Source organism: Arthrobacter sp. W4I7 (genome assembly GCF_030816215.1).
Lineage (GTDB): Bacteria > Actinomycetota > Actinomycetes > Actinomycetales > Micrococcaceae > Arthrobacter > Arthrobacter siccitolerans_A.
The window spans coordinates 799,145-914,487 of record NZ_JAUSXU010000001.1 but is presented as its reverse complement, the minus strand read 5'-3'; the positions used below and the strand labels follow the sequence as shown (position 1 = coordinate 914,487).

Below are 115,343 nucleotides of genomic sequence, written 5' to 3'. Positions count from 1 at the left end.
TTTGCTGTCAGCGACATTGCTTCGCTTCCCACCAACGTGGTGGGGATCCGGTTCCAGGTGGGGTCCGAGGTGTCCACGGGCTCGTCCGTGACATCGAAGGCCATGATCTTGCCGGTGTAGTCATAATCCACGTTGTTCTTGTTGGACAGGTTCCGGAGTTCGATCCGCTGCCCTGTCTTGTACTTGCGGAAATCGATCAGGACTTCATACCGTTCCGCCCCGCCGTGGCGGTAATTCGCCACGTTCTGGGCCGCCGGCATCAGGCCGCCGTCGGTGCCAACCATCACCAGGGGATCTCCGGTGCTGAGGGTGGGCCGCAGCGAACGGGAAATGGAGCAGTTCAGGATGCGGAAGCGGTACACGCGTTTCTGCACCTTCATGACGGGCCACGGCTTTCCGTTGACCAGGATGACGTCGCCCCACAGGCCCGAGTGGGTGTTGTCGTCGTACCCCAGGGACCCGTCAGCGGCGAACATCGCGTCGCTGACTGTCAGTGCCACGTCGTAGCGGCCCTGCGGGAGCAGCCGGCGTTCAACGGGATCGTGCATGTGGTACTGCGCCGCAAGGCCGGAATAGGCGTTGAGGGCAGTGAAGTGGACACCGTGGTCGTGGTACCAGAGCGTGCGGGCCGGTTGGAAGTTGGGGTAGCGATAGTCCTTGTAGAACCCCGGAAGCGTGATATCGCTGGCATAACCGTCATACTGCGGCAGGGACGCCGACCCGTGCAGGTGGGTGGACGTGGAAAGCGAGTGTCCGTCCAGCGCATGCTGGGCCGGGAGCTGGTTGCGTACCCTCATTACGGCCTTTGTTCCTTGGTCCAGGCTGATGGTGGGCCCGGGGAACAGGCCGTTGTAGCCAAGGATCGGCGTGGTCAGCCGTGGGAGGATGTTGGCGGTAGCGGCCTTCTCCGTGAGGCGGTAGTAGTTGACCGGCAGCCCGTCTGCGGGATCGATGCCGGTGGAATAGGGCTGGAGGATTGGGGCCTGGACAAAGGCTGCCTGGAATGGCCGCGGCATCTCCTTGTCACTGAGCCGGCTGGCCGACTTGGCCTCCACCGAACCCGTGGGCAGCATGGCGGCCCCTGCTCCCAGGACTCCGAGTCCTCCGATTAACAGAACCTGACGGCGTGAAATTGTCATGGCCGACCTCCTTTGTAGATGGCCTCGACTGTTCCGCACCCAGCTTGGAGATTTCATGCGTACTGTCTTGAAGTCCTTGGAGAAACCATGAAAGCGCTTTTCCGAACGTCAGCAGGCACACTACTTTCCTCCCCTGTGGTGTCCGGCGCCCAGGGACAGCCCGGGTCCCCCCGGCAGGTCCAGCGCCAGATCGATGGCTTTGTCCGGGAGCTCGAACACGAGCGTGGCGTTAATGCTTTCCCCCTGTCGTGCCTTTCCAGGAGCCGGAGAAAACCAGACCGGTTTCCATTTCCCGGCGCCGAGGCCCGAGACGGTGTACTGGGACGGGTCGAAGGACAGGCCGTCCTGCGCCATGGCGGTGAGCTCCAGCAGGATGCGGACGCGATGGACCTCTTGGCCCGGCGGATCCGCGAGGGCGGCCGACGGTGTGGGCGGCATCCATCCATCCGCCTCAAGGGGTATCACCCCCTGAATCCTGGCCAGGCCGCCATCAAGGCTTCCTGAGGCCCCCAGCAGGGCGGGAGGCGTCCGCGGTGTGGCCAGCAGGATGCTGGCCACCAGGGCCCCCACAAGGGCGAGCAAAACTGCCGGAACAAGAAACTTGGTGCGCTTGAACAATGCTGTTGATGCCATACCGGCAGTTTCCCCACGGCTCCTAGGGAATCCCTAGGAGCCGGAACCCCTTCCCCCAAAATCGGGCCAAACCTGAGCAAGTCCCGCGCCTTCCTTGATCAACTGCTCTGCCGGTCTTGATGAAGGACCGGCACAGTGGTTCCTGTCCGGCCTGGACACCGGTGGGAGACGACACGGGGTCTCAGCGCCCGGCGCAAGATTTCTCCGGCTGCGCACAGAGCACTCCCAGACTGGGGCCGATGGCGGAGGCGGCGGAACAGCGTGGTGCCGCAAGAAAGCCATCGGCCCCGGCACTGCGCCGTCTCCGGACTGACAGCGCAGGGCTGGACAGGTCGTGTGCAAAAGAACAGACATTTGGCGGCGCGCGGAAAATCACCTTTCGAAACTTGAGCGAATCTTGAGGCATTCGGGTCACCGGGACTTTAGGATCAGGGCAGTGCCGGCTGGGCACGAGGCCAGCTGCCGCTCAAGCAGCCCTGACGATTACGGGGACCGATCGCTGTGTTCAAGATTGTAAAAGTTCTTACTGCTGCCCTTGCCGCGAGCGCCGGCCTCGCGCTGGCAGGGATTCAACCAGTCCAGGCAGCACCGGCAGCCCAGATTACGCTCAGCCCGGCAACAGGATCCGCCGGGTCCGCCGTTACGGTCAACGGGACCGGCTTCAAGGCCTCCGCCTCGGGGACGGTGGTGGCCGGCTCGGCGTCGTTTGCTTTTCGGACTGCAACCACTGGGGCATTCAGCACAGCCATCACCATTCCGGCCGCAGCAACCGGAAAGCTGACCGTTACGGCCAAGACCTCCTCGGTCCAGGCGTCCTCGGTATTCACTGTGACCCCGCCGGCGCCGGCGCTGCCGCCGGTCAGCACCGCCCGCCTGCGTTTCGGGGTGGCCACCGCCAACGGCCCTATGGCCGGCGCTGAGCTGGATGAGGTGGCCCTGCTGGCAGGGGAAAGCCCGTCCAGCGTGCTCTTCTACAAGGACTTCCTCCAGGCACCGCCGATCAGTGAAATGAACGCTGTACGGGCCCGGGGTGCCGTGCCCTTGGTGACGTGGGAGCCGTGGGCCTGGGGAGGCGGAGTGGACCAGCCCGCGTACGCCCTGGACAGGATCGCGGCGGGCGACTTTGATACCCGGATTATTGAGTGGGGACAGTCACTGGCCGCGTGGGGATACCCGGTGCAGCTGCGGTTCGCCCATGAGATGAACGGGAACTGGTACCCCTGGGCTGAAGGTGTGAACGGCAATATGGCCGGAGACTATGTCCGCGCGTGGCGTCACGTGCATGACGTGGTGACCGCCACTGGTGCATCAAACGTCTCCTGGGTATGGAGCCCGAACGTGCCCTATTGGGGATCCACTGACTTGGCCGGATTGTTCCCGGGCGCCGGCTACGTGGACATCGTGGGGCTCGATGGGTACAACTGGGGCACGTCCGCGTCGTGGAGCAGCTGGGTCTCACCGCAGGATCTTTTTGCTCCGGGAATCGCCGAGTTCCGGGCAATCGCCCCGGGACTGCCGATTCTTATCGCCGAAACGGCGTCAAGCGAGTCCGGCGGATCCAAGGCGGCATGGAACACGGACCTTGTGTCCTACCTGGCGGCCCAGCCGGATGTGATGGGTTTCGTCTGGTTCCATCTGCAAAAGGAAGCCGACTGGCGCATCAACAGCAGTGACACCTCGGCCGCCGCCTTTAAGTCTGCTTTGACGGCCCGCCGGGCGTCATAGCGCTTAGGATTTCTTCCATGAGGATTGCCGTTGCAGGGGGAACCGGTACAGTCGGCCGCCACGTCGTCGCCGTGGCCAGGGAGCGCGGGCACGATGTGGTGGGCATCAGCCGGGCGGAGGGCGTGGACCTGGTCAACGGCAGGGGCCTGTACCAGGCGCTACAGGGTGCCGAAACGGTGATCGACGTCTCGGGCATCCAGACCGTTTCCACCAAGAAATCCGTGGACTTCTTCACCAACGCCACGCAAAACCTCCTGGCAGCGGAGAAGCAGGCGGGTGTGAAGCACCACATTGCGCTGTCCATCGTTGGCATCGACAAAGCCAATTCGGGCCTGTACGCCGGCAAGCTGGTGCAGGAGGACGAAGTCAGGCATGGCGGCATCCCGTGGACCCTCCTCCGGTCAACGCAGTTCCACGAGTTCGTGCCAATGACCGTCAAAGCCGCGTCCGCCGGCCCGGCGGTACTTGTGCCCAAAATGTTCACCCAGCCCGTCGCGGCAAAGGAGGTGGCCATCGCCCTGGTGGATGCTGCGGAAGCCGGGCCGCGGGGACGGGTCCCGGACCTCGGCGGGCCCAGGGCCGAGCAGCTGAAAGACCTGGTCAAGGCCTACCTCGCCAAAACCGGGCAAAAGAAGCGAATCATCCCGTTGCATGTCCCCGGGCCCATCGGCAAAGCGATGCGCAAAGGCGGGCTGATCCCGGCGGCGGGTGCCGCCGTCGGACGCCAGACGTTCCTCGAGTGGCTGGAAGCCGGCGGCGCTGCCTAGCCGTTCAGCCGGGACAAGTACCGGACTGTCCGCGACTGAAAAATGCGAGTACTCACTACTCGTGCCCCCGCCTCGGCCCTCCCGTTAGATTCGAGGTGCAGCGCGCGGACCAGGTCCGCTCCGGCACCGTTCAAAGGGGGAACGAGAATGACAGTCCATGTGCAGGGCACCAGCAGAAGGGTGCTGAAGGCCGACGACGGAAGGCAAGGAGCGGCGGGCGTCGCCGACGAGCCGTGGTTCAAGCCGTCCGGGTTCCTGCTGGACCTGGTCACGAACGCAGACACGGATGCGGCCTCCCTGAGGCGGCTCGCGGAAGCAGCAGCCGTAGCCCTCACCCAGGCAATCGGAGTCCAGATTGACTGTGCCGTGATGCTGTCCACAGCCCAGGGGGCTCCCATCCGGGCGGCCAATAATGGGCGGGCCGCGGGCCTGGGCTACCTGGAACAGGATCTTGATGACGGCCCCATGAAGCAGGCCGCGGCGGCGGACAGCCCCATCGTGGTGGACGCCGCCGAGACAACGCTGCAATGGCAGGCCTACCGGCGCCGGTTCCTCGACGCCGGCTACGGTCAGGTGGTTGCCGTTCCCCTTCGGCTTGACCCCGGCGTCATTGCCGCCCTGGGATTCTTTGCACCGCCGGAGGTGCGGTTCGATCCCGACGCCGTCAACCATGCAACGTGGTTTGCCCGGGTTGCATCGCAGAGCCTGAAAGTGGCACTCGAGGTCCGGAGCGTCCGGTCCGCGGGGGACAACCTGAAGGCGCTGCTGGAAAGCCGGACGTCCATCGACGTTGCCTGCGGTGTGATCATGGGCCGCAACCGCTGCTCCTACGCGGACGCTTTCGGCCTGCTGGCCGGGGCTTCGAGCCAACGGAACAAGCAGGTCCGCGAAGTGGCTGAGGGATTCCTGAAGAACCTGCCAAACGGCTCCCCCGGGACACGCTTCGAGCTGTGAGCAGCGGTGCCGCGCGGGCCGCTATCAGCCCGGCTGCCACCGGTGGTTCCCGATACACTCTGTGGAAGATGCGGAGATCCACACTCTTGCGCCCCGGCCCTCCCTTTATTAGCCGGCGCTCGTATTATTCATGCATGTGGACTAAACAGCACCAGTCGTTCTGCGCGCTATGCGGCAGGAGCACCAAACATGTCACCCACTTCCAGAAGGACGACGCCGGCTCCTTGACTGCGGACGTCCGGTGCACCGAGTGCGCTGAATCGTCAGAGGCGGCGGCCTAGAATCGAGCCGCCGGCACAGTTTGTCGATTCGGGCTTCCAGTGCGCGTCGTATAAGTAAGGACCCAGACGAAGGGCCCGGACGAAAAGCAAAGGGAGTACGAAGATGGCAAAGTATCTGGTCCTGATCTTCCAGGATGAAACGGTGACTCCACAGTCGGAAGGGGAATCGATCAACCCCGCCTACCAGGAGTTTATGCAGCGGCGCGCAGGGTCCCTGCTCAATGGGGCGGCACTGCAGCCGGCCTCGACGGCCACCTCCGTCCGACGGGACGGGTCCGGCGGATTCTCGGTGACGGACGGTCCTTTCGCCGAATCGAAGGAGGTTCTGGGCGGCTACTTCCTGCTGGAAGCGGTCGACCTCGACGAGGCGCTGGAGATTGCCAAGGAAGTTCCGGCCGGCGTCGGAGTGGAGGTCCGGCCCGTGCGGATGGTCAGCTGATGCCGGCGGCCGCCAGCTCGGAGGTTGCTGCAGCGGTTGCAGATGCGCACCGCCGCGAGTGGGCTTTCGTGCTGGCGGCAACGCTGCGTGTTGCCGGTGACATCGACAAAGGCGAAGAAGCCGTCCAGGACGCCTACGCCAGTGCGCTGGCCACGTGGGGTCCGCGTGGGATCCCGAAGAACCCGGGAGCGTGGTTGACGGTCACGGCCCGGCGCCGGGCCCTGGACATGCACCGCCGGGCAGCCACGGAACAGCGGGCGCTCCCCAGGCTGTACGAGCCGGAGGAATCGCTCGCTGATGAGCAGGCCATGGCAACGGAGGACATTCCCGATGACCGGCTCCGACTGATTTTCACCTGCTGCCACCCCGCCCTTGCGCCGGACGCCCGGGTTGCCCTGACGCTGCGGCTCCTTTGCGGGCTGTCCACCGCTGACATAGCGCGGGCCTTCCTCGTGCCGGAGGCCACCATAGCCGCCCGGATTACCCGGGCGAAAAAGAAGATCGCTGCCGCCGGGATCCCCTACAGCGTGCCCGCGGCGTCCGAGCTCCACGAGCGTATCGACGGCGTGCTGTCCGTTGTCTATCTCGTGTACACCACGGGTCATACTGCCCCGTCGGGAGCGGACCTGATGCGCCGGGACCTCGCGGAGCGCGGCTTGGAGCTGGCGGGGATGCTGCGCGTCCTGCTTCCGCAGGACAGGGACGTTGCGGGGCTTCTGGCACTCGTGCTGCTCACCGACGCGCGCCGGGACGCCCGGCTGGATCGCAACCGGGAGCTCGTCCTGCTGGAGGACCAGGACCGGTCCGCCTGGGACCGGGCTGCCATCGGGGAAGGCGTGGCGCTCCTGCGCGAGGCCCTGAACTCACGGCCGCCGGGCCGCTTCGCGCTGATGGCGGCGATCGCGGCCGTCCATGATGAGAGCGGATCGTGGTCCGAGACTGACTGGCAGGAAATCCTGGGCCTCTACGACCTGCTGATGGAAACGTGGCCCTCCCCGGTGGTCCAGCTGAACCGGGCCATAGCCCTTGGTTTCGCGGTGGGGCCTGCGGAAGGCCTGGCTGAGCTGGATGCGCTGGGGGCTGAGCCCCAACTGGCCCGCTACCCGTACCTCGCCGCCGCACGCGCCGACTTCCTGGCACGGCTGGGCCGTGCCGGCGAGGCCCGGGTCGCCTTCGAGGAGGCGCTGATCCTCACGGACAACGACGCCGAGCGCAACTACCTCCGGGCGCGGCTGGCTAGACTAGCCGGCTGACCGGCTGCTAGGCAGTCCGTCCCGCGGACGCGAGTTCCGGCTCCCGTTCCCTGGCGGGCCCGGGAGAGGGACGGACGACGGCGGCGTCGAGCCTTTTGTTGGCCCAGCGGCGGACGGGAGTCTCCACCACCCGGAAGGACGCGTAGGCGAGCAGGACGGTCAGGGCTGCCGCCAGCGGCACTCTGAGCCACAGCGATGGGACGAGCGGCATCAGCAGCAGATAGACGGGCAGGTGCCAGAGGTAGAGGGCGTAGGACAGGTCGCGTCCGGGGCCGGCAAGCCAGGGGTGGCTCAGGATCCTGGCGGTGAATCCGGCAGGGGAAAGGACCAGCCAGCCGATGGAAAGTGCCGCCAGCAGCGCCAGCACGGTGGGCCCGGCTGTCCAGAAGGCGCTGAACCACAGGCCGGGAGTGTTCGGCTCCTGCAGCAGGAACACGGCCGCCAGCAGGACCAGGGCGGCCGGCGGCCCGGCCCGGCGCGCAGCACGCAGCAGGGACGTGTGGAACCGGGAACCCGGGCGGACCACCGTGAGGACGAGCGCCAGGGTGCAGCCGATCAGCAGCTCGTCGGCCCGGGTGTCGGGCCCGTTGTACAGGCGGTTCAGCGGCGCCCCGGCCCACACCAGCAGGAAGCGTTCCAGCAGGAACGCCGCAGCCAGCCCGGCGGTGATCCAGGCGACCGTCCGGACCTTCCAGAACCGCAGCAGGACCAGGAGGAGCAGCGGCCACACCAGGTAGAACTGCTCCTCGACGGCGAGCGTCCAGGTGGGGCCGAGAGTTTCACCGGCAATGGAGCCGCCGAACAATCCGAAATGCGCCAGGTTCATCACGTACCCAACAGCAGGCAGGACGAAGCCCTCCTGGCCGGCCCACTTCGACGCCGGAAACACCACGCCCACGGTGACAATCACTGCGCAGAGGCCCAGCAACGCGGGCCATAGCCGGGCGAGCCGCTTGGCGTAGAAGATGCCCAGGTGCAGGCCGCCGGTGGCGATGTACTCCTTCATGATCAGGAGGGTGATCACAAAGCCGCTGAGCGTAAAGAAGACGTCCACCCCGATGGATCCGCCGGGGGCCAGGCCGGTGGCGGCGTGAAAGAGAAAAACGAACGCCACGGCAACGGTGCGGAGCCCGTCGAGGGCGTGCTTCCGCCCGGAAATGAGCCCGGCTGGTTGCACTTCCGGACGCTCCAAAGCTGGCAAATATCCACTGCTTGACCTCAAAACCACTAAGCAAGCATATATAACGTTTCCATAACCGCGCTGGGCGAAGGCTGGATGGAAGCTCCGAATGCACAACCTTGGAAATCGCTAGGAGAGCAGGGCGCGCTGGCTGTAGGGTTCCCCCAACATCGGTCTCGTACCGTTCCAGCATGAGAGCAACCACTGAACCGCTGCACATCCCGGCTGGTACCAAATCCGGTGGAAACGCACCTTGGCCGGGCGCGCAGGACCCCGCCCGGCCCCTCCTGGACCATGCCGTGCTGGACAAGTTGCGCGCGGACCTGGATGACTATGATGAAGTCTGGCGGGTGTTCGTCAAGAACTTCGTCGCAGCTCTCCCCCTGAGGCTTGACAGGATGCGGCTGGCATTGACCACCGGGGATCTCCCCGGGGCCATCGATGCGCTCCTCAGTATCAAGACCGCGAGCCAGCAGGTGGGCGCGGAGCGGCTCGCCGCCCTCGCCCTGGTTCTTGAGCTGGCCGTGCGTGAGGGTACCCGGGACCGTGATCCGTCCGGGGTCCTCCCCTGGCTGGCCGCCGACCACCTGCCGCGGCTGAGGCACTGTGCCGGACAGACGTCCTACATCCTCGAGGCACACCTCAAGAAGGCCCTGCAACCGACGCCCGCGTTGACCGCGCACCCCGTTCCCTGAAAGCTGTCCCCTGAAGACCGGCCCGTGAAGCTGGCCCGCGAAAGGCACCGTCCATGAAGAATGCACGCACCCGCACCCCCGTGAGGACGGCGGCGTCCCTCGGTGCGGCGGCCGGACTCATGCTGCTCGGCGCGGGCGCCTCGTCCGCGCACGTCAGTGTTGACCCGTCGTCGCCCTCTGCCGGCGGCTTCTCTCAATTGACCTTCAAGGTTCCCAACGAGTCGGGCACGGCCAAGACCACCAGGATTGCGGTCGCGCTTCCCACCGGAACACCGTTCACCTCGGTCTCCGTCAAACCCATGGACGGGTGGACGGCGGAAGTCACCGAAGCCGCCCTGCCTTCGCCCGTGACCATCGAAGGGGCCGCCATTACCAAAGCGGCCTCGGCCGTCACGTGGACAGCGGACGAGGCCTACCAGCTGGGACAGCACGAATACCAGACCTTTTCGATCTCCGTAGGCCGGCTCCCGGCTGCCGGCACCACCGTGGCCCTGCCTGCAACCCAGTGGTATTCAGACGGAGCGGTGGTGGACTGGAACGAGCAGGCAGCGCCCGGCCAGGCGGAGCCCAAGCACCCGGCCCCCTCCTTCGTCACAACAGCGGCTGAAGAGGCCGCGGGGACCCCGGCGGATACGGCATCCGTAGCCGCAACCACGCCGGTCACGGCCGCCTTGGACAACACCCTTGGCATCGCCGGCCTGGGCGCCGGACTTCTGGGTCTGGCCCTGGGAACGGCCGCGTTCGTCCGGACAGCCGGTACCCCGAAGAGGTGACTAGCGCGCCACAGCCGGAGACTCGTCGTCGGCCGTGATGAGGATGTTGCCCTCGCTGATGGACTCGGAAAGCACGTCGTGCTCCACGGCGGTGGCCAGCGGCTTCTCCTTGACGAAGAGCAGCACGACGGCGGCAATCACCGCCAGCGGGACCATCCAGATGAAGATGGGGGTCAGGGCGTCGTTGTAGGAGGAGACGATCAGGTCCTTGATCTCCGCCGGCAGCTTGCTGACAAGCGCAGGCGTGAGGGAGTTGGATCCCCCGGGTGCGTTGCCGCCGGATGCTGCCGCGGGCATGCGCTCCGTGAGCAGCTCGGCGAGGCGGCTGGCGAACAGGCTTCCCACCACGGCTGAACCGAGGGTGGCGCCGATCTGGCGGAAGAAGTTGTTGGACGCCGTCGCCGTGCCTACTTCCCGCAGCGCGAAGGAGTTCTGGACCACCAGCACCAGGATCTGCATGCTCAGGCCAAGTCCGAGGCCCATTACGGCCAGGTAGGCGCAGATTTCCCAGAGCGGCTGGCCGGGCTTGAGGGTGGAGAGCAGCACCAGGGCCACCGCCACCAGCAGCGAGCCGGCAATGGGCATCCACTTGTAGCGGCCCGTCTTGCTGACCAGCTGGCCGGAGCCAACGGAGGCCACCAGGAGGGCGCCCATCATGGGGATCATCAGCAGGCCGGATTCGGTGGCGTTCACGCTGAAGGCCATCTGCAGGTAGGTGGGGAGGTAGCCGATGGCGCCGAACATGGCCACGCCGATCAGCAGGCCGGCGAAGGTGGACAGGTTGAAGTTCAGGTCCTTGAACAGGTGCAGCGGGATGATGGGCTCGGCGGTGCGGCGCTCCACCAGGACGAAGGCCACGGCGCTGAGGACGGTGCCGGCGATCAGGGAAATGATGACCGGATCGGACCATTCGTATTTGCTGCCGCCCCAGGTTGCGAAGAGCACCAGGCAGGTGGTGGCGATGGCCATCAGCACCATGCCGCCCAGGTCCAGCTTGGGCTTGCCGGCGTGCTTGGGCAGTTTGAGGAAGAACGCGGCGCCCGCGAGGGCCAGCAGGCCCAGGGGGATGTTGATCCAGAAGACCCAGCGCCAGCCGGGACCTTCCGTGAACCAGCCGCCCAGCAGCGGGCCGGCCACGGAGGCGATGGCGAACACGCCGCCCATCATGCCCATATATTTGCCGCGTTCCCGGGGCGGGACCACGTCAGCGATGACTGCCTGCGAGAGGATCATCAGCCCTCCGCCGCCGAGGCCCTGGATGACGCGGGCGGTGATCAGCACGCCCATGTCGTTGGCGAGCGCGCCCACCACAGAGCCGACCATAAACAGGAGGATGGCCGCGATCAGGAGGGACTTGCGTCCCATCAGGTCACCGAGTTTGCCGTAAATGGGCATGCTGATGGTGGAGGTGAGGATGAATGCGGTGATCACCCAGAGCATGTCGCTGACGCCGTGGAGTTCGCCCACGATGGTGGGCAGCGCGGTGCTGAGCACAGTCTGGTTCAGGGCGGAGAGGAGCATGGAGAGCATGAGGCCCACAAAAAGGAGCACCATGTGCTGTTTCTGAGGGGCCTGCGCCGTTCCGGGTGGAGTGGCCGTGGTCATGAGAGTTTCCTTTGCAAGTGGTGAAAGAGCGCCAGCGCGGGCGCGAGGTCTTGGGGGGTGAGGCCTGTGGCGGGGTCGAAATCAGTGGATTTTGCCCGGAACTTGGCGGGCACCGCCGCGAGCATCACGGTCATCCGCGCGGTTTCTTCGGCGCTGAAGCCTTCAGCACCGTCGGCCCAGTCCGGATCCTGGGCGAAGTGCTCGGCCACGGCCTGGCATACCAGGGCTTCGGCCTTGGCCATGTATTCCATCTGCCGCGCGAACAGGTGCGGGTGCCGCTTCAGGATGAGCCGCCGCCGGGAGTTGTCCGTGTTGCGGATGGAGGAAAGGGCGACGGCGACAAGCAGCAGGGTGACCTGCTCCAGCAAGTCTTCAGCCCCGCTGAGCTTCGCCGCCTCAGCAGCGTCAAGGACCGGCTCGTGGAGGCCGAGCACAGCGTCCTCCTTTGCAGGGAAATAGTTGAAGAACGTCCGGGGCGAGACCCCTGCGCTCTCCGCAATGGCCTCCACCGTGGCGTGTTCCAGGCCGCGCTCCTGCGCCAGGGAGGCCGCGGCCTCGTGGATGGCAGTCCACGTTTCGACCTTTTTGCGCTCACGAAGCGTAGGGGAAGGGGTGGGGGGCATGTTCCTATTTTTGCATGACTGCAAACATTGCACAACTGCAGGTTTGTCGCACCGGGGCAAAGGGAAGGCCCCTCCTAGGAGGGGCCTTCAACGTAGTGGTCAATTGTCTTGTGATGTAGGTCAGCGGTGATGCACTCCCCCTTCCCGGACGCCCCCTAGCGCCCATCCGGACTATGACAAGAACTGACTTTAGTGACGTGGCAAGGGCTAGTAAAGGGGTTGTGCTAAAGAAATTTGACCCATTTTGGACCCTCCCGGGACTCCTGCATGTTTCCGGGGATTTACTTCAGTGAAACAGCAGCGGCCGTATTATTCAGGGATGTGGACTAAACAGCATCAGGCTCTATGCGGCACGTGCGGCACGAACACCAACCACGTCACGCACTATCACAAGGACGACGCCGGCGGCGCGCTGATTGCCGAAGTCCGGTGTGCGGAACATCGGGGCGTTCCCGTCATCGGCGAGGCATCCTCGCCTGCCTGGATGGAGGCTGCGGAGCCGGCGGCCTGACCTGCAGCCGGTGTCGCTTGTCCCGCAACTCCTGCCCTCACGCCGTTACCCTGGCGTCCCTGGAATGGTTCCTCTATTGCGTCAAGCTGGCCCAGGTCTCCAGGAACTTCTCAGCAAGGTAAGCATGCCCGGCGGTGTTGGGGTGCGCGCCGTCGGAGTCGAACTCTTGACTGTTGGCACTCGTGAACCAGCCCGCCTCGACGGCGTCAACATACGGAGCGCTGGCAGCCGCGGCACCAGCCCGGACGGCGCTGTTCACGCCGCGCAGTTCCTCCGCGAGGGGCTGCGGCGCCGACGGCCCAAGCACCACAACCTGCATGCCCGGCCAGAACCTGCGGGCTGCCTCAATAGTCTGTGAAGTGGCAGCGGTAACTTCTTCCGGGTTGGCGATCCGTGCGTCGTTCTGTCCGCCTTGAAGAATGAGGACGTTGGGCACGAAGGCGGGGTTGGCGGCGATGTCCCGCAACCGGACTTCGTACTCACCACCCAGCTCGTCCTGCGACCCGCCGCCCCATGCGAATCCGGTTCCGGGTACGCCGTCGATGTCGGTGGGGTACCCGAGTTGCCTGGCAAGGAGGTACGCCCAGCCCTGGTCCGGCTGCGCTGCACCATAGCCGGCAGTGTACGAATCACCAAGAATGAGCAGAACGGGCTGGGCGGGCAGCTCTATGCCCAACTGTTGGGCAGTTGCAGTTGCAGAAGCCGTGGGTGTGGGGTTCAGGGAGGCAGTAGCCGTGGCCGTAGCCCTGGCTGTCGTCCGGCTTGCCGGTGCAGGATTGACAGCTTGGCCGGCGCCGCCGGGATTCAACAGGGCAACTGCTGCTACTCCGACGGCGACCACTGCCAGCAGGAAAAGCGCGCCGTATTTGACCCATTCCTGCTTCCCGATGCTGGGGCGCCCGCCGTTCCTCGTCACCGGCACATCATACCGGCGGCCCTGGTATCAGCAATAAGTTCCCGTCCTCCATCCGTCATCGCGGATGGAGAACGGCCCGCCGCTATTCCTTTGCCCAGATGGCTACCCAGTCAAGCTCAACATGGCCGCTGGTTTCGGGCAGCGGACAGATCGGCGAGCAGGATTCGGTCTGCAGGATGTAGTGCATGGGCTTGGCCGGCGTGTATTTTGTGGAAATACCGATGGATTTCCCATCCAGGAAAAATTCGATGCCGTCGGGCCTCCACTCGGTGGTGGCTGTGTGCCAGGCGCCAAAGGGAACGTTGGGACGAAAGACGTCGTCCGTGTGGATGCCGCCCTCGATTCCATGCACTGCAGCGTAGATGACTCTCGACAGGTCTCCCTCTGGAAAATCGATCTCCCCGTCCAGAGGCCACTGCTTGCTGTCGGGCCACAGCAGCCACGCCAGTTTGAATCCTGCCAGGGCATCGGCTTTGAAGCGTACAGAGTAGCGCCCGTACGTCAGGCTGTTCCAGGGCCGTTGAACGGCACCACCAAAAATGGGAGACGGTGCTGCGCCCATGGCTACGCCGTTCTCACTGTGCAGGAACATGTCCAGGACGCCATCATGAACACTCAGGACTTTTGACGGGTAATACCCGGACTTTCTCTCGCCCTTTGGAACCTGTTGTGCAGCGGTATCCGGTGTGCCATCGAAGTAATTCGCGCTCCATCGTGCGCCGTAGGCGGGGCCGGGGAAACCTCCGATGGGGACATCTCCCGCGGTGAAGTCCTCTGTGAAGACCTGCCGCCAGCCAGGCAGGTCGCCCACCGGCAGTGCCTCGGAAACAGGAGCAGCCGGTACGGCCTCGATGGCAGGGGCGGCGGGCACAGCCTCTGGCGCGGGAGCGGCCGGCAGGGCCTCCAGGGTGGGAGCCGCTGACGTGGCCTCCGAAGAGGGAGCTGCCGGCAAGGCTTCGGCGGTGGGCACCGTAGTTGGCTGTGCAGAACTGGGAACCGGGTTCGTTGGATCCCGGCCTTCCGCTTGAACACTTGGGTCCGGCGCTGATACTGCGGCAACGCCGATCATGGCGAATGCGAGGGCGGACAAAACGACCATCACGACGAGGAGGCGGGTCCGCCGGCGGTGCTGAATGTTCTCCAAAGGTGTCACTCCATCCAAGAGGAGTTACTGCATTTTACCGCGGAGGTCCAACAACCCGGGTAGGGAGCTAAGGTGTCCTGCACATTGTCCTCCCATGCATGGTCCGGCAGGGACCTCGAGCAAGAACGGTGTGCGGCGCCCGCATCCCCCTATTTGCTACACCCTATGAGGGACGCAGCAGCTGGTCATGAGTACAAGGTACTCATGTTTCGGTGTCCTACCTTCGTGCGACTACTTGCGGTACCTGCTTTGAACCTGCCTGGGGAGGCCCGTCATCAAGTTACGGAGCGCCGGCAGCTGCGGCACCCGCTTAGAACCGCACTGGCGACTATCGTCGTATATCTGGGGGTCAGATGGCGGCCGGGCACCCTCCATCCCGGCCAGCTCAGCTCAGCCAAGCTCGCGCGAGTCCCCTTCGTTATGGCCGGCCCTCAGGTCCTTTACAGACTCAACGTTGATAGCATTCCGAGAGCTGCACATAGCGCAGCTGCCCACGAACTGATGAGGGCAAGCTGACTCTTGGCCCTCTGCATCCGGCAGAGTTACATGCATGATCTTCCCTAGCGCGTGCAGACGTAGACCACTATGTCTACGCAATCAATAAAATGACGCCGATTACGGCGAAAAGGGCAGCCCTCGTTTGGCCTCTATGGCCAGTTTGCGGCGGCCGTGCTAGCTGGCAGCACCCTGTGCTGTCGTACGATTTTAGACAGCGCCAGCCTCTGGCACCAGCTAATGCGGTACTCGTCTTTGCATACTCGCATACTTGGCTCCAGCGTCGCTTTTAGCTGGACAAACATAAGCCCCCTTCCAGGTGTACTGACCTGAGAAGTCGGTTATTCGGCTGGCTGTTGCTTGGCCGCTGAGGGTTCCGAGCAAAAACCTGATGCCGTAGTTGGTGGGGCCTCCGGTCCACTACAAGCAGTTCAGAAGAGCGGCGCCTGCGAGCTAGTGCTCCCGGCGGGTCTCCTGGAGCCGCTTGATGAACCAGCGCGACTGTTCCGGCCCGTAGGGCAGCACCGGGATGGCCTTGGTTGCATCACTTGGTGCTTCGCGGATGGAACGCTGTGCCTGGCGTACCGCCGTGGTCATGGTGTTCGCCATGGTACTGACGAACTGGTCACTGCACGGCCTCCCGTGTCCGGGGATCAGGAACTCGTAGCGGTGGCGCAGCGCTGAGATGTGCCGGAGCGCGTCCGCCCATTCCTGCGGGTACGAGTCTTCGAAGGACGGGTGGGCGCCCTGCTCCACGAGGTCACCCACGTAAAGAGTGGTGAGGGTGCCCACCAGCAGGTCACCGTCCGTGTGGCCGCGGCCCAGGTAAAACAGGGTGGCAGTCAGCCCGCCCAGGTCCACCAGCACGGGCTGGTCCTTCACGATGGCGTTGGGGACCACAAGCTCCACGTTCTGGCCTTCGCCGGTGGACATCTCCGGTTCCAGCGTCCCGACAAACCGGCGCTGGAGGTCCCCGCGTTCATCGATCTCGGTGGCGCAGTTCTGGTGCGCCCAGAATTCGGTGACACCGGCTTCCGCGAACACGGCGTTTCCGAAAAAGTGGTCGTAATGGGCGTGGGTGTTGACCACGACGAGCGGGAGCTGGGTCTTCTCCCGCACCGCGTCCAGGATCTCCCGCCCCTGCCGCGGGCCGCAGCCTGTATCGATTACCATGGCCCGCTCGGATCCTACTATCAGTCCGGTGTTCAGCAGCGATCCTTCGGTGACAAGCACATGGTTGTTCGCGCCGACTTCGAGCCATTCCGACATTGTTTCTCCGTACCTCCGGCAAATCAGTGTTCGTTCGTCTAGGCGTCGATTGTACCCACCGGCCCTTGGCGTTCCCGGGAGGCAGCTGTCCGAGCAGGTGAATCGGTTCCCAAATTAGAGTACAAACTACTGATGCCATGAGGGTGCGGGCCGTGGTGGGCTTATTTGACCAGGAGCACGGGTAGACCGAACTGCCGTCTCGTCTCGGTACCACTTCAACCTCTCATAGGAGGACACCGTGGATAGCACCGCCAAGGTCGTGCCAGGCCGCCAAAACGAGCTGGACAGGCACGCAAAGTATTCCTGCAGCATGCGCCCGGTTGAGGCCGCGTGAATACCGGCCCCGCGACCCGGCTGTCGTCCGACCGGGTCCTCCGCGTCGTTGACGACGCGAAGTGGGACACCCACCTCGCAAGCCTGGAAGCCACAGACACGTACAGCTGCGCCGCGTACCACCGGGCTTCAGCCCTGCTCGAGCCCGAGGGCACCCGGCCGGTCCTGCTGGCTTTTGGCGACGAAGGCGGTGACTTGGCGCTTCCCTTACTGCTGCGTCCCCTCCCTGACGGCGAGGGCTGGGACGCCACCAGCGCGTATGGCTATGGGGGTCCGATCGGCCACGGAAGCCCGGACCTAAACGCTTTCGGCGCGGCGCTCAACGCCTGGGCGACCGAACACGGGGTAGTCTGTACTTTCCTAAGGCTGAACCCGCTGCTCCACAACGATTGGCTCGTGCCGCCCACGGCCCAGGTGATCGACGCCGGATCAACCGTGGGATGGGATTTGTCCCCCGGGAGGGACCTGCGGCAACGGCTTCAACCCGCGCGGCGTGGGGCGGTACGAAGGGCGGAACGTGCGGGCGTCACAGTATCGGTGACGTACCGGCCGTCCAACCTTGAGCATTTCCGGGCGTTATACGACGCCACGATGCAGCGCCAGCAGGCAACGGACTTCTACTTCTTCCCGGACACCTACTGGCAGGCGTTGGTCAGCGACGACCCACTACTGGTACCGCTGTTGATTGAGGCCCGGCTGGGGGACCGGGTGATTCATGCGCTGCTGTGCTTCGTGTCGGACCGCTGGCTGCACTTCCACCTCGGCGGTGGGGACGAGTTGTCACGAGAGGTAAACGGGTCAGTCGCCTGTTTCGTGGCGGCCGCGGAATGGGGGCAAGCACGCGGCCTGACCTGCTTTCACCTTGGCGGTGGCCTCGGCGGCAGCAAAACGTCGTCGCTCTACGCCTTCAAGCAGCGCTTCGATCCGGACAGCACGCCGCTCAAGTTTCAGGTCGCCAAGTTAGTCCACGACCGGGACCGGTACCGACAGCTCGCCGGCTCAGACGACATAGACGGGTTCTTCCCTGCATGGCGGCGGCCCCGATGAACAACAGGTCGCTCCTTGGTGCCACCGGATGGAGACGGCTGTTAAGGCCTCTCGACCGTTAGCTACATGCGAGTGCGCCAACCGCAACGCCCTCGGCGTCCCGATGCTAGCCTCTCTTCGACTGCGGCACGTCCTGGTTTCGATGCCGATGTCGTCCGCAACCTTGCGAGACTGGAGTGGAAGGGCACACGGGCCCACCTCGACGCCAATTCAGTGTCGGAAGCCGAACTGATCCTGGAACCTGGCCCCTACGGACCGTAACGGAAGCGTGAATTGGAGCTGCTCGCACGCCTGCGCGAGTCAGAGCGCCTAGGAGACCATTACGTCAGGTGCCGCCGCGCCAAGGCCATCGACAAGGCTGGTCTTATCCCATAATCTTGCCGCACTCTGGAAGCCGCCGGAAGAGCGGAAACGATCTCGAAGAATTGGGTATGAAAGCAATTAAAAATTAGAATCGACACGTTTGACTGCCCCACACAGAATCCGGTGCACGGCGTCGAGGCCAGCCTTCGTGGACAGATGAGCATCGTAATATTTTCGCGCTGCCTGCGCCATGATTTCCCGCTCATGACGACCAGCAGCGACTGCTTGGCTGCAAACCGCCGCTAAGTCTTGAGGGCTCTCTGGCGCGCTTACCCAGCCAAAACGGCCTTCCAGGCACATAACGGCCACATCGCCAAGTACTGTTGTAATGATGGGGACACCGGCCGCTAATGATTCTCCGACTTTTGAGGGGACGGTCCCTCTAAAAACGGTTCGATCTAATAATGTCACAAGCTGAAAATCAGCTGCGGCGTAAACGGGCCCCATTTCCGTGGAAGGAATCCTACCAAGAAACTTCACGTTCACTACGGATAGAGAAGCGGCTAAATTTTTCACCTCGTCTAAGGACGCACCGTCGCCAATGATCGCAAAATCTATGCCGGATTCGCGGCCCAAAGCCGCAGCGGCGCGGACGATGGTTTGAACGTCTTGCATTCTGCCGACATTACCCGCGTAAACTATCAGCCATCGGTCCGGCGAAGATAGCTGGTTGCGGAAGGCGGCAACCTTGGCCGGGTCTGCCGCAGGGCGCTCAGCGGCCCAGTTATACACCACCGAAACAGCGCCGTCTGGAGCGCCTCGACGTTGGAGTGCGGAAGCCATTGAAGGTGCGATCGCCACAATGTGGGAGGCGTTCCTGTAAACGAACTTCAGTAAGACGCCGAGTACTAAATTCACGGGCTTGCGAAGGAAGACTGGCTTGATCATCTCAGAATCAAGCACCGACTCCGGCCAGAGATCCTGAATGTGCAGAACGTACGGAATCCGATACACAAACCGCAAGTACAGCAAACTCAGGCAAACGCTCATCGGAGTTGCATAAACATATATGACCTGGCGGTCACGAAGCCACGTCGAATGAAGCAAGGCCATGGCGGCGAAGCTCAGGAATGAAGCCATTCTGTGTAGCCCGCTAGTATCGTGACTTACATATTGCGGGACGCGCAGAACTCGAAAGTGGAGCTCGCCACTCAATTGCTTCCAGGTCTGGCGATATCCTGAATATATTTTCCCAGCGGGATAGTTCGGAAATCCCGTGAGTACTTTTACGTCATGCCCCGTGCCACCCATGTACTCCGCCAGCGACGTTGGGATGTGGACTGGCTCAGGCTGGAACCATTGCGTCAAAATGCCGATTCTCATCGTGACATCCTCAATTCAGCCGGTCTGATGGGTGCTTGCTCTGTCAGTACCGCCCGAATCATCGGTGCCGAAGTCATCATTGGCCTCAGGAGCCAAACTCTCGACCACCCCTTCTGCCCTAAGAACTTTGAAGGCCGTTGCAATCAAGATTCTGAGGTCCAGCAGCGGGCTGACATTGCGAACATATTCCAAGTCCTTCTCTATGCGGAGACTCCACGGCGCTTCAGCCCTATAGACCACCTGCGCTAATCCGGTCAGCCCTTGGGGTACGAGAACTCGTTGGACCTGGTGCGGCGAATAGCGCGCATAGTGCTCCGGTAGCGCAGGACGCGGCCCTACGAAGCTCATGTCCCCACGAACTATGTTTACCAGTTGTGGAAGCTCATCCAGACTGTATAGGCGTAGTTTCTCACCGAGTGGTGGAACGAGATTGAGTCCAGCAGGAATGTTGCCACCACCTATCTCTTCTGCATTCGGTATCAGGGTGCGGAATTTGATAATCCAGAAGACTTTGCCGGACTGGCCTATTCGTTGCTGCCGGAACAAAATAGGACGTCCCATGCGAAGTACTATGGCGACTGCAATCAAGCCGCAAGACCGGCAAAAGAAGAATAAGCATCAGTGCCGCTACAAACTTGTCCACCATGGCTCGTATCACTAGATACATTTGTGCTCGCTCGTTCATTCTGCTTCCGCCAGAAATTTAGCCGGTCGAGCCGACGAGTAGTGTGGCGAGAGGTCATATGGCGAGCCGCTCTTTAGAATCAGCTGGGCATAGTTCATAAGCCGTTAGACCCGCTCGTAATAGGTGTCGGGGCGGCTAGAGTCAAAAATACCGTTTGTCCAAAACAGAGTATAAAGATCAGAATTGCCCGTGTTTGCTATACTGTGCGTCCAGAGTGTTGGCATGTCTATCGCGACTGGTTCCAAACCATTCACTGCGAAACGCAGAACGTCATGGCTGAACACGCACCGCATGGCGATTTCTGCCTCACCGGAAAGTACAACAAATCTTTCAACCTTCCTCCGGTGGAAGTGCTGGCCGCGCGTGAAGCCGGGGACGGTAGTTGAAAAGGACGTTTGTCCCTCCCCACCCTGTGAGCGGCACGCTTCGAAGAAACTGCCCCTGGCGTCCGTGCGCCTGTCCAAAGTAAATGGCAGCCTCCGTGCCTGCTGCAATCGAAAAGAGCGATAGGTATTAAAAAGCGCCAAGTCGAAACTCGAGTCCAGTGCCGGAATATCTCCTTTACGATATCCACATGCAATCTCTTGAAGCTGGGCTAGAACGGCTGAGACCGTCCGCGAAACCGTCAAAGAACCCATATCCGCCAGGGGGACGATTCCAAGGAGGATATCAGCGGCATCCTGTGCATGCAGAAGAACCAGGTCCTTGTCATCCAGTATCTCGGGCCTTTCTTCCGCGTTAAGCAAATGGCAGAAGGTTGCCACCACGGAGTTATAGAAGGGCTGGCCGTGCTCGCCGAATAGGTTGGGGAGTAAAACGTTGATGAAGCGCGCACCGATGGATTCAGCGGCGGCCTGTAAGACGTCCGCTGCTTCCGCCTTTGACTGCCCGTAAACAGAAGAGTTGCCAGCCTGAATCGTGTTAGCGTACACAATATGCGACGGCGGAGAGGGAATTCCGCACAAAATACTTGCCAGTTGCTTGGCGAACTCCAGGTTCCCGTCATGGACCTCTGGATCCGAACCCCGATTCACGCCAGCGAGATGGATGAGGCGATCACTCCCGCTCACCGCAGCCATAGCCCTTTGCTGACTGAATTTCGTTCCTAAGCCGACTGACGTAATGCCATGTCCCAGACTGAGGGCGGCCGCACGGGTGTGCAAGCCAAGGAAACCACCCGCTCCCGTTAGTGCGATCTTCATAGGAACGCATCGATGCGGGAGGTCTTTCCTACCAGTGCCAGTTCCCTTCGCACTTCAGGGAGGGTAAGCAGCAACTCCTCGATCTGCTCAACCGTCAGCCGCTCAACCGTATGCGAGTCGTAATCGGAATAGAAGGCTTGGGCGATGTCGCCTGAATCGAAGTACTTGCTGTAATTCAGGTCTCGTTTGTCCGCTGGCACCTTAAAGTAGTCGCCCATGTCCTGTGCACGCGTGAGCTCCTCTCGAGTAGCCAAGGCTTCCGAAAGTTTTTCGGCGTGGCGCGTACCTATAACCTCGACTTCGCTTTTCGCATGGAATAAGTTAGCAACTGCCTGAGCTAGATCGGCTATCGTTGAGGCGGGCGCCTTTTTGACAAAAAGGTCACCTTGTTTGGCATGTGTAAATGCAAACTCAACGAGACTGACTGAATCGGCAAGCGACATCAGGAATCGCGTCATTTTGGGGTTGGTAACCGTTAGCGGCTTACCAGCCTTGAGTTGGTCGATGAACAGTGGTATCACCGAGCCCCGTGAGTACATCACATTCCCATACCGCACGCAGGAAACGACAGTCCCAGCATCCGGATTATTCAATCCGTGCGACTGCGCGACTTTCTCCATCATTGCTTTGCTCATGCCCATGGCATTAACCGGGTAAACTGCCTTGTCCGTGCTTAGGCAAACAACCGACGCTATGCCGTTCTTTTTCGGCTGCACGAACAACATTCTCGCTGCCAGTTATATTTGTTCGAACAGCTTCCATAGGAAAAAACTCACAGGACGGGACCTGCTTCAAAGCAGCTGCATGGAATATGTAATCGGCCGACTTGGTAGCGCGATCAACGCTATCAAAGTCGCGCACATCGCCGACATAAAACTTCAAGCGTGAATCAGGTAGCTCATGCCGCATTGCGTCTTGTTTTGCCTCGTCACGGCTGAGGATTCGGACCTGTTCCGCCCCGGTCTCAAGCAGCTTCTTTGCAACTGTGTGGCCAAAGGAACCTGTTCCGCCAGTAATTACAATTCGTTTTCCTGCATATGGCGAGTTATCCACCGTAGGGCCTTCCGTTTCCATAGTGTGGGCATCAGTTTCGGCAAGCCAGGAATGAGCAAATCTGCCCAATAACGCGCGAAAACTCCTCCGTAGTCAAAGCAGAACCCGAGGGGAGAGCGAGACCTGTTTTGAAAAATGTCTCTGACGTACCGTCAACAAGATGCTCCGCGCCGGAGAAGACGGGTTGAAGGTGCATTGGCTTCCAGAGCGGGCGGCTCTCAATGTTCCCCGCAGCCATGTGCAGGGCCAGATCCTGGGCAGTAAACCCGGCCGATCGAGGATCCACTATCACCGAGGTCAGCCAACAATTGTCCTCGTGGTCGTCACGAGCACCGAAAATCTCCACACCTTCTACACCAGCGAAAAATTCACGATAAGCGTCACGATGGTGACGGCGCTTGGAAAGCATTTCATCCAGGCGCAAGAGCTGGGCCCGGCCCATGGCGGCCAGAAGATTGCTCATCCGGTAGTTGTAGCCAATGTCCGTGTGTTCGTAGTGAGCTACTGGCTGCCTTGCCTGGGTGGCCAGATATCGCGTGCGGGCAGCGATGGCGCCGTCTCCGGTCAAGAGCATTCCCCCGCCGGACGTTGTCATGATCTTGTTCCCGTTGAAGGACACAATGGCGGTATCGCCGAACGAGCCGGCAGCTTTGCCTTCGCGGGTGGCGCCCATTGATTCTGCGGCGTCCGCAATAACCACCATTCCGAACCGCTCGGCAATACGGTTGATTTCACTGAAATCACAGACTTTGCCCAGCATATCCACCGCCAAAATCGCTTTCGCTGGACGAGATTCAGCTGCGAGCTTCTCTGCCGCTTCCTCCAACAAAGTCGTACTGATGTTGCCTGACGCATCACTGTCAATAAAGTAGGGCTGCGCTCCCGTGTAGCAAATGGCATTGGCAGTTGCCGCGAAAGTCAGAGTTGAGGTCAGTACGATGTCGCCAGCCCCGATACCATGACTCAGCAGAGCCAAATGAAGCGCCGCTGTTCCCGACGTGAGCGCCACGCAGTAGGGGACACCTACCCGTTCCGATACTTCGACCTCGAATTCATCCACATCGGGCCCCAGGGGTGCCACCCACCCTGACCGAAGTGCATCCAGTACAAATTTCTCTTCTAAATCCCCAACGTCGGGTGATGACATGTAGATCCTGGTGCTCATTGCCGGCTCTCTAGGCTCTGGGCATCCTGAAGTCCACTTAGGGCTTGGGATTTCGCTGGGCTCCAATGGTTCGACACAAGTTCACTGGGAGACAAGGGCGGCACGCATGTGTGACTGATCTTCGGGTGGATCGGGCGTTCGTCGGCTTCCCCCGCCCCTACGAGTTCCTCGTGCAGCTTCTCCCCCTGCCGAAGTCCGGTTATGGAGATGCTGATTTGGCGGCCTGACTTCGCAATCATTCGTTGGGCCACGTCCATAATCCGGACAGGCTCCCCCATGTCCAGGATCAGCGCCTGCCCCGGGCAGCCGATAGCTCCTGCCTGTACAACCAACTGGCAGGCCTCGGGAATGGTCATGAAGTAACGGGTCACGTCCGGGTGGGTCAGCGTCAGGGGACCCCCCGCCTCAATTTGCAGCTTGAAGGTAGGCAACATCGAGCCGCGGCTGCCGATGACGTTGCCAAACCGCACAGACAAGTACGTCTTTTTTGTATCGGCGGCAAACCAGGCAGTAAGTCTTTCGCCTAGTCGCTTCGAGTAACCTAAAACGCTTGTTGGATTTGCTGCCTTGTCCGTGGAGATGTTGACAAAAGTTTCGACATTTGCGGCCCGAGCTGCACGCAGGACATTGAGCGTTCCAAGAACATTGGTCTGCCAAGCTTCGTTCGGGTATTGCTCGAGCATAGGAAGATGCTTCAACGCAGCGGCGTGGAACACCACCTCGGGCCGGCGCTTCAAGAATATGTCCTGGATTGTCTTCTCATCGCGGATATCAGCGAGGACTACTTCGTCCGTATCGAGCAATCCGTGACCGAAAATTGAAATTTGTGTTCCTTGAAGGCCTGTCTCATCGCGGTCGAGCATGATGACTTCTGCAGGTGAATATCGCATAACTTCCCTGCAGAGCTCGGATCCTATCGATCCTCCAGCACCTGTTACCAAAATGCGCTTGTTCGCAATGAAGCCGGCAATCGAGTCGAGCTCCGTGTCAACAGCGTGTCGGCCAATTAGGTCTGAAATGGACACGTCCCGCAAGTCATCAAGTCCGGTACGCCCTTCCAGAATGTCAGCGAGCAGGGGCAGGACCAAAAGTCGAAGACCGGCAGCATCCGCGTCGTCGGAAACTTGCCGCAATACCTCGGCGTCTGCTCGCGCTATCGCAAAGATCAATACTTCCGCACCCATGTCATGTGCTACTTGCGCTAGCTGAGCGCGGCCCCCCAGAACTGGGATGCTTTCCAGGCGAAAATTCCGAAGTCTGGGATCGTCGTCGATAATTCCCACAGGACGAAATGGTGAGTACCTGTCTCCGTTCATCTGCTGGATCACATGCTGTCCCAGCTGCCCTGCTCCGTATACAAGGGTTGGAGTTGCCGACGCCTGTGGGCGATGACGCCGATCTTGAAGTGTCCGATGTCCTAAGCGCGCACCGGCCATCAGGACAAAGGCCACAAACAGTCCGATCAAGGGAGAGCTGCGTGCGAAATCGTCAGATGCGGGAACCAGGAGCCTGCTAATCGTTAGAACCAAGCCGACGCTGCCAACCACCAGCAGGAGGTTTATGGCGTCGTGCCGGGAGCCATAGGGGTGAAGGTACCGGTAGAGGCCGAGGGCCCATCCGAAGAGCCCCTGCAGAGTGACAGCCAGAAACGCCGCGCTGGCCACCATTAAAGGTGAAATTCTCGAAGGGTCGAAATCCATCCGAATGAGGGTGGCGAGCGGGAGAGCAACTGCCCAGACTCCGGCGTCAACGAGGTATTCTCGCCATCGGAATATTTCCCCTGGTCTTGGTTGGAGATCTCGTCGTATCGTTTGGACAGTACTTTTGACTCGCTGTCGTGCTAATTCCACTTTGCGAGCAAGATGTGGGTGCGGAAGGCCGCCGAAATGTCCGATCATGGGCTGCTGTCGATGAGGATCGCTCGGACGGCGCTTCTTACCGTCACCCGCGCCAATAGAAATAAAGTCGCTCAATTTCTGGCAGGTCCCCACCTAAATGCAGTGACGACGAGGCCCCGTCTCCTGACGGAACTGATGATGAGACGCTACATCCGGCGGTGAGATCAAACCACAGTAAGACCTACTCGATTTTATAACCGGCCACTACCTGCACTGGCAAAATGAAATGCCCGCTGTGTCTGTTGTGACGCTATTCAATTAGAGAGACGTCAGCATTGGAACCTGATAGCTAGATGTATTGTCCACGGACGTTAGGAACGCTCGGCGTGGATAGGTGACAAGAAGAAGACCTCCGAGTGGAGTGGGGCTTGTCTAAGAGTCCGATCCACAAGGAGGTCTTCAATGTCCCATGCTAACGCGCTCCTGACGCCGAAGGGCAGGCTCCGGCTGGCCCGGTGCGTGGTCGAGGACGGGTGGTCCCTTCACAGGGCGGCTGAACGGTTCCAGGTGTCGGTGACGACAGCGGCCCGCTGGGCCGGCCGTTACCGGACCCAGGGTGAGGACGGGATGGAGGACCGTTCCAGCCGGCCCGTCAGGTCCCCCCAGCGGACGCCCGCCCGGCGGGAGCGGCGGATCATCGCGATCAAAGTCAACCGTCGCTGCACCGGGTCCTGCCCAGGTTCAGGCTGGCCCGGCTGTACTGGCTGGAATCAAGCTACTGATTCAAATCGGGACTTACTTCGATGCGACTCGCGACTACTGGGAACACACCTCATTGAAGACGCAGCCGCGCGGGCCTTCGGACGTGCGTCACTTATGTAGAAACAGCCGTTTTTGAAACTTGCTTCGTCCACGCTTTCCTGAGTCCTCGGCGTCGGGGGACGTCCTCGTAATTCGCATGGCTACGGGACCCTTTGTCGACCTTATTTAGTACTACGCCCAGCAACCTGGCGTTCACCGCCGTCAGGTTCGAAATGGCCTCAGAAATGTCTGCACTGGTTGTCCTGCCGTCAGCCCCGATCACAAGAACTACCCCACTGGCCATGGAACCTAACACCGCCGAGTCCGAGACGGGCAGGAGTGGCGGCGCAGCAATAACGACGACTTCGTAGTCGGTTTCGAACCGAGCAATAAGCTTCTGCATGTCAGGCGAACCCACGAGCTTGCTGGGGTTCGACGCAGCACTGCCGGAGGCGAGGACGTGCAGCCCTCCTTCTGGGCCCCATTTTTGGATGACGTCCTCAACTGCATCGGTATGCGAGAGCACGTTTGTCAGTCCGACGGAACCGTCAAGCCCGAGATATCGTGCAACCTTTGGCCTCCGGAGGTCAGCGTCCACAAGCAGCACCTTGGTTCCGTTTTCGGCCAGCATGATCGCAAGGTTAGTGGCTATGAATGTCCGACCCTCCCCCGGGATAGAAGACGACACGACCACTGTCTGTGCACCGCCGTCAAGGTTGGTAAAGTGCAAATGTGTCCGCAGTTGCCGGAAGCTTTCTGCACGCTGGCCAAATCGCTCCCCCGGTATTACCGCAGGTTCACTCTTCACGCTCGCATCTGCCTTGAAGGTCCCGAGAACTGCTGCCTTGACGATTCGCTCGACGTCAGTCCGGCTACGAACACGGGTATCAAGTATCTCGCGAAGATACGCATATCCGATCCCCACGATGAGTCCGAAAAGCACACCAAGGGCGATATTGAGGGGCACAGAGGGCGAATACGGGGTGCTGGGGACTAACGCTTCCTCGATAACGCGCAGACGCACAAAGTCAACGTCTTCGATGTCGTCTACTGCCGTTATGAGTTGCTTGGCGGTGGAATTCGCGAGTTTGGCCGCTTGCTGGGGATTAGGGTCAGTAGCACTTATGTCAATGACAGCGGTCTGCGGCGGAGAGGACGCCGTAACCCGGGTTGTCAGCGCTTGTACTCCCCCGTTCAGGCCCAGCTCCTGGCTAACGCCTTGGAGCACCCGTGGGCTCGTTGCCAAGCTTACGTACGACGAAACTCGTTTCTCCGCGTAAACGATGCCTTCGGACGCATCGGCCGCTGAAGATCCTGGCTGTACGGTAACGAATAGTTGGCTACTCGCTCGAAATTGAGGGGTCTGCAACCAAGTGAAGGCAGCGGCCACTATCAGCCCGGTGATAGTGAGGGAAAGAATGGCCACCCACCGCTGGCGCAGGACACGGGCGTAGTCTTCCAATTCCATAATCCACCAGCATCTTCCGCTACCGCAGCAGCATATCCTCAATCAATCCTCAAACGATTGCGCACTGGCCTAGATTAAAACACGCGGATGCGAGATCGACCACACATCATAGGCCGGTGATTAGTGAGTCGAAGCCAGCTGAGAGTGCGGTACGAGATCTCACGATGACCCGAAAATCCCCGGGACACGAACCCGGTCGCCAAGCGTCTACGTGGTTTACTGGTAGCCAGCTAACAAGTTGACAGCACTTCAAGCACTGGCTCGAAAGCACATCGGTTTCGGCATACGTAATGTTCGTTGCGGCGGCCCCGGAAACTTTGCGGAGAACGTATGGAGGCCTCACCAGGCAAGCTAAAAATCATGACGGTTGTTGGAACGCGTCCTGAGATCATCAGGCTCGCCGCTACAATCAAGCGACTTGACAACTATGTCAACCATGTGTTGGTCCACACGGGTCAAAACTATGATTACGAGCTCAATGAGATTTTTTTCGAGGACCTAGGCCTCCGTAAACCAGATCACTTTCTTGCGGCCGACACAACATCGCTCGGCACGGTGCTCGGATCCATTCTTTCTTCTATTGAGAGGATCCTGCTCCGGGAAAAACCAGATGCCATGCTCGTGCTCGGAGACACCAACAGTTCAATTTCAGCTGTGATGGCGCGGCGAATGAGGGTGCCCGTCTATCACATGGAGGCGGGTAACAGGTGTTTTGACGAAAACGTCCCCGAGGAAGTCAACCGGCGATTGATTGACCATGTAGCGGACTACAATCTCGTCTACACGGAGCATGCTCGTCGAAACCTGCTGGACGAGGGCATACATCCGTCCCGCATTCTCTTGACTGGTTCTCCAATGCGGGAGGTGCTCGATGCAAACAGGTCGGCCATCAATGCCAGCAACGTACTTGAGCGCGAGCGTCTCCGCCCTCAGGAATATTTCCTCGTTAGCCTCCATCGGGAAGAGAACGTGGACAGTCACGATCGTTTAGGCGACATTCTGCACGCGCTGAACAGGCTGGCGGACACCTATAATCTTCCAGTGTTGATCTCAACTCATCCGCGTACTCGACAGAGGCTTGCCTCGCAGCCCCCAGAACTCAAGAACGGCCTACATTTTCATCCTCCATTCGGCTTCAATGATTATGTCAAGTTGCAGCAATCGGCAAAGCTTGTCCTTTCCGACAGCGGAACCATAAGCGAAGAGTCCTTAATTCTTGGATTCCCTGCCGTGACTCTACGCGACTCAACTGAACGACCTGAGTCTATGGACGCAGGCGGAATTATTACGACCGGCCCGGGTGCTGCGGCAATTCTCGATTCGGTTCAAATGACTTTGCAGCAGGTTGAAGAAGATGGATTCTCTTCGCCTCCAGGGGAGTATCAGATACGGGACACCTCACGCAGGACAGTTAATTTCATTCGTTCGACTGTCCACAGCCATGCGATGCGGGCCGCAATCCGTGCAACTCTGTAGACTGTTGTGAACACTTTCTCGCGCGACTGGCGGGAAGAGAAATGATGCGGGTTGTCAAAGCGCTCGTATCAAACGGACTGTTCAGTATTATGAGCCTTCTCTTATCCGTCGTAATCGCGCGGTTAGGCGGTAGTGATGATCTGGGCCGGTTCGGCGTCGCCTTTGCAGCATATCTTCTTATACAACTCATAGTCAGAGATGCAGGAGCGAACACGCTCAGCGCAACACTCCCCAGCGCAAGGAGGATCAGAGATACTGCTAGAAGAATCTCATTGATGGGTCTGGTCTTGGCGGTACCGGTTCTCTTGGTGGGCCTCATATTTGACTACCCTTACATGATCGCCATGGGATTCGCGGTTCATGGAATTTGTCTTTACGACTATTCAAAAACTCTGAATCTGAGTTTAGGTGACGGAAAAATTGCTATTGCCCAAGACTTGATTTTATTCACAGTATTCATGATTGCCTCCGCCTTAGCATTCATGGGACACATAGAGCCTGTCGGCTTGATCGCCATTTGGGCTGGCTGTGGTGCTGCACTTGGCTACCTGGTTTCGTTCATACAAGTTTTCAAGCTAGCCCCCTCCTGGTCGGGAAGCCAGGTCGAGCTTAGAGCTAGTCTGGGCTTCGGCCTTCAGTCTCTTTTAGGCTCAGGCTCCGTGCACGTACTGACATTTCTTTTGGCAGGCGTGGGTGGACCCATACTTGTCGGGTCGATGCGCGGCGCCAGCACCATCGTCGGTCCCGCTAACCTCATCACGACTACACTGGAGCCTTTGCTCATCACATCTTTTTCCCGCACAGCGCCGGAAAAAGGTGCAGTGTCAATGAGAGCGGTAATAAGGAGTGCGGCAGGGATCACGTGGGCGAACCTTGCTGTAGTAGCCGGCTTGGTCCTCTTGGGCTACAACTTCGGCGGCCTGCTTCTGGGGACTGCATGGGAAAACTCGTCCCCCCTGCTGGTTGTTGTGGCCGTTGATTCGGTCTTCGTGGCTTTGGGATGCGCCCCTCACGCCGCCCACAGGAGCATCTGGGCAGCCGGGCGACTTGCGACTATCACTACCGTCACTGCGTTTACCCGTATTCCAATGGTTCTGTCTGGAGCTGCCCTCGGAGGGGCGCTGGGAGCCGCCACCGCATTCTTATTCGTTACGATTGCAAACACTTCTACATTATGGCTATCTCTGCTTCAGTTACACAGGAAATCGAGGTGACTTTTAGTGCCGATAGAGAGGCGTAGTGTCCCACCCGCATTACCGCGCTGCAATATTCGTTAGATTTTATAACGTCGCGCCTCCCGTGCTTATGAAACGGCTGTAAGAGGTGATGCGATTAAATACATAGGTTTGGATTCCGAATGTGAGAGTTCTCGTGAAAATAGCTATCTTTACTTCGTTCTTTTCGCCGGCTTTTTTGGGCGGCGGTCCAATCCGATCGTTGGTCGCAATGCTCCGAGCAGCGCCTTCCACTGTCGACGCAGCTGTCTTGACCGGAGACAGGGACCTTGGCCGCACCGAGTCAATGGGCGTCCCGAGCGACCGATGGGTAAAGCATGAAGGGGCGAGGGTTTTTTACTGCAACACCCGGTCGCGCGCTTCGCTAGTCCGAGGTGTGCGTGAAGTTATGACCTGGTGCCCTGATGTCGTGTACGTCAACAGCTTTTTTGATCCAAAATACTCGATTTTTCCGCAGATGCTCTTCCTCATGAGGATTCTCCAGCCGCGCATTTTTGTTATTGCACCGAGAGGAGAGTTCAGCGCTGGCGCTTTGAAAATCAAAGCCGTAAAGAAGCAAACATACATACGCCTATTCAAGTTGTTAGGACTTCGCTCGAGGGTGCTATGGCATGCGTCGTCCACACTTGAAGCGGATAACATTCGTGCTGCAGCAGGCGATGATGCCGAAATCGTCGTGCGGGAAAACGATACGCTGCTTCCTCCTATTGCTGACAGGCCGAGAGCGCAAGTTCATCCTGGAGTCCTGAAAGCGGTATTCCTCTCTCGCCTTTCGCCCAAAAAGGGGCTCCTCACTCTCTTACGGGGTTTACAGAGCGTTAGCGAGCCTCTAGTGCTGGACGTCATAGGACCGGCTGAGGACAAAGACTATTTTGACCAGTGCAGCGCTGCTGCGGTCACAGTACCGTCGTCCGTTACGATCAACTTCCTTGGACCGAGAAATCCCGACGATATACGTACGACCCTGGCTGACTATGATGTCTTTTTGTTCCCTACGGAAGGTGAGAATTTTGGTCACGTAATTGCTGAAGCGCTGTCGGTTAGCTGTCCAGTTCTGTGCGCCGATGTAACGCCATGGAGCGAAATTCTTGCGTCAGGTGGGGGCCAAGTAGTTGCGGACAACACACCAGACGGATGGGCACGGATGATTGAATGCTACGCCCGACTGACGCACCAAGAGCGGCTCGAAAGGCGTTTCAAGGCGGGGAAGGCATACAATGCATGGAAATCCAACTCGTCGGAACCACACTTCTTTACACTGCTAGAAAAGCTTATCTCGGCATAGCACATTGCAGCGCGGCTTGAATGAGAACATACCGTTGCAACGAGCGCTGAAAAGATCCGCGGAAGAACCATCACCGGACTCAGGCATGCCAAGTGCGGCAGGATAGCCGCCCACCGTCTCAATCCCTACTGGGAATGGTGCAGTGCCGTGCCAGTTGTTGCCGGAGGACAGCACGGCTTTTAGGGCCACAGCCAACAACGGCGGCGGCGGCTTTCCCTAATCTGATGCGAAGGCACAAACCGATCGACCGCTTTATAGATCTATCCTAGAGAACATGGAGTCCACAGGGGCATCGAAGAACCCTCAGCGAGGGGGCAGGCACGATGTCCAGCGTCACTGTATCCGGAAGGTGATCGATGCAATCGCCTGCTGCTTTCTTCTACTAACGGCGTGGGTTGTCGGCGGAATATTCCTCTTCGTTGTTCCAGCAGTGGACCCTACTCAGCGATCGGATGCCATTGTAGTCTTGGCGCCTTCCCTTTCCACTGGTCGTTTGGAGTACGCAGAAATGCTCATGTCCCAGGGCTACGCCACAACGCTTGTTGTCTCGGTGCCTCAGCAAGGGGGTGACAAGACGTCGGCAGGCATCTGCAGCGCGAACCGCTCCTATGAGGTCATCTGTTTCAGTCCGGACCCAGTGACCACCCAAGGCGAAGCCAAAGCTATCAAGAGGTTGAGCGACCAACACGTGTGGCAAAGTATCACCGTGGTGACAGACGACTTTCACGTTGCCCGCTCCAGGACCCTCATCGAGCGGTGCTACTCTAACCAGTTGTACATGTTAGCTGTTCGAAATGAACGGTCTCTTGCCGGTTGGGCCTACCGTTACGCCTATGAAAGCGCCGCATTCGTCAAAGCAGCCGTTGATTGGCGTTGTTAAGCCAGGACCGGAACCGCAGGCGCCAGCGTCGCTATTGCACACCGTACGACGGCGGTGCCCGGCCGCCGTCGTACCCTCCACTCAGTGGGACTGGTCAAATGTCAGCCAGGAGCGAGGTGGGGTTTTCGATGGCATCTGCCACGAGGCGGAGGAAGCCGGCGGCGACGCCCCCATCGCAGATGCGGTGGTCGAACGTGAGGGTCAGCTCGGTAACCTTGCGGACCGCCAGCTCGCCGTTCACTACCCAAGGCTTGTCGATGATCCGGCCGACGCCGAGGATGGCCACCTCGGGGTGGTTGATGATCGCCGCGGAGCCATCCACGCCGAACACCCCGTAGTTGTTCAGAGTAAACGTGCCGCTGCCCAGTTGGGTGGGGGTCCCTTTACCCTGGCGCGCGACGTCGGTCAGCCGGCGGATTTCCGCGTCCAGTTCCCGGGCCGTCAGCTTCTCCGCCGACCGGACAGAGGGCACGACCAGCCCACGGTCCGTCTGGGCGGCGATGCCGAGATTGATCCCGTCGAACGAGACAATCTCCTGCGACCCGTCGGACGCGGTTTCGATCCGCGTGTTCAGCTCCGGATACTTCCTGAGCCCGGCGGTGACAAAGCGGGCAATGAACGCGAGCAGACCCGGCGCCGAACCCCCTGCTTTGAGTTCCTGGCGAAGCTCGACGAGGGCAGTGGCATCGACATCCACCCAAACTGTTGCCTCGGGGATCTCGGAGCGGCTGCGCGCCATGTTCGCGGCGACGGCCTTGCGCACTCCCTTGACGGGTGTGCGGGAGGAGATGATCAGGCCGGTGCGGGCATCCACGCCACCCTCCGGCGCCTCGACGTTGTTACTTGGAGTTGGGGCCACGACCGCAGGGTTCCCTGGCCGAGCTTGCAAGGTTTGGGGGAGGATGGCGGCCTCTACGTCCTTGCGCATGATCAGGCCTCCCTCGCCGGAACCGGGGAGCTCGCCGAGGTCGACGCCGTGCTCCCGGGCCATCCGACGGACCAGAGGGGAAATCACCGCGCCCAGCTTGCCGGGCACACGGGTGCGCAGGAGAGTGAGGTCGTCCTCAGTGGTTGAGCTTGTCGAAACCTCAGGCTCAACTACCGCCACCGATTCCTTCCGCGCACGCGTCCGCCGGGCGACGCCATGGCCGCCCGGGGTGCCATAACCGATCAGCACGTTGCCGGACCCGGCCTTTTCTTCCTCGCGGTACGTCTCGGCTTCTTTGGTTTCGACAGGCTTGGTTTCGAGAGGCTCAACCAACGGGTCACCGAGTTCGGTCTCGACCGGCTCGGTTTCCGGTTCGGAGGTTTCGACAGGCTTGGTTTCGACAGGCTCAACCGACGAAACAGGCTCAACCACCGAGATCAAAGGCTTGCCCACGTCCAGGGTCTCGCCCGGCCGACCGTGCAGCTCCGCAACAATCCCGGCATACGGCGACGGCACCTCAACCGTGGACTTCGCGGTTTCCACCTCGGCGATGGGCTGGTCCACGGAGATCGAGTCCCCCACGGAAACGTGCCACGACACCAGCTCGGCTTCGGTGAGGCCCTCGCCCAGGTCCGGCAACAAAAACACACGGGTTTCACTCATGGTCAGTTCTCCCACTGAAGGTCGTCAACGGCGTCGAGGATGCGGTCCACGCCGGGCAGATAGTACTTCTCAAGCTTGGGCGCCGGATACGGGATGTCGAACCCGGTCACACGGCGGATAGGGGCGGCCAGGTGGTGGAAGCAGCGCTCCTGCACCCGGGCCACGATCTCCGAGGACACGGAGGCGAACCCGTGGGCTTCGGCGATCACCACGGCCCGGCCGGTCTTCCGCACCGACTCGCACACCGTCGCGTCGTCGAACGGCACAATGGTCCGCACGTCGATGACTTCCAGCGAGCGCCCCTCCAGCGCGGCCGCCTCGGCGGCAGCAAGGGCAGTAGGCACGGACGGCCCGTAGGCGATCAACGTCGCGTCCGTGCCGGGACGGGCGACGGCGGCCCGCCCCTCGGTGGCAAGGCCCGCCGTCGTGCTTTCCACATAAGAGGACCGCAGCGCAGACAAATCCACCAGGTCCTTGGACCAGTAGAGCTTCTTCGGCTCCATAAACACCACAGGATCGTCCGAGTCGATGGCCTCACGCAGCATCCGGTACCCGTCCGCCACGGCAGCCGGGGTGAACACCTTCAGCCCGGCGGTGTGGGCGTAGTAGGACTCGGAGGAGTCGCAGTGGTGCTCCACTCCCCCGATGCCGCCGCCGTACGGCACCCGGATCACCATGGGCAGCTTCACGGCACCGCGGGTCCGGTTGTGCATCTTGGCCACGTGGCTGATGATCTGCTCGAACGCCGGGTAGGCGAACGCGTCGAACTGCATCTCGATCACCGGGCGCATCCCGTTGATGGCCATCCCCACGGCCATGCCTACGATGCCGGACTCGGCCAGCGGGGTGTCAAAGCAGCGTTGCTCCCCGAACGTCCTGGTGAGCCCGTCGGTAACGCGGAACACCCCGCCCAGCGTCCCCACGTCCTCGCCGAACACCAGGACGGAGGAATCCGCGTGCATCGCGTCGGCCAGTGCAGTGTTGAGCGCCTTGGCCATGGTGACCTGCTGCGGCCCCGCAGCCTCAGCGGAGGCGGCGGCGGAGGCGGCTGCCCGGGCGGTGGCGGCGCTGACGTTGCCGTTGGCCTCGGATGATGTGGTGATGGTGGGGCTCACTTGCCGGCCTCCTGTGCTGATGAATTCTGGGATCCGGGGTTCTGGGATGATGCGGCTGCTGCGTCGCGGGCGAGTTCGTCGGCGAGCATGGCGGACTGTTCTTTCAACTGCGGTGTGGGCACGGAGAACACGTGGCGGAAGAGCTCCTGCGGATCCACCGGCACGTCCTCGCTGAGCCCTTCGCGCAACTGGGCGGCCACCGCTTCAGCGTGAGAAAGGATCCGCGCCTCGGTCGGCTCGTCCAGCAGGCCGCGGCCCGTCAGGTAGGTCCGCATCCGGTTGATCGGATCCTTGGCCCGCCACTCGGCAACCTCGCTGTTCTCCCGGTAGCGCGTGTCGTCGTCGGCGTTGGTATGGGCCTGCATCCGGTAGGTGTTGGCCTCCACCAGCAGGGGGCCGGAGCCTTCCCTGGCCAGTTTCACGGCCCGGTCCAGGACCGCGAGAAGAGCGACGACGTCGTTGCCGTCCACGCGTTCGCCTGCCATGCCGTAGCCCACGGCCTTGTGGGCGAGCGACGGCGCCACGGACTGGTGTGCCAGCGGCACCGAGATGGCGTACTTGTTGTTTTGGACGAAGAAGATGACGGGCAGGTGGAAGACGGCGGCGAAGTTCAGGGCTTCGTGGAAGTCGCCTTCGCTGGTGGCGCCGTCACCGCACATGGCCAGCACCACGGTGTCCTCGCCGCGGAGCTTGGCCGCGTGGGCTACGCCGACGCCGTGCAGCAGCTGCGTGGTCAGCGGCGTGCACTGGATGCCCACCTTGTGCTTGAGGGGATCGAACCCGCCGTGCCAGTCACCACGGAAGATGGTCATCACCTCCACGGGGTCCACGCCACGCGTCATCACGGCGACGGCGTCACGGTAGGTGGGGAACATCCAGTCGCCGTCGGACAGGCACAACGCGGCCGCCACCTGGCAGGCTTCCTGGCCATGGCTGGACGGGTACACGGCCATGCGGCCCTGCCGGACGAGCGCCGAGTTCTGGTCGTTGACGCGGCGGCCGACGACGAGCTGCTCGTACGCTGTCAGCAGTTCGTCATCGCCGGGCAAAGGGTACTCGTGGCCGGGTTCCGTGCCCTGCTCGCGCTCGGAAATGAGCCGGCCGTCCGGATCCACCATCTGAATCTGGTGCCGGGCCGGGAGCATGTAATCCTCGGCGGTGATGCCGAACTTTTTGGCAGCTTCGGAGAGGGCGTCCCCGGCGGGTGCCTTGCTGACCTGGTCCCGTGCTGCGTGGTCTGCGGAGATCGTCATTGTTCCGTCCTTTTGTTGCCACTATTCAGTCCCAGTATCTGCCTGTGGGAGGTTTCGTATCCAGCACCGTGATGAATCGTGGAGAAGCTGTTCAAATTTGCTCGAACCGAAAGACGAATTGTAAGTGTGAGCCACATTACTGACACGGGCTGTGGACGATCTGGCAACGATGCAACCTTGACGGGGGCCATACCCTGATTTCCGCGCCATGTTTCCGGGTCGGCGGACCGGATGGCGGAGGATAATGGCGTTCAAAGGCCAAGGAGAGCGGGGGCGGAAGGAGGCGGTCATGGAGAGCCATCAGACCCTGGCAGGCGAGGCAGTTGATGCTGTCCGCGCCGGACCGCCCATGTCCGCCGCTGCAGAGTTGTTCAAAGCCGTAGCGCATCCGGTCCGGGCGCACATCCTGGAGCTGCTCTCCCAGGGCGAGTCCTCCATTCCCGAGCTGTGCGAGGGTACGGGGGTGAAGGCTACGCACCTGTCCCGGCACCTTAATCAGATGCGCGGGCAGCACCTGATTCAGTGCGAGTGGACAGGCGGGCGGCTGGTGTACCGGCTGGCATACCCGCAGGCCACAGAACTGCTGGCCGCTGCCCGGTCCGTACTTCAGGCACGGACGGCTGCCGCTGTGAGCTCCCTGCGCACGGCGCGGGAGGAACAGCCCTTCCCGGCCCTCTCAGACGGGCAGTTCTTCGCACTGGAAGCATCGCTGGAATCCCGTTCGGTCATCGCGGACGCGTGCCAGGCAATAGCTGCACGAACCGGCTGCAGCCCGGAAGAGGCATCCGGGCAGCTCCTCAGCACGGCCCGCAGCAGTAGGATCACCCTCCTGGAAGCCGCCCGCGACGAACTCCGCAAGGAACAGGAACGGCGCAGCTGACCTTGGCGCGCCTACCCCGGCGCTGCCCGTTGACCGGGGAAATCCATGCCGTCCGGCCTGCCGGCGTGTAATAGTCCATTTGTTTTGGCAGATGCCTTGACCTCTCCCCATGGTCGGGATCACACTCGTTGGTGAGGGATTGACCAAAACGTCTTTTCGTCAATAGTTGGAAGTTTTCTCCTCACTGGTCTCAGAGGAAGGCACCGCACCATGTGCCTGGGGTATCCCTTTATTGGGGGCTCACGGTGCGGGGATAGACGCGGAGGGGACAGCGTGGTCCCCTCCGCCCTTGACTGTCCCGAGGGATCAGACATTCCTTCGGGAGACGGGACTGCCAAGGGGCTACCCGTCTGCAGGGCCGAGGCGGCATTTCACATACAGGAATGACAAACGGTGGGAGTATCTGCAATGGGCATTGAAAAGCTGTGGGACCGGCTCGAGCCAGACACGCAGCAATGGCTGATCGATAATCCAGGGTGCAGGATCCTTCCCCGGACCGTGGTGGCCGCGATCATCAAGTCCACCGGAGCCGAGTTCAAGCAGGACCAGCACGGTGAAGTCCTCCTCTCCCGCAGCGATTCGGACTTCATCCGCAGCACAGCGGACCTGTACGAGGCCCGGCAGTCCTAATTTCTGGGCGGAAATTCCTGACTTTTGCCAATACCCCTTCCTACAGGCCGCCTGCAGAAGGTTTTGTATCCGGCACCTGGTTGCATCGTGGAGAAGCTGTCCGATTCTGCCTACACTGAGAGACGAATCGTAAGCGTGACCCACATTACTGACAGGGGCCGTGGGCAGGAATGGCAACCAGGGACGGCGGGACGGAACCCGTCCCGCTGGACGACATAGACCGCAGCATTATCTCCGAGCTGACCCGGGACGGCCGCATGTCCGTCACGCAGGTGGCGGAGAACGTCCATATTTCCCGGGCGCACGCGTACACCCGCATCGGCAGGCTTACGAGCGAGGGCGTGCTGTCCAAATTCACAGCGCTCGTCGATCCGATCAAGGCCGGGCTCCGGTCGTCCGCCTACGTGACCCTGAAGCTCAAGCAGGACGCCTGGCGCGAACTGCGTGACCAGCTCGGGGCCATTCCGGAGGTGCATCACGTGGCGCTGGTGGGCGGCGACTTCGACGTGATCCTGCTAGTCCGCGCCGTGGACAACATCGACCTGCGGCGGGTCATCTTCGACCAGCTGCAGTCCATGCCCGGCGTTCTTGATACCCAGACGTTCCTGGTTTTTGAAGACGTCGATACCCGGTAGGAGAGGTTACTTCCTCCCTGGAAGCGTGCAATCGACATACATGCCGGAACAATGTCAACGAATCCTTCGTCACCGTGCTGACCATCTGGTACGCGGCGGTGGGGGACCATTACGACCACCGCTCCTGCTTCGGAGGTGTCCGCCGAAGATACCTGCCCGGCCCCGAGACGGGCAGGTGCAGACGCACTAGGATTACGACATGGAAAAGCGATCGGTGATGCTTTACGTGGGTGCAACCGTCGTCGTTGCTATTGCCGGAGCAGCCGTCGCTATGCAGCCGTTGATAGCTGCCCTGGTGATCTGCGCTGCAGGTCTACTCGCGGTCCTGGCAAGAACTGACTGGTGGCAGCGAGCATATGGCTTAACGCTGGTTCTGATGATGGGCGCAACATCCACCATCGCACCTCTGGTGACCGTTGCTGAGTACGGACGTTACGCCGCTGCTGCTGCGTTACTCGCAGTCACATGGTTAACGACACGGGGGATCGCGCCAGTCATTAGCGGAAAGTTACATCAGCGTGCACTCGGCGCGCTTTGGTTGACGGTCGCGCTCGCCGCCGCCTCCGTCTTGTGGTCCGTTGACCGGATCCGATCTGGCTTGCAAGTAGTCGCCTTAGTGATGCTTGTCAGTCTCATACATGTGTTGTCCACGAGGCGCTGGACGGATCGGGACCGGATGTTGAAGGACCTCAAGGTGGGGTTCTACGTCCTTACCGGGGCTTTCATTGCCTGTATCGCCGCTCCCTTCCTGGGGATCCCCGAAACGAGAGCGTTCGGCGGGTCCGAAGATACGGTGGGTCGGTTTCAGGGCTTGTTCAATAACCCGAACATGCTCGCACTCCTTTCGGCAATCACCATCCCACTAGGGTGGGGGCATTTCCGCGAGCGGCCTACTGTATTCCGATTTGTCAGCGTCTTGCCCGCCGTCGTTACGACGTTCATGGCAGAGTCCCGAACGGCAATCATTGCTGCCGCCGCAGCGATGTTGTGGGTGGTCCTGCGATCAGGGGCAAAGACAATCGCCAGAGCTCTGTATGTATTGGGTCTGACCGCAGGTATTGCCCTTGTCAGCAATTTGAACCCGCTGGGCACCGCGCTCGACCGATTCGGGAAAATCGAAGGTGGGGACATTCTCAACACCCGCGGAACCGCTTGGGAAGCCGCCATCCGTCTTGTGATAGAACAGCCGATCGGATACGGCTGGCAGGCCGGTCGATCGCTCTTCGAGTCGCTACAGGGGGCATCGGACTTCGAGTTCAGCCGCACGTCTGTACACAACAGCTACCTCCAATCCCTCCTCGAACTTGGATTCATAAGCCTTCTGCCACTGGCATACCTCACCTTCACTATGGTCGTCCTCGCCTTCCGTGGAAGCTCCCGAGGGATGGGTGCCGGGCTTGCTGGGGTGATAGCCGCTGGCCTGATCGTCCAAGTGACCGAATCCGCCATGTTCGGAACAGGCCAAGCGTACCCGTACATCGTTTGGTTCGCAGTTGCCGGAGGCCTGGCAAGTTATAAGCCCAGGCCCGGTAAACACCAACATTTGAGCGCGTTGGCGGTTAACCACGGGGAGCCACCACGAGCGCCTCGACTCGAGGGTCCAGCCAACGGCGGGTAAACGCCAACGGCGATGCCGGGTGTTACCAGACCGCAGTCCCGCAAGGCGGCGGCAGTGCAGCACGACGATCAGTTCACCACAGACCCGGCCATGAGATAACCGATCGCATACCCCCCAACCCGGGAGGACGCCTCGTATTTCTCCCTGATCAGCGCAAACGCGTCGCCGCCGGGTCCTCGTCGCCGTGGCGTGCGAGCCCGTGCAGGGTGCTGAGGGCCCCTTTTGGCGCCGGACCCCGCGACCAGATGCAGCCGGCGGACGAACCCACATCCCCTGTCTGTAATGCGCCTCACACTGACAATTCATCTTCCAATCAAGGTTGCCAAAAAGTCCGGCATCACGGCCGAGAATTACATGCTCCGGCCCGGCACCAGATTCAGATGGTGGATTCGGTAGTTTCTTAGCGGCGTGCCCTTGACTTGATAAGCCCTGTGGCCAGAAGGCCTACGGCACCAAGAGATCCCAGCATGCCGCCAAGAGCTACCACGTATTCGGTGACAGTCATTTCCTGCTCCCTCCGTACTGCCCTGTACTGCCTGGAAGTCCTCAAACTACGCCCGAAGACCCAGGAACCCGTGAAGAATCGCCCGCAGATTAGGTCAAGGTTCGTGCAGCACGAGGTTCATGACCAGGTTTAGGTAAGCGGACCAGAAGTTTTGCCGGGCGCAGGCCACGTCCCGGCTTATGCGGCCAATCTGCCTTCGAGGCACTACCTGTTTAGGGTGAGGCGGCCTTTATCCAGGGGCCAAGGCACACCCGTGGACAAATCCGAGTACTGGCGCCGGTTGCGAGTAGTAGCGCCCGAAACCAAGTACTACCCTGCGTAGCTGCCAGCGTTTTCGGGTACCGCTACGTGTTGTTGCGGCGGCCTGGAAGCGAAAATATTGGGTCATCGATCCACCGAATGGCGCCTGGATGGGGCCGCTCATGGGGGAACGGGTTCTCAATCACACACTCAAGGAGTCTTTCCATGCGCCAGATGACCAAGAAGAACAAGATCGCCGCTGCTGCCGCGTCTATAGCACTCGTCGCCGTCGGCGGCGGCGCAGCCTACGCCTACTGGAGCACCACGGGTGCCGGTGACGGGCAGGCCACGGCAGGTACTGACAAAGCTGTTGTTATCCACGCCAACTTCACTGACGGGATCACCCCCGGCGTTAAGGGCGCGAAAACCATCAATTACACGGCGGACAACCCCAACACCGGTAGCGCGTTGGTGACCCTCGATGCTGCGACAACGGTCACTACCAACGTGGATGATTGCCTTGGTTCCTGGTTCACGGCCACGGTGCCATCTGACACCAACACCGTGGGCGGAAATGCAATCGGCGTTCAACTGGCAGGTACCGGAACGCTGACCCTCTCCGACCTCCCGGGCACCAACCAAAACCCCTGCAAGGGCGCCATCGTCACGGTGCACGTCAGCAGCAAGTAAGCCAGCAGCGGGCCGGGACGGGCGAAAACCCGTCCCGGCTTGTAGTCATTTGCACCAAATGGAAAGGGGCACGCGGTGCGCAACAAGGACGGACACCCGCAGCATCGTTTGCGGACCGCCATTAAGGTGGGGCTGATCAGCCTCGCCGTGATGCTGGCGAGCGCGGGCGCTTTGTTCGCCGCGGCCCAGAACCCCAAACCCGGGATCACCGTCCAGGTGTCCCCGGCCAGCCAGTCCGTCCAGCAGGGCCAGGGGGCTGCCTACACAGTGTCTCTTACGTCCACCGGCGGCTTTAGCGGCCCGGTGAATCTGTCCCTTGCCGGGCTCCCCGCCAGCGCAATCGGCACGTTCTCGCAGTCTTCAGTGACCCTGGGCTCCGGGTCCACGGCAACGGCGAACCTGAACGTCACTACCGCCGCGAACACGCCGGCGGGCACGAATACCCTGACCATCACGGGCACCAGCGGCAAGGTTTCCGGCAGCGTCGCCGCGGGCCTCACCGTCAACAACAAGATGTCCACAGCCTTCTCAATCGTCGCCACGCCGGATTCCCTCGCCGTCCCGCCGGGTGCCACCGCCGTCTATACGCTACAGCTGACCCGCAACAACTTCTCCAGCCCGGTCAGCTTCAGTGTCCTGGGCGGGCTTCCCGCCGACGCCGCAGCGTCGTTCTCGCCCAACCCCGTTGCCGGCAACTCCACAACACTGCAGGTCACAACCGCGGCCGCTTCCCCGAAGGGAAGCTACAGCCTGTACCTGGTGGGCACCGGGAAAGACTCGGCCGGCAAGTCGCAGTACGCCTACGCAAACGTCCAGCTCGTCCTTGACTCCACCATCAAGCAGTTCGCCCTGTCAGGGAATGTCCCCGGATCGCTCTCCCCCGGGTCATCCGCCGGACTGGACCTGCAGATCCAAAACCCCAACAACAAGTCGCTGTCCCTGACCAACATCTCCGTCGCCGTGGCGGGGGTGACCCGGAGCGCGGACGCCGTCGCGAGGAACCTGTCCTGCACCGCGGCGGACTTCAGGGTCACGCAGTACAGCGGCCCTTACCCGCTGGCAGTACCTACCAGTACTACCGGCCCCAGTTCGCTTTCCGGGCTCGGGATCGCATCCTCTGCCTTGCCGCAGGTGGCCATGCTGGACACCTCCGCCAACCAGGACGGCTGCAAAGGCGCAACCCTCCAGCTCACCTACTCAGGATCAGGACAGGGGAACTGAGATGACCACCACCAGGACGGCCCGCGCCAGCCGCGGCCTTAAGGCAGCCGCCCTCGCCGGAACCCTGATTGCCGCAGGGGCCGGTACCGCCTACGCCTATTGGAGCAGTGCGGGCATTGGCAGCGGATCCGCCGCCGCCGGCACCATGCAGGCCATCACCGTGGACGCGCTCGTTGCCCGGGACAGCCCGCAGGCGACGCTTGTCCCGGGCGGGACTGCCGCCGTCGTCCTCCACCTCACCAACCCCAACCCCTATGCGGTGCAGGTCTACAGCATCTCCCCCAATGGCCCTGCCACAGCTGACACGGCGCACCCGGGCTGCACCACCACCGGAGTCACCTTCACCGGAACCTCTGCGCCGCTGTCCCCGGCGATGTTCGTCGCGGCGAACTCGTCCACCCTGCTCACCCTTCCCGGATCGGCCGCCATGGATACCACCTCGCTCGCAGCCTGCCAGGGCGCTACCTTCCACCTCCCCGTCACGGCGGAGGTGCGCAAATGAGCCTCGCCATCCGGAAGATGCCGCTGGGCTTCCACCTCCCCTCGGTGAGGCTCGCGTGGATCGTCACCGCGCTCCTGCTCCTGCTCGGCACTGCCACCGCGGCCTACGGTTTTTGGGCCTCCATCACCAGCAGCAGCAACGCGGCTACTGCGGCCGACACGTTGTCGCCGGGATCAAAACCCGACGTCACCGCAAACGGCACTGCCGTGTCTGTGACCTGGGCCGGCGGGACCACTGTCAACGGGCATCCGGCCACCGGGTACACGGTCACCAGGTATTCGGCCGACACCGGCGGCACGGGAACTGCGGCCACCGGCGGCTGCCTCGGGACCGTCGCCACGCTCACCTGTACTGAACAGAATGTGCCCGGTGGCACCTGGTACTACACGATCACCCCAACCATCTCCCTCTGGAGCGGTGCGGAAAGCCCGCGCAGCACCGGCATCAGCACCGACTCGGTAGCCCCGGTGGCTACCGTGCAGTCAGTCTCTCCAACCCCCAACGCCGCCGGGTGGAACAACACCAGCCCCGCCACCTTGACCGTCACGGCCGACGACGGTGCCGCCGGCTCCGGCGTCGCCTCCATCACCTACGCGGTCGACGGCGGCGCGATGCAGACTGTGAGCGGCGCCGTCGCCACAGTCCCGGTCAGCGGCGACGGAACGCACACGGTGTCCTACTTCGCCACGGACAACGCAGGGAACGCCGGGGCTGCCCAGAGCCAGACGGTAAAAATCGACACCGCAGCTCCGACAGCCCCTGTTTTCACCAAGGTCCCTGCCTACGTCTATTCCGGCAACGTCACCGGAGTCACCATCGAGGGCACCTCGGAAGCAGGCGCCAAGATCACTTTCACTGCAAGCGATGCGGGTGCCGCCCATTCCGTGCCCGTTTCCGTCACTGCCTCAAGCACGGGAATCTGGTCCGCAACCCTGAACCTGAAAGACCTGGACCAGGGAACCGTCACTTACAGGGCCACCGCCACGGACGCCGCGGGCAATACCGGCACGGCGCGGACAGCTACGAACACTAAAGACACGGTGGCCCCCGCAGCCGCTCAAGCACTGCTGGTGCCAGCCTACGTTTATACAAGCAACGTGGCGACGGTTTCCGTCTCAGGCACTGCCGAGGCTGGAGGATCCGTTGACGTTTCGGCCATGGACGGTGGTACTGCCCTTCCGGTGACAGGCATAGCGACCGTTATTAACTTGGGTTGGTCGCTGAACCTCAACCTCACTACACTCACGGAGGGAACCATCACCTATAGCGTGACGGTCAAGGACGCGGCAGGTAATACCAGCACCACCGTTACAGCTTCAGACACCAAGGACACCGTGGCGCCAAGCCTCAAGCTCAATCCGCTGACCAGCATCGACTCGAGCAATGTTGGTAACTACTCGATCAGCGGCACCACCGATTCCGGCACGACCGTAAGTCTGACGGTAAAGGATTCGGTCATGCCTACGCCGAACAGCGTCCCGGCTTCGGCATCCGGCTCGACGTGGACGGCCAGCGGACTGAACCTGTCCAGCATCAGGGACACCTCCGCAATTATTCCCATCGTTACGGTCACGGTCACGGCCACCACCAGCGACACGGCTGGCAACATCGCCACTGCGAGTGCCACTGTCAACAAGGACACCCCGCCCACTGTAATCGGAGTCAAGTTGACCAACGACGGCTCGAAGAATGCCAGGCAGCCCTCCGCTGACAGCGGTGACACAGTTACTCTATCGTTCTCGGAACGCATGGATCTGACTAAAATCTGCTCCGGCTGGACCGCATCCCAGTTAGCGGGCACGGCGACGATTTCTGATAGCGGGGATGACGACACGCTGAGCTTCTCCTTCAGCGGTTGCAGTATCGGCACGGTCTCCCTGGGCGGCAATTACCTGACAGGTGCGAATGCCTCCTTCGGAGCCAATGGAACTCAATCAAGTCTCTCCTGGGACCTGACCAACAATGCGCTCATCATCAAATTGGGCAATGCACCCAACGGCAGCTCAGGGGCGGGCACTCTCCTTGCAGGGGTCACCGCTGGACAGCCGACGTATTACCCCACGCAGACCCTGACCGATATGGCAGGCAACACCATAAAAACTGTCTCCTTCAAGGACGCTGCCTCCGGTTTGGGATAACACAGTCAACGGCTCCCCGATGATCATGTCATCGGGGAGCCGTTTCGCTGTTCAGTCACAAGCCCCGGAGGGCGTGACGTCAGTCGACGACGACCACCTTACCCACCATGCCCATGTAATCGTGGAGTGCGCAGATGTACTTGAAGGTTCCCGTCGCGGTGAACGTGACGTCGAATGTGGAATGCGGGCCTGCGTCCGCGGGGATGATTCCGGAACTGAGGTCACCGCCGCTGTAATGGCGGGGATCACCGATTGGGGCGAAAACGTCCGCCGGTTCATTGCCGAAAGTGACCGTATGCGGTGCTTCCATTCCAGGGTTGATGAAATGGACCGTATCGCCCACATGCACTGTCACCGTCGGCCGGACGAAGCGCATGACCATGGCGATGCCATCGTCGTCACCGGTGAAGACCTTGTGGTTGCTCGCATGCCTGGCCAGTTCGTCGTCAAGTTTCATTCCATCCTTAAGAATGGCTTCCTCCTGGGCCGCTGACGAGCGGTCGTAGTCCCGCTGGGAATGCGGGTACGCAGACCCTCGTTCCTGGACGTGAACTGTGCCCTTCATGGCCATGCCGTGAACCACGCAGTAGTAGGTGAAGTCACCCTCGTGCTGAAACTTCAACTTGTAGCTCTTCTCGGAGGGGAACCCTGGAACTTCCACGTTCGACAGGATGCCCGAGTTGTAATACGAATGACCGTCGTATTGGCCACCGCCTCGCTTGAACAGCTGGTCTGGGTTAGCCGGGTTGAAGGGCTCCAGGGACTGGCCGGCGGCCAGGAACGTCACCGTGTGGATCTCGGCGGCGTTCGCCTTCCAGTTGATGCTGTCCCCTTTGTTGACCGTGATGTCAGAGGGGAGGAAAGCCATGCCCTGGATTTCCTGGTCCCAGGATTCAGAACCTACCTGGACTGTCCAGGTCCGCGGGCCCGATGAGGAAGCCCCTGCAGGCCCGGCCCATGCCACTGACAGGGCAAGGGCAATAGCGGCCCCAAAAATGAACGGAATTTTGTGGAATCTCAAACGGATTCCCTGACTGTGTTGCATCGAAATGCTCTCTCTTGGAACGATGCTCAGCCTGTCAAGGCCGGCCTCGGCGTGGCCGGTCCGCCTCCCTTGGGAGGGCTGCAAACTGGTCACCCTTTCTGGGAGCAAGGATCCCCGGCTGTCCATGCTGCGACCCTCAAGCCCCAAAAGTTTCAGGGCTGCCGGGCCGGACATGCACCGCAAGCGGTGCCGCGCATGACTGGATTATGATTCCAAGCGCCTTCGCAGTGGTGCAGTGGACGGAATGCACGGAAGAGAGGACGCAGTTATCAGAATGCGCGCTCACCCCGCCGTTGTCCAGAGCAACCGGAAAGGGAACGTGCCCTCGACAGGATGGCCGGCTGCTGCGCTTACCATGACACTAAAATTGGGTGGACCCCATGGACTGGGGTGAAGGCCGGCGTCCGTACAGGGTCACGGCGTTGGGCAACGCTGGGGAGGAACCGCGCTACCCGGCTTGACTGGCCTTCCCTACGCCGGCGGAGCCAGCCAAAAGCCGGATACGGACTATTCGGACCACGACTCCCGTCAAGACCAGACCGATTCCCAGGGCCATGAGAAGCCAGACAGGTAGGGAATCGGAATCGATTTTCCGGTAGCACGTGGCCGCCGCCCCGATACCGGCTTGCTCCAGGTCAAGCTGTTCAGCAGCGCGGCTGTTCGGAAGCAACGGGCTGCCGCAGAGAGGGCCGGCCGGCTGTAACCCGATGACGAAGCCAAGGAGGTACACGTCCAGTCCCGCAGCCACGATCCAGATCCACGTCCGCTGCTGCCAAAGCCCCAGCTTGCTGGCAGAAATAGGGTTCGCCGGAGAATCACGCTTCGCCATTGTCCGAGCATAATCGCATCTCGCCGCCCAGGTAGCTGACGCGCAATACAAGATCTTCGGGGAGGGACTGTTCGTACCGCCACACGATCCGGCCTTCTGTGGATCTTCGTGCCCTCCCGACAGTCGCAGGGTGCGGGCCATACTGGATTGAGTTCCTGCTGTCGTAAGTGACCTGGTCCACGCCAGACAGGTAGTACTTCTCAAGCTTGGGCGCGGAGTACGGGATATCGAACCCGTGACCCGGCGGATGGGCGAGGCCCGGTAGTGGAAGCAAGGCTCCTGCACCCGGGTCACAATCTCGGAGGACACGGACACGGACCCGGACCCGAAGCCGTGGTTGGCGAGACCGCCCAACACCACCACCGTGTCAAGGTAAACGTTGTGGTTTAGGTAGGTCACGGCCAAGGTAGAGACCACCACTGATCCCCTGGACGGGGGAACCTGTGCAATTAACGCTGATGGTCTAAATGCTGCTGCAAAGGAACATAGTGCCCACCACGTGAGATAAGTAACCCCGCCCCACTTCAGCACGACCAACGCCATCGCGATACTGGACATGCGTTGAAAATGAGGACAAAGGGACCCTTTATTGCGCCGAAGTCCCGGTCATTACGACGCGTCCCGACATTCTGCGGTGGCTGCAGGAAAGAAACCGATCAGCACAAAGTTCTGCGGTTCCCCCTGGAGCCGCTCCTTATTTCCCCGCTTAGCTGAAGCCGTTGGATGCAGTGGTCAGTGAAACTGCCAGGCAGACAACTGTTGAGCTCTGGGCGAATACCCGTCTGCATGAAATCAGCCGCAACTCCAGTTCGCCCGAAGCAAGGCTTCACACGAAGAGGGCCTGCTTACCCGCCTTGGTCAACAAGGGCTCTTGGATCTGCTCGAAACTCACCGAGACCGGGTCAAACATGGAGTGCTCGCGTTTCATCTGGGAAGTGAAAGCTTCGGCCACGTCTCGAAGGGGCAACGGCCTGTCGGCAGACAAGAAGATGCGCAGCACTCCGGGGGCTTCCTGACGCAACTGAACAGAACTTACCCCAGGTTCTGACTTCAGCAGGTGAACCGGCAGGACGGCGGACAACTCCAAGTGCTCTCCGTCTAACGTGGATACGGTGACAACATCCTGGCTCCGGCCGGTTACGGCGCCAAGAGTGAGCGCATTCCCGTCAACGATGTCACCGCCCTCCACCCTGTCCCCGATGGAGTAATTTATGAGCGGGAACAGCCGCTCGTTGAGGGTCGTTACAGACACATCCCCGTCATCCGCGACCGAGAGAATGAAGCCCTGCCACTGCACTTGCAAGGGCCAGGAGCCACCCCTGGACGTCGCCATCACGCCCGTCTCAGCGGAGCCGTACTCAATGACCACTGGAACACCAAACACCCGCGAGATCACATCGACATCAGCCTGGGTTACGGTTTCTGCCGTGACGACAACGGATTTCAGCTTGGTTAGGCCAGCCAGTGATGAACTGTTCGATTCAATGAACCTCGCCAGTTTGAAGACGGCGGAGGTAGCGCCAACGATGTAGGACGGGTTGCTCCGTGTCAATGCATGGTAGTCGCTGCGGAGACCATCCTTACTCATGTCGTATGAACTCACCCGGGTAGCGTTCGCCAGAATATCCTGAACTTTTCGTTTGGCTTTCTGGATCTTGCCTTTGATACCGCTTCCACCGAAAAGGTGCGCGTGCCCCCAAATGTGGAGGTAGGAATCGAATGGACGGATGCCCCACCAGCCGCGGCCAGTGTAGGTGGTGGTGTAGTAGCCGAGAACGTCGTGTTCTCCAGACGGGTAACGGGCCGGAGTTCCCGAGGTGCCAGCAGTTGAGTAAGCATTGGTAATCCTCCCATTCTGGAAAATTTCAGAACCCCTCTGAACTATCACGGATTTAGTCAGTGCCGGGAACTGCCGTAGATCAGCAAGACTGGAGATCCGGGGCGGCAGATCATACTCCCGAGCCCATGACGAGTAGAACGGGATCTCTTCCAGACAGTACGCCCACACGGCGTTGAACCTGTCGACCTGCGCTTGCTCAATTCGATCGCGGCCCAGTTCAGCGAGATAGCCTTTGGAACTCTCAGCGAGCTTCCGCTGCCGGTCACGCAAAAGAATAGAGCGAAGAAGGGGTGCATACATGTTCATCAGGTCCAGTTGATTCCGTGCCGGCCAGCACGTTTCAGGGTGGCGCCATCAACTTGGACGTCAGCTTCCTTATCGCAGCCCAGGCGAAAACGGTCCCCGCCAACCTCGGAGATTCCGATATTGCCGAAGTGAATTACAGGTCGTCGCGCGCTGGCGGCTTTACTGTTGGCCGCTTCAAAGGCACTGCTCGACAAAACGTACGCACACCGCAGGATGATCAGGGTAAGGGCGGCAACCGCGATCCCGAGACCGGCAAAAAACGTCCACAAGGACATATCGCTGGCTTTGAAGAGGACCACACTGATGCCGCCCAGTGACAGAAATCCGGCGATGTTCGTAACCCTTCGGGCCACTCCGAACAGTCGGCGCACAGCGCTCTCTTTGTACGACTTTCTTAGGAAACCCCAGAAACCCATGCGGTCACTGTATCCGAGCAGATGTGACGTGTAAATCGCGGAAAGGCCAATAAGACCAATGCCAATTCTGTAGTGATAGCTGTATCCCTGATCACTACCCACTGATCATGGCAACCCGAACTCCCCACGGGAGACTAATAAACCGTTTGACCACTCAAATCAGGACGCGATCCCCCGGAAGATGGCCGTACCAGCTTCCTGGTGACTACCGGTACCCGTCCACAATCGCCGCAGTAATCTCCTTATAAGCACGCCGGGTCTCGGGCTTAAGCACGTCCAGCGTGACCAAGTCGCCGTCGGCCACACCGCGGTCGTGCGGGACGGCGATGAGCTCACGGCAGATGCCGGAGAGGTGTTCCTCGATGGCGTCTTTGTCCACCCGGGAGGAGACCTCATCCTTGTCAGTGATCACCACAATTGCGTTCCGCGCCAGGTCCTCATGTCCGTGGCTTGCGAGCCAGTGCAGCGTGCTCCGGGCTCGCTTCGCACCGCTGACGGCGTAGCCAGCAGCGATCACCAGATTGTCGGCGGACTGCAGGATCCCACTCATGGCGTTGTGCGTCACCCCAGTACCGCAGGCGGTCAGTAGCTAGGAACAGTAGGCTTGATCCGCAATTGGTGCCGTCACTGAGAAATCTGGACGGGGAACAAACTGCCACTTATGCCACCAGGGGTGAGCTCTCTGCCGCAGGCGCCGGGCCAATGGTTCCCTCGGTTCCAGCGGCTTCCATTTCGGTCCAGTCCCCGACGGACGTTTCCAGTTCTGGCGTCCATCCCGACGTGGTTGATGCCGGTGCCGGGAAGTGGAACGGCTGGCGTTACTGGATGGCATACACGCCTTACTGGCGTGCCGCCGCACGGTATGAAAACCCCTGCGGGCTCGTCTCAAATGACGGGCACAACTGGGTAGAGCCGACCGGCATCAGCAACCCGCTTGACCCCAAGCCGGCCGGTACCGCCCGCGCTGAACTCCGACCCGGACCTGGTGCTCGTCGGCGGAACAATGTACCTGTACGACCGGCAGCACGACCCGACCGGCAACATGGAACAGATCATGCTCCGCATCCACGGACGGCGTAACATGGTCGGCCGAGTCAACCGTTCTGGATACCACTGGCACGAGCCCGACTGCCCGCACCATTATGATCAGCCCTGGCATCGTGAACGACGGCACCACCTTCACGATGTACTACTCAAAGGCGAGTGTCGTCCAGCGGCGCACGTCCACCAACGGCGCGGCGGGGGGCGGAAGCGTCCGTCCCAAGCCTGACAGGACTCGCCGTCCCCCACGTTAATGCAACCCGCAGCGCAGATGGCAGGACACACCTGTTCCTCCAGACCATTGGCGCAGCAGGCGTTGACCTGTCAACAACCAATCCGGCAACGGCGGGCGCACCCTTGTCGTCGCCAAGTCGAATGACGGCATCACGTTCGCCGTGGGCGCGAAGCCGTCCCTCATCTCCGAACATATGGCGCAGCGGAACATCTACCGCACCAGCGGCCTGCACGAAACCCGCAGCGGCAAAGACAATTACCTGGCTCTGGGCGTCCTGCGTCTCCTACGGGCTGGCAGTGACCGGGGCGGAAGTGCAGGCGGAGAAATCATCCGCCGCGACCCAGTCCTACTACATCGGCTACACCGAGGGCTACGATCCCAACGACCCGGCAAACAGCGACAAGACCAGCCTCTACCCTGCCGGGGGATGCTATCGCGGGCGGCCAGGTCCCGGTCAGGCGCATGGGTGCCTTCGACATTTGGGGCCGGTTCATCGTCGGCGTCCGGGGAGCGTTCGACATCCTCCAGGCGCAGGAGTTCCGCGCCAGCGTTGCTTACGTGGACGGCGGCAACCACGAACAGAGCATTGGTGGACAGCAGCCTAAGTGGGCCGCCAAGCTCGGGTACGTCGGCAAGCAGCCGTCTGCACTCATTATCGGTTCACGGACCGATACGTCAGTGGCCTCAGCGGCCCTTGCTTTCCACAACACCAGCCCCGCAGCGCCCGTACCGTGGCCGAAGGCTGGCAGGTAAGTGTCAGCGAGTTCGTTCACCTGCAGTTCCACCAGCCGGGTGCTGACGGGACGCTGACGCGGCGGGGGTATGTCGGCTACGCATCTGGCAACATCCTGTGGGATACCAACGTGGTGGGAGCTAACCTCACCACAGGAGGGCAGGTTATCGCTACCGGGCTTATCAGCACTGCTGGCGCCGCGCTCAAGATCACGGGGAACTCCACCCCGGCATCGTCCGCTGATGCTGTTGGGACGACGGGCGAAATCCGCAAGGATGACAACTACGTCTACATGAACACCTCAACCGGCTGGAAGCGCTCGGCGCTTACGACTCGGTAGCGGCCTCGGAGTAGAGCTGGTGGACGCGGTGCATGGCTTCAATGTCGCGCCCGCGTCCACTGCTGCTCTTGCAGCGAACTACGAAGGTGTCCCGTAAGTCCTCGGCGGTCAAGGCGCTCAGGTCTTCGGGCGTCAGGACATCAACCCGGCGGAGAGGCTGGACCTCGACTGCCGCCCGCGCCATCGCACGGCCCATGGCGACGTCGTCAATCAGGCCGAACTCCCATGATCGGTCGGTTGCGGCAGTTTCCACCACGTCGCGGGACATGAGGGTGCAGGTCCCCGAGGCGAAACGGGTGCCGCCGGACTCGCCAATAAAACCAGCATAGTAGTCAACCTCCGGGAGGTCCTGGACATACTCATCGAGCATTGCGAGGTTGACGTAGCTGGACGAATTCGTGCGGAACACGTAGTCGAACTCTTGCGTGGCCAAAAGGTGGCGCAGGCCGGCGATGTTCTTGGCGTTCGTATTCAGGTATGTCTCCGGAACCCCGGTGTAGACCTTGTCCCCTTCCGTGCGCACCTTGCGGCCAGCAAACCAAGATCCGGAAAAACGACTGTAGAGGCCAAAGAAGCGTCCCCCCGCGCAGCGCCGCACGCCAGACTGTACATAACGGGCAAGGGTGCGCGTGAGCTTCCCTGACCTGCCATAGAGGTAGAAGACTGGAACGGATGGGGCAGCAGACCACGTTTTCCGCTGCCCCTCGTCCTCGATCATCCGCCACGGATAGGCATCCATTGCCAGCACCAAAACAAGTACGCGCTTACGCTCTCCCCCAGAAGTCATGGACCCATGATACGGGGGCCCATAAGACCAGTTTGACTATCGGTGAGTCGCGTATGGTGTGGAGGCGCTGCTCGGCTTAACCCAGATGGGGAGCGCGGCAGGTAGAGGCGGAATCTCTTCTACTTGCCGTGCCTCCCTCTTGCTGGCGCTCCACATTGCCCAGGCAAAGAATGGGGCTATTTGATAAGGCAGTGAGTACGCCCAACAGTAGGCCAACATCAACGCAAATGCAGCGGCGGCGGTCCCTACGTCCCGTGTGCGGAGCAGCCGCCAGAGAACGGCTGCTAGCAGGCATGCGAATACGAGGATGCCGAACAACCCGAGTCGCAGGTAGACGGTCACGTACCAGTTGTGCGGCGCCCATTCTACGTATACGCCGTTCTCGATCCGCTTCCAGCCGGTCCCAAACGGGCTGCCGAAAACGGTGGGACCCATGCCCTCTTCCAAGTTCTGGCCGATAAGCGCAGTCCAACCTTGCTCGCGGTCGTTGTACGTCTTAGTTCCGCCAGCCTTCTCAGCAAACTCATTCGAGAGCGGATTGAAGGTCTGGGACAGCGCTAGGATGGCTACCGCAAAAGCCACGGTCACGGCAGCGAGAACGAGCCGTGCGCGGGCCGCGCCGCGCACCTTGAGGAACAACACGAGTAACGCGGCCGCCAGCGCTATCCAGACCGAGCGGTGCTGTGCCACGAGAGTCACGCCAATAAACAGGGCAGCCCACCCCAAGCCCTTGCGCGTTTTACTGCCTAAGCCATGGAGCAAATAGACGCCGCATAGGGCCACCAGGATCGCCTGACCCGCAGTGAGAGGACGAGCTGTCTGCATGCTGCCACTGAATGCGGACTGGACGAATCCATCAGCCTTTCCCAAGCCGTAGAGCGCGATATGTGCGGCGGCAACCAGGGACAGCATCAGCCCGGTGGCAATTGCCCAACACCGCATACTGGCCTGCCATGCGTCGCTGGCCCAATCCTGATTCAATGCCCAGGCGACGGCGGCAAGCGGGTAGAGAAACGACCGGAACTCGTTCAGGCCGCCGGCGCCGTATATAGCCACCCCCCACGTCAGGGATGCTGCAACGGCAATCACAGTCACCAGAACGATGGGAAGGTACGGTCTCACGGCGGACCAAAAACGCTGAGGTCGGAAAGCCAACGTCAGAAGCATCACTCCGGCCACAGCGTCCTCCGGGAAGATCGACGCTCCGCCGACCGAGCCAACAGCCGGAAGTATCGGCCAATCCCAGGCCGCCGCTGTGATTGCCGTGAAAGCGTATAGGACAATCTGCGGGTACTTGCTTGCCTGGAGTGACAGCAGAAGGAAAACGGTCAGCCCGCCGACGAGCAGGAGCAGAGTCACCCTTCTTCTCTGCTTTCCTTCATCGTGATAGGCATGACGAAGTCAGGCTTCGGCTTGGAATTTCCCCCAGTAGTCATGCCCTAGATTCTACCGTCAGTGAAAGTAGCGGTTGAGCATCGAGTGGAGCCACTTGAAACCCTCCACAAGCAGCGCAATCCCGATCACGGGCACGAGGATCACAACCCCCCACGCCACGATCCAATCGAGAAGATCCAAATCGGCTGCATTCTCAACAAACATGCCCCCATCATAAGGGGGCCAATAAGACCGGTTAAGTTCCCGAACTAGGGTTCACTCTTCCGGTCTTACAAGCCACGTCGAGTTACGCTTGCAAACGCAAGTGCAGGACGCAGTTGAGTAGCGCAGATAGATGTCAACCCCTGTAGTGATAGCTGAGCGTCTGCTCTCAGGCAGTGATCACGGCACCCTGAACTCACCTGCCGGATGACTAAGAAACCGGTCGACGCTCGTGTCAGGACGCGATCCCCCGGAAGATGGCCGAACCTGCTTCCTGGTGACTACCGGTACCCGTCAACAATTGCAGCAGCAATCTCCTTGTAAGCGCGCCGCGTCTCGGGCTTGAGCACATCCAGGGTAACTAGATCCCCGTCAGCCACACCGCGGTCATGTGGTACGGCAATCAACTCTCGGCAGATGCCGGAAAGATGTTCCTCGATGGCGTCCTTGTCCACCCGGGAGGACACCTCGTCCTTATCTGTAATAACTACAATCGCGTTCCGGGCCAGGTCCTCGTACCCGTGGCTTGCGAGCCAGTGCAGGGTGCTCCGGGCTCGCTTCGCACCACTGACCGCGTAGCCGGCGGCGATGACGAGGTTGTCGGCGGACTGCAGGATCCCGCTCATGGCGTTGTGCGTGACGCCGGTGCCGCAGTCAGTCAGCGCGACCGAGTAGTAGCTGGAGATGAGCTTGCGGATCCGCAGGTACTCGGCAGCAGTGAGCGAATCTGAAACTTCCGGGTCCTGCTCCCCCGCTATCAGGTGAAGGCGGCCGGCGTGGTGCATGTAGCGGGCCAGTCCGGTGAGGGAGTCGATGGAGTCGATGTTGCGGAGCAGGTCAGTGATGGTGCGGGGACTGGCCTGCTGGTAGATCCCCTCCCCCAGGGCACGCTCCACAAGGTCACCCGAGTCCGGGTTGGCATCGATCGCGCAGGGTGCGTCACCCCGGTACTCCGCAAGGGTCAGGCCAACCCCCACTGTGGTGGAGGTTTTACCGATGCCGCCCTTGAGGCTCAGGACCGCGGTGTTGTAACTGCCCTGAAGTTGCCGGGAAATGCGGCGCCCCAGTTCTTCTTCCTGGCGCTGCTTCGAACCGGGACCCAGGTTCCAGGCGCCGCCGGTCATCTTGTAGATCGCCCCGCGGAAACCGCCCACAGGCCGCGGCTTCTGCTCTTTCACGAACAGCCCGGGCGAGCTGATGAAGTCCGGCATCGGGCTGTCCGCAATGGCGCCGGCAACGGTGGGCCGGCTGCGGCGGAAGGCCGGAGTTTCCGAGGGAGCGGTCGACAGCGGCGGCACGGCTTCGGTGTCAGCGCCGGCTGACATGGAGGTACCGGTGTCCTGCCGGGCAGCCGGTGCGGATACCGGCTCCCGGGCGGGGGCCGGAATGTGGGTTGCTGGCTTCGCTTCCTGGGCTGCGGCGGCCGCCTCAGCCCAGGAAGTCCTTCTCGTTACCGGCTGGCCGGCGTCGGGATGGCTGGAAATGTTCGGTGTTACGGCTGGCATGGTTCCTGTCCGGGCATCCGTCAGTTCGCCGTCGTCGCGACGAAGGTCACGGCGTCGGCGCCGCTGCGGCTGCCCTGCATCCTCTGCATGGGCGCGGGCGTTCTGATCCGCCGGATCCGGCATGTCTGTCCCCCAGGACGTTTCGGAAAACTGTTCTGCTGCACTGGTTCAAACAGTAAGTCTAGGGGGTTCGCGGTTAATGCTTGGTCAGACGCGCATCAGGGCGGCCGACACCACAGCCGCAGTGAGGACTAAGAGGACAGCCAGGAGGGTATAGCCCTGCCATTTGGGACGACCTTTATGGGGGTTGATGTCGACGTACGGCATGGCTAGCGGCGGTAACCTCGTGAGGCCGCGGGACCGGAGACCCGAACGGCGCGGCGCTTGAGCCGCAGCATCTGGTAGAGGACAAAGAAAGGAACCAGCAGGGTGCCCAACAGCGCGCAGAGCGCAAAGGCGAACTCGGATACAGCCACAACAGCCTCCATCGGTCAGAGTGATCCCCATCAGCTATGACCCAACCACGTGACAAACTGAATAACAAGTTCTGTCAATAACCGCCTATGCCGGCAGAGGTTACCCGCGCAGGGCCATCAGCACCACGGCCGCCGTGGCCAGGACAGAGCGGACAGCAACAAATAGGAAAGTACCCTTATATTCCGCCGCCTCAACTCCTTGCGAAAGTACCGAAAGTGGTACATGCCAGCGTTTTTACTCATGTTTGACGTGCTAAAACACAGCCTCGATTTTTGTTCAAGTCACGTACATTGTTACGGAACGGTAGTCACCTTCGAATGGTCGCTCGGAAGCAGCCATGGCCCAACTGAGTCAAAGATAGATGATAGCTTGCGCCCCCAGACAACTTCCGCGCTCGTGACGAACACGAACTCCTGCTGCCCAGCACCGTTCGCGTGAGCGCCCCACCCGCGCTCGTGTCAGCAAGGTCGCAGCCGGAGTACTCGTCCGGAAGAATCAGCTTAACCTCTTTCACCGTGTTGCAAACAGCCGCGCTGGTGGGTGGAGCACCGTTAAAGGTACGGAGGACAACGACAATACAATCTTGCCCGACTCGTGAGGCTCCAGATTGTAGCGGAGGGGGTATTCGGCAGGTTCGCCGGCCGGACCGGAATGAAGAACTCCCAGAAGCGCCGGTTTCGGTATTCAGATGCAATGCCCGCACGCACTGAAGAATGGCTTCTGCGACGAATCCGGGCTTGGTGGAGACGGTCCTTCGCAGATGGAGCTCTTCCGGGCGCACGGCAATGGCCATCATGTTGGCCATGGTTCGAGCAACCAGTCGTTCCAAAGCCTCCCGTGGCCGGGCATGAAGAATTCATAGCGGTGGCGAAGCGCGGAGATAAGGCGAAGCGCAGGAAAGGAGTCTTGAACGAGGGCTGGGCTACTCGCGTAAGGCCGTGCGCGTACCGATCGGGAGGTCGTCGTGATGTGGCCAGCTCAGGTAGAAAAGAGCCGAGGAACCTTCGATATGCGCTTTTTCTGGTTGTTGCACCTCAAAACTTAATATCGCAGTGCCCGCTGGAACCGCTTCATGGGGGAGTGCCCTTCAGGGATATCCCATACCATCTGTGCGCTCGCTAGACGATATGAAGTGACAGCAACCCTGCCCGTCCGGGCTGGCCACTATCGCCCCGGGCGTCCCGGCAGCGCCGGCTTGGTCTGGTTTCCTTTGCCTTCTGTGGCAGGGGCGGCGCTGCGGGCCTGGCACCCGGGGCGGTCATGGGCCTCTATCCCGGGCGGGCAGCCGGGATAGGTGGTTAGGCCGGGACCTTCTGTTACACAGTTCCGTGGGTTGCCATTAGTGGCTCCCTTGGCCTGGCGGCTCTTCGTAGAGTGCAAGAGTAGTGCCACATGTGAGGTTTGGGAGGACCGGGCTATGTTTGACCATAGTTTCCGCCGCTTCGAACCGGGCGTCAAGGTTGCGCGTTGACTCACCAAAGATGCCCGCGTAGCTGTATTCGAAGAATCATTTGAGAATGCCCGCGTAGCGGCGTGTCAGCCGGGACGGTGTCCGCCGCTTCGGCAGTGTGAGCCATGGAGCTTTCGATGAGTGAACGCAGAGCTGTCACGAAGACCATCGCTACCCGTTACGCCAGGTCGGACCGGGCGGCGAAGAAGCAGATTCTGGATGAGCTGTGCGCGACGACGGGCTGGCACCGGGACCATGCCCGCAAGTCGTTGCGGAAGGCGCTGGTACTGAAAATCGCCCGGCCCAGAGGCGCCCCGGCCACCGCTCTACGGGGAGTCCGTGATCGAGGCTTTACGGTTCTGCTGGGCGGTCCAGGGGACTCCGTGCGGGCGGCTCCTCGCAGCCGCGCTGCCGGATCTGGTGCCGCGCTTGCGCAGGTTCAAAGAGCTTCAAATTGATGCTGGTACCGCGTCACAGCTTTTGAAGATCGCACCGGCGACCATTGACCGCCGGCTGAAGGCGGACCGGGCGAAACTGGAGCTTCGGGGCAGGTCCCATACCAAGCCGGGAACACTGCTGAAAGACTCGATTCCGATGCGGACGTGGGCGGAATGGGACGACGCCGTCCCGGGGTTCGTGGAGATCGATCTGGTCGGGCACGAGGGCGGGAACAGCAGGGGCGAGTTCTGTTTCACCCTGGATATCACTGACATCGCGACCGGCTGGACGGAAACCCGGTCGGTGAAAAACAAGGCCCAGAAATGGGTGTTCGCTGCCATCAAGGACGCCACCGCGGCGTTCCCCTTTCCGGTTCTGGGCATTGACTCGGACAACGGCTCGGAGTTCATCAACTGGGAACTGCTGACGTGGTGCGAACAGGAGAATCTAACGTTTACCCGCTCCCGGTCCGGGAACAAGAACGACGGGGCCCATGTGGAGCAGAAGAACTGGCACATCGTCCGCCAGACCGTCGGCTACCACCGTTACGACACCGCTGGCGAGCTGGAGCTGCTGAACCGGATATGGGCGCTCCAGCGGCTGCTGACGAACCACTTCGCGCCGCAGCAGAAACTCCTTGCGAAAGTCCGAACCGGCGCGAGGATCAGCAAGACATACGACCTGCCCGCGACCCCGTTCCAGCGCGTCCTGGCCGACACCGGCACCGTCCCCCGGGAGGTGAAGACCAGGCTGAAGCGGGAAAACAAACCCCTGAATCCGGCCGCCATCCAGCGCCAGGTCCAAGCCCTGTGCACAGAACTCTCGACCGTCACGACAGCCAAACAGGGTCCGAAAGCCCAACCGACTATCCGGGCAAAACCAAATGATTCCACGAACCAACCCAGCCGGGCATCTTGACATGATTCCCCGGGGGTTGTCTACGAGTCTGGTCCTACCGGATTCGTCCTGGCCCGTTACCTGCACGCCGCGGGGATCAACTGTATGGTCGCAGCGTCTTCGAAACTGCTGCGCGCGCCAGGAGACCGCATTAATACCGACCGGCGGGATGCCCCGGTGCTCGCCGTGGGCTCGGTCACCGAGGTGCGTATCCCGGATCTGGAGGAAGAAGCGCTGCGGGACTTATCGCGGCTGCGCTCCGGCGCAGCCCGCGACCTCGCACATGCCCGCCAACAGGTGAACTCCATCCTGCTGCGTCCGGCATCCGCTATCCCAAGGACGCCCGGTGGACAAAGGAACAAATCCAGTGGCTGCACCGCCAAAACCTCGGCGAACCGGCGCTGCAGTTCACCTATGAGGCCGACGTCGAGCAGGCCGAACTGCTCGCCTCGCATCTGGCGCGCGTCGACAAAGAGGTCGCCGCTACGGCCGTGGCATGCCGTTACGCCCCGGTGATTTACGCGTTGATGTGCCTGCGCGGCATTCAGATGACGACCGCGTTCGGGCTGGCCGTGGAGATCGGAGACTGAACCCGCTTCACCGGCTCCACCATCGGCTCCTATTTGAGGCTGGTACCTAGTGAGAACTCCTCCGGCCAGTGCAGGCGCCGGGCCCAATCACCAAAGCCGGGAACACCTACGCCCGCAGACTCCTCATCCAAGCCGCGTGGCAGCACCGGCGCCCCTACGCCCGGCCCGGGGAACGCCTCCTGCGCCAGCTCGATCTCGTCGCCCCGGCAACCCGCATCCGCGCCCTGGAAGGAAACCATAGCCTCCATAACAAGGGGAACACTTCGACGACCGCCACAAGATGTCAGGCAAGGCGAACGCCGCGATCGCTCGAGCTCGCCGGCTGGTGCTGGTCACTGGCCGCCCCGCTCCAGCAAGAACAACGAATGAACGCGGCCTGACCCTGAACGTGCCCCTCCGGGACGCAGTGCAAGTGCGATGGGCAGCACGCGGAGACAAGTCGGGACGATCTCTATGAGCACCCGGATCACTCACCCGTTGGACGCTCGAAGCTAGACCTCCGAAACGTCGCCAGCCGAACATATCGTCATGCGGTACCAATCCGCGCATATCAGCCTGACACTGCCGAGTCGAAATCGACCCGCCCGCACAAACATCGCACCGGATCGGCACTAGTAAGCGGCCCCGGAACCACAATCCAGGAGCCGCTCACCTATGGGCAATTGACACCCAGACCTACATCTCAGAGGTCAACGTCCTAGGGATGTCGCAAAACCTTGGGGGTTGCTGCTCTGCCACCTCCAATGGTCTTCGCACATCTGCTTGAGGTTTTTCCGCGCTGACCATCCAAGGTCCGCCAGCGCCGCCGACGGATCTGCGTAGCTGACGGCCGTATCGCCAGGCCTTCTTGGGGCAAATTCGAAGGGCACTGCAAATCCGGCTGCCCGCCCGAAGGCGTCTATAACTTCCAGCACAGAGGAGCCGCGTCCTGTTCCCAAGTTCCAGCGGAAGACACCAGTCCTTTTTTGGAGATAGGCAAGGGCGGCAAGGTGCCCGCCCGCGAGGTCCATGACATGAATGTAATCCCGGACCCCTGTGCCGTCGGCTGTTGGATAATCATTGCCGAAGACCAGCACCTTTTCGCGGCGCCCTACCGCTACTTGAGCCACAAAGGGCAATAGGTTGTTGGGAACTCCCTGCGGGTCTTCTCCGATGAGACCCGATTCGTGTGCCCCGACAGGATTGAAGTACCGGAGCAAGGCGATAGACCAGTCCGGATGAGCAGCGCCCAAGTCAGAAAGAATGTCCTCTATCTGCTCCTTGGTCCGACCGTAGGGGTTAGTGGCGTCCAAGGGCGACTTTTCGTTTAGTGGAACGTTTTCAGAAGCGCCGTATACAGTCGCCGACGAGCTGAATACCAATCGGCGCACATTCGCCCTTTCCATGCTTTGCAGGAGGTTCAGGGTGCCAACCACGTTGTTCCGATAGTAAAAAAGAGGCCTTTCCACAGATTCACTAACTGCCTTCACGCCAGCAAAGTGGACGACGGCGTCAAATTGGTTCTCTTCAAATACCCGATCAACGGCAAGGGCGTCGAGCAAGTCAACCTCGCAAAAAAAGACCCGTTTTCCGGTTAGCCCTTCCACGCGTCGTAACGATTCTGATGTCGAATTTGTAAGATTGTCGAGCACTACGACATCGTAGCCCTCTTCTAGAAGGCAAAGCGTTGTGTGCGACCCAATGTACCCGGCTCCGCCGGTAACCAATACCTTCACGGGTTAGATTGTAGGCGGACTACTCGCGCAATCCGCACAGCAAGAGTCATAATTGCACTTGTTTGTGGCGCGGCGGGTATCCGGCCTGCGTGTCCCCGTCCTCTCGTAAGAATTACATGTACGACGGAAGGTTGTTCGGGCTGACGCCGCATAGCCACACTTCCCAGCGCAGCGGGTCGCAGGCCATGGGCACCATGCAGGAGCAGTGGTGACGGGATGCGTCGAACCTGCTACCCGGTCGCGGGGATCGCTGGGATCTCAACCTCTCCCGTCCATACCAGCCCACCCGTGGAGGTCAGGTAGTACAAGCGCGCCCCCGCAGTTTCATGCAGGCAGTTCGCAAGCATATGGTAAATGCCGCCCACGATCTTGACGTCAATGTGAGGAATGGCGGCTCGCGCTGCTGCACAACATCACCCTCCCCAATTCAGGGCACAGCCAAGCAGCGGGCACAGATTGAGCAGGATCGGCTAGCAGCGAACACCGGGACGCAGACCGGTCGTCCTAGGAGACGGGTTCAACCGCGCCGACAGTGCCGTGCACAATCGGCGCCGCCGTCACAGGGCAGGCGTGGACGGTGGGCGCGGGAAGCCTCGGCATCCAAGGCGGCAAAGCCTATGCAGTGGCGAACGGGCGTGGCTGGTATGAGTCCGCCCTCTCGGATGTGGACGTGGCCATCGACTTCCTTGGGGCACTCAACGAGTCGTGGATATTGTCCCCGAATATCCGACGACAGCAACTGGTGGCGCTTCGGCACCGACCGGGCACGGCGGGCGCAAAAACGTGTCGCCGGGACGATCACCAGCCCCACCACCACGGGCACCACGCGGGATTCCGTAGCCCGTCCCCGTCCGGGCGACCGGCTCTGCGTCGTCGCCAAGGGCAACACCATCACCTGCTACCGAAACAACGAGTTCGTGCCCACCATCACCGATTCGCACAACGCCACCGCACAGCGCATCGAGAACCGCGGGTCAGGTTGTACTGGCCCCCGGCGTCCGCCCGCAGGTTCCATGCCCTATCGATCGTATCTAGGTGGGCGTCCTGCCGGGCTGCCCGCTTGGGAGCCTCTGACCCCGGCCTGAAGTGGTCAGTAAGCCTTGGAATAAAAATCGCCAGCAGAAGAGCGCCGAGAACGACGGAGAAGTTGAACCCGTAGTTATGCAAAGCCAGGGGCACCTCGGTCACCATGAAGAACAATGTCAAGGCAACCACGGCCACATAGAGAGCGTCTCTCGATCTGAATGCCGACCAGGCTAAAACTACGGCGACGCCGGCCATCAGCATTAGCCCCAGTACCCCCGCCCTCAATCAGGCTTCAAGGAACTGCTTGTGCGAGTTGTTGAAAAAAGTGCTGAGAGCGGCGAGCCGGTTTTGTTGTCAAATGTGAAGGCGCCCCAGCCCAGCACGGGGTGTTCTGTACAATGATCCCCGACCAGACTCCAAACGGTCGTCCGGGAGTTGAACGTGGTTACGTCCGCGCCCAGCGACGTTTCCTCGAAGGATGATGTAATGGTGGGCCACAGAAAGACGGCAACAGGCGCGACAAAAACTGCCGAGTTGATTGCCCGCACCATGTGGGACCTTACATCAGCAGCGTGGACATAGTTAGTTCCCCGATACGGATTCAGCGTTGCACGTTGAGTCTACCGGGCAATCCGATAGGGCATGATGGTGTCGTAGTTGCCACTATCGTACTTATCGTCCTCGGCTTCATCGTTTGCTTACATCGGCAGGGGTTATAGCGAGAATGACCCACTAATTTGGCTCGGAATAGCCCTAGTCGTGGCAGGGTGCCTGTACGAGATGATGCGGCCTAAGAAAAGAAGCCCCGGAAAGAGGCGAATAGGAGCGGTTTTTGACGCCCCTTACCCTTTGCGTCCCTTTATGAACTTTGGGCCCGACAAGCTGGTTATAGGGCACGTTCCAGCAGGGTGGCTTTTGCTCCGACGATGACCGCTCCGGAGCACGCTGCCGGTAATCGTGCATTCGCGCCAATGACCGCGCCGCTGCCAACGACCAGCGGCACCCCGGCTTTCGCCATGATGACGGCGCCGCCCCGAGGGTTACGCCGTCCTCGACCACGATGGAGCAGGCCGGCGTCTCACCCTGCCCGCCCCAATGTCACACGGTGGCGATGGAGACACGAGCCCACGACGTTGTGTTTGGGAGGATAACCGTCGCCGTCCCCCTGTGGTAAAGCTAACATCCGGCGACAACCGACACTCGTAAGGCAGGACGGCCTTGAAAAGGACGTAGTCTAGGGCCTTCACCAGCTTCGCCAGGGGCGTCAAGCCGCGCTGGTTCAGGCGAGTCGAAAGGTCCCAATGTAGCTCAGGTTTCATTCCCAGTGCTTAGGGCTATACAAGACCGGAACATAAGCGGCTGAATAGGTCCACCGTCCCCAGCAGTGTAAGGCCTAAATACTATGGCTGCGAGCCGATCGGTCGGCACCCAGCCGTGACTGCGAATACTCTTCCAAAATGTGCCCGAATGATCCGCCAATCATTCCTGCCCCCCTAAAAACATGGACAAGAGCGCGCATGCCACGATATGGCGACACAGCTAAGCCGGGAAGCATAATTGCTCCAAGACCGAGGCGAAGGAGGCCTTTAAAACCACATGCAAGCACTTGCGGCAGTTTGCCCGAAAGCCTACCCGCCACAGCGAAAGTATTACCAAGCCGGTACTGTCGGCGTAGGACCCAACGTATGTTCATACGAGTTCGGGGGACTGATTCGTAAACAGGCGCACCCGCTGACCAGACGATCCTCATGCCCATGGCTACGGCCTGACGAAAAAACAAATAGTCGGATCCGCCGGAAACTCGCATTCGCTCATCGAATCGGATGCCCACCCGCCGAATGAATGCGGCCGAAACCATGACATTATTAGTCGCTGCAGCAGTCAGGGGCGCTTGATCAGGGAATGCCCAGCTTTCAAAAACGCGGCTACGAACCACCCACTTCGGTGCATCAGGCGGATACACCGGGATCACCGCACCCAGGACACAATCAGCATTCGTCGCCTGCTGTGTGAGCAGCATCTGCTCGACCCAGTCCGGGCTCGGCCACTCATCGTCGTCGATGAAACAGATGAAGTGACTATCGTTCGGAACGGACGCGAGGCCGGCGTTGCGGGCTATTGGAATACCCTGGTGTGCCTCGACGACGTATCGGACCGTGATGGTTCCGGACTTCTCGAACGCCTGGACGACGGGAAGCGCAGACGCCGCGGCGTCATTGTCTACGACAACGACGTCTAGTTTGAAAGCCGCAGTTGCGATACGAGACTCCTGCCTATCGAGTCTACGCAGAAGATTCAGCAGACCCTCCGGCCTTCGGTAACTGATCACGATCACCGTTACTCGAAACGGCTTATCATTTACGACCATTTGCCCCCCTCAGGTGCTTCTTAACGGTGCGCGCAAAAACCGTGTTGTAAGTAAGTTCGCAAAGAACTCTGAAGAGGAACTTAGGGTTTCCCACAACGTACCGTCTAGCTAAGCGTCGAGGGTCCTGCCACAGTCGCCAGGCCCATTCCAGCCCTACAGAACGGACAATGCCGGGAGCACGCCGCTGTTCGCCACTGAGGTAATCGAAGAGAGCCCCGACCCCCCAAGCCGATGTAGTTGACTCCGGAACAAGGCGCTCCACCCACCGCTCCTGACGGCCGTTGCCCATCGCCACGAACACTAAGTCAGGGGCAGTGGCTCGCACGTGGCGAATAACCTCATCCTCATCCTTCGGTTCAAAGAAGCCATGGTGAAATCCGACGATGCAGTGGCGAGGCCATCTCTCAGCAAAAATATGCGTTGCCCGAACAACCACCGAGGGCGTAGCACCTAGGAGGAAGATCCGCAGGGGGATGCGGCAGCGGTCGAGAAAATAAGGCGTAAAGTCCGTACCGTTGAGGTTGTCAGGGAACGGCTCTCGGTGCAGCAGGCGACTTGCAGTATTCACCCCAACGCCATCGTTCAGGACGATGAACGTTGTGAGAGCTGTCTTCAGTTGCTCGTCTTTTGACGTCATGTTAACGAGGTTGGCATTCGCAAAGGCCACTCTGGCCGGCCTCCCGCTACGAAGCAGGCCCTCGAGGTAATCGGCCGCAATATCGCGCGGAAGCCCGAGAACATTGACGCCAAGGATAGGACGAGTTCTCTCAGGGACTGGAAGCGATGTTTCAGCTGAATTGTTTTTGATTACTGTTCCTAAAATCGTCGAAGCCAGCGCCCGTAACAAGATCGTCGGATGCTGCAGCATTTTTCAATACCGGCCGTACCTCTAGAACCCGTCGCCTTCTGACCAGGCGCACCGCTGGCACGTCCCATCACGGTACCTTTGCCCAAATGGGATGCAGGCCAAGTCATAGACCACCCGCGTCCTGCCGTGCAGGCTTCGGGACTGCCACCTAAAAAGACTCATTCCCCAAGTCTAAGGGCCGCTAAAGACCGACACTGTCACCGTGAGTCGTGAAGATGAGCAAACGCGCGTAACGATGCAGGGGCTGGTTATCAAAGGCTCTGGGCCCACCGCCAAAATCGTGAGTATCAAGAAAGCTACGGTCACCATCAGCGAGCTCGAAAAGGGTGGTAACACCGCTGGCGCTCCCCGGGGAATCATGTCAAGATGCGCGTGTAGCTTTCTTCGTGGAATCATGCGGAAGTGCGCGCGGGGCTGGTTTGGTTTTAGCGGCTTGTTTGCTGGTCGTGAGGGTGAGCAGTTCGGCTGCAAGTGCTTGGATCTGGCGTTGGATGGCGGCCGGGTTCAGCGGCTGGTTCTCCCGGTGAAGCCTGGTTTTGACCGTGGCGCTGACCGTGCCCTTGTCGGACAAAATCCGCGGATAAGGCGTGGCAGGCAGGTCATACTTTTTGGTGGTCTTAGCGCCGTTGCGCTCCTTGGAGACGAGTTTCTGCTGGGGCCCGAAGTGATTTGTTAGCAGCCGCTGCAGCTCCCAGATCCTGTTCAGCAATTCCAGTTCGCCGGGGGTGTCATAGCGGTGGTAACCCACAGTCTGACGCACGATGTGCCAGTTCTTCTGCTCCACGTGGGCGCCGTCGTTCTTGTTCCCTGACCGGGATCGTGTGAAGGTCAATTTCTCCTGCTCGCACCAGCGGAACAGTCCCCAGTTGATGAACTCTGATCCGTTGTCTGAATCGATGCCCAGGATGGGAAAAGGGAACTTCGCACTCGCCTCCTTAATCGCGGCGAACACCCACTTTTGTGCCTTGTTGCGCACCGACACCGTCTCCGTCCAGCCCGTCGCGATGTCAGTGATGTCAAGGGTGAAACAAAATTCGCCGTGGGAATTGCCGCCCTCATGACCGACCAGATCGATTTCCACGAATCCAGGTCTGGCATCATTCCATTCCGCCCAGGCCCGCATCGGGATGGAGTCCTTCAGCAGCGTTCCCGGCTTGGTATGGGACCGTCCTCGCGGCTCCAGTTTGACCCGGTCTCCCTTGAGCCGGCGGTCGATGGTCGCGGGGGCTATCCGCAACAGCAGATCCGCCGTCCCGTCCTCGATCTGAAGCTCCTCGAACCGGCGCAGGCGCGGGACCAGGTCGGGCAAGGCCGCGGCGAGCAGCCGCCCGCACGGCGTCCCCTGCACGGCCCAGCAGAACCGCAGCGCGTTGATCACGGATTCGTCATAGACCAATGCCTTCGGAGGGCGTGGACGGGCAATCCTGATCGTCAGAACCAGACTCAACGCCTTGCGGGCATGGCTACGGTGCCACCCCGTCACCGCGCAGATCTGATCCAGGATCTCGCCTTTCCTGGCCTTGGAAGCACGGCGGTATTCCGTGGCGAGAACCTTCGTCACAGCCTTGGGTTCGCTCATCGTCAGCTCCATAGCAGCAGCGCTACTCCTACCGGCGGACCGGCAGCGGCAGACACCCCGATACGCGCGCATCACCAAATGATTCTTCGATACCCTCTACGCGCGCATCTTCCATGAGTCAAAGCGCGCTCCTGCAAGGCACGATCAAAACGTTCACTTTAAAGGCGCCAACTCTGGGCGTTATCCTTCTCACTGCTTGGCTGTTGGGCGGCTACCGAATATCCCGACTTGTGGTCGGTAGGCGCATTTAGGGTGCTCGGTGAGCGCTTGGGCTGGCATGGTCGCTCCGACCCGGTAGATCCCACGGGCAGATCCCACGGGCGCGGGAAAACCGGCCCTTCGCCACTAGGCATGGTTGGTCTGTTTGTTCCGGTAGGGGCGGTGGCCGCCGGCGGCGAGTAGGCATCTGAGTCTGTAGTTGGTGAAGTTGCGGAAGCCGCGGGCGATTCTGCGGGTGGTTTCGATGACGCCGTTGATGGCTTCGGTGGGGCCGTTCGAAGCACCCAAGGTGTCGAAGTAGGCCAGGATCGCTGCCTTCCATTGTTTGAGTGTGCGCCCCAGTCGTGAGACTTCAGGGATCGGGCAGGACGGGAATGATGTGATCACCTCGTTGACGAGTTCCCTGCCCCGCTCGGGTCTGGAGTGGTGGATGTTGCGGAGCTTCTGGTAGCACTGCCAGGCGAGGGTGACTTCGTGGTCCGGGTCCCCGAGGGTGAGTTTCGCGTCCAGCCGGGCGGCCTGTTTGTCGGTGAGCTGTTCGGCTCCGATCTGCAGGGTGCGGCGGATCCCGTAGAGCGGATCGCCCTTGCGGCCCCTGTGCCCGAGCGTGTCCTGCTGGACCCTGCGGCGGACTTCATCGACCATGGCTGAGCCGAGCTTTACGACGTGGAACGCATCCAGGACGGTGATGGCTTCGGGCAGCTCGTCGCGGATCGCGTTGGCGTAGCCGCGGAAGGGATCCAGCGCTGCCGTTTTGATGCCGGTGGTGAATTCGGTTCCGCGGTCTTTGAGCCAGTCGGCGTAGGCCTTCCCGGACCGGCCCGGGACGAGGTCCAGCAACCTGGCGTGCACTACGCCGTTCTCGTCGCGGGTGTGGTCCACGATCCCGGTGACCATGCCGGACCCTGGTGGGCCGGTGTGGGACCAGACATGCTCATCCACGCCGAGCGCGTTCACCCCTGTCAGGCGGCCGGTGGCTGAAAGCCGGCGCGTGGCTTCAACTTTCATGGCGTCCCAGACCGTGTGCCAGGAGACGCCGAGCTGGTGGGCCAGGGCGGAGACCGACGCGTCGAAACCCTGCAACGCATCAGTCGCCCACGCCGCCGCACGCGCGGTCAGTTTCGCCCGTGGTCCTGCCAACCGGTGCGCCTCGGTGAAGGTGGTCCTCGGGCTCTCCGGGTCCGCGCAGCGCCAGACACGCTTGGCCCGGAGCAGCCGCACGGGCCGCCCCAAAGCAGGGAATGTCGTGGAGCCGGACCTGGCGGCGTCCATGGCCGACCGCAACGACACCGCAGTCAGGGCAACCGGCAAGATCATCACCGGTCTCGACGTGCAGAACCAGGCCTGACGCGGTTGTCGTAACGGCACTGACGTGGATGCCCTCCACACCGAGCAGCGCATCGGCGCGCGTGCACCACTGGCCATGGGAACAAGACATAGAGTTAGTCATGTCAGGGTCTCTTTTGGGTTTTGGTTGCTTGGTCGCTACCAATTCAAAGAGGCCCTGACCTCTTTCCCGCCGTACCACGCCGCACCGAAAACCCCCAGCCCGGCGGCGGTATCCTCAGACCGGCCTAACCACGCTCATCTGCGAAGAGCCGGAAAACCTATCCCCGAGGCCAATGGTGATAACAGCGCCAGTGGCGGTTACCGCACCGTCACCGACCACCGTTTCACCTATCAGGCTATCTTGGACTTCAATCGCTGCTCCGATGGTGTCACCCGAACCGGTGGACGCCGTCTCACGTCCAGAGCACTCACACGAATTGACTAGCTCCCTGCGCTTTCCCCGGTGGGTACGAGTGACCTGGCAGAACCTCCCCCACAGGACCAACGGGCGCGGGTCTGTTAGGTTAGGCACGTGCCTAACCTGAAGCAAAAGATTCTCATCCTCTATCCCTACGCCTACGAGGAACGGGATGCGGTCTCGGCTATGGTTCGCGAACTAACGGCCATGCTAGGAGAGCACAACAACGTAGTACTACTGGCACTTAAAGTGGACAGGAAGCTACGTCCGCGGCGCAAGACCCTTGACCAATGGATCTACTTGGCGAAGGCTCTGGGCTATTCGGTGGCACGTTGCAGAGACATCGACGCAATAATCGCGATTGATGTTCCAACTGGCGTTCGCCTCGTAGGGGTTTTGCCGCGCTTTCTTTCCGGCAATCGAATTGTCAATGTCTCATGGGTGCTCGACATGTATTCGAATCAAGTGTCGCGCCTACAGACTGGGCTATTACCGCGGAATCGAGTAGTTGAGTTCTGGGACAATCTCGGCTTGCGCGCATCTAACCACATCGTAGTGCTCGGGCAGTGTATGGCAGAGGCTGTCAAACGTGTCTCCAGCCAAGACGCAATAGTGATTCCGATCTGGAAAGAACCATCGGTAACAGGAGAGAACCTGCGCGAGCGCTTCGGGCTGAGGGATGACCAATTCGTCCTGATTTATGCCGGAACAGCCGGCAGTAACCATCCAATGGCAGCCCTGATTGAAGCAGTAGGCTCGGTTGAGAATGACAATGCCGTCCTCTTGGTTGCCGGGCGCGGGTCAGAGGTCCGGAAAGCCCGCGAGATTGTAAAAGGGGCCGGGTTCAGCAATGTCCAATTTGTTGACCTAGTTGAAGATTATGAAGTTCCAGCGCTCCACGCCACGGCTGACCTTCATGTAGCCATCCTGGATGAGCGAGTGACAGGAACATGCGTCCCATCGAAAGCCTACGCTGCGATGGCCGCGGGCCGGGCATGCCTGTTCCTAGGGTCCGACAAGAGCCAAGTCGCCCTGGATATCGCCGCCGCAGATGCGGGCACGACGGTTAGGACCACTGACGTCAAAGCAATCGCCGACGAACTGAAGACATACATATCAACTCCGGGCCTTGCGGCCAGGCGCGGACAGAATGGGGCCCAGTTCATATCTGAGCAGCGGAGCTTAGCAGTATCCACTACGAGGTGGGAAAGGCTCTTTCCTAAACCCGCACAGTAGGGATGAAACAGCGGTTCATAATCACTGACGACTTCTTACGGTTCACAGCGGCCAGGTACGGCTCCTATATCGCAGCCCGTTTTCGATTTGGGACCGGATCCTTTCAATCGACTCTTAGATTCGGGAGTCTTTCCCCAACAGACATTGCCCAGTTTTGCTCGCCCTAGTACTGGCAGTTTCCCGAGTCAGGTGGCCGCGAGATTCGTAGTACGCTTCGTTCTTAACGAGTGGATGTTAGGCAGAATGCGTAGCAGTGTAAGCAGCGGCTGCCAATCATCGCACCGAGCCTGTACAGGCGACAAAACCAAGAAAGACGCCATGCGCAGGTCCGCGAAAGTTACTGCCTCGACAGCAGTAGCGATCTAGTCATCGCTGCCTGGTCCTCTGCTACTCCTTAGGGGCGCACTGACTGAAAAACTCTACGAGTTTGAGCCGGTTTTCCATTTGAAATAAATTCTTTATGCTCAATGCTCCCGCTTGAAGCATTTCCCCAAGGGGCATGCCCCCTTCTCCCGGCCCCGTAAATATGGCGAGCAAACACCGTGAGTACTGACCCGGGGTTATGCAGACTATACAAAGACGACGCATCGGGCCCGTTATAAGAGGATCAAATCCATAACAAAAACGCCTCACGCGTCGACGCTGGGTGCACTTTCCTTTTTCTAGGAGAGCAGGAACTTGGTATTCCAATCCTGCCGCTCCCATTATGTGCGGAACCTCGGAGGTAGGAGTCAAGGTAACCATAAGGCAATCCAACGCCATCACTGCTGCCTGGCATCAATGCCATCAGCAGCGTGTTAGCGTGGCTCCATGAAAATCGTCCATCTCATGGGGGCACTGCGGCCAAGCGGCATGGAGCGCATGTTCTTGTCCGCCTCCATCCACTTCCGAGCAGCGGGCGTAGAAACGATCATCGTCGGTCAAGGCAGTGAACAGCCTTTCGCGCAGTATCTCACCCAAGCCGGCTATAAAGTTGAAGTCATTCCATCGGTCAAGACCTATAGTGGCGCCAAAGCCTGGGCGACCCTACTGCGGAAAATCGGCCCTGATGTCGTCCACATTCATACGGAAGGTGCGTTCGTCGTCTCAGTATTGGTGGCGAGAGCCTCACTACCAGGAACGCCGATCGTGCGCACCGTTCACAGCATCTTCCGACCGACTGGCAAAGCCAAGCTAAGCCGACGGCTCCAAGGCCTGGCGGCAGACAAAATCGTTGCCGATTTTGTTGCCGTATCCCCCGAGGTACGCGAAAACGAGCGTTCGTACAACAGAAATGCACGCACGATTTTCAACTGGGTCGACGATACATATTTCCAGGCTCGGAAGGCGCGGACCATGCAGGTCGGCAAACCGTCAGCTGTTATTGTCGGCAACTCCTCGCCCATCAAGAACCAGGTACTGGCCCTTCAAGCGGTTCGGAATTCAGGCCTGGACCTTTACTTCCATGGGGACGAGACAGGAGCTACGAAGGAGGAAGTTAGCATTCTGGACGCGTTGGAGGAAGAGGGCAGACTTCGCCACAGAGGTACTTCGGATCCTCGCACCAGTTTGCTTCAAGGTTCCGTGTTTCTCCTGCCTAGTCGACACGAAGGTCTTGGAATTGCGCTGGCGGAAGCGCTCGTGGTCGGACTACCGGCAATCGTGAATAACGTACCAGGCCTACGCTGGGCACACGATTTCCCGAATGTGACCGTCCTTCCCATCGACCAAGATCTATGGAACGTTGAGGTGAAAAGTGTTGAGCGGAGGCCCCACATCGAAGAGACAAGGGCGGATCCGCTACCTATCGACTTGTCGCCCGCCCGTGGTGTATCCGAGTATCTCGACCTCTATGCCAGCGTTAGTGCGATCCGTCCGAAGGCCTCAAGAAGCCATTCTTAGCACCTATGTCAGCGTGCCGGCGGTTACTTGAACTTTTTGCTTCCGGTCGACAAGTTTAGCCCTCTTTCCTCAGCTAGCCCGTCGTCGCGAGGAAACACTTTACCCGCCACCGCTACTGCATTCTCTGCCCTCCTGCCACGGGGTCGGCGTGAGTGAAGCCTTATATGCCCCCTATCGCGGCGCGATCTGCCGCCAGCCACCCTGGCTGTGATCCCCTGTTGCCGGTCCGACCGAGTGCTGTGAGCCAAGCGAAGATTCTCCTGCGATGGTTACCTGTGCCCCCGCAGGACATTCACGGAGGAGACCGCCCAAGTACCGCGGCCGGCACGGTCCTCCCCCGGCTCCGGGACGCCCTCGTGGCCACTGTGGCAGCCAAGGCCTGGAAACGCCACGAACCGTGGCCGACCACCATCGTGGATCTGGACACCCGACAGGTCCTTGAGATGGTTGACGGCCGCGACAGTGAGGGCGTTGGGGACTGGCTGTTCGCGCATCGGTTCGAGTGGCGCATGGGGGTGCAGGTCGTTGCCATCGACCCACGAGCGCCCGGGGCCAGCATGGTCACCGGGATCGTGGAGCACATCTGCGATGCCACGGCGTGATGCAGGCCAGATTGCTGGACCTTGTCCCGGGCCGGTCCGGGGAGGCCTCAGCCGACTGGCTCAAAGACCGCGGCAAGGAATTTTCCCACCGGGATCAAGACCGCCGCGCTGGATTCGTTCCACGGCTACGCCAACGCGATGGGCGCCGAACTGCACGAAGGGTTTCAGCGCCCGGGACGCCTCACATGTTGTAAAGCTTGGCTCGGCCACGGACAATGAATTCGGCCGCGCCCAACAAGTTATCCTCGAGCACCGCGGATCCAAGGGCGAATGTTCTACCGGATCCGCCTGACCTCCCCAGGTTGGGGGCCGGACGACTGAGAAACAAGCTGCCCGAGTCGACGCGAAACTCACCCTCGGGGACCGAGGGTGACAAAAGCTCCGCCAAATCTCCCAGGCCAGACCCGAACGGGGCTGAGTGAGTATTTGAAGGTTTGGAAGCCACTTGATATTGCGTTTCGGGGCCATTGATATTGCCGGTGGGGGCCAGTGGCCGGGGTTGTGGGGCCACCGGCTCCCACCGACGTTTTCTTACTGCTTCATGGTGGCGTGTTGGCGCATGTTGTGGTTGCCGGTATCGACCCAGACGGTGTTGTGCACGATGCGGTCCATGATCGCGTCGGCGTGGACCCGGAGCCGAGCCGTTGATGCCAGTCTTTCTTGGCGTACTGGGTGCAGAACACGGTCGAGGCTGTGTCGTACCGGCGTTCCAGTAGCTCCAGCAGCATGCTGCGCATGCCCTCGTCGGGGTGGTCGAGAAGCCATTCGTCGATCACGAGCAGGGTGAAGGCCGCGTATTTGTTCAGGAATTTGGTATGTCCCTGTGGCTTGTCCTTCGCCAGCGCCCAGGCTTCCTCAAGGTCGGGCATACGGACGTAGTGGGCCCGGATCCGGTGCTGGCAGGCCTGCTTGGCCAGGGCGCACCCCAGGTACGACTTCCCGGATCCGGTGAATCCCTGAAAGACGACGTTCTGCTGCCGTTCGATGAACGAACACGTGCCGAGCTGGGCGATCACGTTCCGGTCCAGACCGCGTTCGGGTAGCGGAGCCCGGCCCGCCGAATCAGTCCCTCAACCTTGGCGTGGTTGAACCCGGAGTGGGCTTCGTCGACGACCAGCCGGAGCCGTTCCTCGAAAGCCATGCCGAGCACGAGCGTCTCGTCCTGGGCCTCGAGCGCCTCCAGCATCGGGGCGGCGCCCATCTCACGGAGCTTGCGTTTGGTTTCGATATCGATCCCGCTCACTTGGCACCGCCTGCGTAGTATTCGGCGCCGCGGACGTATCCGCCGTGTTCGGCCGGTTCATCCCGTGGTGGCCTGAGACCGGCGGCTTTGTCCTGCTCTGTGGCCAGGATCGGTTGCAGATGCGCATACCGTGGGGACCGGACACGGCCTGCCAACGCAAGCAGGCAGGCTGCCTCGAGGCGTTCGGCCGAGTAGCGCCGGGAGAGCCGCAACACGGCCAATGCCGCGTCCAGGCCCTGCTCGTCGACCGGGACGGACTCGAAGATCCGGTTGACCACGGTCACCGCTGCCGGGCCGAGCCGTCCGGCCCATTCCCGCACCCGGGGCGGGTCCCACTGCCGGTACTTCTCGCCGGCGGGCAGGTCGGCGTCGTTGGTGCGGTACTCGTTGGCTGCGCCCTCGGGCAGCAGCAGGTGGCTGGTCAGCCGTTCGGTGCCCCGGTAGGGCTGAATCACCCGATCGATGATCCGCAGGTCCACCGTGGTGCCGATATGGGCAAAGGGTACCGAGTAGTAGTTCCTCTCCCAGACCACGTGCCCGTTCCGGCCCACCCGGCGCCCGTATACCCACCTGCTGATCTCATAGGCCACCGCCGGCAGCCCCGTCAGCAGCGGCTGCTCCTCGGCTACGAACACGCTGGCTCTGGACCCTGGCCGCTTCTGGAACGGCTCCGCGTTGTAGGCCGCTACCCGCTCGATGATCGCGGCCCGCAGCTCCGGCAACGAAGTGAATTGTCGCTGGCGCAGCCCGGCGATGATCCAGGTAGCCACGTGGGCAACCGTGTTTTCCACGCTGGCCTTATCCTTCGGCGCCCTGACACGTCCGGGCAGCACCGCCGCCGAATAATGCGCCGCCATCTCGCGGTAAGCGTCATTGAGCACAACCTCGCCCTCGCGGGGATGCTTGATGACACCGGTCTTCAGATTGTCCGGCACGATCCGCGGCACTGACCTGGTGAAGGCCTCGAACATCGCCACGTGGGCCCGCAACCAGGTGTCCTGCTTCATGTCCAGGGCGGGTTCGACGAACGCGTACCGGCTGAAAGGCAGGCATGCCACGAACAGATACACGGTCCTGGCCTTGCCCGTGACCGGATCGGCCAACTGCATCGTCGGCCCCGACCAGTCGACCTCCACCGTCTGCCCGGCCTTGTGCCCGACCCGGGATGCCGCCCCTGTTACCAACCCATGCCGCTGGTAGGTCCTGCAGAACCGGTCATAGCCCATCATCGGCTCACCGGCAGCGGCGCATGAATCCGCGTACTCGCCATGCATCAGCTTCAGCGTCACCCCGACCCGGGCCATCTCCCGGTGGACCTGGTCCCAGTCCGGCTTCAGGAACACGCTTTGATGCTCACCGCGGCCCGGGAACAACCGGGCATAAACTTCGCGGTCCGTGCTGTCGGCGATATCGTCCCAAACCACACCGGCCGCATCGGCAGCCTCCAGCACCGCCGTGATGCTCTTCCGCGACATTCCCTGCGATGCCGCGATCGCCCGCCCGGACAGGCCCTCGGCGCGCAACTGCAACACGAGCTTCGCTCTGATCTTCCGTACCATTGATGATTACTCCTTCCGCCGTGCGCCCTATACACACGACGGAAGGAGCCTAAACTGGGTGGCCCCCAGACACGCCACTACCGGCACCCAAGACGGCTACTGCGCGCTCTGCCCACCGGCCCCCAAACACACGACAGATGGACCCCAAAAGCGCGAATATTCAGCTGAGAACTCGTCAACGAGCTGGTCTCCTCATGCTTGTCCTGAGACTTGGGGGATTTAGTCAGCCATCGAAGCGATCAACGACGTGATCGAAACCACCCGCAGAAGCGCCCGCCGCTTCCGCAACTGCACCCACTAGAGACTCCGATGCCTTCTCGCCACGGGTGGCCACAGCCCTACCGAATCAATACATTCATGCCCAAATGCGAAGAGCCACTTATCTCAGGTATCGTTCCCCAACGAGGTGAAGACCCGCAAGGCGCCTGCCGCGCCCCGGCTCTCCGGAGGATGCACCGCGCGGCAACGACGTACTTCAGGAGCTGGTCAAGGGTTGGAGCCCGCAACCCTTGCCAAATATGCACATTTTCGGCACATACTGCAGACGCTACGTCAGTGGTTTGAGGCTTACCCGTCCCGCCAGCGTTCATTTCCGTAGGGCTCCCCTTCGCAGCAAGATCTGAGTTGCGCTCCCCTCAGACGGAACGACCCCCGACAAAGGATGGGAGCCGCACGCCACGCCGACGAAGTACGCGGTTTGTTTCGTGCCAGCGGAAAGTCAATACCCAGGCAAATACAGACACACTCCCGGCAACGCTAATCTGCAGCGCAGCCTCTGCTACTCGACCCGCTGGTGAAACAAGCCTGGCCGCCTCAAGTCCCGCGAATAGCCCGAGGACGGAAACTCCAGCAGACCAGAGCGCAAGTGAGGTCAATCGCCTCACGAGGCGACTTCTCATCCTTACCCTGAACCCGGTATGAGAGGTGGCCGACGATATCGCCATGACGAAAAGACCAACAAAAGTCGAAGTCGTAACGGCCGCGGCCGCCCACCAAATTGAGCGGGTTGTAACCAAGAGAAGAACCGGAATAACTAGGGAACCCGCCATAGACCACTGCGCACGTCGTACATGCTTGAAATTGCCCCGCATTTCTTGACCGCTTGCCAAGCCACCGAACGGCACGGCGAGCCCAGCACCAATCGCTAGAAGAGTAGCTAAAGCCCCAGCTTGTTCCCACCCCTCCCCCAACCACAGATCCACAAGGGCCCCGGCATTCACGGCTACGATACCGAAAATCGGAAAAGCAATTCCCGCTGAAAGAGTGGCCGCGTCATTCATAGCCCTATCTGCAACATATGGCCGGCTGATGAGACGCCAGTATGGTTGCATGGCCCGACCGAGCGCCGCATTCAACGCAGTAGCTGGCATCTGAGCCAAGGAGGCCCCCCTGGTAAATTGACCTAAGGCGCTAGAACCCAACGAAGCACTCACGATCCACTCCGGCACTCGTTGTAAAAGAAAAAAACCGGTGTTTTGCGCTGTTATTTTCCGCGTGAATCCCATTACCGTGCGGTAAAACAAGCGGCTCCCCTGCGCGCGCTTATGGGTTTGAAGTAACCGCGAGAGAAACGCCAGTAGGAGTGATTGTAATGCAACCACTGCAGCTAATGTCCAGCTTTGTCTGATATGTAAGGCCATAATGATCCCGCAACCACTGGCCAGCAGGAAGCTTGCAAGAAGTGCAAGCGCATCTTTCTTGGGCTGTAGTTCACGTCGAAGTAACGCCGCTTCTATGGCCGCAGAGGGCCCTATGGCTTGACCGACAGCGAGCAGACCAACGTACATATGACCTTCTGGGGCGCCCAGTACCAAGAGCCAGCCTGGAACCAGGACTACGAAGACGACGGCCGATAAAATTCCTCCCAGAAGGCCGAAGAGACGAATCGTTAGGACCGCACGACCCCCAAGCTCAGGTTCCTTTAATACGAAGGACGGCAATCCTGTTGTCGTCAGAAGTGAGAGTATGCCCATAAGGCTTAGAGCCGCCGCGAAGCCGCCAAATTCGGCGGGCGTAAAAAGCCGAGCAGTCAAGGCTGCATAGACCAACTGACCAACGCTGATGATCATCTGAGCTGTCAACGCCCAAGACAAACTTCGAGAGACGCTCCTAAGACGGCTCACTTTACGGTCCCCGACGCTAATTTCATCTCGATCTTTCTGCCGCTACCAGTTGGCTGCGATGCTTATGTGTTGGTGGCACGGACGTATTTCCCATCGCAACATCCCCGAAAGCCATAGGAACCCGGCATTCAAACCGCTTCAGCTGGACTTAGTCCGACAACAGAACCCGACGAAGCTCTTCTAAGTACGCCGTAGTCACGCTGTCTTTGCTGTGTCTATCCTCGATCAAGCGCCGTCCATGCTTAACCAGACGATCAGCAAGAGGAGCATTTTCATGGAGATCGCGAAGCGCAGAAGCAATCATCTTAGGACGGGAAACATCGACAAGAAGCCCTGCATTGCCGTCATCTAGGGTCCACGGGACTCCGCCCGCGCGGTAACCTCCTATGATGGGGACGCCCGCAGCCATCGCCTCTAAAAGGCACATCGGTTGGCTCTCCTCCAGAGATGGATGACAAAACAAGGAGGCCTCTGCTAGATGACGACCTATTTCCGAACGAGATTGCTTGCCAAAAAAACGAACATTTCCGGAAATGTTCTGAGCAGCGGCCCACCTTGCCATCTCGTCACCTTCCCCCAAACCCGGACCGACAAGTCGCAACTCGTAACCATGCACGTCTCGACTGAAAAGGTCGAAGGCCTCGATAAGCCGGCGCACGTTCTTCAACGAACTACCATCAGCAATGTCAAGTATTACCGGCATTCTTGTCAGTTGAAGGTCTGATACGGGCAATGGAGGCGTCATATTCGGTATGACTTTAATGGCCCTTGGGAACAGCATCTGCCTCCGCCATCTCCGGGCAAGGTACGGTGACACAGCGGTAACACAGGACGCGGACATTCGAACCCGATAAGCCATGAGCGTTCTAAAAAGACGGTAGGCGTCCGGAAGGTTCCGGAGAATCGTCAGAGGTGCATCGTGAACGCTGAGAACGCATGGTTTTCCAGAAGTAACACCCACCCATCCGAACTCATATGACCAGTGTGCGCTCACCACCTCGGCATCACTGGAAGCCAGCTCCCGTGCCATCAGATTCCGCTCCTTACGGAACAGATCGAGGGCGCGCTCTCTGGGACGCTTCCTATAAGGAACAACAGAAATAGAAAATTGTGGCCCTTGGGCTCGCCAAACAGAGGTCACGTCCGGAGACGCACTGATCAGGTGAACGTGGTGCCCTAGGTCCAGAAGTCCGCGAACTAGATCATTAATCGGCGTACCCCCAAGTCCCTCCGGCAACCCAGCCACAGACGACTCGATATCTCCGACAAACTCCGATGGTCGGCATGGACCCAGGACGGCAATCTTCACTATGACGTCGGCTTAGAACGACGAGATAAAACAACCCTGAAAAAGCTCTCGCAAATGTGGCGCGCCCACCAAAGTCCATAGGTTGCCAGATAGTAAACCACCCAGCTCCGAGGTGCTGCCAGTCGGAGGATCTTCCGCATAGACTTTGGGTTCCCAGCCCCCTTCGGCCCCACGAAGTGCTTCCATTGCGTCGCTACCGGCTGCGAAGGAGGAACAGGATTCCGAGCACACGTTCCAAGGGAACCCGGCGCCAACTTTGCACCAATAGATTTTGATGCAGCCCGGAAGCCATAATCGATGTCAGCCAAGGCGTGCGAGTATCCACCATCGATTCCGCCAATCAATTCAGCAGCGGATGCAGGCACCAAGACTAGGTTCCCGTTAAAGATTTCCACTGACTGAGGAACGGAGGACATCGGGTATGTCTCAAAACTCAGAGGGTGAAGTCCGCTTCTTCTTAGTCCCGAGTACGTCACTTCGGACGACAGCGGATCTCGCATTGCAGCCACCAATATCTGACCTGGATTGTTCAGCGATAATTCGTTTAGTCGCTCGAAGGCATCCACATCAAGAACGACGTCGTCGTTTAGCCACACAACGAAGGGATTCTCTTTGTTGTCCCGTCGGATGGTTTTCAGAACCGAGGCCTCGGCGATTGCCATACTCTTGGCCCAAAACTCTGACCCAGTTCCCGCCAATATCTCCGTGTCGGGGAACCGCGCCGATACGGACTCCGCCGTCAAATCATGACTGCCATCATCATAAAGAGTTATCCGCATATTTAGACCAGCCTTCCTGGCTGCGTCATACGCGCTCTGAATGCACCGAAGCGTGGAGTCTCGGCGGTTATGGCAGGCGATAATGATATACAGATTCACATTTGCACCTAAATTAAGACTACGAATCAGACTTCGACGATATTCATTGGCTCGTGGATTCGAGCTGGTTCAACTCTGAGACAATCGGCCGGCGGGATACTTCGTTGCCGGTCTGAAACCGTCATCTTGTAGCAAGTCAGAGCCAGTTGGAACTGTTCTCCGCCCCTTCCGCGCACCATTCTGGTTGCCCCAAGCCCGAGGGTGGCTAGTCCCATCGGCCAACATCGCACTCTCGTCACTCGACGATGTTGCGTCATGCCCGCCATAAGAGTAGGAATAGGCGTCAGGTCCCTTGGCTGGAAGCCTGTTGAGTACAACACCCAGTAGATTGGATCCAACCAGTTGCAGAGCCGCCATTGACTTAGTTAAGTCTTGGTGCTTGAGCTTCTGTGTTCCAACTACAAGGACCACGCCGCCTACATGTTGCGAAAGTACTGCAGCGTCCGTTACCGGCAACAGTGGCGGCGCGTCGATAATGATCGTATCGAAGGCTTGTTCCAGCCTCATGATGAGTTCCTTCATCTCGGGCGAGCCCAGAAGCTCGCTGGGATTGGGAGGGATCCGACCCGAGGCCAGGACAAACAGATTGTCATCGCCCCACGGCTGCAATAGATCGTTCAAATCAGCAAGCCCAACAAGGGCGGTGGTGAGACCTGCGCTCGGGTCGATACCCAAGTAGTCACCCACCATAGGGCGACGAAGATCGGCATCGATTAGGCAAACGGACTCACCCGCCTGAGCCAGGGCTATCGCAAGGTTTGTAGCAGTAGTGCTCTTCCCCTCGCCAGGCAAGGACGACGTAATGAGGACGGTTTTCGCGTGCCCCGACACATTAGCGAACTGAAGATTGGTCCGAAGCTGGCGGAAGGATTCAGCTCTTGGGCTTTGAGGTGGAACCTGAGTCAGGAGCGGCTTTTTGGTCGCCTCAGCGTCAAAGGAAATGCCGCCCAATAGTGGAGCATCCGTTATGTTACGCATATCGGCCTCCCCCCTGATGCGGGTATCCATAAGTGACCTCAGAGCGGAGAGACCAATACCCATAGCCAGACCGACTACAAGGCCGAGGAGCAGGTTTAGCCGCGTATTCGGACCGGAAGGCGCATCTGGCGCGACTGCAGGTTTGATAATTGAGAGACTGATAGGGGATGTTCCCCCCGTCTTGGGCCTCTCAAGGGAATCCACCGCGCGGATAAGGCTGGTAGCGACCGCCTCCGCCGTTGCTGCTGCCTGAACCGGCGAACCGTCCTCAACAGTAATGTTGATCAAAACGGTGTCAAGGTCGCTGCTCGCCGTCACTGCCCTTGACAATTGAGCAGGAGTCGTTGCGAGCCCGAGGGAGTCGATGGCCGGTTGAAGCACCATGGGTGAGTCAACCGTCCTAACGTACGACTGGACTCTAGCCTGAGTAAAAGTATTACCTTGCTGTAGTTCTTGAACTGATCCTGAACTATGAGTAGCTACAAAAATCTCTGTATCGGCTTTGTAAATCGGTTTGGCTAGGACCGAAAGCACGCCTCCGACGAGGAGACCGGCCAGCGTTGCCGCAACTATCAATATCCAGTTGCGGCGCAAAATGCGCAGGTAGTCGCGTAAATCCAAAACTGGAGTCCCCCTGTAAGTTTCTGGCGTTGCCCCCACCGGCAGCTCAAGAACGGCAACATTCGTGCGTCTCAGCAATTATAGCCGTCCCCTTCCGGGGCTCAGTCGCCTTTTCATCGCCAAAAACAGGGTGCGGCTGAAGTTGCACTTGCCTCAGCCTTCGGACAGGCCCCCGCTGACCAGCAAGCCGAACATGAAGGTTCGAGAAGTAAGCCGGATGCTAAGACGTGACCTTGCGGACTAGCAGTCCCCCTCGGACACTGCCTGGATCCCTTAGCGCGGAACCAGTTCTTCATGGATGCCCGGGTGCAGGCCACGGCCGCGCTTTCCGACTACATCCGGTGAACGATGAGCCCCGGAACGGCCTGTTTAGCGACTTGCACCGCCGCCCACTAAGATGAGGTCGGTATTCAGCCGAGCCATACTGCGCCCGGGGCCCAGTATCACTTGTATTGTGGGGGAATTATGACAAAACGCGCACTAATCACTGGTATTACAGGCCAAGACGGCTCGTACCTTGCCGAGCTACTGCTGAACAAGGGCTACGAGGTGCACGGACTCATTCGCCGGGCTTCTACTTTCAACACGTCGCGGATTGACCACATGTACGTCGATCCTCACGACCCGAAAGCTAAGCTTTTCTTGCATTACGGCGACTTGAGTGATGGTGCACGCCTCGTTACTCTGCTAGCAGAGATAAAACCAGACGAGGTATACAACCTCGCGGCCCAATCGCACGTTCGAGTCTCTTTTGACGAGCCCGAGCACACGGCGGATACGACCGGCGTCGGAACTATCAGGTTGCTGGAAGCCGTGCGGATGTCAGGGATCAATACCCGTTTTTACCAAGCGTCATCCTCAGAGATGTTCGGTGCCACGCCTCCCCCACAAAATGAGGAAACCCCCTTCTACCCGCGCTCACCTTACGGAGCCGCCAAGGTCTATAGCTATTGGATCACCAAGAATTACCGTGAGGCTTACGGGATGTTTGCGGTTAACGGCATCCTCTTCAACCACGAGTCCCCTCGGCGGGGCGAGACGTTTGTAACGCGTAAAATCACCCGCGCTGTGGCGGCGATCAAGGCCGGCAAGCAGGACCTCCTGTACATGGGCAACCTGGATGCCGTCCGGGACTGGGGATACGCTGCGGAGTATGTCGAAGGTATGTGGCGGATGCTCCAGGTTGATGAGCCCGACGATTTCGTGCTCGCAACGGGGGGCAACTACACCGTTCGCGACTTCCTCCAGATTTCGTTTGAACACGCGGGTCTGAACTGGGAAGACCACGTCCGTTTTGACGAGCGATACCTCCGTCCGACGGAAGTGGACGCTCTTGTCGGGGATGCATCAAAAGCCCAAGAAAAGCTTGGCTGGAAAGCCTCGGTCCACACACCGGAATTGGCTCGAATCATGGTTGACGCAGACATCGAGGCTCTCAGGCACGCCGGAAACCACTGGATAGACACAGTCGAGCTCGAAAGTTGGAAGAAGTAGTGTCTGACGACGTCGTGTTCGAACCAATTCCGCTGGACAGGTCATCGACATTCTATGTCGCCGGTCACCGCGGTCTTGTTGGGTCCGCGGTCTGGCGAAATTTGGAAGCCGAGGGCTTCACTAATCTTGTTGGAAAAACGTCATCGGAACTCGATCTGAAAGACCGCGAAGCTGTATTTGCGTTCTTTGCTGAGTCGAGGCCCCGCTACGTCGTTCTTGCTGCTGCCAAGGTCGGTGGAATCCTTGCTAACAATACGTATCCGGTTGATTTCCTCAGCGACAACCTGCGGATCCAAGTAAACGTCCTGGATGCAGCCCGCGAACATGGCGTTGAACGTCTCCTATTCTTAGGCTCGTCCTGTATCTACCCGAAATTTGCGGAACAGCCGATACGCGAAGACTCGCTACTCACCGGGCACCTAGAGCCGACCAACGACGCATATGCGATTGCCAAGATTGCCGGGATCATGCAGATTCAGGCTGTTCGCCGTCAATATGGCCTTCCCTGGATCTCCGCGATGCCTACCAACCTCTATGGCCCCGGGGACAACTTCTCTCCGTCGGGTTCGCACGTGTTGCCTGCTTTGATTCGTCGTTACGACGAAGCAGTACGGTCCGGGGCCCAGGTTGTGACCAACTGGGGTACAGGTTCTCCCCGCCGCGAATTCCTGCACGTGGATGACATGGCCGCAGCTTGCCTGCATTTGTTAGAAAACTACGACGGTCCTTCACAGGTGAACGTGGGCACTGGAAATGATGTGACGATTCGTGAGCTTGCGTCATTAGTTGCATCTGCAGTTGGTTACACGGGCAAAATCGCTTGGGACACCACCAAGCCTGACGGCACGCCTAGAAAACTACTCGATGTTTCCAAACTGACCGAGGCTGGTTGGTCTGCGTCCATCGGACTCGGAGACGGAGTCCGAAGTACAGTCGAATGGTTCAGAGAAAACTCTCTCTCTGTTCGCAGCTAGAGAGTAATTGCAAAATGGGGGAATTCGATGAGTGAGGACGCCAACTGGCGCAGGCGTTCCTCGCGGCGTTTACAGATTGTCGATGCCTTCGTCGTCACCTGGGCAGTCATGGGTGCGTTCCTGATACGTTTCGGCTTGGGCCCGGGATTCAGTTCTGTAGGCGAAGACGCACCGTACGTATGGTTTTCAGTGGTCCTCGCTGCCGCCTGGTGGTTGATGCTGGGAGCCTGGAACAGCCGCCAGAGCCGCATCCTCGGGTCGGGACCGGACGAGTACAAGCGCGTGGCCGCGGCGTCCCTGTGGTTGTTTAGCATCGTGGCCATAGTTTCGTATGTCTTCCGAATTGAAACTGCACGTGGGTACGTAGGGCTTGCTCTCCCTGTTGGGCTACTTGGTCTTTTGCTTGGCCGATGGTTGATAAGGCAGCACCTAAGCATTGGGCGCGGGCAAGGTCGGAGTATGTCTCGGCTGCTGTTGCTAGGAGGTCCCAGTGCTGTTGCACACTTGGCCGCGTCATTGCACAGAGCGAAGCACGCGGGCTACCTTCCCGTAGCCGCATACATTCCTGGACAAGAAGCAGGCATTGGGGTAGAGCCCAACTCGGGACTAAGGATCGTGGGACACAAGCCCGATCCGAAATCCATTGTCGAAGCCTTGGAAGCATGCGGGGCCGATGCGGTAGCGGTGTCCGCCGGTGTTCAACTACACCCTCAAACTCTTCGTCACCTGGGCTGGGAGCTGGCGGCTCGGAACATCGGGCTGATAATGGCCCCAGCCCTCACAGATATTGCTGGACCTCGGATTCATACGCAGCAGGTAGCGGGTTTACCTCTAATTCATGTCACGACCCCAACACTTGAAGCAGGCCAACGTGTAGCCAAGCGGCTTTTTGACCTTCTCGCGGCGGGCCTTCTGCTCCTGCTGGCATCACCAGCAATGATCCTCATAGCCGCCCTGCTTAGGCTCGATAGTGCAGGTCCCGTCTTTTTCCGTCAGGAACGAGTGGGAATGGAGGGGAACCATTTTTATATGCTGAAGTTCCGTTCCATGACCGTCGACGCCGAAGCCCGCCTTGCCGAACTGGCCCAGCGGAACGAAGGCAGTGGCCCTCTCTTTAAGATGAAGAACGACCCACGCGTGACACGCATAGGCGGGTTCCTGAGGCGATTCAGCCTCGATGAATTGCCTCAGCTGTTAAACGTCCTCAGTGGAACAATGAGTTTAGTCGGCCCACGTCCTCCTCTTCCCCGCGAAGTCGAGGCCTACGAGAGCGATGTACGTCGTCGTCTCCTCGTCAAGCCAGGGCTCACGGGCCTGTGGCAGGTCAGCGGACGCTCGAACCTGTCCTGGCAGGACTCCGTCCGCCTCGACTTGTACTACGTAGAAAATTGGTCGCTGGCCGGCGACCTCGTAATCCTGTTTAGAACCGTCCGTGCCGTTTTTGGAAGTACAGGCGCCTACTAATTTCGCTTACCTGCTCCACATGATGCGGGCAACTGACCCTTTGGGGAAGGAACTAACACTATGCGCATATCCGTGATCGGCTGCGGCTACCTTGGAGCTGTACATGCGGCGTGCATGGCCAAGCTAGGCCACGACGTTGTTGGCATAGACGTGGACGCTCGGAAGATCGAGGAGTTAGCCGCAGGGCGAGCCCCTTTTTACGAGCCAGCTCTGGAGGAGCTGCTCAAGGAAGTCCAAGAAAAAGGACGGCTGTCCTTCAGCACGGACCTCGCAGCCGCAGAAGGGAGCAAGCTGCACTTCGTCTGTGTCGGTACGCCACAGAAAAAGGGTGAGAATGCGGCCGATCTGACCTTCGTAGATGCCGCCGTTAAGGGCCTCCTGCCATACCTTGCCCCCGGGGATGTTGTGGTTGGAAAATCGACTGTGCCCGTCGGGACGGCCGGACGCCTAGCGGAACTAGTGCAGGCCCAACAGCCCGGGGCGCATTTGGCGTGGAATCCTGAATTCCTCAGGGAGGGCCACGCTGTTTCTGATACTCTCAGCCCGGATCGTTTCGTGTACGGAGTCAGCGACGGTTCTGAAGACCATCCCGCGGTTTCCATCCTGGATGAGGTCTATTCGACGTCAATCGCTTCGGGTACCCCCCGCCTGGTCACCGATCATCCGACTGCGGAACTGGTCAAGACTGCTGCAAACTCATTCTTAGCCACAAAGATTTCCTTTATTAACGCCATGGCTGAACTCTGCGAGGCAGCAGGAGCGGACGTCACTCAACTCGCTGACGCCATTGGCATCGATGATCGTATCGGTCGGAAATTCCTGAATGCAGGAATCGGCTTCGGCGGTGGGTGCCTGCCGAAAGACATCCGTGCATTCATGGCCCGCGCGGGTGAGCTCGGTGCCGACCAGGCGCTCACTTTCCTTCGCGAGGTCGACGCCATTAACATGCGTCGCAGATCTCGCGTGGTGGAGCTTACGCGCGAGTTGTGCGGCGGGTCCTTGCTGGGCGCACGAATCACCGTCTTAGGCGCCGCATTCAAGCCTGACAGTGATGACGTTCGGGATTCTCCCGCTCTGAGCATCGCGGCCCAACTGCAACTGCAAGGAGCGGTTGTGACAGTTACCGACCCTAAGGCTCTGCCAAACGCGGCCCGTAGATTCCCGGAGCTACAGTACGAAACAGATACTTCCGCTGCCGTGCTGAAGGCGGATGCTCTGCTGTTACTTACCGAGTGGCAAGAATACCGCGACCTAAACCCATACGAGTTGGTGGAGTCTGTCTCTTCACCTCGGGTGCTCGATGGTCGGAACGTTCTGGATGCGGCCAAGTGGCGTGCAGCTGGGTGGATCTACCGAGGCCTAGGCCGACCCTGAGATGGAAAATAGTCAAGAAACCTCGGAAATCAAGCCTAACTCCAAGGCAAAAGGGCTTTCGAGCGCTCGCAAAACAACCCGTCGACGTCCTCTGCTGCTTACCCTAATTTCCCTTGGAACCCTGGGGCTCATCGGCCTGGCCTGTGTGGCTTGGCTGGGAAGCAAGGGAGCGGTAATTAAGTCCGAACTAAATGCGGCGACTCTCCTGATCGAGCCTCTGAAAACGAACATCACGAACGACAACGCCGGTGATGCTTCTGGGACAGTCAAACAACTTCGCGCACACACCGCCGCAGCGAAGGAAGCCGCAAACGATCCCCTGTGGACCTTGGCCTCAAGTCTTCCCGGTGTCGGCTCCAACTTTGCCGCCGTGGCTGAGGTCGCACGCTCAGCCGACGATGTGGCTAGCCTGGGCCTCGAACCACTGGTGAAGGTTTACAGCTCCCTCGACTGGGAAGCTCTCCTCCCTTCCAGCTCGGGCACTGATCTGGCACCGCTTGAGACAGCATCCCCAGGTATTTCGTCTGCTGCGCATGCCGTTCGACTGTCCGCCGATAGGCTGAATCAGATCGACGTCAACGGGCTGTTCCCTCAGGTGGCGGATCCATTGACTCAGGCAAGGGATCAATTGAACGACGTAACTGGAGCCCTCAACGCCGCGGCCAACGCATCAGGTATTGCGCCTAGTATGCTCGGCGCACAAGCCCCCCGAAACTACCTTCTCATCATCCAAAACAATGCAGAGGCTCGAGCCTCTGGCGGCATTCCTGGAGCTCTGGCCGTCCTAAGCCTGGACCGCGGTAAGCTCACCCTCGGCTCCCAAAGCAGTGCTGGAGCCATGGGGGTCAGGTCACCAGTTGTTCCGTTCGACCTTGAGCAACAACAGATCTACTCGGGGCGTGTCGGCAAGTTCATGCAAGATGCAAATCTGACGCCCGACTTCCCAACGGCGGCCAGCACGGCAAAGGCCATGTGGGAGAGAAAAACTGGAGAGGGAGTTGATGGTGTGATGTCCATTGATCCCGTGGCCTTGGGCTACATCTTGGATGCCACGGGCCCGGTAAAGATCACAAACCCTGAGCTTCTGGCACTCGCTGCCTCGGGCTTGCCTACAGAGCTGACCGGTAAGAACGTCGTCCACACTCTGCTCTCGGACGTGTACTCAAAAATCGAGCGGCCGAACCTCCAAGACGCCTACTTCGCCGGTGTGGCGCAAGATATCTTTGCAGCGTTGTCGGAGGGTAAAGGAAATGCAAGGGCCCTGCTCGCAGGGCTTACCCGTGGCGTCGACGAGGGCCGCGTGCTCGTCTGGTCGGCGGTGCCAGCGGAACAGTCTGTAATTGCTAAGTACACATTGAGCGGGTCGATCAGTGGGCCGAGCGTTTCCCCCGCCCAATTTGGGGTCTACTTCAACGACGGTACGGGCGCAAAAATGGACTACTACGTGAAACGCACAGTCCAACTGGTCAAGGAATGCCCCAAAGACGGCTACGAGCAGACCACGGTACGCGTCACGAGCACTAATTCTGCCCCCGCCGACGCCGCCACCTCGCTGCCTGCTTATGTAACCGGCGACGGCGCTTTTGGGGTACCGCCTGGTACCGTTCAGACGAACATTGTGGCCTATGGACCTGTTCAAGCAAACGTGGAGTCCGCTAAGTTGGACGGTCACAGGACGGAGTTTGCCCCGTACCTACACAGCAACAGACCAGTCGGCGTTCTGGCTGTGCGGCTGGCACCGGGTGAGAGCAAAACCGTGGAATTCACATTCGGAAAAATTGCTCAACACACGGAACCTAACGTGGTTGTCACACCTACTGTTCAGGATGTAAAAGATGTCACTCTTCCCACTCAGAATGCAGGCTGTGGCTAGAGACGAAAGACAGCGCGTTAACACTATGTAAACCAACTGGATTGAGGTTGGTGACAAGCTGCGTCAGATGGTACCGTCTGTCTTGAGATATCTATCCGTAGTTCTGCACACGGTCTCGCGCAGAGGGGACATTTTCCCCGAAATCGGGTATCAAAATTAAACGTCTCCGGGGGGACACACATGAACAAGACTTTCGCTGCACTCGCACTTGCAGGATCCATCGCGCTTGTCGGCTCGGCACCCGCCATGGCGGCAACCTACCCGGCACTTCCGCCGCAGGCAGCGGTTTCCGACGGAACCGTTGGCCCGGGTGAAACTTTCGTCTTCCGCGGCCAGGGCTTCCGCGCTAACGAACCGCTGGTCATCACCGTTACGCCCGGACAGGCCCCTGCCTCCAATGGTGCTGGCGTTGGTAACCGTGCAGTGGCTGCCCGCATCGCCGTTGTCACCGAAGCGCAGAACCTGTCGGCAACTGCCGATGCACAGGGTGCGGTAGCATTGCCCATCGCCATCAGCGAAGCCGGAACCTACTCAATCACGGCAACCGGCACCCAGTCTGGCGTCACGGTTGGGCCCGTCACGGTCACCGTTGCAGCCTCCCTGGCTAACACCGGTGGCAACGTTCCTGGTGCTCCCCTAGCCAACACAGGTGGCACAGGGCTGGCCAACACCGGGGCTGACTCAGGCCTGGTCCTCTGGACCCTGGTCGGCGCAGGCGCATTGGCCGCCGGCGCAACCTCAGTCGTTGTTGTTCGCCGTCGCGCGAAGGCTGAAGCTGCTGCATAGCAGCATCAGGCAATAACCACCGAAGAAGGTGGGTGTTCTCGATAAGAGGACACCCGCCTTCTCCGTTTTAAGGGTTCGCCGGGTTTCGACAGGTCAATCACCGGCACAGCCCACCCTCAGGGTTGTGGTAATTATTATGTCTATGGGGAAACATTGGCGAAGAGCACCAAGAGAGTACGGCTTCTCTATACCTCGCCCCCGCCCACAGATCCTCCACTACGCCCTGCTGTTACTTCTGACTGCCTCGGCCTTGGGGACTGCGGCGTTAGCCCTTCTACGGACCTCCTGAGTTCGGCTTGAGGCACCTTCACAACCGCAAGCTCTGGCAGGTCATCCTTGCAGCCATGCTGATCCTGCTGGGGCTTATTGCGTTTTGGCCGGCCCCCGTAGACCAGCCCGTTCAAGGCCAACTCGCCAGCACCCTGCAATTCCTGCACGGCCACGGAATTCCACCCTGGTTCAATTACCAATTTGTTGAGGCCTCGGCGAACGTTGCACTTTTTGTACCGCTTGGATTCGCCAGCAATCTTGCTTTTCCAAAAAAGCCATGGTGGCGGATCGGAGCATTTGGACTGCTCATCTCCGGGTTCATGGAACTGGGCCAACTCCTGTTTCTTCACAACCGTTTTCCGAGCCCGCTGGACCTCATGACAAACACGTCAGGCACCCTCCTTGGCTCCCTGCTGGCCGCTGCGGCACTAAGAAAACTAGAGGCCCGCCACGTTCCGGTAGCGGACCTCTAGAACTCGGTAAAGCGCGAGTTTAGTTGACGAAGCCCTTCATCCAGGTTTTCAGGTCCTCACCGAACTCCACCCGCTCGGACGCCAGCGTGATGACCGCCTTGAGGTAGCTCAGCTTGTCGCCCGTGTCGAAACGGCGGCCCTTGAAGACCACGCCATACACACCGGATCCTTCGCCCTCGCCGGCAGCCAGAGTCTGCAGGGCATCCGTCAGCTGGATCTCTCCCCCGCGGCCCGGCGCGGTGTGCTCCAGGACGCCGAACACGGACGGGTGCAGCACGTACCGTCCGATCACAGCCAGGTTAGACGGCGCATCACCCACGGCAGGCTTTTCCACCAGGCTGTTGACCCGGACGTATTCTTCGCCGTCCACCACGGTGATGTCCGCACAGCCGTAGGCGCTAATCTGGGACGGATCCACTTCAATTAGAGCGATTACTGAACCCCCGGTCTTCTGCTGGACCTGCATCATGGTGCTCAGCAGGTCATCGGCCTCGTCAATCAGGTCGTCGCCTAGCAGCACCGCGAAAGGCTCGTCCCCCACATGCTGTGCGGCGCACAGCACCGCGTGGCCCAAGCCCTTGGCCTCGCCCTGGCGGACGTAGTGGATGGGGCCCAGCTCCGAGGCGTACTGCACGGATTCCAGGCGATCGGTGTCGCCCTTCAGTTCCAGCGCACGCTCCAGGCCAGGCTCGCGGTCAAAGTGGTCCTCAAGGGACCGCTTGTTTCGCCCCGTAATCATCAGCAGGTCGGTGAGGCCGGACTTTACGGCTTCCTCCACGACGTACTGGATAGCCGGGCGGTCTACCACCGGCAGCATTTCTTTCGGCATAGCCTTGGTGGCGGGCAGGAAGCGAGTTCCCAATCCGGCAGCAGGAATGACGGCTTTGGATATTGCTTTCCCCGTAGTCATAGGTGAACCTTACAAATCAGTGGCGGACGAAGGCAATTTCTGGCCGTCGGTCCGGGGTTTCGACAAGCTCAACCGCCGGAAGTGAGGTCTCGGGCGATTTGCGGAGCCGAACGTAGAAACCGAGCCCATCTCGCACGGTGCTGCAGGAGCCGTCCCAGTACGGACATGTCGGCGTAGATGTTCCCGCTCAGGAAGACCTCCGGCCGTGGGAAGATCGCGCGCCACAACATCTTTGGTTTGTCCTGCCAGGGGGCTTGGACAACAGCAATGAGCCGCGCGCTTCCCGGCTCCTTAGCCTTCAGGCGGTTCCGCCATTCCACGGATGGCTCCGGCCACACGGGCACTGCGGTCCCGGGAAGGAGGTCGTTGAGAAAGGGGCGTATGGCCGCCAGCGAGCCCGTGGCCTTGGCGATTTCCAGGACGGAAGACGCCTGCGCTTGCCGTTCTGTGAGGTGGGCCAAGAACTCAAGCTCCTGCCGGCACGCAGGCAACTCGGGCGGCCGGAGGGCATGCAGTGCCAGGATCAGGATTCCCAGCGCCGTTGAGGGGACCCGGACCTCCTGTCCGGCAAGCTCAAGGGCATAGGTGCTCGCCCACATCACCTCAAAGCAATCGGTGGCGGGATTCTCCATGCCTGGAAACCGGAAGTGAACATCGATGCAACAAGGCCACTCAGGGTGGTCCAGGGTAACCGAGTGCTTTGGAAAGGTCCTGCTGTCCGGATCCACCGGGCGTTCCCGCCAGTCCCGCTCCCGCAGGCCGCGAAGCATTTGTTCCAGGTTGGAGGGCGCCACGAAAACGTCCACGTCAGCTGACGTTTTGGGCTGCCGCAGCCCTTGGACTACGCTTGCCGGCCCCTTGATGAAGAAGGCTCGGATACCCAGGCTCTCCGCTACGCCTGACGCCAGCGCGTGGCCCAGGAGCACACCCTCGGGGATACTGAGCTGCGTTTCATTGGCACTGTCCGGCACGGGCACCCTTAGCCTTTGGCCCTGCGTCCACCGGGCACGGCTTCGAGGAGACGATCCGCTTCGTGCACATTTGGGATGGCAAGCTGCTGCGGATCAGTTTCAGCCGTCGGGGCGGGTGCCGAGGTATACGTTCCGTAGTACGAATAGGCATCTGTTCCCCTGGTTGGAACGTAATTGAGGACGGCGCCCAAGATTCGGCCTTTGACCTTCTCGAGGTTCCCGAGGGACTGTGCCAGCTGTTCCTGAGTCGTCTTGCTAGTTCGGATCACTACGATGGCGCCATCCGCCGCGCGGGAGAGGACGGCTGCGTCTGTCACCGGAAGCAGGGGCGGGGCATCGATCAGGACAATTGCATCCTCGGCCAACGCATTGAGCATGTTCCTCATGGCCCGGGACCCGAGCAGCTCGCTCGGGTTCGGCGGGATGCGGCCCGAGCCAAGGACGAAGAGGTTCGGCAGCGCACCCCAAGGCTGGAGGACGTCCGCCAATTCGGCGGTGCCGGTGAGGATATCGGTGACCCCCACGCCCGGAACAAGGTTGAAAACGTCCACCAATGTGGGCCGGCGGAGGTCGCCGTCGACCACTACAACATTCTGGCCGGCGGCAGCCATGGTGACGGCAAGGTTGGCGGTGACAGTGGATTTTCCTTCTGCCTGCACGGAGCTGGTGACCACGATGATCCGTGGCGGTTGGTCCACGTCAAGGAAGCTGAGGTTGGTGCGCAGTTCCCTGAGGGCCTCAGCCATCGCTCCGCCGGCGTCGTGGAGCTGCGCTGCGGTGCCAGCGTCCAGGACGGTGCTTTTCCCGTCCAGGCGGTGGTCCACGGGAAGAGTGCCGATCACGGGGACACCGAAAAGCCCTTCGATTTCCCCTGCCTTTCGGATCCGCCGGTCAAGGTGCCGGCGGATCAGCGCATAGGCCACACCGAGGGCCAGGCCAACGAGTGCGCCCAGCGCCAGGTTGAGCTTGACGTTGGGTGAAGTGGGGCTGGCGGGGAGAACTGCCTTGCCCAGTGGAAGCACTCGGACAGCCGTCACCGTAGGGTTTGCCGGCGATGCGGCTTCCTGCGCTGTTGCGGCACCGGACTCAACAGCTGTCTCAGCCGGGGGTGCCGTTTCGATCCGTTCCACTTGGGCGGCGAGGCCGTTGACCCATGCATCGGCCACGCGTTGCGCGGTAGCCGGGTCTGTTGACTCGGCAGTCACCCGGATTTCGGCAGTGTCCAGCGGGACCTTGACGCTGATGCTGCCCAGCAGAGCGTCAGCACTGGTGTTCAGCTCCAATGCCTGGATGACTCTGTCCGCCACGAGCCGCGACTTGGCCACTGACTCGTAGTTCTTGACTTTGGCCTTGGCCAGGCTGTCCCCGGCGAGTGACAGGCTCACGTTGTCCGAGCCTGGTGTGACCACGATGCCGCTGGAATCAGAGGCGTAGATCTTGGGCTGCAGGACGGTCCAGCCGACCGCGGCCAAGGTGGCCAGCAGGGTGAAGGCGACAATAGCTTTCCAGTAGACCCGAAGCACCCGGAGGTAGTCGCTGAGGTCCAGGCCCGGAGGCGCTTCCACGGGGGCGGATGTTGTGCTCATGGTGGTTCCTTCCACTCAAGTTCTCTGTTTTCCTCCCGGTCTTCGTTGCCGGGGCACTGCTTCGAGTGGTCCCCCACACGATGGGCGGCTACTTGCGGCCCTGTTCCAGAATTGATTTCGCGATGAGCTGGGCTGTGGCTGCGGCGACGGCGTTCCGGTAGCCTTCCGGTGTGCCGTGCACCTTGCCGACTTCATCAGCGAGCTGGTGCAGCCCGACCGGGTTGGCTGATGCTTCCCAGATGGCCGGGCCGATCCCGCTCAGCCTTACGATCTCGTTATCCAGCATCATCAGCAGGTCGCCGCCGATTGCCACTGCATCTTTCGGTGCTGCGCGCCGGATGCGGCCGTCGGGGATGTGTCCAGGCCGGTCACCTTCTGCTGCCCGGGCTTCCCATTCGGGCTCCGTCCCAGGCCGCTTTTCCAGCTGGGTCCGGAACAGGGGTTCCAGGGCTGCCGGCAGGTCGGCCGCTTCCGAGTACGTGGCCTTCCAGACTCCCCCGACGCGGTCTATCAGCCGGCAGAGCGACCGCAGCGGCTCCACGATGTCCCCTTGGGAGGAAGAGTCCGGGATCAGGGCGAGTACCGCATCAGCCAGCGGAACCCTCTCCAGGACCGGGGCCGAAGGGCGGTCAGCCTGGACCCGGTCCAGCAGCACGATCGACTGGATGAAGGGGTTGGCGGGAACTGGCAGGAGTCCGAGCTCGTCAGGTCCCACCTGGCCTTTCGGCGAGCCAGGCTCCTGCTTTACGGACAGCGGCTTGGGATACGGAACCACCCAGCCATCCGGTGCGATGGCTACGGTCTCGTCCGTGACATATCCATATGACCGGGCAAGCACAGAAGCCGCAGTGGTTTTGCCCGTTCCCGACTTTGCCACGAGTGCAACCACCGCACCCGTTTCACGGTCTGCGACACCGCATGCGTGGAGCATCACGAGGTCGCCGGCGTTGGCCAGGATTGCCGCCACCGTTAGCCGGGACGTGAGGTTCTCAGCCAGCTCCTCAAAGGAAGCGGCCTGCAGTTGAAATGTGCCGCCGTCGTGCTTTAGGGCCTGCGAAGCCACGGACGCCGTAAAGGGCCTGTCAAAAGTGGGTTCCAGGGGCAGAGGCGGAAGGAGGGGGTCACGGCTGCTGGCACACCGTGCCCATGCCGCGCTCATATTCACCCGCTGCTGCCAGGTAACGGCACGGCCCCAGCGCACTACGAACTGGATTCCCAAGACGTCCAGGGGCAGCACGTCACTGCCTCTTGCCAATTCCTCGAACAGTCGCTTCCTCCAAGCCAAACGTGTGTCCCCCCTGATTCCCGCGGACCTCATGATCTCAACGTGCAGCGCCGCGGGCAGCCTCAATCAACCGCTGTGCTTCAAGGCTGGCGAGGAAGTCTTCCACCTGGGCCTGCATCTGTCCGGACCGGTCCTCAAAGATGGCCTCCAGCTCAGCCAGGATGGACTGCTCTGACCGTTGGCCGTCGATGAGGTCCCAGATGACCGCAGCCGGCCCTTCCAAGACCACGGGCTGGGTCGCATCGAGGTGCAGCAGGGCGACGCGAGCCCGGGGTTCGGTGCAGACTTGGGCGACATTGTTGGAGCGATGCCAGATCATTTGAAAGTGATCGTGAGGTTAGTCTGGGCTTTCACCGGCTGACCGTTGGGTACGGTGAGGAGCACAGTCATTATGTAGCTGTAGGCGTCTTGAGGCTTTGGCTTATTTGGTGCCGCGTCCTCTAGGTCGAAGAAGCCAACGGGAATATCGAGAGCCTGTCCCGTCCCTGTCCCAGCCGCAAAAGTGGTGGTGGAAGTATTGCCGCTAAAACTGGACGTAGCGAAAACGCTGCCAGTGGACGGCTGGATTCCGACCCTCGCATGGATGGTGCCAACTGGCTCGATGATTACGCTTCCGCTCATTGCGCCTACGACGCCCGCGATCTGGATTTTCGTGGGACCAGTGCCTAAGCGATTTCCCTGGCTATAGGTGATTGAGGACCCGGCTCCTATCAACGTCACCGAAGGAACGTATGAAGCCGCAGCCGCAGGAGCCGCGATGGCCGTAGCAATAACGGGAAGCGACCAGGCCACACCCGCGACTACCCTGCGCCGGCTGAAACCGTTCTCTTCGCCGCTGGTGACCGTTTCGTTCAAAACCTCAGACAATGACGCCCCCGTTGTAGTCTTCAGCCGCGACCAGTCCACTAGAGACCGGCAGCGGGGATTGGCCGGGCGATTTCCCGGCTTCGACTACTCTTGCGAACGCGACTAAAGATTCCTGCAATCAAGCTGCAAGGTTGGGTCAAGATCTGCTGTGAATGGCTGTTTGGCGTGGTTTACTCGATGCGCGTTAGGGATCGGACTCGGCCGAGAAGGTAGTTCCGCCTTCATCGGTCACCATCTGGTCTGATTCCCTCAGGGCTGCCGACGCGGAACAGTCATCGCATCGGCCAACAAATTGATGGGGGCAGGTGGCGAGGTTAATGCCGTCCCCGGTGGCTAATCTGTGTCGCATTGATCCCGCCGTTCCTGAATCATCCAAGGCTCACCGGGAGACTCATTGTTTCAGCCATCGCGATGATGGTGCCGGCGAATGCCGGGGCGGGAGCCCTAATCGTGAAGACTCGCTCCTCGCCGGCACTTTTAGTGAACAACGAACCGACGCCGGAAACACGAGTAAGCGATACCCGATTCTTCAGGCCGACCGTACCCACCTAGCCTGGGGATGCGGTATCTACCTATGGCCCCCACCGGGTTTCGACAAGCTCAACCACCGGATTTGGTTGCCACAGGCTTAACCGCGGAACTGCGGCTCCCGCTTCTCCTGGAAAGCCCTGAAACCCTCGGCATAGTCGTCGGTTTTGCAGAGCCTCGCCTGCTCGGTGTTCTCCTCGGCCATGGCCTCCCACAGGCCCAGGCGCTGGTCGCGGATGTGAGCCACCAGCTCCTTGCTCGCGGTGAAGGCGCCGGTGGCCCCGCGGGCCACCTTGGCGACAATTGCCTCGGTGTTCTCCAGCAGCTCGTCCGCCGGCATGGCACGGCTGAACAGACCTTGTGCCACCGCCTCGGTGCCGCTGATCAGCTCCGCGGTGTAGATCAGGTCCAGCGTCCGGTGCATCCCCAGCCGCTCGGTGAAGTACCAGTGGCCGCCCGAATCCAGCGTTGCGCCCAGCTTCGCGAACGGTGAGCCGAACTTGGCGTTCTCCGCCACGTACACCACGTCCGTGGCCAGCAGCAGCCCCAGCCCCACACCGAGGCAGGCGCCGTGTGCCGCGGCAAATGTCGGAGCGGGAAAAGAAGACATCTTCTTCAGCAGCGGCTCCACCAGCCCGCCCAGGTATGTAGCGGCGTCGTCATTCTCGGGATTTACACCCGAGATGTCCCGGCCCGCGCAGAAGGCGCGGCCCTCTCCCCTCAGCAGCAGCGCCCGCACCTCACCGCGTGAGGCGGCGGCAGCAGCGTCGTCGTACGCCTGGGACAACTCCGCGAGCGCCTGCTCATCCAGCGAGTTCAGCTTGTGCGGGGCGTTGAGGACGACTTCGGCGACGTTGTTGCTGATGGAGAGGGAAATCATGGGACTCCTTGGGTTCGTCCGTGTCCCCACCCGCACCCTAACCTCGCAAGCTCGGCCAGGGAACCCTGCGGGCGCATACCCGGACTCAGTTTTTAATAGAAATTACACGTCGAAGTCGACCGTGACTTCCTTGCTGGTGGGGTGGCTCTGGCAGGTCAGCACGTAGCCCTTGTCCAGCTCATCCTGCTCCAGCGCGTAGTTTTCGTCCATGGTCACACTGCCGGTGACCACCTTGGCCCGGCACGTGCCGCACACTCCCCCGGCGCACGCGAACGGCACATCCGGGCGGACCCGCAGCGCGGCATTGAGGATGGACTCGCGGGCGTGGGTGGGGCTGGCCACGTCGCCCTGCAGGCCGTCCAGCTTGAACGTGATCTTGTACGTCTCCTTGGACTCGTCCACCACCACCGGCCGGCCCGCATGCCCCTCCGGCTTGTCCGGCTTGCCGGACGTAAACAGCTCGAACCGGATCTTCTCCGGCTCCACACCGCGCTCCGCCAGGGTGTCCCGGCACAGCTGCACCAGCTCGAACGGCCCGCACAGGAACCACTCGTCCACGTCGTCCGCGTGGATGGCGGTGCCCAGCAGCTGCTGCAGCTTTTCGGCGTCGATCCTGCCACTGAGCAGCGGCGCGATCCGCTGCTCGCGGGACAGCACGTGGTGGATGGCCAGCCGCTGCGGGTACTTGTCCTTCAGGTCCGCCAGCTCCTCCAGGAACATCACGTCCATGGCGGCCTTGTTGGCGTAGATGAGATCGAACCGGCACTCCGGGTTTTTAGCCAGGAGCGTGCGGGCGATCGCGATCACCGGCGTGATGCCGCTGCCGGCGGCGATGGCGACGAAACTGGCTTCCCCGCTGGAGGCGACGTCCCCGGCCAGCTCCTCCGGGTTGTTCATGGAGTTCATCCGGTTCTGCTCCACGGCCTGGCCGTCCCGGCCGTGCCTGGACACAAACGCGCCCATGGGACTCATGACGTCCAGCGTGTCCCCGGCCTTCAGCTCGGCGTTGGCCCAGGTGGAGAACACCCCGCCCAGGTCCTGCTTCACCGCCACCCGGATCTCGCTGCTGCCGTCCCCGAAGCTGCGCGGCTCGGCGCAGATGGAGTAGCTGCGGCGCACCTCGTGCAGTTCACCGGTCTCATCCGGGAGCTTGGTGCGCAGGGCCACATACTGGCCGGGCAGGTAGTCGAACTGGCCGGCGAGCTCCGCCGGGACGTGGAAGGCCACCTCGATGGCGTCCTCGGTGAGCCGGCGCACCTCCTTCACGGCGAGCGTATGGAAGGACGGACGACGGCGGCCGGTGGCCTGCGCCGTTTCGGCGGCGGTCTGGCGGACAACAGGCATGGGGCTTCCTTACAGCACTTTGAAGTAGTCGAACGGTTCCTTGCAGTCCTGGCACACATACAGCGCCTTGCAGGAGGTGGAGCCGAAGCGGGTGAGTTCCTTGGTGTTCAGGCTGGCGCACTGGGGGCATTTGACGGCCATTTGCAGCCTGATGGGGCCGGCGTGCCTTGCCGCATTTGCCATGCCCGACGGCGGGGCGATGCCGTACTCCTGCAGCTTCGCCTTTCCGGCGTCCGTCATCCAGTCCGTGGTCCAGGCCGGGGCGAGCACCAGGTCCACCTGGACGTCCTGGTAGGCCTCTTTGGCAAAGGCTGTTTTGAGGTCGTCGCGGATGGCGTCCATGGCCGGGCAGCCCGAGTACGTGGGCGTGATGGTGACTGTTACCTTTTCGGCGGTCACTTGGACGTTCCGGAGGATGCCCAGGTCCGCGATGGTGAGCACAGGGATCTCGGGATCGCACACCGTCGCGGCGATGTCCCACGCCTTCTGCCGCGGGGTCCGGCTCCTGGTTTCAAAGTCGGAGATGTACATGGCCTCGGTGCTCACCACTTCGCTCCGGGATGCTCGCGGGCCAGCACCTGCATCTCGGCCAGGACGTAACCCAGGTGCTCGGAGTGCCTGCCGTGCCGGCCGCCGCCGGGGGCTGCCGGAACGTCCGGCACCTCGAGTCCGGCTTCTGTGAGGACTTCGCCGGTGAGCCGGTCGAACTCCTCACGCATGCTGGAAGGCGCGACGGCGGCACCCGCCTCGGCGAGGCGGCGCGTCAGGTCATCGTCCTGGAACAGTTCGTTGACGTACGGCCACACCAGGCGCAGGCCGTGGATCATCCTGGTGCGGGATTCCTCGGTGCCGCCGGCCAGGCGGAGGATCCACTGGGCGCTGTGGTCCCGGTGGTAGTCCACTTCCTTCACGGCTTTCGCGGCGATGGCGGCCAGGGTGGCGTCGGTTGATTCCGTGAGCCGGCGGTACAGCTCGAACTGGTAGTAGCTCACGATGAACTGCCGGGCGATGGTCACCGCGAAGTCGCCGTTGGGCTGCTCGAACAGCTGGACACTGCGGAACTCGTGCTCGCGGCGGAAGTAGGCGAGGTCGTCTTCGGACTTCTCCCAGGCTCCCCCGGCGTAGCTGAGGAAACTCCGGGCATGGCCCAGCTGGTCCAGGGCGATGTTGCCCAGGGCCACGTCCTCCTCCAGCTCAGGGGCGCGGGAGATCCAGTGGCCCAGGCGCTGGGCGAGGATCAGGGCGTCGTCGCCGAGCCTCAGGGCGTATTCCGCGACGTCCTCGGAGGGCTTGACCAGGCCGGTGCGGACCTCGAGGGCGATGTCCTCCGGGCGGAGGGCATCGCCGGGGGTGATGCGGGTGGCACTCGCGTTGGAGTCGCCGCTTCCTGTTGGGGCCGCGACGCCGGTGGAGATGTCGCCATGGCCTGTTGTGGTCTCAGATGCAGGGGCCACGCCGGCGAGGGACCCGCTGCGAGCTTGCGAGCTGTGGGAGCCGGTGGGGATCACAGGTGCTTTACCCCTTCGCTCTTGGTGTAGTACGTGGCGTGCCGGTAGTCCTTACCCTGGGGCGACTCGAAGAACGAGCCCTTGGCGTCCGGATCGCTGGCGGCAATGGCGTCTGCCGGGACAACCCAGATGGAGACGCCCTCGTTGCGGCGCGTGTAGAGGTCGCGGGCATTGCGCAGCGCCATGGCCGCATCCGGTGCGTGCAGGCTGCCGGCGTGAACGTGGCTCAGGCCACGGCTCGATCGGACGAACACCTCCCAAAGGCCCCAGGCGCCGCGGTCATGGGTCTCTTGCTTCGCTGCTGGGGACGCCTTGGGTGCCTCGCGGTTGATCTCTGTCGCCGAACTAGCCGGAACTTCCGGGTTGCCGTGGGGGCTCATGCTGCGTATTCCTTCGTCTTCATTGACTGTTTTGCCTGCTGTTTCGCCGCATAGGCGGAAGCTGCCTCGCGGACCCAGGCGCCGTCGTCGTGCGCTTCCCTGCGGCGCTCAAGGCGCTGTGCGTTGCAGGGGCCGCGGCCGGCGAGGACTTCCTGGAACTCGTGCCAGTCCAGCGGGCCGTGCTCCCACTTTTTGGTGTCCTCGTTGTAGCGGACCTGGTCATCGGGGAGGGTGAGGCCCAGGACCCTGACCTGTTCCACCATCATGCCTACGAAGCGGCTGCGGAGTTCGTCGTTGCTGAACCGCTTGATGTTCCAGGCCATGGACTGCTTGGAGTTGGGCGAATCGTCGTCCGGCGGGCCGAACATCATCAGGGCCGGGGCGTACCAGCGGTTCACGGCGTCCTGGGCCATCTGCTTCTGTGCGGGGGTGCCGTTGGAGAGTTCGAGGAGGATCTCGAAGCCCTGGCGCTGGTGGAACGATTCTTCCTTGCAGATGCGCACCATGGCGCGGCCGTAGGGGCCGTAGGAGGCGCGGCACAGCGGAACCTGGTTGCAGATGGCGGCGCCGTCCACCAGCCAGCCGATGGCACCCATGTCCGCCCAGGTCAGCGCGGGGTAGTTGAAGATGGACGAGTAGCGGGCCTTGCCGGCTATGAGGTCTTCCATCATCTTGTCCCGTGTTTGACCAAGAGTTTCGGCGGCGGAGTAGAGGTACAGCCCGTGGCCGGCCTCGTCCTGGACCTTGGCCATGAGGATGGCCTTGCGCTTCAGGCTGGGCGCGCGGGAGATCCAGTTGGCCTCGGGCTGCATGCCGATGATTTCCGAGTGCGCGTGCTGGGAGATCTGGCGCAGCAGCGTCTTGCGGTAGGCCGGCGGCATCCAGTCTTTAGGCTCGATGCGTGAATCCTGGGCCATGACGCGGTCGAAGTTGGCCTGGCCTGCGGCCTCTTCATCCGGGGATAGCTCAGCTGGCACTGACTGCAAGTTCTGTGCTGCCATGGTTGCTCCTCTGCAAAGACCTTCTGGGACGTGCGGAATTATTTACCGACCGTTCGTTCAGGATATGCGGAAGCGTTCCGGGGCGTCAAGCGTCCCGCCCTCTTCAGACGCCCCATCACCTCCCGCACGTATTTCCGCAACGCCCCATCACGTCCTGCACCCTTTCGCGGCCGGAACGTCCAGGCCTACGATGAACACCTGCGGCGGCTCCACCTGCAGGAAGAGACGCCGCAGACATCAGAGCTGACACCAGAAGGGAAACCGACATCATGGCTGAAACTCCGAACCCCATCCAGATTCAAAAGTTCCTGGGCGGCGTGGACTATCCCGCCAGCCGCGAGGCGTTGTTGTCCAAAGCCAAGGACTCGGGCGCCGACAGCAACGTGCTTGAGGCCCTCGAGGCCATCCCCGACCGGGAATACGACAGCCCGACGGCCGTAAGCTCCGCCGTTTCCGACTCCAACTCCTAGACGGGCCGCTCGGGGAAGCACCGAGGCGTGAAAGGCCTCATCAGCCGACATGCACCCAGGGGCGCCTGGTTACGTCCGGGACGGCCTCGCGCAGCACTTCCCTGGTGACGGGAGCGATTTCGCCTTCGCCGAGGAACAGGAATCTCACCAGGTTGGTGACCGGATTGCCTTCGGTCCAGCGGAAGTAGATGTGCGGCATCAGCCCGGTGACGTCCCTGATGTGGAGCAGGACAGAGGCGATAGTGTTCGGGACAACGGGCCCGTGAACTTCGAGGATCCTGTACCCGTGGCGGACCACGCCGTGAACCTGGAGCTCTGTTTCAAAGTCGGAGGAGTCATCCACGATGACCTCCAGGAACAGGGCCTCCCGGTCGAGCGGGAGGTGGCTGACTTCGATGGCTGAGGCGAGCTTGCGGCGGTAGGCCTCACGGGACGTCCGGAGCGGTTCATGGGCGATGATGGCGATGGGGCCTTCGAGAGTGTCGGACATAAACTCCAAGGCCGGCCGGTCCAAGTGGACGCGGGTGGCGTGAAGTTCAAAGGAGCGGCGGACGCGCGAGAGCAGGGAGATCGCGATGATGCCCAGGATGAAGACCCCTGCGATGCGGATGCCTTCGGGCCGTTCAAAGATGTTGGCAACCGTGGTGTAGCTGAACACCACGGCTATCGCGCCGAAGCCAAAGCTGCGCTTGTTCTGGCGCCGACGGCGGGCCGAGAGGGTGACGGCAACAGCCGCGGAGGTCATGAGCACCAGGACACCGGTGGCATACGCGCCGCCCTGGGCGTCGACGTCGGCCTTGAAGAGGAAGGTGATGAGGAAGCCGACCAGGGTGAAGACGAGTACCAGCGGCCGCACTCCCTTGGCCCAGGCAGGGGCCATGCCGTACCGGGGCAGGTACCTGGGCACCAGGTTCAGCAGGCCTGCCATGGCGGAGGCTCCGGCAAACCAGAGAATGGCGATGGTGCTGACGTCGTAGATGCTGCCGAAACCGACGCCGAGGTATTCATGGGCGAGGTAGGCCAGGGCACGCCCGTTTGCCTCGCCGCCGGGCTGGAATTCCCCCTCCGGGATCAGGACGACCGTAATGAAGCTGGTGGTGAGCAGGAATCCGCTCATGACGACGGCGGCGGTGGTGAGCATGCGCCGCGTTCCCCGGATGCGGCCTGCCGGGTTCTCTTCGGTGTCGTTCTCCTCTCCCCGCACCTGGGGCATAACGGCGACGCCGGTCTCGAACCCTGAGAGGCCAAGGGCAAGTTTGGGGAAGACCAGCAGGGCGATGGCGATGGCCATCAGCGGGTTGCCATGGGAAGTCCAGAGGCTGGTCCACCAGTTGTCCATTGCCAGCGGGTGGGCGAAGACCTGGATAAGCGTGGCGGCGACGACCACAGCATTGAGGCCCAGGTACAGGACCACGAGGACCACCGCGACGCCGACGGCTTCCCGGAACCCCCGCAGGAACACCGCCGCCAGCAGTGCCAGCAGGAAGAGGGTGACGGGGACATTCTGGCCCTGAAGCCAGCCGGGGGCGACGGGGTTTTGAATGAGGTGCGCACTGGCGTCAGCCGCGGACAGGGTCATGGTGATCATGAAGTCGGTGGCGGCGAACCCTAGCAGGACCAGGACGAAGAGCTTTCCACCCCAGCGAGGCAGCAGGCGCTCAAGCATGGCGATCGAGCCTTCCCCGCGGTGGCTCTCGCCCGCAACCCGCCGGTACACCGGCAGTGCGCCCAGCAAGGTCACGGCCACCAGCACCATGGTGGCCAGTGGCGAGATGACGCCGGCGGCGAGGGCTGCGATGGCCGGCTGGTATCCAAGGGTGGAGAAATAGTCCACGCCCGTGAGGCACATAACCTGCCACCACGGATGCTTTTTCTCGTGGACGGCTATTGTCCCGCCGGGGCCCGGGTGGGCGCCTTTGCTGTCCTGGAGCCCGAACAGCAACCAGTCCCGCACTGCTGCCGCTCCGTGCGGTCTGGGGGCCGAGGGGTCAGCCGGAGGCCTGCTCAACGTGGTCATGGATTCCTTTCAGCGTTGCGCAGTGCACCGCGTCCAGGCCGAAGCTAACACCGGCAAAAACCGCATGACGGGGAAACGGACTTTTATTGACGAATCCTTGACGCCCCCGGGTTCCGGAAGCGGGCCGGGCCCGTCCTTCCCACTCCCCCAGACGCGCCATCACCTCCCGCACGTTTTTCTGAGACGCCCCATCACCTCCTGCACAGGATGCGCGCCGGCGTCGTCCCGTCATTGAAGGGGACGACGCCGTAATGCTTCCCTGCCACTCTGGTTTGCCTCTAACCCTGTGCATATACTGGCCGAACTTTATCCGGCCCTACCTACATCGGAACATCTAACTGTTCGCCGCTGGGACGCCGGCGACCGGAAGAACGCACGCGCAGCCTCCCGAACCGACACACACAACGCCTTGGCCGGCGCGGAATCGCGCACGCCCGAGGCGTCAATGAATCCTGCCATCATCATGTTCGGCATGCGGCGGCGGGCCCGGAGGATGGATGGTCATGAGGCGATTCTTAAGACTGGTAATTGGCATTGCGTTGATTTGTGGTTTCGTGCCTGCACTGACTTCGGGCGCTGCTCAGGCTGCGGCCGGACCCTGCATCGGCGCCCCTCCCGCCGACGGCACCACGTACAACGAAACCCGGCAGTTTGTGGATGCCCAGGCGTGGTGGGTGCCGGACACGGACCAAGCCAACAACTCCACCACCAATACCGGCCATACCCACCTGGGGGCCTGCATACCTGAACGTGAAACGATCAGTTCCGGGAACTTGACGGTGAATGTACGGGTGATCCTCCATGACAACCCGGGCAAGGCCAACTACGTCTCCATGGTGTTCAAGACCCCCGACGCCGAAACCACCGTCCAGAAGTGCTACCTGCGGGCTGCAGCGGCGAATTTCACCTGCCCGGGCCCATCCAGCAGCACAGGCAAGGGCGACTTCGTGTGCACTGGAACCTGTGAGCGCTGGGTGACCTTTTCATGGCCAATTTCGGCATTCAACCACGCCGGGACCGAGGAGGTTCGCTTTCGCGCGTTCGTCCCGCAGGCGGGCGGCAAGGAAATGCAAGCCAACCTCAACTGGCAAGCCAACATCCAAAACGGCAAGTCCGTGTCCAACGTATCCCGGTATGCGTTCCTGCGGGGCAAGGGCTGGTACACCCACGCGCTGTACTGCGAAGCCTCGGTGCGTACCGTCCCCATTCCTGACAGTCCGGTGTCAGGAATCTGGTCTCCCGTGGTCGGCCTGACCACCCACCCCGACGGCTCGCTTCCGGCGACCCACTCATTCATCTCGATCGACCCGGACTTTCATGCCGTTCCGTCCAACGCCGGAAGAGTGCTCTGGGACGCTGCAGGTCCCTACGGCCCGGAGCCGTTCGGGGCCGCCCCCGTCTCGATCGATACGAGGACTCTGACCAACGGCGTCCATAAACTGCACCTGCGAACGTCGTGCCGTGATAACACTCTGGGTTCGACAAATTCCGGGGTGACAGTCATTCCATTCACAGTGGCTAACTGACAACGGGTGAACCGAAGGGCTGTCCATGATTTGCCGGCACCCCTACCTGCGGCAGGGTAGTGGTAGTGGGTTCCGGGCGGGGTCCTGCAGGAGGAACATTGGCTTATCCACCGCGCCTGGCCATCCATCGGAAGCCACCGCGCGGTCCGTCTTCTCGAAGGGTTATCGGATGCAGGCAGCAATCTCTCGTCTTGGAGCCGTTCGGATCGTGGCCGCAATCGCCACAGCCCTGCTGTTGGTCATTGCCGCGGGTTGCACCAGCCCCCCGCCGTCGCCTGACCAGCAGTTCCCTGAGGGTGTTCGGATTGCTGCCGTAGGTGACATGAACGGCGTCAGGTCCTTTGCGCCCGCCAGCCCGTCCGGCCGGAATGGTGCGGCAATCACCCGGCTCGAGCAGGACAACGAGATTGACGCGTTCCTGGGGCTCGGGGACTTCCAGTACAGCGCCCCGCATTGCGAAGACTACGTAAAATACTGGAAGCGGCTGTGGGGTGGCACGGAGCCAAAGTTGTACTGGGTGTCCGCCCCCAACCACGACTGGCAACCCGGCCGCAACGAAGACCTCGACAAATTCATGGATGGCCAATGCCCGGGGTCCCCGGAAAAGGCAGCGATCAACCAAGAGCGCGGGTTCATCGGGAACGGGGAACCGTACTCGAAGGACTTCGGGAACTGGCACTTCGCGTTCGTGCCGTCCGCGTACTGGCGGTATCAGCCCGCGAAGGCAGAGTTGGTGACCACCTGGCTGGACAACGACCTCGCTGGAGCCCAGGCGGCGGGCAAGCACCTGGCCGTGGTGTACCACGAACCGTATTTCACGTCGGACACGCCGGCGCATGGACGGGCCGCGGAACACAAGCCATGGATCGACGTGATGTGGAAGTATCGTGTCCGCCTGACCCTGTCAGGGTCACAACACAACTACGAACGGTCATGTCCGGTGAACAATGAGGACCAGTGCGTCAGTGACGGGATGACGGCGTTCCAGGTTTCCACTGGAGGAGCCGGCCTCCGCCCCTTCACCAGCCACCCCTCGTATATCGAGAAGCGGTTCAGCGACACGCACGGGTTCCTTCGGCTGACGCTACGGGACGACGGGTCTTTCGACTGGAACTTCGTTCCAACCACCGGGTCGAGCACCGACGCGGGCACACGTCCCGCGTCGCAGTAAGCCGCTGCTCCCGCTGCCTGAGGCGCTGGAGTCCCGACGCGCCATCACCTCCCGCGGGCTTCCCGCAGACGCCCCATCACCTCCCGCAGGTTTTCCGCAGACCTCATGCCATTGACCCACTCGTATGCAGGAGGCGGGTTAACATGAGTTCTTCACTGTGGTTCCTCGCTAGCGGGATTTGGAGGGGTGGTGGACGGATTGTCGCTTCGCGTACGGGCCGGGATGGCCGCCGGCACTGCCGCGCTCCTTGTTGTGACCGCCGGCTGCACATCGGCCGGACCGGGGACGCAGGCGTCCGCCGCGCCCCCGGTCCGGATTGTCGTGATCGGGGACTCGCTGAGCACCGGATATGGAACCTCGCCGAACCAGGCATGGCCCAAGCTCCTGCAGCAGGCGCACCTGAACGGCAAACGGCCGGTGCAGGTCACCAATGCCGCGGAGAACGGCAGCGGCTACCTGGTTGCCGGTGAAGACGGGAACACCTTCAGCACGGAAGTCGAGGTGGCCGTGAGCCCCGACACGGACGTCGTCGTCTTTTTTGGATCGGACAACGATTGGGGAGCAGACCCCGAGGAGCTCCGGGAAGCCGCCGCCTCAACGTTCGCCGCCGCATCATCCCGGGCCCCGCAGGCGGTTCTCGTGGCGGTCGGTCCCCTGTCCGGAAGCGAAGAACCGGACCCGGTGCTGGCTGAAGTGCGGGACTCAACCGCCTCCGCTGCGCAGAACATGGGGGTGCAGTTCATCGATCCCATTGCCGACGAATGGCTCAGCGGCCGCGCCGACGTTCTGTTGGGACCTGATGGTGAACACCCCAGCGCTTCCGGGCAAAAGTTCCTGCGGGACAAGATGAAGGGAATCCTCGGCGCTGCTGTAGCAGGCTGACAGCCTCCCTTGGTGGGGCTTCACAGGTGCACCGGCGGAGAGCCACCTTGTGTACAGGAGCGGGCCCGGTTCAGGGACAGAGTGAATCAGGCCACAACGGCACCCATCCTTTGCCCGGACTGCCGCGAAGTACTGGTGTCCCCTTCCTGGGCGACAACATCACGCGGGCGCGTATGAGGAGATTTTCCCAATGAATAAGACACTTCGCTTTATGGCAGTCCCCACCCTGGCCTTGGCCGCTCTTGCCCTGTCCGGTTCCCCTGCAATGGCCGCCGACGGGTCATACCAATCCACCCTGAAGCAGCTCAACGGAAGTGCCGGCTCGGGCACCATCACACTTGATGTCACGGGTAACCAAGCCCATGTTGTCCTGAAGGTTTCGGGGATGCCCGCGACCTTCATGGATGCCCCCTACCCGCACGTCCAGCACATCCATGGAGGGGCCAAGGGCGCCTGCCCGGACCCTTCGGCAGATAAGGACGGCGACCAGGTCATCTCCACCACTGAAGGCGCACCGTCCTACGGGGGCATCGTCACCACTCTCTCCACCAGCGGCGATACCAGCCCGGCAGCAGGCCTTGACCTCAAGGTCGGCGGACAGGGCGCCTCCTACACTGTGGACCGCACGTTCGAACTAAACCCGGAAACCAAAGCCGCTCTTGAAGCAGGCACCGCAGTCGTTGTTGTCCATGGCCTTGACCCCGCCACCCTCAGCGCGGCAGGCCAGGCCGCCAAGAGCGACCTCGCCCCGACCCTTCCCCTCGCCGCTACCTCTCCCGCCCTGTGCGGGACCCTGACGGCCGGCCAGATGAAGATGCCTGCAGGCGGCGCTAACACCGGCATCACTACCGAGACCGGCCCGGACACCGGGGCTCTCGCCATCGGCAGCGGCTTGGCCCTGATCGCCCTGGCCGGTGGAGCATACGCCGTCCGCCGCCGCAACGAAGCCGCCTAGGCCGGACTGAGCGGATCCATACTGTGACAACCAGGAATCCCGGCCACTGCGGAGGTCTCGGGGCCTTCGCGGCGGCCGGGATTCTGCTCGCGCTTTCCCTGGCCGGCTGCACCGCAGGACCCGGCACCACTCCCGACGCCGGAGCGTCCCCTTCCGCCTTCGCCTCATCGACGGTGCCTCCCGCGGTTACGTCCCCGGCTGTGACCGCAGCACCGCCGGCTGCCGCCGCAGCCCCGTCCGCCCAACAGCTTCCGGCGGTGCTTGGCGCTTCGGCTCCTGTCACCCTGAGTATTCCCTCGATCGGGGTCCGGACGGACCTTCTCCACCTGGGGCTGGAGGACAACGGCTCCCTGAAAGTGCCGGAGGACACTGGCAACGGCGCACCGGCCGGCTGGTACAACGGATCTCCCACGCCCGGTGAACGCGGACCTTCAGTAATGCTGGGCCACGTCAACGCCCTGGGCGGCAACAAGGGCATCTTCGCTGACCTCCGGAAACTCACCCCTGGCGCCGAGATCAACGTTTCGCGAACCGACGGCAGCATCGCCGTGTTCACCGTTGATCGCGGCGCCCTCTACCCTAAAAACGGATTTCCCACCCTGGAGGTTTACGGCAACACCCCGGGGGCCGAACTCCGGTTGATCACCTGCGACGGCTACGACCCCGCCACCGGCCTCTTCGACGACAACTACGTCGTCTACGCCAAACTCAGGGCCTGACAACGGAACGACCGCTCCTTCCCGAAGCGGCCAATGGTGCGAATGGACTGGACATGAACAACCGAAAAAGCGCTTTGGCCGCCCTTGGCCTCACGTCCCTGCTCCTCGCAGGCTGCGCAACAGCTGCCGGATCGGTGTCCGCACCGTCAGGCGTTTCGACGACGGCCCCGGCCGCAGCGTCACCTGCGCCTGGGCAAAGCGGCAGCCACGGCGGGCACCACAGCCAGGGATCAGCATCCCCGGGTACGGCGGCGGAAGCGCCCAGCGCCGCCGCCGTCATGGTCTGCGGAGACCAGCCAAAGGAGAGGTTGCGGTCCATCCTGGATCTGGACTCGGACCCTCACACCGTTGATAACTGGGCTGACAGCACCTTCACCTGCACCTACCACCTTGCCGAAGGAACACTGATCATCTCCGTCCAGGAGGCAGCGGACAAGGCATCGGCAGGGAAATACTTCGACGCGAAGCAGGCCCTCGCCAAAGACGCCGCACCCATCGAAGGCCTGGCGAACCTCGGTTTCCCGGCCTACGAAACCGCCGACGGATCCGCCGTTTTCCAGAAAGACAGCTTCGTTTTGCAGGTTGACGCTTCGGGTCTGCCCCCCACTTTGGGACCGGAAAACATCACCCGGAACGCGCTGGCCTACCAGCTGTCCACTACCATCCTGGCCTGCTGGGTCGAGCACCAATGACCACCCCTCGCCGCAACCCCAGCAGGGCTGGCCCATCGGGTCCTCAATGTCCCCTGCCGCTTCAAATCCCAGGCAAAATCACAAATTGCCGTGGCGCCACCGGGCCAAGCTGTGGGAGAGTTTAGCCATCGATCCGCCCTCCCCCCGCCTCCACCCGTTGAGGCCGGCAACTGCCGCGGGCCCCGTGGCGCTTCGGCTTGAAGGAGGGCAGCGTGCTCGGCAGTCGACAGGGCGTAGGGCGGCGAGCCCGCCCCGAACGGAGGTCCCGGCAGCACCTGGCGGTGCTGCTGCTGGTCCTTGCGGCTCTCCTTTCGGGCTGTCAGCCGGCCCCGACCCCTCCGGAGCCTGAGCACGCCGGTGCGCCCAGGCATGTATTTGTGATCAACCTGGAGAACCAGGGATACGATCGGGTTTTCGAGGCCGGGTCCGCCGCACCCTACCTGTCAGGGACGTTGCGGTCCCAGGGCGTGCTGTTGACCAGTTACTACGGCATCGCCCATGATTCATTGCCCAACTACCTCGCCCAGATCTCCGGCCAGCCGCCAAATGACCGCACATCCCGGGATTGCCCCACGTTCACCCCCGTCACCTCGTCCCGGAGGGACAGCCAGGGCCGGGTGCTGGGCAAAGGCTGTGTATATCCAGCCGATGTCCCAACGCTCGCCGGGCAGCTGACCTCAGCCGGGAGGACGTGGAAAGGCTACATGGAAGACATGCACTCACCGTGCCAGCATCCCGCCCTCGGCGCCGAGGATGACCACCGCGGCGCCACTCCGGGGGACCAATACGCCACACGCCACAACCCGTTTGTCTACTTCCGCTCCATCACCGACTCCCCCGCCTGCGACAGCAACGTGGTCAACTACACCGCACTGGCCCGCGATCTCGCTTCAACGGACACCACCCCAAACCTTTCGTACATCACTCCGAACCTGTGCCATGACGGGCACGATCAGCCCTGCGTGGACGGCACCACCGGCGGCATCGCGGCAGCGGACCAGTGGCTGGGCACCGCGGTGCCGGCAATCCTCGCCTCACCTGCCTTCCGGCAGGACGGGATGCTGATCATCACCCTGGATGAGGCCGACGGCGGCCGGACCGGACCGTCAGGAGCCGTCGCCGGGGGCGCGGAGGGCGGGAAGGTGGGCGCCCTGGTCCTGTCCCCGTTCACGCCCGCGGATTCAACCAGCGACACGCCCTACAACCACTACAGCCTGCTGGCCAGCATCGAAGACTTCTTCTCCCTGCCCCGCCTGGCCGGCGCCCGTGACCCGGGCGTGAACGCCTTCGGATCCGACGTGTACAAGGCCCGCGCCTGACGCCGGCTGCCCCGCCCATCGGCAACTCTCCTCCACGTCATCTTCGCGGACGAAGACATTGTCCATTTGAGTTAGGTTAGGTTTACCTTTTACGGTCCTGCTGTGACCACATACACAGAGCTGGCCGGAGTCTCCTTTGCCGCACAGCTGGCCCGCTTCGGCGACCGTACCGCCGTCAGCACGAACAAAGAGACGCTGAGCTACCGCGAACTGGCCCACCGCGTGGATGACGTGGCCCGGTCCTTCGGGCCCCGCCGCCGGCTGGTTGCCCTCGAGGCGGAGAACACGCTGCCCTCGCTCGTTGCCTACCTCGCGGCCCTGCAATCCGGCAATCCGCTGCTGATCCTGCCCGCTGGCGGCGGCTCAGCCGGGGAGGCACTCGTGGCGGCCTATGATCCGGACGTTGTGGTCCGCGCGTCGGACGGGGAAGCGGTCCTGGACGTGCGCCGCGAACAAAGCCACCACGATCTGCACCCCGAGCTGGCGCTGCTGCTGAGCACGTCCGGGTCCACCGGCTCGCCCAAGCTGGTCCGGCTTTCCGCGGACAGCATCCAGGCCAATGCCGCCGCCATCGCCCAGTACCTGCAGCTGCGTCCCAGCGACACCGCCGCCACCACGCTCCCCCTCTCCTACTGCTACGGCATGAGCGTGGTGAACAGCCATCTCCTGGCGGGTGCTTCCCTGGCGCTGACGGATCTTTCCGTGGTGGACCCGTGCTTTTGGGAACTCGTCCGCACCGAAAACGTGACGTCCTTCGCCGCGGTGCCCTACACCTTCGACCTGCTGGACCGCGTGGGCTTCGCGGACAAGGACGTGCCCAGCCTGCGCTACATCACGCAGGCTGGAGGGCGCCTCGCTCCTGACCGCGTCCGCTCCTACGTCGAGTTGGGCCGGCGGCAGGGGTGGGACCTGTTTGTGATGTACGGCCAGACCGAGGCCACAGCGCGGATGGCATACCTGCCGCCGGATCAGGCCGCGGAGAATCCCCATGCCATCGGTGTGCCGGTGCCGGGCGGGTCCTTCAGGCTTGAGCCGGTCCCCGGGCTCGACGCCTGCGAGCTGGTGTACACCGGACCCAACGTGATGCTGGGCTACGCCGAACGGCCCGAGGACCTGGCCTTGGGGCGGGTCATCACGGAGCTTCACACCGGCGACCTCGCCCGCCGCAGCCCCGACGGGCTCTACGAAATTGTTGGCAGGCGCAGCCGTTTCGTGAAAATCGTGGGGCTCCGGGTGGATCTGGGGCAGGTGGAACGGATACTTGCCGATCTGGGCGTAACCGCTGCCGCCGCCGGCTCTGACCAGGCGGTGGTGGCCGCGGTCGAAGGCGACCACGACCTGTCCCTGATCGCCAAAACCCTGGCGCAGGACCTGGGCCTGCCGCGCGCCGCCGTCGAACTCTTTGCCGCGGAAGCCATCCCGCGCCTTGCCAACGGGAAGCCGGACTATCCCGCCGTCGCCGCCCTGGCTGGTGAAAAGGAGGACGACGGCGGCCGGCCCGCTGCTGCGCCGCATTCCGAGGCAGGTACTGCTGACGTCCGGCGCATCTTGAGCGAGGTCCTCGAGCAGGACGACGTGGGCAACACTGACACGTTCGTGTCCCTGGGCGGCGACTCACTGTCCTACGTCGCGGCGTCCATCCGGCTGGAGCAGGCGCTCGGATACCTTCCCCGGGGCTGGCACCTGATGCCGGTCTGTGAACTTTCGCCCTCGCCTGCGCCGCACGAGACGCCCGGCCAGGTCCCGCCGTCGGGCAATCCCGTCCCGGAAACGCCGCGCGGGGCGTCCGGCTGGCGGCGGAAAGTGCTTGCGCCGATGGAGACGGGGATTGTGCTCCGTGCCGTCGCCATCATCTGCATCGTCTCCACGCACATCGGATTCTTCCACTGGCAAGGCACTGCCCACGTCCTGATGGCCGTGGCCGGCTATAACTTTGCCCGCTTCCAGCTCTCCGGCACGCGCATTGCACGGCTGCGGCGGCAACTGCGGAGCGTCGCGCGGATTGTGGTGCCCAGCGTCGCGGTCATCAGCCTCGCGTTCGCGGTGACGGACAAATATTCCTGGCACAACGTGTTCCTGCTGAACCCGCTGCTGGGGCCGGAGGGGTGGACCGACCATTCCCGTTTTTGGTTTGTGGAGATCCTGGTCCACATCCTGATCGGGCTCGCTGCGGTGCTGGCGATCCCTGCTGTTGACCGGGCCGTGCGCCGGTGGCCTTGGGCCTTCGGCCTGGCCCTGGTAGCCATTGATGTGCCGCTGCTTTTTGGCCTCGTGGAAAGCCGCTATCCCGGCCAGGGCCCGGTGCTGTGGCTGTTCGGGCTGGGATGGGCGGCGGCCGCGTCCCGGACGTTGTGGCAGAAGGCGGCCGTGACGGCGGTTGCGCTCCTGGTCACGCCGACGTGCTTCGACAACCCCTATCGGACCGGGACGATCCTGGCGGGCTGCCTCATCCTGCTCTGGGTGCCCACCCTGCACGTGCCGCGCGGACTTCACCGGATCACCGCGTTGCTGGCGAGCGCGTCGCTGCACGTCTACGTCACGCACTGGCTGGTGTACCCGCTGGTGGATCCGGTGGACAAGGGGCTCGCGGTCCTGGCGTCCCTGGCCTGCGGGGTCCTTTACTGGGTCCTGGCCACCCGGGCGATGGGCTTTGGTGAAAGGTGGATGAAGCGGCGGCGCTTGGAGGCCCGCGCCACCCGCTCAAGCGTTTAGGCCGGCCTGCTGCGCATGCGGCCCTAGAAGCGGTTGCGGGGCGGGCGGGCCTGGCCAGCGCGCATCTGCTTCGCTTTCCGGGCCTGCATTATGCGGCTGATGATCGTGGGGAGCAAAGCAAACAGCAGTTTCTTCATTAACGGATCCTCCGGTTGGTGGGGCCTGGTTGGTGGGTTCTTGACGTCAGCTCGGATTGTTCACGGCTGGCTCTCGGCTGCCCGGACGTCACTGTAGGGATCGTCGGGATTCTTCAGCGGCACACCGCCCGCTTCCGTGCCTGAATAGGAGGGACGGGCAGGTTCCCCGTAGATGGTTTCGCCGTAGGTTGCTGGGGCCGCTGGCTGCTCCTGGTAAACCGGCTCCGCACCCCACGGCGGAGCAGTCGCTCCACTGGCTTGTGCCTGCGAAGGCGTCGGCCGGCCTCCATCGTCCCGGCCCCCTGCCTGCATACTGCGCGCGAGCCGGCCCGCGAGGATTCCTGCACCGGCAGCCAGGAGCAGGAACGTGCCGGGCTTGCGGCGGGCGAACGACTGCACTTGAACCAGGAGCGTCCCCGGTTCAGCGCCTTCGATCCAGGAAGCAGCGGAGGACGCCCGCCCGGCTACCTCACGGACCAAATCGCTGGCCACTCCCTGTTTCTCCGGGGCATCAGCCATAGTGCGCAGCTGGCTTGAGATGCCACGGATTCCCTCTGCGGCCTTCCGCTGCTGCTCGCCGGCCTGGCTGCCCAGGCCTGATTTCGCCTGCTGCAGCAGGCCCTGCGCACTGGACTTGGCTTCGGCTGCAACATTTCCGGCCTCGGCCTTGGCGGTCTGCGCCACACTGCGGGCCGCACCAACCGCTTGCTCCGAGACCTTCGAC

100 protein-coding genes and 4 pseudogenes (2 of these 104 running past the window's edge) are annotated in these 115,343 nt (G+C 61.4%); 46 read left to right on the top strand and 58 right to left on the bottom strand.

Features of this window, described 5'->3' with window-relative positions; genetic code table 11:
• Both QF047_RS04210 and QF047_RS04205 read right to left on the bottom strand, forming a co-directional pair.
• Positions 1-1,139, bottom strand: partial view of a multicopper oxidase family protein gene (locus QF047_RS04210; protein ID WP_307274325.1) — the 5' portion only. It extends 472 nt beyond the left edge of the window; 1,139 of the gene's 1,611 nt are visible here — the first part of the coding sequence; it begins with the start codon at positions 1,137-1,139; the stop codon falls past the left edge of the window.
• A 120-nt stretch (positions 1,140-1,259) separates the two neighbouring features.
• Entirely contained in the window at positions 1,260-1,772 is a 513-nt protein-coding gene (locus tag QF047_RS04205) for a hypothetical protein (protein ID WP_307274323.1), read from the bottom strand.
• Positions 1,773-2,273: 501 nt separating this feature from the next.
• On the opposite strand from QF047_RS04205, the gene QF047_RS04200 reads away from it, so the two are divergent.
• From QF047_RS04200 to QF047_RS04180, 5 genes are all read left to right on the top strand, one after another.
• Entirely contained in the window at positions 2,274-3,497 is a 1,224-nt protein-coding gene (locus QF047_RS04200) for a glycosyl hydrolase (RefSeq protein WP_307274321.1), read from the top strand.
• 17 nt (positions 3,498-3,514) lie between these two features.
• A complete protein-coding gene (locus QF047_RS04195) occupies positions 3,515-4,264 on the top strand; it encodes an SDR family oxidoreductase (protein ID WP_307274319.1) in 750 nt (249 codons plus the stop codon).
• A gap of 147 nt (positions 4,265-4,411) precedes the next feature.
• A complete protein-coding gene (locus QF047_RS04190; RefSeq protein WP_307274316.1) occupies positions 4,412-5,218 on the top strand; it encodes a GAF and ANTAR domain-containing protein in 807 nt (268 codons plus the stop codon).
• 384 nt (positions 5,219-5,602) lie between these two features.
• The gene (locus tag QF047_RS04185) at positions 5,603-5,938 is read left to right on the top strand and encodes a YciI family protein (protein ID WP_307274314.1); all 336 of its coding nucleotides are present in this window, start codon (positions 5,603-5,605) and stop codon (positions 5,936-5,938) included.
• The gene (locus tag QF047_RS04180) at positions 5,938-7,191 is read left to right on the top strand and encodes an RNA polymerase sigma factor (protein ID WP_307274311.1); all 1,254 of its coding nucleotides are present in this window, start codon (positions 5,938-5,940) and stop codon (positions 7,189-7,191) included. Before QF047_RS04185 ends, QF047_RS04180 begins: the two co-directional genes overlap by 1 nt.
• Positions 7,192-7,198: 7 nt before the next feature.
• Here QF047_RS04180 and QF047_RS04175 read toward each other — a convergent pair whose 3' ends face one another.
• The gene (locus QF047_RS04175) at positions 7,199-8,368 is read right to left on the bottom strand and encodes an acyltransferase (RefSeq protein ID WP_307274309.1); all 1,170 of its coding nucleotides are present in this window, start codon (positions 8,366-8,368) and stop codon (positions 7,199-7,201) included.
• A 194-nt stretch (positions 8,369-8,562) separates the two neighbouring features.
• Here QF047_RS04175 and QF047_RS04170 point away from each other — a divergent pair, with 194 nt between their 5' ends.
• Positions 8,563-9,066, top strand: coding sequence for an Hpt domain-containing protein (locus QF047_RS04170; RefSeq protein ID WP_307274307.1), 504 nt, complete (start codon positions 8,563-8,565; stop codon positions 9,064-9,066).
• Between the two features lie 53 nt (positions 9,067-9,119).
• Positions 9,120-9,839 carry a YcnI family protein gene (locus QF047_RS04165; protein WP_307274305.1) on the top strand — a complete coding sequence of 240 codons (720 nt, stop codon included), beginning with the start codon at positions 9,120-9,122 and terminating at the stop codon, positions 9,837-9,839.
• Here the strand turns inward: QF047_RS04165 and QF047_RS04160 are convergent, their stop codons facing one another.
• Positions 9,840-11,444, bottom strand: a complete 1,605-nt coding sequence (locus QF047_RS04160) for an MDR family MFS transporter (RefSeq protein ID WP_307274303.1) — start codon at positions 11,442-11,444, stop codon at positions 9,840-9,842.
• Complete coding sequence (locus tag QF047_RS04155) at positions 11,441-12,067, bottom strand: TetR family transcriptional regulator (protein WP_307274301.1); 627 nt, start codon at positions 12,065-12,067, stop codon at positions 11,441-11,443. Before QF047_RS04155 ends, QF047_RS04160 begins: the two co-directional genes overlap by 4 nt.
• A gap of 319 nt (positions 12,068-12,386) precedes the next feature.
• Here QF047_RS04155 and QF047_RS04150 point away from each other — a divergent pair, with 319 nt between their 5' ends.
• Complete coding sequence (locus QF047_RS04150) at positions 12,387-12,578, top strand: hypothetical protein (protein ID WP_307274299.1); 192 nt, start codon at positions 12,387-12,389, stop codon at positions 12,576-12,578.
• Positions 12,579-12,651: 73 nt separating this feature from the next.
• Here the strand turns inward: QF047_RS04150 and QF047_RS04145 are convergent, their stop codons facing one another.
• From QF047_RS04145 to QF047_RS04135, 3 genes are all read right to left on the bottom strand, one after another.
• Entirely contained in the window at positions 12,652-13,494 is an 843-nt protein-coding gene (locus tag QF047_RS04145; protein ID WP_307274298.1) for an SGNH/GDSL hydrolase family protein, read from the bottom strand.
• An 82-nt stretch (positions 13,495-13,576) separates the two neighbouring features.
• On the bottom strand, positions 13,577-14,638 hold the full coding sequence (locus QF047_RS04140; RefSeq protein ID WP_307274296.1) for a family 16 glycosylhydrolase: 1,062 nt from the start codon (positions 14,636-14,638) through the stop codon (positions 13,577-13,579).
• Positions 14,639-15,586: 948 nt separating this feature from the next.
• Entirely contained in the window at positions 15,587-16,402 is an 816-nt protein-coding gene (locus QF047_RS04135; RefSeq protein ID WP_307274295.1) for an MBL fold metallo-hydrolase, read from the bottom strand.
• A 330-nt stretch (positions 16,403-16,732) separates the two neighbouring features.
• On the opposite strand from QF047_RS04135, the gene QF047_RS04130 reads away from it, so the two are divergent.
• Positions 16,733-17,782 (top strand): GNAT family N-acetyltransferase, encoded by a 1,050-nt coding sequence (locus QF047_RS04130; RefSeq protein ID WP_307274293.1) that lies wholly within the window; start codon positions 16,733-16,735, stop codon positions 17,780-17,782.
• A gap of 441 nt (positions 17,783-18,223) precedes the next feature.
• Here QF047_RS04130 and QF047_RS04125 read toward each other — a convergent pair whose 3' ends face one another.
• The 7 genes from QF047_RS04125 to QF047_RS04095 all read right to left on the bottom strand — a co-directional run bounded on the left by QF047_RS04125 (position 18,224) and on the right by QF047_RS04095 (position 25,273).
• Positions 18,224-19,468 (bottom strand): glycosyltransferase family 4 protein, encoded by a 1,245-nt coding sequence (locus QF047_RS04125; protein ID WP_307274291.1) that lies wholly within the window; start codon positions 19,466-19,468, stop codon positions 18,224-18,226.
• Positions 19,469-19,483: 15 nt separating this feature from the next.
• Complete coding sequence (locus QF047_RS04120; RefSeq protein ID WP_307274289.1) at positions 19,484-20,056, bottom strand: sugar transferase; 573 nt, start codon at positions 20,054-20,056, stop codon at positions 19,484-19,486.
• A gap of 201 nt (positions 20,057-20,257) precedes the next feature.
• Positions 20,258-21,355: an NAD-dependent epimerase/dehydratase family protein gene (locus tag QF047_RS04115; RefSeq protein ID WP_307274287.1), complete on the bottom strand. Its 1,098-nt coding sequence runs from the start codon at positions 21,353-21,355 to the stop codon at positions 20,258-20,260.
• Positions 21,352-22,080 (bottom strand): polysaccharide biosynthesis protein, encoded by a 729-nt coding sequence (locus QF047_RS04110; protein WP_307274285.1) that lies wholly within the window; start codon positions 22,078-22,080, stop codon positions 21,352-21,354. The genes QF047_RS04115 and QF047_RS04110 overlap by 4 nt, the downstream gene beginning before the upstream one ends.
• A complete protein-coding gene (locus QF047_RS04105; protein ID WP_307274283.1) occupies positions 22,001-22,408 on the bottom strand; it encodes an SDR family NAD(P)-dependent oxidoreductase in 408 nt (135 codons plus the stop codon). The genes QF047_RS04110 and QF047_RS04105 overlap by 80 nt, the downstream gene beginning before the upstream one ends.
• Positions 22,409-22,439: 31 nt before the next feature.
• Positions 22,440-23,573 carry a DegT/DnrJ/EryC1/StrS aminotransferase family protein gene (locus QF047_RS04100; protein WP_307274280.1) on the bottom strand — a complete coding sequence of 378 codons (1,134 nt, stop codon included), beginning with the start codon at positions 23,571-23,573 and terminating at the stop codon, positions 22,440-22,442.
• Complete coding sequence (locus QF047_RS04095) at positions 23,570-25,273, bottom strand: nucleoside-diphosphate sugar epimerase/dehydratase (protein ID WP_307274278.1); 1,704 nt, start codon at positions 25,271-25,273, stop codon at positions 23,570-23,572. Before QF047_RS04095 ends, QF047_RS04100 begins: the two co-directional genes overlap by 4 nt.
• Positions 25,274-25,873: 600 nt before the next feature.
• On the opposite strand from QF047_RS04095, the pseudogene QF047_RS04090 reads away from it, so the two are divergent.
• Positions 25,874-26,181 (top strand): annotated as a pseudogene (locus QF047_RS04090) (leucine zipper domain-containing protein); the annotation flags it as partial.
• A gap of 104 nt (positions 26,182-26,285) precedes the next feature.
• Here QF047_RS04090 and QF047_RS04085 read toward each other — a convergent pair.
• The gene (locus tag QF047_RS04085) at positions 26,286-27,674 is read right to left on the bottom strand and encodes a polysaccharide biosynthesis tyrosine autokinase (RefSeq protein ID WP_307274276.1); all 1,389 of its coding nucleotides are present in this window, start codon (positions 27,672-27,674) and stop codon (positions 26,286-26,288) included.
• 336 nt (positions 27,675-28,010) lie between these two features.
• Here QF047_RS04085 and wecB point away from each other — a divergent pair, with 336 nt between their 5' ends.
• From wecB to QF047_RS22315, 4 genes are all read left to right on the top strand, one after another.
• A complete protein-coding gene (wecB, locus tag QF047_RS04080) occupies positions 28,011-29,156 on the top strand; it encodes a non-hydrolyzing UDP-N-acetylglucosamine 2-epimerase (protein WP_307274273.1) in 1,146 nt (381 codons plus the stop codon).
• A gap of 41 nt (positions 29,157-29,197) precedes the next feature.
• Positions 29,198-30,370 (top strand): hypothetical protein, encoded by a 1,173-nt coding sequence (locus tag QF047_RS04075; protein WP_307274268.1) that lies wholly within the window; start codon positions 29,198-29,200, stop codon positions 30,368-30,370.
• Between the two features lie 430 nt (positions 30,371-30,800).
• Positions 30,801-31,676 (top strand): glycosyltransferase, encoded by an 876-nt coding sequence (locus tag QF047_RS04070; RefSeq protein ID WP_307274266.1) that lies wholly within the window; start codon positions 30,801-30,803, stop codon positions 31,674-31,676.
• 274 nt (positions 31,677-31,950) lie between these two features.
• On the top strand, positions 31,951-32,556 hold the full coding sequence (locus tag QF047_RS22315; protein WP_373427740.1) for a YdcF family protein: 606 nt from the start codon (positions 31,951-31,953) through the stop codon (positions 32,554-32,556).
• Positions 32,557-32,650: 94 nt separating this feature from the next.
• On the opposite strand, the gene QF047_RS04065 is transcribed toward QF047_RS22315, so the two are convergent.
• From QF047_RS04065 to QF047_RS04055, 3 genes are read right to left on the bottom strand one after another with little or no spacing between them, the layout of a single operon-like run.
• Positions 32,651-34,147: a dihydrolipoamide acetyltransferase family protein gene (locus QF047_RS04065; protein ID WP_307274264.1), complete on the bottom strand. Its 1,497-nt coding sequence runs from the start codon at positions 34,145-34,147 to the stop codon at positions 32,651-32,653.
• 2 nt (positions 34,148-34,149) lie between these two features.
• Positions 34,150-35,262 (bottom strand): alpha-ketoacid dehydrogenase subunit beta, encoded by a 1,113-nt coding sequence (locus QF047_RS04060; RefSeq protein ID WP_307274262.1) that lies wholly within the window; start codon positions 35,260-35,262, stop codon positions 34,150-34,152.
• Positions 35,259-36,515, bottom strand: coding sequence for a thiamine pyrophosphate-dependent dehydrogenase E1 component subunit alpha (locus QF047_RS04055; protein WP_307274260.1), 1,257 nt, complete (start codon positions 36,513-36,515; stop codon positions 35,259-35,261). The genes QF047_RS04060 and QF047_RS04055 overlap by 4 nt, the downstream gene beginning before the upstream one ends.
• A gap of 289 nt (positions 36,516-36,804) precedes the next feature.
• Between QF047_RS04055 and QF047_RS04050 the strand changes: the two genes are divergently transcribed.
• The 8 genes from QF047_RS04050 (at position 36,805) to QF047_RS04015 (ending at position 45,574) form a co-directional block, all read left to right on the top strand.
• On the top strand, positions 36,805-37,395 hold the full coding sequence (locus tag QF047_RS04050; RefSeq protein ID WP_307274259.1) for a metalloregulator ArsR/SmtB family transcription factor: 591 nt from the start codon (positions 36,805-36,807) through the stop codon (positions 37,393-37,395).
• A 393-nt stretch (positions 37,396-37,788) separates the two neighbouring features.
• Positions 37,789-38,025 (top strand): hypothetical protein, encoded by a 237-nt coding sequence (locus QF047_RS04045; protein WP_307274258.1) that lies wholly within the window; start codon positions 37,789-37,791, stop codon positions 38,023-38,025.
• 170 nt (positions 38,026-38,195) lie between these two features.
• A complete protein-coding gene (locus QF047_RS04040; protein ID WP_306635222.1) occupies positions 38,196-38,660 on the top strand; it encodes an Lrp/AsnC family transcriptional regulator in 465 nt (154 codons plus the stop codon).
• A gap of 199 nt (positions 38,661-38,859) precedes the next feature.
• Positions 38,860-40,278: an O-antigen ligase gene (locus QF047_RS04035; RefSeq protein WP_307274255.1), complete on the top strand. Its 1,419-nt coding sequence runs from the start codon at positions 38,860-38,862 to the stop codon at positions 40,276-40,278.
• A gap of 970 nt (positions 40,279-41,248) precedes the next feature.
• Positions 41,249-41,713 carry a hypothetical protein gene (locus QF047_RS04030; RefSeq protein ID WP_307274253.1) on the top strand — a complete coding sequence of 155 codons (465 nt, stop codon included), beginning with the start codon at positions 41,249-41,251 and terminating at the stop codon, positions 41,711-41,713.
• Between the two features lie 75 nt (positions 41,714-41,788).
• Entirely contained in the window at positions 41,789-42,934 is a 1,146-nt protein-coding gene (locus tag QF047_RS04025) for a hypothetical protein (protein ID WP_307274252.1), read from the top strand.
• A 1-nt stretch (position 42,935) separates the two neighbouring features.
• A complete protein-coding gene (locus tag QF047_RS04020; RefSeq protein ID WP_307274250.1) occupies positions 42,936-43,436 on the top strand; it encodes a hypothetical protein in 501 nt (166 codons plus the stop codon).
• Positions 43,433-45,574, top strand: a complete 2,142-nt coding sequence (locus tag QF047_RS04015; protein WP_307274248.1) for an OmpL47-type beta-barrel domain-containing protein — start codon at positions 43,433-43,435, stop codon at positions 45,572-45,574. The genes QF047_RS04020 and QF047_RS04015 overlap by 4 nt, the downstream gene beginning before the upstream one ends.
• A 79-nt stretch (positions 45,575-45,653) precedes the next feature.
• Here the strand turns inward: QF047_RS04015 and QF047_RS04010 are convergent, their stop codons facing one another.
• From QF047_RS04010 to QF047_RS03985, 7 genes and pseudogenes are all read right to left on the bottom strand, one after another.
• Complete coding sequence (locus tag QF047_RS04010) at positions 45,654-46,619, bottom strand: plastocyanin/azurin family copper-binding protein (protein WP_307274245.1); 966 nt, start codon at positions 46,617-46,619, stop codon at positions 45,654-45,656.
• A 448-nt stretch (positions 46,620-47,067) separates the two neighbouring features.
• A complete protein-coding gene (locus QF047_RS04005; protein ID WP_307281756.1) occupies positions 47,068-47,448 on the bottom strand; it encodes a hypothetical protein in 381 nt (126 codons plus the stop codon).
• Between the two features lie 139 nt (positions 47,449-47,587).
• A pseudogene (locus tag QF047_RS22310) lies at positions 47,588-47,784 on the bottom strand (transketolase C-terminal domain-containing protein); the annotation flags it as partial.
• Positions 47,785-47,841: 57 nt separating this feature from the next.
• Positions 47,842-47,991 (bottom strand): annotated as a pseudogene (locus QF047_RS04000) (amino acid transporter); the annotation flags it as partial.
• Between the two features lie 283 nt (positions 47,992-48,274).
• Complete coding sequence (locus QF047_RS03995) at positions 48,275-49,594, bottom strand: hypothetical protein (protein ID WP_307274242.1); 1,320 nt, start codon at positions 49,592-49,594, stop codon at positions 48,275-48,277.
• A complete protein-coding gene (locus tag QF047_RS03990) occupies positions 49,594-50,112 on the bottom strand; it encodes a hypothetical protein (RefSeq protein WP_307274239.1) in 519 nt (172 codons plus the stop codon). The genes QF047_RS03995 and QF047_RS03990 overlap by 1 nt, the downstream gene beginning before the upstream one ends.
• A gap of 103 nt (positions 50,113-50,215) precedes the next feature.
• Positions 50,216-50,596 (bottom strand): annotated as a pseudogene (locus tag QF047_RS03985) (MinD/ParA family protein); the annotation flags it as partial.
• 1,152 nt (positions 50,597-51,748) lie between these two features.
• On the opposite strand from QF047_RS03985, the gene QF047_RS03980 reads away from it, so the two are divergent.
• Together QF047_RS03980 and QF047_RS03975 are read left to right on the top strand one after the other, a co-directional pair.
• On the top strand, positions 51,749-52,039 hold the full coding sequence (locus QF047_RS03980) for a hypothetical protein (RefSeq protein WP_307274236.1): 291 nt from the start codon (positions 51,749-51,751) through the stop codon (positions 52,037-52,039).
• Complete coding sequence (locus tag QF047_RS03975; protein WP_307274233.1) at positions 52,018-52,359, top strand: hypothetical protein; 342 nt, start codon at positions 52,018-52,020, stop codon at positions 52,357-52,359. The genes QF047_RS03980 and QF047_RS03975 overlap by 22 nt, the downstream gene beginning before the upstream one ends.
• On the opposite strand, the gene QF047_RS03970 is transcribed toward QF047_RS03975, so the two are convergent.
• From QF047_RS03970 to QF047_RS03950, 5 genes are all read right to left on the bottom strand, one after another.
• On the bottom strand, positions 52,346-53,146 hold the full coding sequence (locus QF047_RS03970; protein WP_307274230.1) for a hypothetical protein: 801 nt from the start codon (positions 53,144-53,146) through the stop codon (positions 52,346-52,348). The two genes, QF047_RS03975 and QF047_RS03970, sit on opposite strands and share 14 nt — an antisense overlap.
• Before the next feature lie 36 nt (positions 53,147-53,182).
• On the bottom strand, positions 53,183-54,505 hold the full coding sequence (locus QF047_RS03965) for an O-antigen ligase family protein (protein WP_307274227.1): 1,323 nt from the start codon (positions 54,503-54,505) through the stop codon (positions 53,183-53,185).
• A gap of 93 nt (positions 54,506-54,598) precedes the next feature.
• Positions 54,599-54,745 carry a hypothetical protein gene (locus QF047_RS03960; protein ID WP_307274225.1) on the bottom strand — a complete coding sequence of 49 codons (147 nt, stop codon included), beginning with the start codon at positions 54,743-54,745 and terminating at the stop codon, positions 54,599-54,601.
• A gap of 278 nt (positions 54,746-55,023) precedes the next feature.
• On the bottom strand, positions 55,024-56,247 hold the full coding sequence (locus tag QF047_RS03955) for a MinD/ParA family protein (RefSeq protein WP_373427793.1): 1,224 nt from the start codon (positions 56,245-56,247) through the stop codon (positions 55,024-55,026).
• A 329-nt stretch (positions 56,248-56,576) separates the two neighbouring features.
• Positions 56,577-56,723 carry a hypothetical protein gene (locus tag QF047_RS03950; protein WP_307274219.1) on the bottom strand — a complete coding sequence of 49 codons (147 nt, stop codon included), beginning with the start codon at positions 56,721-56,723 and terminating at the stop codon, positions 56,577-56,579.
• Positions 56,724-58,311: 1,588 nt separating this feature from the next.
• On the opposite strand from QF047_RS03950, the gene QF047_RS03945 reads away from it, so the two are divergent.
• Together QF047_RS03945 and QF047_RS03940 are read left to right on the top strand one after the other, a co-directional pair.
• Positions 58,312-58,632: a hypothetical protein gene (locus tag QF047_RS03945; RefSeq protein ID WP_307274216.1), complete on the top strand. Its 321-nt coding sequence runs from the start codon at positions 58,312-58,314 to the stop codon at positions 58,630-58,632.
• Entirely contained in the window at positions 58,604-59,530 is a 927-nt protein-coding gene (locus QF047_RS03940) for a DDE-type integrase/transposase/recombinase (RefSeq protein WP_307274213.1), read from the top strand. Before QF047_RS03945 ends, QF047_RS03940 begins: the two co-directional genes overlap by 29 nt.
• Before the next feature lie 598 nt (positions 59,531-60,128).
• On the opposite strand, the gene QF047_RS03935 is transcribed toward QF047_RS03940, so the two are convergent.
• The 6 genes from QF047_RS03935 to QF047_RS03910 form a co-directional block, all read right to left on the bottom strand.
• Positions 60,129-60,338, bottom strand: coding sequence for a hypothetical protein (locus QF047_RS03935; RefSeq protein ID WP_307274210.1), 210 nt, complete (start codon positions 60,336-60,338; stop codon positions 60,129-60,131).
• A 450-nt stretch (positions 60,339-60,788) separates the two neighbouring features.
• Positions 60,789-61,814, bottom strand: coding sequence for a UDP-glucose 4-epimerase GalE (gene galE / locus QF047_RS03930; RefSeq protein ID WP_307274207.1), 1,026 nt, complete (start codon positions 61,812-61,814; stop codon positions 60,789-60,791).
• 2,419 nt (positions 61,815-64,233) lie between these two features.
• Entirely contained in the window at positions 64,234-65,208 is a 975-nt protein-coding gene (locus tag QF047_RS22305) for a glycosyltransferase family 2 protein (protein ID WP_373427739.1), read from the bottom strand.
• Complete coding sequence (locus QF047_RS03920; protein WP_307274203.1) at positions 65,195-66,076, bottom strand: WecB/TagA/CpsF family glycosyltransferase; 882 nt, start codon at positions 66,074-66,076, stop codon at positions 65,195-65,197. The genes QF047_RS22305 and QF047_RS03920 overlap by 14 nt, the downstream gene beginning before the upstream one ends.
• A gap of 361 nt (positions 66,077-66,437) precedes the next feature.
• The gene (locus tag QF047_RS03915) at positions 66,438-67,655 is read right to left on the bottom strand and encodes a transposase family protein (protein ID WP_307274200.1); all 1,218 of its coding nucleotides are present in this window, start codon (positions 67,653-67,655) and stop codon (positions 66,438-66,440) included.
• Positions 67,656-68,000: 345 nt separating this feature from the next.
• A complete protein-coding gene (locus QF047_RS03910; protein ID WP_307274198.1) occupies positions 68,001-69,095 on the bottom strand; it encodes an ISL3 family transposase in 1,095 nt (364 codons plus the stop codon).
• Here QF047_RS03910 and QF047_RS03905 point away from each other — a divergent pair.
• The 4 genes from QF047_RS03905 to QF047_RS03890 all read left to right on the top strand — a co-directional run bounded on the left by QF047_RS03905 (position 69,028) and on the right by QF047_RS03890 (position 73,340).
• On the top strand, positions 69,028-69,222 hold the full coding sequence (locus QF047_RS03905) for a hypothetical protein (protein WP_307282130.1): 195 nt from the start codon (positions 69,028-69,030) through the stop codon (positions 69,220-69,222). The genes QF047_RS03910 and QF047_RS03905 overlap by 68 nt on opposite strands.
• A 513-nt stretch (positions 69,223-69,735) precedes the next feature.
• Positions 69,736-70,857, top strand: coding sequence for a glycosyltransferase (locus QF047_RS03900; protein ID WP_307274197.1), 1,122 nt, complete (start codon positions 69,736-69,738; stop codon positions 70,855-70,857).
• Positions 70,858-71,667: 810 nt separating this feature from the next.
• The gene (locus QF047_RS03895) at positions 71,668-72,738 is read left to right on the top strand and encodes a glycosyltransferase (protein ID WP_307274194.1); all 1,071 of its coding nucleotides are present in this window, start codon (positions 71,668-71,670) and stop codon (positions 72,736-72,738) included.
• Positions 72,739-73,013: 275 nt separating this feature from the next.
• The gene (locus tag QF047_RS03890) at positions 73,014-73,340 is read left to right on the top strand and encodes a transposase (protein ID WP_307274191.1); all 327 of its coding nucleotides are present in this window, start codon (positions 73,014-73,016) and stop codon (positions 73,338-73,340) included.
• A 539-nt stretch (positions 73,341-73,879) separates the two neighbouring features.
• Here QF047_RS03890 and QF047_RS03885 read toward each other — a convergent pair.
• The 7 genes from QF047_RS03885 to QF047_RS03855 all read right to left on the bottom strand — a co-directional run bounded on the left by QF047_RS03885 (position 73,880) and on the right by QF047_RS03855 (position 82,051).
• Complete coding sequence (locus QF047_RS03885) at positions 73,880-74,356, bottom strand: ATP-binding protein (protein ID WP_307274188.1); 477 nt, start codon at positions 74,354-74,356, stop codon at positions 73,880-73,882.
• A complete protein-coding gene (locus QF047_RS03880; RefSeq protein ID WP_307274185.1) occupies positions 74,353-74,583 on the bottom strand; it encodes a hypothetical protein in 231 nt (76 codons plus the stop codon). Before QF047_RS03880 ends, QF047_RS03885 begins: the two co-directional genes overlap by 4 nt.
• Positions 74,580-76,142: an IS21 family transposase gene (gene istA / locus QF047_RS03875; protein WP_307274183.1), complete on the bottom strand. Its 1,563-nt coding sequence runs from the start codon at positions 76,140-76,142 to the stop codon at positions 74,580-74,582. The genes QF047_RS03880 and istA overlap by 4 nt, the downstream gene beginning before the upstream one ends.
• Before the next feature lie 635 nt (positions 76,143-76,777).
• Complete coding sequence (locus QF047_RS03870) at positions 76,778-78,265, bottom strand: oligosaccharide flippase family protein (RefSeq protein WP_307274180.1); 1,488 nt, start codon at positions 78,263-78,265, stop codon at positions 76,778-76,780.
• Positions 78,266-78,413: 148 nt separating this feature from the next.
• A complete protein-coding gene (locus QF047_RS22300) occupies positions 78,414-79,511 on the bottom strand; it encodes a glycosyltransferase family 4 protein (protein ID WP_373427738.1) in 1,098 nt (365 codons plus the stop codon).
• Between the two features lie 62 nt (positions 79,512-79,573).
• Positions 79,574-80,452 (bottom strand): glycosyltransferase family 2 protein, encoded by an 879-nt coding sequence (locus tag QF047_RS03860; protein ID WP_307274175.1) that lies wholly within the window; start codon positions 80,450-80,452, stop codon positions 79,574-79,576.
• A 69-nt stretch (positions 80,453-80,521) separates the two neighbouring features.
• Positions 80,522-82,051 (bottom strand): polysaccharide biosynthesis tyrosine autokinase, encoded by a 1,530-nt coding sequence (locus QF047_RS03855; RefSeq protein WP_307274172.1) that lies wholly within the window; start codon positions 82,049-82,051, stop codon positions 80,522-80,524.
• Between the two features lie 465 nt (positions 82,052-82,516).
• Here QF047_RS03855 and gmd point away from each other — a divergent pair, with 465 nt between their 5' ends.
• From gmd to QF047_RS03820, 7 genes are all read left to right on the top strand, one after another.
• A complete protein-coding gene (gmd, locus tag QF047_RS03850; RefSeq protein ID WP_307274169.1) occupies positions 82,517-83,545 on the top strand; it encodes a GDP-mannose 4,6-dehydratase in 1,029 nt (342 codons plus the stop codon).
• Complete coding sequence (locus tag QF047_RS03845) at positions 83,545-84,519, top strand: GDP-L-fucose synthase (RefSeq protein WP_307274167.1); 975 nt, start codon at positions 83,545-83,547, stop codon at positions 84,517-84,519. The genes gmd and QF047_RS03845 overlap by 1 nt, the downstream gene beginning before the upstream one ends.
• A 27-nt stretch (positions 84,520-84,546) precedes the next feature.
• The gene (locus QF047_RS03840) at positions 84,547-85,983 is read left to right on the top strand and encodes a sugar transferase (protein ID WP_307274165.1); all 1,437 of its coding nucleotides are present in this window, start codon (positions 84,547-84,549) and stop codon (positions 85,981-85,983) included.
• Between the two features lie 60 nt (positions 85,984-86,043).
• Positions 86,044-87,357: a UDP-glucose/GDP-mannose dehydrogenase family protein gene (locus tag QF047_RS03835; RefSeq protein WP_307274163.1), complete on the top strand. Its 1,314-nt coding sequence runs from the start codon at positions 86,044-86,046 to the stop codon at positions 87,355-87,357.
• A gap of 1 nt (position 87,358) precedes the next feature.
• Complete coding sequence (locus QF047_RS03830) at positions 87,359-89,230, top strand: DUF4012 domain-containing protein (protein ID WP_307274161.1); 1,872 nt, start codon at positions 87,359-87,361, stop codon at positions 89,228-89,230.
• Positions 89,231-89,410: 180 nt separating this feature from the next.
• A complete protein-coding gene (locus QF047_RS03825) occupies positions 89,411-90,016 on the top strand; it encodes an LPXTG cell wall anchor domain-containing protein (RefSeq protein ID WP_307274158.1) in 606 nt (201 codons plus the stop codon).
• Between the two features lie 344 nt (positions 90,017-90,360).
• The gene (locus QF047_RS03820) at positions 90,361-90,759 is read left to right on the top strand and encodes a VanZ family protein (protein WP_307274156.1); all 399 of its coding nucleotides are present in this window, start codon (positions 90,361-90,363) and stop codon (positions 90,757-90,759) included.
• 19 nt (positions 90,760-90,778) lie between these two features.
• Here the strand turns inward: QF047_RS03820 and galU are convergent, their stop codons facing one another.
• The 12 genes from galU to paaA form a co-directional block, all read right to left on the bottom strand.
• Entirely contained in the window at positions 90,779-91,669 is an 891-nt protein-coding gene (gene galU, locus QF047_RS03815; RefSeq protein ID WP_307274154.1) for a UTP--glucose-1-phosphate uridylyltransferase GalU, read from the bottom strand.
• Between the two features lie 68 nt (positions 91,670-91,737).
• Positions 91,738-92,640: a nucleotidyltransferase family protein gene (locus tag QF047_RS03810; protein ID WP_307274151.1), complete on the bottom strand. Its 903-nt coding sequence runs from the start codon at positions 92,638-92,640 to the stop codon at positions 91,738-91,740.
• Between the two features lie 8 nt (positions 92,641-92,648).
• Complete coding sequence (locus QF047_RS03805) at positions 92,649-94,226, bottom strand: polysaccharide biosynthesis tyrosine autokinase (protein ID WP_307274148.1); 1,578 nt, start codon at positions 94,224-94,226, stop codon at positions 92,649-92,651.
• Positions 94,227-94,314: 88 nt separating this feature from the next.
• On the bottom strand, positions 94,315-95,463 hold the full coding sequence (locus QF047_RS03800; protein ID WP_307274146.1) for an ATP-binding protein: 1,149 nt from the start codon (positions 95,461-95,463) through the stop codon (positions 94,315-94,317).
• Positions 95,464-95,548: 85 nt separating this feature from the next.
• Positions 95,549-95,830, bottom strand: coding sequence for a PqqD family protein (locus tag QF047_RS03795; RefSeq protein WP_307274143.1), 282 nt, complete (start codon positions 95,828-95,830; stop codon positions 95,549-95,551).
• Positions 95,827-96,366, bottom strand: coding sequence for a hypothetical protein (locus QF047_RS03790; RefSeq protein WP_307274140.1), 540 nt, complete (start codon positions 96,364-96,366; stop codon positions 95,827-95,829). The genes QF047_RS03795 and QF047_RS03790 overlap by 4 nt, the downstream gene beginning before the upstream one ends.
• A 640-nt stretch (positions 96,367-97,006) precedes the next feature.
• Complete coding sequence (locus tag QF047_RS03785; RefSeq protein WP_307274137.1) at positions 97,007-97,786, bottom strand: enoyl-CoA hydratase/isomerase family protein; 780 nt, start codon at positions 97,784-97,786, stop codon at positions 97,007-97,009.
• Between the two features lie 102 nt (positions 97,787-97,888).
• Positions 97,889-99,130: a 1,2-phenylacetyl-CoA epoxidase subunit PaaE gene (gene paaE, locus QF047_RS03780; RefSeq protein WP_307274134.1), complete on the bottom strand. Its 1,242-nt coding sequence runs from the start codon at positions 99,128-99,130 to the stop codon at positions 97,889-97,891.
• Between the two features lie 9 nt (positions 99,131-99,139).
• A complete protein-coding gene (gene paaD, locus QF047_RS03775; protein WP_307281753.1) occupies positions 99,140-99,661 on the bottom strand; it encodes a 1,2-phenylacetyl-CoA epoxidase subunit PaaD in 522 nt (173 codons plus the stop codon).
• A gap of 11 nt (positions 99,662-99,672) precedes the next feature.
• Positions 99,673-100,584, bottom strand: a complete 912-nt coding sequence (gene paaC / locus QF047_RS03770) for a 1,2-phenylacetyl-CoA epoxidase subunit PaaC (protein ID WP_307281751.1) — start codon at positions 100,582-100,584, stop codon at positions 99,673-99,675.
• Positions 100,585-100,634: 50 nt separating this feature from the next.
• The gene (gene paaB / locus QF047_RS03765) at positions 100,635-101,018 is read right to left on the bottom strand and encodes a 1,2-phenylacetyl-CoA epoxidase subunit PaaB (RefSeq protein ID WP_307274131.1); all 384 of its coding nucleotides are present in this window, start codon (positions 101,016-101,018) and stop codon (positions 100,635-100,637) included.
• Positions 101,015-102,019, bottom strand: coding sequence for a 1,2-phenylacetyl-CoA epoxidase subunit PaaA (gene paaA, locus QF047_RS03760; protein ID WP_307274129.1), 1,005 nt, complete (start codon positions 102,017-102,019; stop codon positions 101,015-101,017). The genes paaB and paaA overlap by 4 nt, the downstream gene beginning before the upstream one ends.
• Positions 102,020-102,288: 269 nt before the next feature.
• On the opposite strand from paaA, the gene QF047_RS03755 reads away from it, so the two are divergent.
• Positions 102,289-102,489 (top strand): DUF2795 domain-containing protein, encoded by a 201-nt coding sequence (locus QF047_RS03755; RefSeq protein ID WP_307274126.1) that lies wholly within the window; start codon positions 102,289-102,291, stop codon positions 102,487-102,489.
• A gap of 40 nt (positions 102,490-102,529) precedes the next feature.
• Here the strand turns inward: QF047_RS03755 and QF047_RS03750 are convergent, their stop codons facing one another.
• On the bottom strand, positions 102,530-104,506 hold the full coding sequence (locus QF047_RS03750; protein ID WP_307274124.1) for an amino acid transporter: 1,977 nt from the start codon (positions 104,504-104,506) through the stop codon (positions 102,530-102,532).
• A 554-nt stretch (positions 104,507-105,060) separates the two neighbouring features.
• Here QF047_RS03750 and QF047_RS03745 point away from each other — a divergent pair.
• The 8 genes from QF047_RS03745 (at position 105,061) to QF047_RS03710 (ending at position 114,482) form a co-directional block, all read left to right on the top strand.
• Positions 105,061-106,032: a hypothetical protein gene (locus QF047_RS03745; protein ID WP_307274122.1), complete on the top strand. Its 972-nt coding sequence runs from the start codon at positions 105,061-105,063 to the stop codon at positions 106,030-106,032.
• Positions 106,033-106,201: 169 nt separating this feature from the next.
• Positions 106,202-107,203, top strand: a complete 1,002-nt coding sequence (locus tag QF047_RS03740; protein WP_307274119.1) for a hypothetical protein — start codon at positions 106,202-106,204, stop codon at positions 107,201-107,203.
• A 189-nt stretch (positions 107,204-107,392) separates the two neighbouring features.
• Positions 107,393-108,085, top strand: a complete 693-nt coding sequence (locus QF047_RS03735; RefSeq protein ID WP_307274116.1) for an SGNH/GDSL hydrolase family protein — start codon at positions 107,393-107,395, stop codon at positions 108,083-108,085.
• A 190-nt stretch (positions 108,086-108,275) separates the two neighbouring features.
• On the top strand, positions 108,276-109,040 hold the full coding sequence (locus QF047_RS03730) for a CHRD domain-containing protein (RefSeq protein WP_307274114.1): 765 nt from the start codon (positions 108,276-108,278) through the stop codon (positions 109,038-109,040).
• Between the two features lie 23 nt (positions 109,041-109,063).
• Entirely contained in the window at positions 109,064-109,759 is a 696-nt protein-coding gene (locus QF047_RS03725; protein WP_307274112.1) for a class F sortase, read from the top strand.
• A 53-nt stretch (positions 109,760-109,812) separates the two neighbouring features.
• Complete coding sequence (locus QF047_RS03720) at positions 109,813-110,451, top strand: hypothetical protein (protein WP_307274109.1); 639 nt, start codon at positions 109,813-109,815, stop codon at positions 110,449-110,451.
• Between the two features lie 212 nt (positions 110,452-110,663).
• Positions 110,664-111,770, top strand: a complete 1,107-nt coding sequence (locus tag QF047_RS03715) for an alkaline phosphatase family protein (RefSeq protein ID WP_307274107.1) — start codon at positions 110,664-110,666, stop codon at positions 111,768-111,770.
• A gap of 102 nt (positions 111,771-111,872) precedes the next feature.
• Entirely contained in the window at positions 111,873-114,482 is a 2,610-nt protein-coding gene (locus QF047_RS03710) for an AMP-binding protein (RefSeq protein WP_307274104.1), read from the top strand.
• Positions 114,483-114,679: 197 nt separating this feature from the next.
• Here the strand turns inward: QF047_RS03710 and QF047_RS03705 are convergent, their stop codons facing one another.
• Positions 114,680-115,343: the 3' portion of a hypothetical protein gene (locus QF047_RS03705; RefSeq protein ID WP_307274102.1), read on the bottom strand. 131 nt of this gene lie beyond the right edge of the window; the window shows 664 of its 795 coding nt (coding positions 132-795); its start codon lies beyond the right edge, outside the window; it ends in the stop codon at positions 114,680-114,682.

What these genes read in the sequence shown, in the direction of transcription:
- QF047_RS03805 (WP_307274148.1), bottom strand. Translation starts at nt 94,226, where the DNA reads ATGAGCACAACATCCGCCCCCGTGGAAGCGCCTCCGGGCCTGGACCTC.
- QF047_RS04195 (WP_307274319.1), top strand. Translation starts at nt 3,515, where the DNA reads ATGAGGATTGCCGTTGCAGGGGGAACCGGTACAGTCGGCCGCCACGTC.
- QF047_RS04180 (WP_307274311.1), top strand. Translation starts at nt 5,938, where the DNA reads ATGCCGGCGGCCGCCAGCTCGGAGGTTGCTGCAGCGGTTGCAGATGCG.
- QF047_RS04040 (WP_306635222.1), top strand. Translation starts at nt 38,196, where the DNA reads ATGGCAACCAGGGACGGCGGGACGGAACCCGTCCCGCTGGACGACATA.
- QF047_RS03920 (WP_307274203.1), bottom strand. Translation starts at nt 66,076, where the DNA reads ATGCTGCAGCATCCGACGATCTTGTTACGGGCGCTGGCTTCGACGATT.
- QF047_RS04030 (WP_307274253.1), top strand. Translation starts at nt 41,249, where the DNA reads ATGCGCCAGATGACCAAGAAGAACAAGATCGCCGCTGCTGCCGCGTCT.
- QF047_RS04100 (WP_307274280.1), bottom strand. Translation starts at nt 23,573, where the DNA reads ATGAGCACCAGGATCTACATGTCATCACCCGACGTTGGGGATTTAGAA.
- QF047_RS04095 (WP_307274278.1), bottom strand. Translation starts at nt 25,273, where the DNA reads ATGGATTTCGACCCTTCGAGAATTTCACCTTTAATGGTGGCCAGCGCG.
- QF047_RS04185 (WP_307274314.1), top strand. Translation starts at nt 5,603, where the DNA reads ATGGCAAAGTATCTGGTCCTGATCTTCCAGGATGAAACGGTGACTCCA.
- QF047_RS04065 (WP_307274264.1), bottom strand. Translation starts at nt 34,147, where the DNA reads ATGAGTGAAACCCGTGTGTTTTTGTTGCCGGACCTGGGCGAGGGCCTC.
- QF047_RS03970 (WP_307274230.1), bottom strand. Translation starts at nt 53,146, where the DNA reads ATGACTTCTGGGGGAGAGCGTAAGCGCGTACTTGTTTTGGTGCTGGCA.
- QF047_RS03740 (WP_307274119.1), top strand. Translation starts at nt 106,202, where the DNA reads ATGCAGGCAGCAATCTCTCGTCTTGGAGCCGTTCGGATCGTGGCCGCA.
- QF047_RS04150 (WP_307274299.1), top strand. Translation starts at nt 12,387, where the DNA reads ATGTGGACTAAACAGCATCAGGCTCTATGCGGCACGTGCGGCACGAAC.
- QF047_RS04050 (WP_307274259.1), top strand. Translation starts at nt 36,805, where the DNA reads ATGGAGAGCCATCAGACCCTGGCAGGCGAGGCAGTTGATGCTGTCCGC.
- QF047_RS03995 (WP_307274242.1), bottom strand. Translation starts at nt 49,594, where the DNA reads ATGAACATGTATGCACCCCTTCTTCGCTCTATTCTTTTGCGTGACCGG.
- paaA (WP_307274129.1), bottom strand. Translation starts at nt 102,019, where the DNA reads ATGGCAGCACAGAACTTGCAGTCAGTGCCAGCTGAGCTATCCCCGGAT.
- istA (WP_307274183.1), bottom strand. Translation starts at nt 76,142, where the DNA reads ATGGTACGGAAGATCAGAGCGAAGCTCGTGTTGCAGTTGCGCGCCGAG.
- gmd (WP_307274169.1), top strand. Translation starts at nt 82,517, where the DNA reads ATGACAAAACGCGCACTAATCACTGGTATTACAGGCCAAGACGGCTCG.
- wecB (WP_307274273.1), top strand. Translation starts at nt 28,011, where the DNA reads ATGGAGGCCTCACCAGGCAAGCTAAAAATCATGACGGTTGTTGGAACG.
- QF047_RS03835 (WP_307274163.1), top strand. Translation starts at nt 86,044, where the DNA reads ATGCGCATATCCGTGATCGGCTGCGGCTACCTTGGAGCTGTACATGCG.
- QF047_RS03730 (WP_307274114.1), top strand. Translation starts at nt 108,276, where the DNA reads ATGAATAAGACACTTCGCTTTATGGCAGTCCCCACCCTGGCCTTGGCC.
- QF047_RS04010 (WP_307274245.1), bottom strand. Translation starts at nt 46,619, where the DNA reads ATGCAACACAGTCAGGGAATCCGTTTGAGATTCCACAAAATTCCGTTC.
- QF047_RS04075 (WP_307274268.1), top strand. Translation starts at nt 29,198, where the DNA reads ATGATGCGGGTTGTCAAAGCGCTCGTATCAAACGGACTGTTCAGTATT.
- QF047_RS04135 (WP_307274295.1), bottom strand. Translation starts at nt 16,402, where the DNA reads ATGTCGGAATGGCTCGAAGTCGGCGCGAACAACCATGTGCTTGTCACC.
- QF047_RS04205 (WP_307274323.1), bottom strand. Translation starts at nt 1,772, where the DNA reads ATGGCATCAACAGCATTGTTCAAGCGCACCAAGTTTCTTGTTCCGGCA.
- QF047_RS03830 (WP_307274161.1), top strand. Translation starts at nt 87,359, where the DNA reads ATGGAAAATAGTCAAGAAACCTCGGAAATCAAGCCTAACTCCAAGGCA.
- QF047_RS03750 (WP_307274124.1), bottom strand. Translation starts at nt 104,506, where the DNA reads ATGACCACGTTGAGCAGGCCTCCGGCTGACCCCTCGGCCCCCAGACCG.
- QF047_RS03785 (WP_307274137.1), bottom strand. Translation starts at nt 97,786, where the DNA reads ATGATTTCCCTCTCCATCAGCAACAACGTCGCCGAAGTCGTCCTCAAC.
- QF047_RS03945 (WP_307274216.1), top strand. Translation starts at nt 58,312, where the DNA reads ATGAGTGAACGCAGAGCTGTCACGAAGACCATCGCTACCCGTTACGCC.
- QF047_RS04015 (WP_307274248.1), top strand. Translation starts at nt 43,433, where the DNA reads ATGAGCCTCGCCATCCGGAAGATGCCGCTGGGCTTCCACCTCCCCTCG.
- paaE (WP_307274134.1), bottom strand. Translation starts at nt 99,130, where the DNA reads ATGCCTGTTGTCCGCCAGACCGCCGCCGAAACGGCGCAGGCCACCGGC.
- QF047_RS03820 (WP_307274156.1), top strand. Translation starts at nt 90,361, where the DNA reads ATGCTGATCCTGCTGGGGCTTATTGCGTTTTGGCCGGCCCCCGTAGAC.
- QF047_RS22315 (WP_373427740.1), top strand. Translation starts at nt 31,951, where the DNA reads ATGGAGTCCACAGGGGCATCGAAGAACCCTCAGCGAGGGGGCAGGCAC.
- galU (WP_307274154.1), bottom strand. Translation starts at nt 91,669, where the DNA reads ATGACTACGGGGAAAGCAATATCCAAAGCCGTCATTCCTGCTGCCGGA.
- QF047_RS04125 (WP_307274291.1), bottom strand. Translation starts at nt 19,468, where the DNA reads ATGAGAATCGGCATTTTGACGCAATGGTTCCAGCCTGAGCCAGTCCAC.
- QF047_RS04055 (WP_307274260.1), bottom strand. Translation starts at nt 36,515, where the DNA reads ATGACGATCTCCGCAGACCACGCAGCACGGGACCAGGTCAGCAAGGCA.
- QF047_RS04110 (WP_307274285.1), bottom strand. Translation starts at nt 22,080, where the DNA reads ATGTTGTTCGTGCAGCCGAAAAAGAACGGCATAGCGTCGGTTGTTTGC.
- QF047_RS04035 (WP_307274255.1), top strand. Translation starts at nt 38,860, where the DNA reads ATGGAAAAGCGATCGGTGATGCTTTACGTGGGTGCAACCGTCGTCGTT.
- QF047_RS03825 (WP_307274158.1), top strand. Translation starts at nt 89,411, where the DNA reads ATGAACAAGACTTTCGCTGCACTCGCACTTGCAGGATCCATCGCGCTT.
- QF047_RS03755 (WP_307274126.1), top strand. Translation starts at nt 102,289, where the DNA reads ATGGCTGAAACTCCGAACCCCATCCAGATTCAAAAGTTCCTGGGCGGC.
- QF047_RS03895 (WP_307274194.1), top strand. Translation starts at nt 71,668, where the DNA reads ATGAAAATCGTCCATCTCATGGGGGCACTGCGGCCAAGCGGCATGGAG.
- paaD (WP_307281753.1), bottom strand. Translation starts at nt 99,661, where the DNA reads ATGTACATCTCCGACTTTGAAACCAGGAGCCGGACCCCGCGGCAGAAG.
- QF047_RS04005 (WP_307281756.1), bottom strand. Translation starts at nt 47,448, where the DNA reads ATGGCGAAGCGTGATTCTCCGGCGAACCCTATTTCTGCCAGCAAGCTG.
- QF047_RS04155 (WP_307274301.1), bottom strand. Translation starts at nt 12,067, where the DNA reads ATGCCCCCCACCCCTTCCCCTACGCTTCGTGAGCGCAAAAAGGTCGAA.
- QF047_RS03935 (WP_307274210.1), bottom strand. Translation starts at nt 60,338, where the DNA reads ATGGTTTCCTTCCAGGGCGCGGATGCGGGTTGCCGGGGCGACGAGATC.
- QF047_RS03720 (WP_307274109.1), top strand. Translation starts at nt 109,813, where the DNA reads ATGAACAACCGAAAAAGCGCTTTGGCCGCCCTTGGCCTCACGTCCCTG.
- QF047_RS04190 (WP_307274316.1), top strand. Translation starts at nt 4,412, where the DNA reads ATGACAGTCCATGTGCAGGGCACCAGCAGAAGGGTGCTGAAGGCCGAC.
- QF047_RS04160 (WP_307274303.1), bottom strand. Translation starts at nt 11,444, where the DNA reads ATGACCACGGCCACTCCACCCGGAACGGCGCAGGCCCCTCAGAAACAG.
- paaB (WP_307274131.1), bottom strand. Translation starts at nt 101,018, where the DNA reads ATGAGCCCCCACGGCAACCCGGAAGTTCCGGCTAGTTCGGCGACAGAG.
- QF047_RS04020 (WP_307274250.1), top strand. Translation starts at nt 42,936, where the DNA reads ATGACCACCACCAGGACGGCCCGCGCCAGCCGCGGCCTTAAGGCAGCC.
- QF047_RS04165 (WP_307274305.1), top strand. Translation starts at nt 9,120, where the DNA reads ATGAAGAATGCACGCACCCGCACCCCCGTGAGGACGGCGGCGTCCCTC.
- QF047_RS03980 (WP_307274236.1), top strand. Translation starts at nt 51,749, where the DNA reads ATGGGTGCCTTCGACATTTGGGGCCGGTTCATCGTCGGCGTCCGGGGA.
- QF047_RS22305 (WP_373427739.1), bottom strand. Translation starts at nt 65,208, where the DNA reads ATGGTCGTAAATGATAAGCCGTTTCGAGTAACGGTGATCGTGATCAGT.
- QF047_RS03915 (WP_307274200.1), bottom strand. Translation starts at nt 67,655, where the DNA reads ATGAGCGAACCCAAGGCTGTGACGAAGGTTCTCGCCACGGAATACCGC.
- QF047_RS03795 (WP_307274143.1), bottom strand. Translation starts at nt 95,830, where the DNA reads ATGATCTGGCATCGCTCCAACAATGTCGCCCAAGTCTGCACCGAACCC.
- QF047_RS03840 (WP_307274165.1), top strand. Translation starts at nt 84,547, where the DNA reads ATGAGTGAGGACGCCAACTGGCGCAGGCGTTCCTCGCGGCGTTTACAG.
- QF047_RS04115 (WP_307274287.1), bottom strand. Translation starts at nt 21,355, where the DNA reads ATGAAGATCGCACTAACGGGAGCGGGTGGTTTCCTTGGCTTGCACACC.
- QF047_RS03960 (WP_307274225.1), bottom strand. Translation starts at nt 54,745, where the DNA reads ATGTTTGTTGAGAATGCAGCCGATTTGGATCTTCTCGATTGGATCGTG.
- QF047_RS04170 (WP_307274307.1), top strand. Translation starts at nt 8,563, where the DNA reads ATGAGAGCAACCACTGAACCGCTGCACATCCCGGCTGGTACCAAATCC.
- QF047_RS03955 (WP_373427793.1), bottom strand. Translation starts at nt 56,247, where the DNA reads ATGCCAGCCGTAACACCGAACATTTCCAGCCATCCCGACGCCGGCCAG.